Source organism: uncultured Clostridium sp. (assembly GCF_900547735.1).
Taxonomy (GTDB): Bacteria; Bacillota; Clostridia; order Lachnospirales; family Lachnospiraceae; genus Otoolea.
Window position 1 is genome coordinate 1 of the sequence record NZ_URHZ01000012.1, and the last position, 89,574, is coordinate 89,574.

The 89,574-nt window shown below is 49.9% G+C and carries 69 protein-coding genes and 2 pseudogenes; 60 read left to right on the forward strand and 11 right to left on the reverse strand.

Going from position 1 to position 89,574, the window contains the following annotated elements; all coding sequences use genetic code 11:
• The 3 genes and pseudogenes from QZT18_RS05605 to QZT18_RS23475 form a co-directional block, all read left to right on the forward strand.
• Positions 1-199, forward strand: a 199-nt coding sequence (locus QZT18_RS05605; RefSeq protein ID WP_294145404.1) for a hypothetical protein, incomplete at its 5' end; no start/stop codon positions are given.
• A gap of 34 nt (positions 200-233) precedes the next feature.
• Positions 234-1,235, forward strand: coding sequence for a CPBP family intramembrane glutamic endopeptidase (locus QZT18_RS05610; protein ID WP_294145407.1), 1,002 nt, complete (start codon positions 234-236; stop codon positions 1,233-1,235).
• A 7-nt stretch (positions 1,236-1,242) separates the two neighbouring features.
• Positions 1,243-1,344: pseudogene (locus QZT18_RS23475) on the forward strand (DUF6783 domain-containing protein); the annotation flags it as partial.
• Here QZT18_RS23475 and QZT18_RS23480 read toward each other — a convergent pair.
• Positions 1,306-1,386, reverse strand: a pseudogene (locus tag QZT18_RS23480) (DUF6783 domain-containing protein); the annotation flags it as partial. The pseudogenes QZT18_RS23475 and QZT18_RS23480 sit on opposite strands and share 39 nt — an antisense overlap.
• A 157-nt stretch (positions 1,387-1,543) precedes the next feature.
• Between QZT18_RS23480 and QZT18_RS05615 the strand changes: the two are divergent.
• Complete coding sequence (locus QZT18_RS05615) at positions 1,544-2,383, forward strand: DegV family protein (protein WP_294145408.1); 840 nt, start codon at positions 1,544-1,546, stop codon at positions 2,381-2,383.
• A 35-nt stretch (positions 2,384-2,418) separates the two neighbouring features.
• Entirely contained in the window at positions 2,419-3,678 is a 1,260-nt protein-coding gene (locus QZT18_RS05620; protein WP_294145410.1) for a CapA family protein, read from the forward strand.
• Here the strand turns inward: QZT18_RS05620 and QZT18_RS05625 are convergent.
• Positions 3,626-4,582, reverse strand: a complete 957-nt coding sequence (locus QZT18_RS05625) for a TIGR01212 family radical SAM protein (RefSeq protein WP_294145412.1) — start codon at positions 4,580-4,582, stop codon at positions 3,626-3,628. The two genes, QZT18_RS05620 and QZT18_RS05625, sit on opposite strands and share 53 nt — an antisense overlap.
• A 280-nt stretch (positions 4,583-4,862) precedes the next feature.
• On the opposite strand from QZT18_RS05625, the gene QZT18_RS05630 reads away from it, so the two are divergent.
• From QZT18_RS05630 to QZT18_RS05645, 4 genes are all read left to right on the forward strand, one after another.
• On the forward strand, positions 4,863-6,152 hold the full coding sequence (locus QZT18_RS05630) for a galactokinase family protein (RefSeq protein WP_294145414.1): 1,290 nt from the start codon (positions 4,863-4,865) through the stop codon (positions 6,150-6,152).
• Between the two features lie 9 nt (positions 6,153-6,161).
• Positions 6,162-6,860 carry a DNA alkylation repair protein gene (locus tag QZT18_RS05635; protein WP_294145416.1) on the forward strand — a complete coding sequence of 233 codons (699 nt, stop codon included), beginning with the start codon at positions 6,162-6,164 and terminating at the stop codon, positions 6,858-6,860.
• An 87-nt stretch (positions 6,861-6,947) separates the two neighbouring features.
• On the forward strand, positions 6,948-7,592 hold the full coding sequence (locus QZT18_RS05640; protein WP_294145418.1) for an AAA family ATPase: 645 nt from the start codon (positions 6,948-6,950) through the stop codon (positions 7,590-7,592).
• Positions 7,593-8,282: 690 nt separating this feature from the next.
• On the forward strand, positions 8,283-10,928 hold the full coding sequence (locus QZT18_RS05645) for a cation-translocating P-type ATPase (protein WP_294145538.1): 2,646 nt from the start codon (positions 8,283-8,285) through the stop codon (positions 10,926-10,928).
• A 195-nt stretch (positions 10,929-11,123) separates the two neighbouring features.
• Here QZT18_RS05645 and QZT18_RS05650 read toward each other — a convergent pair whose 3' ends face one another.
• Positions 11,124-11,981: a DMT family transporter gene (locus tag QZT18_RS05650; RefSeq protein WP_294145420.1), complete on the reverse strand. Its 858-nt coding sequence runs from the start codon at positions 11,979-11,981 to the stop codon at positions 11,124-11,126.
• 318 nt (positions 11,982-12,299) lie between these two features.
• Between QZT18_RS05650 and QZT18_RS05655 the strand changes: the two genes are divergently transcribed.
• The 3 genes from QZT18_RS05655 to QZT18_RS05665 all read left to right on the forward strand — a co-directional run bounded on the left by QZT18_RS05655 (position 12,300) and on the right by QZT18_RS05665 (position 16,501).
• A complete protein-coding gene (locus QZT18_RS05655) occupies positions 12,300-12,986 on the forward strand; it encodes a TetR/AcrR family transcriptional regulator (protein WP_294145422.1) in 687 nt (228 codons plus the stop codon).
• A gap of 532 nt (positions 12,987-13,518) precedes the next feature.
• Positions 13,519-14,967, forward strand: a complete 1,449-nt coding sequence (locus tag QZT18_RS05660; RefSeq protein WP_294145424.1) for an aminoacyl-histidine dipeptidase — start codon at positions 13,519-13,521, stop codon at positions 14,965-14,967.
• 91 nt (positions 14,968-15,058) lie between these two features.
• Complete coding sequence (locus QZT18_RS05665; RefSeq protein ID WP_294145426.1) at positions 15,059-16,501, forward strand: YfcC family protein; 1,443 nt, start codon at positions 15,059-15,061, stop codon at positions 16,499-16,501.
• 191 nt (positions 16,502-16,692) lie between these two features.
• Here the strand turns inward: QZT18_RS05665 and QZT18_RS05670 are convergent, their stop codons facing one another.
• The gene (locus QZT18_RS05670; RefSeq protein WP_294145428.1) at positions 16,693-17,649 is read right to left on the reverse strand and encodes a LysR family transcriptional regulator; all 957 of its coding nucleotides are present in this window, start codon (positions 17,647-17,649) and stop codon (positions 16,693-16,695) included.
• A gap of 282 nt (positions 17,650-17,931) precedes the next feature.
• Here QZT18_RS05670 and QZT18_RS05675 point away from each other — a divergent pair, with 282 nt between their 5' ends.
• From QZT18_RS05675 to QZT18_RS05730, 12 genes are all read left to right on the forward strand, one after another.
• Entirely contained in the window at positions 17,932-18,633 is a 702-nt protein-coding gene (locus tag QZT18_RS05675; protein WP_294145539.1) for an RraA family protein, read from the forward strand.
• A gap of 76 nt (positions 18,634-18,709) precedes the next feature.
• Positions 18,710-19,603 (forward strand): DUF1932 domain-containing protein, encoded by an 894-nt coding sequence (locus QZT18_RS05680; protein WP_294145431.1) that lies wholly within the window; start codon positions 18,710-18,712, stop codon positions 19,601-19,603.
• Between the two features lie 357 nt (positions 19,604-19,960).
• Positions 19,961-20,566, forward strand: a complete 606-nt coding sequence (locus QZT18_RS05685) for a glycine betaine ABC transporter substrate-binding protein (RefSeq protein ID WP_294145432.1) — start codon at positions 19,961-19,963, stop codon at positions 20,564-20,566.
• Between the two features lie 98 nt (positions 20,567-20,664).
• Entirely contained in the window at positions 20,665-22,680 is a 2,016-nt protein-coding gene (locus QZT18_RS05690) for a sigma-54-dependent Fis family transcriptional regulator (RefSeq protein WP_294145434.1), read from the forward strand.
• Between the two features lie 380 nt (positions 22,681-23,060).
• Positions 23,061-24,449: a Na+/H+ antiporter NhaC family protein gene (locus QZT18_RS05695; RefSeq protein WP_294145436.1), complete on the forward strand. Its 1,389-nt coding sequence runs from the start codon at positions 23,061-23,063 to the stop codon at positions 24,447-24,449.
• A gap of 63 nt (positions 24,450-24,512) precedes the next feature.
• Complete coding sequence (locus QZT18_RS05700) at positions 24,513-25,205, forward strand: L-2-amino-thiazoline-4-carboxylic acid hydrolase (RefSeq protein ID WP_294145438.1); 693 nt, start codon at positions 24,513-24,515, stop codon at positions 25,203-25,205.
• Between the two features lie 58 nt (positions 25,206-25,263).
• Positions 25,264-27,075 carry an FAD-binding protein gene (locus tag QZT18_RS05705; RefSeq protein ID WP_294145440.1) on the forward strand — a complete coding sequence of 604 codons (1,812 nt, stop codon included), beginning with the start codon at positions 25,264-25,266 and terminating at the stop codon, positions 27,073-27,075.
• Positions 27,076-27,384, forward strand: a complete 309-nt coding sequence (locus tag QZT18_RS05710; protein ID WP_294145442.1) for a 2Fe-2S iron-sulfur cluster-binding protein — start codon at positions 27,076-27,078, stop codon at positions 27,382-27,384.
• Entirely contained in the window at positions 27,381-28,673 is a 1,293-nt protein-coding gene (locus QZT18_RS05715; protein ID WP_294145444.1) for a serine dehydratase subunit alpha family protein, read from the forward strand. The genes QZT18_RS05710 and QZT18_RS05715 overlap by 4 nt, the downstream gene beginning before the upstream one ends.
• A gap of 74 nt (positions 28,674-28,747) precedes the next feature.
• Positions 28,748-29,935: a M20 family metallopeptidase gene (locus QZT18_RS05720; RefSeq protein WP_294145446.1), complete on the forward strand. Its 1,188-nt coding sequence runs from the start codon at positions 28,748-28,750 to the stop codon at positions 29,933-29,935.
• A gap of 61 nt (positions 29,936-29,996) precedes the next feature.
• Positions 29,997-30,899: an L-2-amino-thiazoline-4-carboxylic acid hydrolase gene (locus QZT18_RS05725; protein WP_294145448.1), complete on the forward strand. Its 903-nt coding sequence runs from the start codon at positions 29,997-29,999 to the stop codon at positions 30,897-30,899.
• 86 nt (positions 30,900-30,985) lie between these two features.
• Positions 30,986-33,694 carry a translation factor GTPase family protein gene (locus QZT18_RS05730; RefSeq protein WP_294145450.1) on the forward strand — a complete coding sequence of 903 codons (2,709 nt, stop codon included), beginning with the start codon at positions 30,986-30,988 and terminating at the stop codon, positions 33,692-33,694.
• A 136-nt stretch (positions 33,695-33,830) separates the two neighbouring features.
• Here the strand turns inward: QZT18_RS05730 and QZT18_RS05735 are convergent, their stop codons facing one another.
• On the reverse strand, positions 33,831-34,280 hold the full coding sequence (locus tag QZT18_RS05735) for a helix-turn-helix transcriptional regulator (RefSeq protein ID WP_294145452.1): 450 nt from the start codon (positions 34,278-34,280) through the stop codon (positions 33,831-33,833).
• 181 nt (positions 34,281-34,461) lie between these two features.
• Positions 34,462-35,178, reverse strand: a complete 717-nt coding sequence (locus QZT18_RS05740; protein ID WP_294145454.1) for a GntR family transcriptional regulator — start codon at positions 35,176-35,178, stop codon at positions 34,462-34,464.
• A gap of 344 nt (positions 35,179-35,522) precedes the next feature.
• Here QZT18_RS05740 and QZT18_RS05745 point away from each other — a divergent pair, with 344 nt between their 5' ends.
• The 10 genes from QZT18_RS05745 to QZT18_RS05790 all read left to right on the forward strand — a co-directional run bounded on the left by QZT18_RS05745 (position 35,523) and on the right by QZT18_RS05790 (position 49,618).
• A complete protein-coding gene (locus QZT18_RS05745; protein ID WP_294145456.1) occupies positions 35,523-36,332 on the forward strand; it encodes a BtpA/SgcQ family protein in 810 nt (269 codons plus the stop codon).
• Between the two features lie 38 nt (positions 36,333-36,370).
• Positions 36,371-37,894, forward strand: a complete 1,524-nt coding sequence (locus QZT18_RS05750; protein ID WP_294145458.1) for an FGGY-family carbohydrate kinase — start codon at positions 36,371-36,373, stop codon at positions 37,892-37,894.
• A gap of 125 nt (positions 37,895-38,019) precedes the next feature.
• Complete coding sequence (locus QZT18_RS05755) at positions 38,020-38,895, forward strand: TIM barrel protein (protein ID WP_294145460.1); 876 nt, start codon at positions 38,020-38,022, stop codon at positions 38,893-38,895.
• A complete protein-coding gene (locus QZT18_RS05760) occupies positions 38,862-39,422 on the forward strand; it encodes a TRAP transporter small permease (RefSeq protein ID WP_294145462.1) in 561 nt (186 codons plus the stop codon). Before QZT18_RS05755 ends, QZT18_RS05760 begins: the two co-directional genes overlap by 34 nt.
• A complete protein-coding gene (locus QZT18_RS05765; protein ID WP_294145464.1) occupies positions 39,415-40,710 on the forward strand; it encodes a TRAP transporter large permease in 1,296 nt (431 codons plus the stop codon). Before QZT18_RS05760 ends, QZT18_RS05765 begins: the two co-directional genes overlap by 8 nt.
• A gap of 71 nt (positions 40,711-40,781) precedes the next feature.
• Positions 40,782-41,873 carry a TRAP transporter substrate-binding protein gene (locus QZT18_RS05770; RefSeq protein ID WP_294145466.1) on the forward strand — a complete coding sequence of 364 codons (1,092 nt, stop codon included), beginning with the start codon at positions 40,782-40,784 and terminating at the stop codon, positions 41,871-41,873.
• A gap of 27 nt (positions 41,874-41,900) precedes the next feature.
• On the forward strand, positions 41,901-43,973 hold the full coding sequence (locus QZT18_RS05775) for a hydantoinase/oxoprolinase family protein (protein WP_294145468.1): 2,073 nt from the start codon (positions 41,901-41,903) through the stop codon (positions 43,971-43,973).
• On the forward strand, positions 43,963-45,696 hold the full coding sequence (locus tag QZT18_RS05780; RefSeq protein ID WP_294145470.1) for a hydantoinase B/oxoprolinase family protein: 1,734 nt from the start codon (positions 43,963-43,965) through the stop codon (positions 45,694-45,696). Before QZT18_RS05775 ends, QZT18_RS05780 begins: the two co-directional genes overlap by 11 nt.
• Positions 45,697-45,814: 118 nt before the next feature.
• Positions 45,815-46,384: a DUF305 domain-containing protein gene (locus tag QZT18_RS05785; protein WP_294145472.1), complete on the forward strand. Its 570-nt coding sequence runs from the start codon at positions 45,815-45,817 to the stop codon at positions 46,382-46,384.
• Positions 46,385-46,543: 159 nt separating this feature from the next.
• On the forward strand, positions 46,544-49,618 hold the full coding sequence (locus tag QZT18_RS05790) for a transglycosylase domain-containing protein (protein ID WP_294145474.1): 3,075 nt from the start codon (positions 46,544-46,546) through the stop codon (positions 49,616-49,618).
• Between the two features lie 124 nt (positions 49,619-49,742).
• Here the strand turns inward: QZT18_RS05790 and QZT18_RS05795 are convergent, their stop codons facing one another.
• A complete protein-coding gene (locus tag QZT18_RS05795) occupies positions 49,743-50,690 on the reverse strand; it encodes a LysR family transcriptional regulator (protein WP_294145476.1) in 948 nt (315 codons plus the stop codon).
• Positions 50,691-50,935: 245 nt separating this feature from the next.
• On the opposite strand from QZT18_RS05795, the gene QZT18_RS05800 reads away from it, so the two are divergent.
• The 9 genes from QZT18_RS05800 to QZT18_RS05840 all read left to right on the forward strand — a co-directional run bounded on the left by QZT18_RS05800 (position 50,936) and on the right by QZT18_RS05840 (position 65,707).
• Positions 50,936-51,973, forward strand: coding sequence for an Ldh family oxidoreductase (locus QZT18_RS05800; protein ID WP_294145477.1), 1,038 nt, complete (start codon positions 50,936-50,938; stop codon positions 51,971-51,973).
• Between the two features lie 27 nt (positions 51,974-52,000).
• Entirely contained in the window at positions 52,001-52,702 is a 702-nt protein-coding gene (locus tag QZT18_RS05805) for an RraA family protein (RefSeq protein ID WP_294145479.1), read from the forward strand.
• Positions 52,703-52,716: 14 nt separating this feature from the next.
• On the forward strand, positions 52,717-53,718 hold the full coding sequence (locus QZT18_RS05810) for a tripartite tricarboxylate transporter substrate binding protein (RefSeq protein ID WP_294145481.1): 1,002 nt from the start codon (positions 52,717-52,719) through the stop codon (positions 53,716-53,718).
• Between the two features lie 48 nt (positions 53,719-53,766).
• On the forward strand, positions 53,767-54,213 hold the full coding sequence (locus QZT18_RS05815; RefSeq protein ID WP_294145483.1) for a tripartite tricarboxylate transporter TctB family protein: 447 nt from the start codon (positions 53,767-53,769) through the stop codon (positions 54,211-54,213).
• 14 nt (positions 54,214-54,227) lie between these two features.
• A complete protein-coding gene (locus tag QZT18_RS05820; RefSeq protein ID WP_294145485.1) occupies positions 54,228-55,730 on the forward strand; it encodes a tripartite tricarboxylate transporter permease in 1,503 nt (500 codons plus the stop codon).
• Between the two features lie 415 nt (positions 55,731-56,145).
• Positions 56,146-58,755 (forward strand): EAL domain-containing protein, encoded by a 2,610-nt coding sequence (locus QZT18_RS05825; protein ID WP_294145487.1) that lies wholly within the window; start codon positions 56,146-56,148, stop codon positions 58,753-58,755.
• Between the two features lie 5 nt (positions 58,756-58,760).
• Complete coding sequence (locus tag QZT18_RS05830; RefSeq protein WP_294145489.1) at positions 58,761-62,345, forward strand: response regulator; 3,585 nt, start codon at positions 58,761-58,763, stop codon at positions 62,343-62,345.
• Positions 62,346-62,349: 4 nt separating this feature from the next.
• The gene (locus QZT18_RS05835; protein ID WP_294145492.1) at positions 62,350-62,721 is read left to right on the forward strand and encodes an Hpt domain-containing protein; all 372 of its coding nucleotides are present in this window, start codon (positions 62,350-62,352) and stop codon (positions 62,719-62,721) included.
• Positions 62,722-62,869: 148 nt separating this feature from the next.
• Positions 62,870-65,707: an ATP-binding protein gene (locus QZT18_RS05840; protein WP_294145494.1), complete on the forward strand. Its 2,838-nt coding sequence runs from the start codon at positions 62,870-62,872 to the stop codon at positions 65,705-65,707.
• Positions 65,708-65,808: 101 nt separating this feature from the next.
• Here QZT18_RS05840 and QZT18_RS05845 read toward each other — a convergent pair whose 3' ends face one another.
• Positions 65,809-66,600: an ABC transporter permease gene (locus QZT18_RS05845; protein ID WP_294145496.1), complete on the reverse strand. Its 792-nt coding sequence runs from the start codon at positions 66,598-66,600 to the stop codon at positions 65,809-65,811.
• A 29-nt stretch (positions 66,601-66,629) separates the two neighbouring features.
• Positions 66,630-67,391, reverse strand: a complete 762-nt coding sequence (locus QZT18_RS05850; protein ID WP_294145498.1) for an ABC transporter ATP-binding protein — start codon at positions 67,389-67,391, stop codon at positions 66,630-66,632.
• Between the two features lie 195 nt (positions 67,392-67,586).
• Between QZT18_RS05850 and QZT18_RS05855 the strand changes: the two genes are divergently transcribed.
• Complete coding sequence (locus QZT18_RS05855) at positions 67,587-68,975, forward strand: MATE family efflux transporter (RefSeq protein WP_294145499.1); 1,389 nt, start codon at positions 67,587-67,589, stop codon at positions 68,973-68,975.
• 94 nt (positions 68,976-69,069) lie between these two features.
• Here QZT18_RS05855 and QZT18_RS05860 read toward each other — a convergent pair whose 3' ends face one another.
• The gene (locus tag QZT18_RS05860) at positions 69,070-69,993 is read right to left on the reverse strand and encodes a LysR family transcriptional regulator (RefSeq protein WP_294145501.1); all 924 of its coding nucleotides are present in this window, start codon (positions 69,991-69,993) and stop codon (positions 69,070-69,072) included.
• A gap of 142 nt (positions 69,994-70,135) precedes the next feature.
• Between QZT18_RS05860 and QZT18_RS05865 the strand changes: the two genes are divergently transcribed.
• From QZT18_RS05865 to QZT18_RS05935, 15 genes are all read left to right on the forward strand, one after another.
• On the forward strand, positions 70,136-71,005 hold the full coding sequence (locus QZT18_RS05865) for an oxaloacetate decarboxylase (RefSeq protein ID WP_294145503.1): 870 nt from the start codon (positions 70,136-70,138) through the stop codon (positions 71,003-71,005).
• A gap of 105 nt (positions 71,006-71,110) precedes the next feature.
• Positions 71,111-72,448: a sodium/glutamate symporter gene (locus QZT18_RS05870; RefSeq protein WP_294145505.1), complete on the forward strand. Its 1,338-nt coding sequence runs from the start codon at positions 71,111-71,113 to the stop codon at positions 72,446-72,448.
• Positions 72,449-72,495: 47 nt separating this feature from the next.
• Entirely contained in the window at positions 72,496-73,320 is an 825-nt protein-coding gene (locus QZT18_RS05875; protein ID WP_294145509.1) for a carbon-nitrogen hydrolase family protein, read from the forward strand.
• A 267-nt stretch (positions 73,321-73,587) separates the two neighbouring features.
• Entirely contained in the window at positions 73,588-74,427 is an 840-nt protein-coding gene (locus QZT18_RS05880; protein WP_294145510.1) for a carbon-nitrogen hydrolase family protein, read from the forward strand.
• A gap of 14 nt (positions 74,428-74,441) precedes the next feature.
• Complete coding sequence (locus tag QZT18_RS05885) at positions 74,442-74,969, forward strand: nitroreductase family protein (RefSeq protein ID WP_294145512.1); 528 nt, start codon at positions 74,442-74,444, stop codon at positions 74,967-74,969.
• A 27-nt stretch (positions 74,970-74,996) separates the two neighbouring features.
• Positions 74,997-75,836 (forward strand): sugar phosphate isomerase/epimerase, encoded by an 840-nt coding sequence (locus QZT18_RS05890; RefSeq protein WP_294145514.1) that lies wholly within the window; start codon positions 74,997-74,999, stop codon positions 75,834-75,836.
• 231 nt (positions 75,837-76,067) lie between these two features.
• On the forward strand, positions 76,068-76,535 hold the full coding sequence (gene rimP / locus QZT18_RS05895) for a ribosome maturation factor RimP (RefSeq protein ID WP_125144291.1): 468 nt from the start codon (positions 76,068-76,070) through the stop codon (positions 76,533-76,535).
• 21 nt (positions 76,536-76,556) lie between these two features.
• The gene (gene nusA / locus QZT18_RS05900; RefSeq protein ID WP_294145519.1) at positions 76,557-77,780 is read left to right on the forward strand and encodes a transcription termination factor NusA; all 1,224 of its coding nucleotides are present in this window, start codon (positions 76,557-76,559) and stop codon (positions 77,778-77,780) included.
• A 115-nt stretch (positions 77,781-77,895) separates the two neighbouring features.
• Positions 77,896-78,123: an RNase P modulator RnpM gene (locus QZT18_RS05905; protein ID WP_366925803.1), complete on the forward strand. Its 228-nt coding sequence runs from the start codon at positions 77,896-77,898 to the stop codon at positions 78,121-78,123.
• Positions 78,110-78,442, forward strand: coding sequence for a ribosomal L7Ae/L30e/S12e/Gadd45 family protein (locus tag QZT18_RS05910; RefSeq protein ID WP_125144289.1), 333 nt, complete (start codon positions 78,110-78,112; stop codon positions 78,440-78,442). Before QZT18_RS05905 ends, QZT18_RS05910 begins: the two co-directional genes overlap by 14 nt.
• Positions 78,432-81,875: a translation initiation factor IF-2 gene (infB, locus tag QZT18_RS05915; protein WP_294145522.1), complete on the forward strand. Its 3,444-nt coding sequence runs from the start codon at positions 78,432-78,434 to the stop codon at positions 81,873-81,875. The genes QZT18_RS05910 and infB overlap by 11 nt, the downstream gene beginning before the upstream one ends.
• A 67-nt stretch (positions 81,876-81,942) precedes the next feature.
• Positions 81,943-82,362 (forward strand): 30S ribosome-binding factor RbfA, encoded by a 420-nt coding sequence (gene rbfA / locus QZT18_RS05920; protein WP_294145523.1) that lies wholly within the window; start codon positions 81,943-81,945, stop codon positions 82,360-82,362.
• Between the two features lie 61 nt (positions 82,363-82,423).
• The gene (locus tag QZT18_RS05925) at positions 82,424-83,392 is read left to right on the forward strand and encodes a bifunctional oligoribonuclease/PAP phosphatase NrnA (RefSeq protein WP_294145524.1); all 969 of its coding nucleotides are present in this window, start codon (positions 82,424-82,426) and stop codon (positions 83,390-83,392) included.
• On the forward strand, positions 83,389-84,420 hold the full coding sequence (gene truB, locus QZT18_RS05930; protein ID WP_294145530.1) for a tRNA pseudouridine(55) synthase TruB: 1,032 nt from the start codon (positions 83,389-83,391) through the stop codon (positions 84,418-84,420). Before QZT18_RS05925 ends, truB begins: the two co-directional genes overlap by 4 nt.
• A gap of 1 nt (position 84,421) precedes the next feature.
• Positions 84,422-85,351 carry a bifunctional riboflavin kinase/FAD synthetase gene (locus QZT18_RS05935; RefSeq protein WP_294145532.1) on the forward strand — a complete coding sequence of 310 codons (930 nt, stop codon included), beginning with the start codon at positions 84,422-84,424 and terminating at the stop codon, positions 85,349-85,351.
• Positions 85,352-85,438: 87 nt separating this feature from the next.
• Here the strand turns inward: QZT18_RS05935 and QZT18_RS05940 are convergent, their stop codons facing one another.
• Positions 85,439-85,849, reverse strand: a complete 411-nt coding sequence (locus tag QZT18_RS05940) for a DUF3842 family protein (RefSeq protein WP_227031514.1) — start codon at positions 85,847-85,849, stop codon at positions 85,439-85,441.
• Positions 85,850-86,142: 293 nt separating this feature from the next.
• Between QZT18_RS05940 and carB the strand changes: the two genes are divergently transcribed.
• Positions 86,143-89,355 carry a carbamoyl-phosphate synthase large subunit gene (carB, locus tag QZT18_RS05945; protein WP_294145536.1) on the forward strand — a complete coding sequence of 1,071 codons (3,213 nt, stop codon included), beginning with the start codon at positions 86,143-86,145 and terminating at the stop codon, positions 89,353-89,355.
• The last annotated feature ends 219 nt before the right edge of the window (positions 89,356-89,574 follow it).

An 89,574-nucleotide genomic window follows, 5' to 3' on the forward strand; every position in this document is an offset into this window, starting at 1 on the left:
AGAGCGCGAGCGTTTCCCGAAGGAACTTTTTCTGCCCGGATTCCCCACCCGCGACAACCTTAAAACCGGGACTGAAGACTCACAGCCTCCCTCTCACCATTCCGAACCCCGACCTTACGGCGGCGTTCTCCTTCCTCAACTAACTCCTTATCGCATTGACTCCGCGCCCGGAAATCGCTATACTGTAGGTATTCATTAAAGTAAGCTTTGCGGCAATAGAGGAGACGTTTTATATGGACGACGGTAATTACAACTGGAGTAAGGTCCAGGAATACAGAAGCGAGGTCAGGCATATCTGCTCCGTGCTGGGATGGTCCCTGGTGGCGCTTGTTCTGCTGACTCAGCTTGCGGGAATCCTTTTTGGGCTGATTGGTTATCTGCTGTCCCACTACAAGGTGATGGGCATTGGAGCGGAATTATATAAGGTGCTGAATTCGGGCTGGTTTTCGATTGCCGGGAGCAATCTGCTCGCCTATGCGCTGGTGCTGCCGGTGACGTTCGCCGTCATGGAGCATGTACCCGAGGTTATACCCGAGAAGAAGAGGATGCGGCCCAGTAAATTTATTATGTTTTTCGTCATGACGATGGGAGCCGGATACATTTTAAATATTGCGGGAAGTGTGCTGAACCTGATTGTGGCTGTCTTAACGGGCAGGAATACTTATAATATGAATCCCGTCAACAACCTGTTCGACAGCCTGAATATTGTGGTGATTCTGTATGTTTCCGTGCTTGGGCCGATTATCGAGGAATATATATTCAGATGGAAGCTGATAAACCGTTTGAGGCCGCTGGGGGAAAAAGCAGCGATTCTTTTTTCGGCCCTGATGTTTGGGCTGATGCATGGGAACCTGTCCCAGATCCTTTATGCAACCGCCATCGGCGTGGTGCTGGGATACGTGGCGGTAAAAACGGGAAGAATGAAGTATAACTGCATCCTGCATATCATGATTAACAGTTATTCCACGCTGCTCGTGCTGCTGATGTCAAAGGAACAGTTTTCAATTGCCTATCTGTTCATTGTCCTGGCGGTTCCGGTGATTACGCTGGGGGTAATTATTGCATCCATCGTCATTTTCTGCGTCAATGTGAAGAAGACGAGGCTGCTTCCGGGAAGATGGCCGGAAGGGATTGAATACAGGGATTTTTCTTCGGCCATGTACTTAAATTCGGGTACGGTTGTATTTATTGTGCTGAATCTGCTGCTGGCTGCTTTCTACCTGTTTCTGGCCTAGAGCGTGTTTGATAATTCATTCCCGCCATCTGCACGCCTCACTTCGCGGCATACTTTGCCCCGATTCAGTCAGCGTAGCCCACTACGCCTCCTTCATCGGGGCAAAATCTCCCACAAAGTGTGACGCACAGCTGACGGAAAGCAAATTTCAAACACGCTCTAGAGCGTCCTACCGGGCACGGAGTGGATCAGAATTATGAATGTGCCGGCATACCGGAGCCTTGAAGTACTTGACTTTCATTCATGTGGTTACTATAATAAATAGTAATGAATACTATGTGATGCGAATCGCATGACAGGAGGACGATTATGACATATAAAATTATTGGAGACAGCTGCCTGGACCTGACGGAGGAACTGAAGAAGGACGCCCATTTTCAGATGGTGCCTCTCACGCTGCAGGTAGATGATGTCCAGGTGATAGATGATGAGACGTTTGACCAGAAGTCATTTCTGGGACTGGTGAAGAGCGGGAAGGAGTGCCCGAAGACGGCATGCCCGTCCCCTGAGAAATTTAAAGAGGCATTTGAGTGTGAGGCGGACAATGTGTTCGTCATCACGCTGTCGAGCCATCTGAGCGGCACGTACAATGCGGCCGTTCTGGCGAAGGAATTATATGAGGAAGAACACGGGAAGGACAAGAACATTGCCGTGATTGATTCCCTGTCGGCATCCTCCGGAGAACTGAACGTGGCTCTTACCATAAGGGAGCTCTGTGAACAGGATCTTTCCTTTGAAGAGGTGGTAAGGCAGGCCGAGAGCTACCGCGATTCCATGGAGACATTTTTCGTATTGGAGTCACTTGACTTTTTGAGAAAGAACGGACGCCTGACGGGCCTTCAGGCCTTTTTCGCTACAACCCTGAACATCAAGCCGATTATGGCCGGTGACAAGGGAGTCATTGTGAAGCTGGAGCAGGCGAGAGGCATGAATAAGGCTCTGTCCCGCATGGCCGACATTGCGATTGCGCGCGGCGGCGATACGAAGGATAAGAGGCTGATTATCGCCCACTGCAACAACAGAGAGAGAGCGGAGCAGGTCAAAGAACTGCTTTGCCAAAAAGCTTCCTTCAGGGAGACGGTTATAACGGATACCGCCGGTGTGGCTACCGTATATGCCGGAGACGGCGGAGTGATCGTGACGCTTTAACTGAGGACTGAAAAGTCCGCCATATTGAGGAAACAATGAGAAGAAGAAAGAGATTCAGGAAAACATTCATACTGCCGCCGGTGCTTCTGGCGGCAATATTTATATGGCTTGTTGCGTCGCAGAGGGCCAACAGCCGGACTGCGCCCGATATTCTGTCTGGAGGGCCTGTGGAGAATTACAGGGAGTCCGGTAACGGCGGAGACCAGGATGGGAATTTAGGCATGGGTACGGAAAACAGCGGGGGAGAGACGGAAGAATTCCTTTTAAAGATTGAAACGGCGCAGAAGGGAAATTCTTCGTCCGGTACGGGCAGCGATTTCGGCCATCTGCCGGGAGAAGAGGACGGCCGGGTATCGCTGTTATTCGGCGGTGATATTTATCTGTCCGATCATGTCCTGAACGCCTATGACAAGGCCGGCGGCGTGGCCGGGATTCTGGATGAAGGTCTGAGAAATGAGATTGCATCCTCCGATCTATTTATGGCGAATGAAGAGTTTCCGTTCAGTGACAGGGGAAGCGCCGCGGAGGATAAACAGTTTACCTTCCGCCTGCCGCCGTCGCGCCTTCACATTATGCAGGAAATCGGACCCGATATTCTGACGCTGGCCAATAACCATATTCTGGATTACGGTACGGACGCCCTGCTTGATACCTGCGCCCTGTTAGATGAGGCGGGCATCAGGCGGGTGGGAGCGGGAGCCAATCTGGACGATGCAAAGAAGCTGGAAGTGATGGAGGTCAAGGGGAAAAGGATAGGATTCCTGGCGGCCTCCAGGGTAATTCCCGTTTCGTCCTGGACGGTCGGGAAATCACATCCGGGAGTGCTGACTACCTACGATCCTGCGATTCTCCTGACGGAGATACGGGCCGCGGAGGAACAGTGCGACTATCTTGTCGTTTATATACACTGGGGAATCGAAAGAAATACGGAACCGGAAGAATACCAGAGAACCCTGGCAAGGCAGTACATCGACGCAGGCGCCGATCTGGTGGTGGGAAGCCATCCCCACGTGCTCCAGGGGATTGAGTATTATAAAGGTAAACCCATCCTGTACAGCCTCGGGAACTTTGTGTTTGGAAGCTCAATACCGCAGACCATGCTGGTGCGCGTGGATGTGGATGAGGAGAACGGGGCCGTCCTGTCGGTCATTCCCGCCACATCCTCGGCCGGTTACACAAGGCAGATGGATGCGGGGAAGAAACCTGGATTTTATGAGGGCCTGAAAGCGCTCTCCTTTGATGTTACGGTTGACGAGACGGGCACCATTCACCCTGGTACGCCCCAGTCTCCTTAAATGCCCTGGTGAGGGAATTTAAGAACAACCGCTTGTTGCCGCTCCATTCGGGTGCAATCAGCAGCTTTTTCGGGCCGTCGCCGCTGAGCCGGTGGATGACGATGTCCGGCGGCAGCAGGCGGATGCATTTCAGAATCAGTTCAATATATTCGTCCATGGACATGACAGGGAACGGGGCCGCCTCATAGAGGGCGGCCAGTTCTGTTTCTTTGAGTATATGGAGCAGCTGCAGCTTGATTCCGTCGATACGGGGGGAGAAACTGCCGAGATAGCGGATTGTTTCAAGCATCATTTCTTCCGTCTCCCCGGGCAGGCCGAGGATGACATGGACGATTACCGTGAGTCCGGCCTCCTTCAGTCTTTCGACGGCCGTCTCAAAGCAGGAAAGCTCGTATCCGCGGCGGATCAGCAAGGCCGTCGGTTCATGGATGGTCTGCAGTCCCAATTCCACCCACACCGGTTTTTCCCGGTTAATATCCGCAAGCAGGGCAATTGTTTCCGGCGGGAGACAGTCGGGGCGGGTGCCGATGGACAGGGCGGCTGTCCCGGGATGGGAGACTGCCTCCCTAAACAGCGTTTCCAGATAGCCGACGGGGGCATAGGTGTTTGTATAGGACTGGAAATAGGCAATGTAACGTCCGTCCTTTATCTTTGACCGGACGAGTGATTTTGCAGCTTCGATCTGTTCGGTGACGGAGCCGCGCCGAGGTTCGGCGAAATCTCCGGAGCCTCCCTGGCTGCAGAAGATACAGCCGCCCGTTCCGGCTGTGCCGTCCCGGTTCGGACAGGTCATGCCGCCGTCCAGTGCCAGTTTATAAACCTTTTCGCCAAAGGTCCGTTGCAGATAATAATTCAGGGAATAATAGGGCTTGTCGCCCCAGACTGGTGAAGCTGATGATTCCATGGTGCCGTTCCGCCTTTCCGGTATTTTTTATAAATGATATTGGGAGCGTTATTTTTACAAAGCGTCTCTAATAGTATACAGGATCTATGTCCTTTCTGGCAAGAACCGGGACCCGGCGGGAAAATCGGCGCAGGCGCGTGTGTTACAAATAATTTATAGAAAAATCAGAGAATATCGTATTGAGACATGACAAATGGGATGGTATACTGTAATTAAAGGTAACTATGAAGGTACTGAATAGTTACAGTCTAAGAAAAACATGGGGAAAAGGAGAAAAATCATGACAGTACAGGATACTCTTCAGAAGCTTGACACGCAGGAAGCAAAGAAAATCATGACAGAGCTTTACGGCGGGGCAGGCGCCGCTGAGAATACGGAACGTTACCGTCAGGTGGCCAATGGTTTTAAGAAGACATATGGGGACAATGATATTCTGCTGTTCAGCGCTCCCGGCCGGACCGAAATCAGCGGGAACCATACGGATCACAACCACGGCAAAGTACTTGCCGGAAGTATTAACCTGGACTGCGTGGGCGCCGCCGCGAAAAACGGAACGGATACGGTCCGCATATTGAGCGAGACGTTTAATCAGAAATTTATTATCAGTCTGAAGGATTTAAAACCCAGCCCGCAGATGGCGGGAACCATCGATTTAACAAAGGGAATTCTGCAGGGCTTTAAGGAAAAAGGATATGAGATAGGAGGTTTTGACGCATACATCACAAGCAACGTCATAAGCGCGGCCGGAGTCAGCTCTTCCGCGGCATATGAGATGCTGATCTGCTCCATGCTCAATACCTTCTTTAATGATGGAAAGATGGATGTGGTCGCTTATTCCCACATTGGAAAATATTCGGAGAATAACTTCTGGAATAAGGCATCCGGACTTTTAGACCAGATGGCCTGCGCGGTGGGCGGACTTATCACGATTGATTTCAAGAACCCGGAGAAACCGGTTGTGGAGAAAATTGATTTTGACTTCGGAGCCCAGGATTACAGTCTGGTTATTGTCAATACGGGCAAGGGCCATGCGGATCTGAGCGCGGATTATTCCTCCGTGCCTTTGGAGATGAGAAAGGTAGCGGCCTATTTTGGAAAAGAAGCCTGTGCCGATATCACGGAAGAGGAAGTAATCGCTGATATGGCAGAGCTGCGTGCCAGTGCCGGAGACCGTTCCGTGATGAGGGCGCTCCATTTCTTTGAGGAGAATAAGAGGGTCGAGGCGGAAGTGAAGGCATTAAAGGAAGGTGATTTTGGAACATTTCTTGAGAATATCACCGCATCCGGCAATTCTTCCTGGAAATGGCTGCAGAATGTATACACGACGGCCGATGTGCAGGAGCAGGGAATCAGTATTGCCCTGGCCCTTACGGAGCTGTTTATCGGTGAAAAGAAAAAGGGAGCCTGCCGTATTCACGGCGGCGGATTTGCCGGTGTGATTATGGTGATGCTGCCAAATGAACTGATTGAGGAATATGTGGCATATATAGAGGGAGCCATCGGGGAGGGCAATGCGTACCGGATGAGCATCCGGCCGTACGGCGCGATCTGTGTCAACGAAAAGATGTGAGGAAGGAAAATGCCGGATACCTTAGAGGAACGGATTGACATTTTAAGAGAACTTAAGGAGCTGGCCGACGAGCCGTACAGGATTTTTCAGAGCAGGCTGCTTCCGGGGACCGAGAACATTCTGGGGGTGCGTATTCCAAAGCTCTGGAAGCTTGCAAGACGGCTTGTAAAGGAAGAAGGAAACGGCTATCTGGAACGGGCGTCGGACGGCACCTATGAGGAGATTATGCTTCAGGGCATGGTTATCGGTCTTCTGAAGGAAGAAGTCGGGCAGATGCTTAAAAGACTTCCCTCCTTTCTGGCAAAGGCAAATAACTGGGCGCACTGCGACATTGTCTGCTCCGGCCTTAAGAAGGTGAAGGACGACAGGGAGAGCGTGCTGGCTTTCCTGGAACCGTATATCACCTCGGAGAATGAATTTGAGGCCAGGTTTGCCGTGGTCCTGCTCCTGAATTATTATATTGACGGCGCTTATATTGACACGACGCTCAATCTACTGCAGCAGGCGGTTCATCCGGGATATTACGTCAAGATGGCGGTGGCCTGGGCCCTGTCGGTCTGCTACGTGCAGTTTCCGGAGAAGACGCTCCGGTGTATGAAGGAAGGGAATTTTGAAGATTTCACATATAATAAGGCGCTCCAGAAAATTACGGAATCCTACCGGGTGAGTCAGGAGGAGAAAGCGTTTATACGCAGCCTTAAGCGGTAAGTGGTAAGTGTTTCAGCAGTAAAAGTTTAGGCGTTAAAAGTTTATGCCTGTGCCGGAGGGGACGGGCAAAAGCAGGGAGGGAGATTTATGGGAAATAAAAATCTGATTATCACCATTGAGAGAGAGTACGGAAGCGGCGGACGTATCGTGGGAAAGAAGCTGGCCGAGGAGCTGGGAATCCATTTTTACGATGACGATATCCTGAAGCTTGCATCCGAGAAAAGCGCCGTGGGAGAACAGTTCTTCCGTCTGGCGGATGAGAAAGCGGGCAACAACCTGCTCTACAGGCTGGGAGGAGGCAGAAAGCTGGATATTTCCTCAAAACCCTCACCCAACGCGAAGCTGACTTCGCCGGAGAATCTTTTTAAATTCCAGTCAGAGGTAATCCGCGAACTGGCGGAGAGCGAGCCGTGCATCTTTGTAGGCCGTGCCGCCGGATATGTGCTCGATCAGGACGAGGACGTGGAACGCCTGATCCGGATCTTTGTTTACGCCGACAAGGTAAAAAAGGTGCAGAGGGTTATGGAAGTAGACTGCATCGACGAGGAGAGGGCAAAGAGAAGAATTAAAAAGATCGAGAAGGAAAGAAAAGAGTATTATAAATATTTCACAGGCAGTGAATGGCACAGTTTTAAGAACTATGATCTCCCTATTAATACGACGAAACTGACACTGGAGGAGACCGCGGAGCTGATCAAGGCATATATTAAACTGAAAGGTTTTATGGACTGATTTGCGGGAGCGGAAAGCAATAATCAAACACGCTCCGGGCCGGGCCCTGCGAAAATAAACCGTAAAGAATAAACTGATAAGAGAAAAGAATGGCCGTTTCTCTTGACAGCGGATGGAACCCCTGCTAGACTGATCGCATAAGAAACGGCACGACGGCACGGCCGATCCAGATAGCTCCGTACAGGAGAGATTCCTTGATATGAGGGAGTAGTCAGACACAGGAAATGAACAGCTTGTGCGGCAAGTCAACATACATGGCGTTTACGCCTGGTTTGCCTTAGATGACGAGACTCATATGCAGTAAACTAATACTGCATATGGGTCTTTTTAATATCATAGGAAAGTGCTCCTATGATATTAAAAGCCCTCCGGGCAGGATGCGCACTCGCGCGAAGATGTAATATACCGCTATGCGGCCGCGCAGAGGTAAATGGTTGCAGAAGCAACCGCGCGGCAGCGCAAGAGTTCCGCGAGCGGAACTCTTTGTTCATTCACAGGGAATTATGCCGCTAAAGAGGCCCGCCGCAGGCGGAGCATCCCTCTGGCGGGATTCATTTTTTCATTTTACAGGAATTGCTTATATTCAGAGGGAAAAGACGGCATAATATCCATAATGGGGATTTTATGCCTGTTCATATGGATTTCCGGGCGTGTGTAGTGCAGATAGAAAGGTAGGAGCCTATGTCAACGATGAAATATTACATGGAACATGCCGAAGCGGCGGTGAAGGAAACGGAAAGCACCCTTCAGGGCCTTGCGGGCGGCGATGCAAAAGAGCGGCTGGAACGCAACGGCCCGAATAAGCTTAAGGAGCCGGAGAAGGAGCCTCTTCTCACGCGTTTTGCAAAGCAGTTAAAGGATCCGATGATTATTGTACTTCTGGCGGCGGCTCTGGTGTCGGGAATTACCGCTTTTTATGCGGGGGAGTCATTTGCGGATGTGATTATAATTCTGGCCGTGGTCGCCATCAATGCCGTCCTGGGCGTTTACCAGGAGAGCAAGGCGGAGAAGGCCATCGAAGCATTGCAGAAAATGTCGGCCGCCGTCTCGAAGGTTTACAGGGACGGAAAAATACAGAGTATCAAGAGTGATGAGCTGGTTGTAGGGGATGTAATCCTGCTGGAGGCCGGAGACGCGGTTCCAGCCGACGGGCGTATTCTGGAATGCGCCTCCATGAAGGTGGAGGAAGCGGCGCTGACCGGTGAATCCGTGCCGGTGGAAAAACAAAGTGAGGTGCCAGGGGCGGCGGACGGCGTAAGGAGCGGGAAAGCGAAGGATATCCCGCTGGGTGACCGGAAAAATATGGTCTATATGGGAGGTACGGTTGTCTACGGCAGGGGCACGGCCCTTGTGACGGCGACGGGCATGGATACGGAAATGGGAAAAATCGCCGATGCCCTCGCAAAGGCCAAAGAAAGCCAGACTCCGCTTCAGAAGAAACTGACACAGCTCAGCAAGACGCTCAGTATCCTGGTTTTGGGAATCTGCGTTTTTATCTTCATTTTCAGCGTTGCCAGAGCAGGAGACTTTCATGCGGAGGTCCTGATTGATACATTTATGGTGGCGGTCAGCCTTGCCGTGGCAGCGATTCCCGAAGGCCTTGCCACCGTGGTTACCATTGTGCTTGCCATCGGCGTCACCAATATGTCGAAGAAAAAGGCCATTATCAGAAAACTGACGGCGGTAGAGACACTTGGCTGTGCCCAGGTGGTCTGCTCGGATAAAACGGGCACCCTGACCCAGAATAAAATGACGGTGACCGAATTTTCGGGAAATGACAGGGAGCTCCTGGCAGAAACCATGGCACTCTGCAACGACGCGGAGGCCGGGGAAGGAGAGGAGGCGGTCGGTGAACCAACGGAGGCTGCTCTCGTCAATTACGCCTCATCCCTGGGAATTTCTAAAAATGAGTTGAAAAAACGCCTTCCCAGAGTGGCGGAGGCTCCCTTTGATTCCATGCGAAAAATGATGTCCACCGTCCATCAAAAAGCGGAGGGCGGTTTTATCCAGTATACAAAGGGCGCGCCGGATGAGGTACTGAAACGCTGTACCTCGATATGGGAGAACGGCGCAGTCCGTCCGATGACGGAAAAAGACAGGGAGCGGATCGAGTCTGAGAATAAGAGGATGGCCGACAGGGCGCTCAGGGTGCTGGCCGGAGCGCTGAAGGAAACAGAAGAAAAACCGGAGGATATCTCACCTGCAGCTTTGGAAAGCGGCCTTGCGTTTGTCGGGCTTACCGGAATGATTGACCCGGTGAGGCCGGAGGTAAAGGCGGCGATTCAGGAATGCCGCCAGGCCGGAATCAGGCCGGTTATGATTACCGGCGATCACCGCGATACGGCGGCCGCCATTGCAATGGAGCTGGGGATAATCGATTCGGCGGATCAGGCCGTGACCGGAGCCGAGCTGGACGATATGGATGAGGAGGAGTTCCGGAACAGGATTGAGAATTATTCTGTTTATGCCAGGGTCCAGCCGGAGCATAAGGTGCGCATCGTGCAGGGCTGGCAGGCAAAGGGCATGGTTACTGCGATGACCGGAGACGGAGTCAACGACGCCCCATCGATTAAAAACGCAGATATAGGCGTGGGAATGGGCATCACGGGAACCGATGTGACGAAGAATGTGGCCGATATGGTCCTGGCCGACGACAACTTTGCAACCATTGTTTCGGCGGTGAGCGAGGGAAGGAGAATTTACGACAACATCCGTAAGGCAATCCAGTTCCTGCTGGCGTCCAACTTAAGCGAGGTACTGAGTGTCTTTGTGGCCACCCTGCTTGGTTTTGTTATCCTGAAACCGGTGCACCTGCTGTGGATTAACCTGATCACGGACTGTTTCCCGGCGCTGGCTCTGGGAATGGAAGAGGCGGAAGAAGATATCATGAGGAGAAAGCCGAGGGAAGCAAAGGACGGCGTTTTCTCCGGAGGCCTGGGAACCGACGTAATCTATCAGGGAATCCTGGTTTCTATCCTGACGCTTGCGGCTTACTTTATCGGCCATCGGATAGAGGCGGGAGTCTGGGAGATTGCGCCCAGCGCCGACGGAATCACAATGGCTTTCCTGACCATGTCCATGACGGAGATTTTCCATTCCTTTAATATGCGTTCCCAGAGAAAATCCGTTTTCACTCTGAAGGGACACAACAAAGCGCTGTGGGGAGCCATGTTATTTTCACTGGTTCTTACGACCATTGTTATTTATGTGCCGTTCCTGGCGGATGCCTTTGGATTCGAGCACATTTCCCTGATGGAATATGTCACGGCGCTGCTGCTGGCCTTTCTGATTATACCGGCGGTGGAAACGGTGAAGTGGATACAGAGACGCAGATAGTGCATGATATGAGGTTCTAAAATTAAAACAGGAGTTCACGGCAGACGCTGCGAATCCAGGAGAAGAACAGACGAAATGCCCCGGAACTTGAAACAGTAGTTCCGGGGCATTTCACTGTAGATTGGCAATTTATAATTTGTGGTACAGCTTTAGGTGTGCGATGGCGGGGCCTGGTGGCAAGTTTACAGGCCGGCGCTACAACACGGTTTCCCTGGCATCCGGCACGTTGATTTTCGTGTCGAGAATCATTCCGGAGAGAATGATGACAAAACCGGCTAGAACAATGGGGGAGGGATACTCTTTCAGGAACAGAGCGACCCAGACCGGTCCGAGAATCATCTCCCACAGGGCGATTACGGATGCCTTCTGCGCGGAAATCATCTGGATTCCCAGGTTGTAGAACGCATAACCGGCTCCAATCTGAATGATTCCGAGAATCAGGAGGACAATCCAGTCGGTCGATGCCAGCGTTCCTATGTAACCGGCAGTGGAGGGAAAGGCCACAAAGACAAAGATACCGGTGAAAAGATTGGCAATGGCAGTCAGCCCAATCGGGTTGGTTCCGGCAGACTTCTTGGCGCCGACACTCATACAGGCAAAGAAGATGCCTTCCAACAGGGCTATCGTGTTGCCGGAGCTGCTGCTCTTGTCCGTGCCGGAGCACATGAAGAAGACAACGCCGGCGAAAATAACGCATACGGGCCAGAATGCCTTCTTATTAAACTTCCTCGTTATCACAAAGTTGGCAAGGAACAGCCAGATTGTTGCCGTATACTGCATCCCGACCGCAATGGCCGCCGATGTTTTGGACAGCGCGATGATAATGCTGATGCAGAGCGCACAGTAGGAGCTGATGTAAACGGCCATCCAGGGGGTCCAGTTTAACCGTTTCCATCTGATGAAGGGCATCAGGGTAATTCCGGCAATAATGGAACGAAGGCCGCAAATCAGCAGGGAATCTGCCGTAAGGAATTTCACAAGCGGAGCATTCAGGCTCCAGAAAACAGCACCTAGAAAAACCAGGAGGGTGCCGGAATTACGGATTTTTGACATTGTCATACCTCCATCTGTAGGGGGAAATAATTGTATCGGTGTGTAAACAATAACACTAACATAAAGACACATATCCATAAATTGAATATGACGATTGATTATAAAGTAGAAACGTGATATACTGTAGTTGGGTTGGAACCTTGATTAAAATATAATCATGATTACAAAACTCATTATATGCTCCGCATTTTATTTTGTCAATACTTTATAACTTTATTTTCAGACGGAATTTTCAGCGGCAGCAAAAGTAACTACTCGGATGCCGGTTCACTCTTAACTGTGGAACGGCCGGCTTGACAGGAAGGGAGTTGATTGTCTATGACAGAGATTGAGAATGCCAATGATGAAATGAACTTAACATTAAAGAGAAAGCGGATGATGATTTATTTCATTGAGGCTACGGAGAAACTGATTCGTGCGGAAGGGGTAGAGAAACTTTCTATAAGAAAGATAGCGACGGAGGCAGGCTATAACAGCGCCACTATCTATAATTACTTCAACGATTTGGAACATCTGGCGCTCTTCGGCTCCGTATGTTACCTGCGCGAATATATCGTCACACTCGGGAAGGCCCTGAAACCGGACATGAGTTCCATCGACAGATACAGGACGATTTACAAATGCTTTAACCGGGTTGCATTCCGTTACCCTGAGATCTTCCATAATATGTTTTTTGGAAGATACAGCAATAAGCTGGCCTCCGTAATCCAGGTATATTATCAGGAACTGTTTCCGTCTGAACTGGAGGGACTGAGCGAACGGATGAAAAAGATGCTGATGGAAGGAAGTATGCGCGAGCGCGACGAGGTAACGATGGAGAGCATGGTCCAGGAGGGATATATACGGGAAGAAAAGGCCGATATCACGCTGGATTTAATCATTGCCCTTCATCAGAATTTTATATATGAAGCCAGCCTGCAGGGAGAGAACCTGAATATCGAAGAACATGAGGAGAAATTCCGGAAGATATTTGAGTATATTCTGGACATGGGCGGCAAGGAATAAAATGAGTTTTACACATAGAAGTAATGGAAGACATATAAAGAAGAACAACCGAATAAAAGAATGGTGAACACCCCGGAAAGGAGAAAGTCTTTCCGGGGTGTTCCGTTATTGAGCGGCAATGAAAAGTTCGCGAAGCATGCTTTTCGTTATTTTTATGACGGTATTTCCCTGTTCGTAGCACAAATATGTAGAAAAAACGGTTGAAAAGACTTAAAAAATCAAATCAGAATTCTGAATAAAGAGAAAAATAATGAAGTATTTTGAATCGTTTTGGAAAAGTATTATAAAAAATAAACAAAAAGAAATAAAATATAAAAATAGTCTATTAAAATATAAAATTTTTGTTAAGAAAATGGTATTGACAGATAGCAAATATGCATTTATAATCATGATTATAAAGTAAACATTGATTATAAAACGTGATTAAAGGTTGGGTTTAACAGCTGTTCAGGAGACGGTATCCCGAATTTCGGGGACTGTAAATTCACTGGACAGTTACGGGGATTGCAAGAAAGTTAAGGAAGGAATTTCTATGGGATGCAGTAAAGAAGAGTTGCTTAATGAGCGGGTTTTTTATCATTTTTACCAGATTTGCCAGATTCCTCATCCGAGCGGCGGGGAGAAAGCACTCAGTGACTATATTCTGAACTGGGCATTGGAGCTGGGACTCGATGCGAAGCAGGATTCGGTCAATAACGTTTTCATAAGAAAACCGGCCACTCCGGGATATGAGGACGCCCCTGCCGTTATGCTTCAGGCACATATCGATATGGTATGTGAGAAGAATGATAAGAGCGCCCACGATTTTACAAAAGACCCTGTCTCCTGGGTGATTGACGGGGATATCATCTCAACGGGCGGACAGACGACGCTGGGAGCGGATGACGGAATCGGAGTTTCCTATGCAATGGCGGTTCTGGAGGAGCGGGAACTTGAGCATCCGGCGCTGGAAGTTTTATTTACCGTTGCGGAAGAGTCGGATTTTACCGGAGCCGAGAGTTTCGATATGTCCTGGATGAAGGCGGAATATCTGATTAATCTGGATCATGCCTGCGACAGGGAAATTTTAAGCGGAAGCTGCGGCGGCATGGACGCGGAAGTCAGCCTGCCGGTTCAGCCGGAGGAACTTAAGGAAGATTGGAAGACCTACAATGTTATGATATCCGGCCTGAAGGGCGGACATTCGGGGGAGGATATCCACAGAGGCCATGGGAATGCCAATTCCCTTCTCGGCAGATTCTTGGCGGAGGCGCAGAGGCGCTTTACATATGGAATTTCCGCAATTAAGGGCGGAACGTACCGTCTGGCCATTCCAAGGGAGGCCAAAGCGGATCTCAGCCTGGCGGTTTCCGATTATCCAAAACTGGAAGAGCTTGCAAAGGAACTGGAAAATGTATTCAGAGGAGAGCTTCAGGAGACCTCTGCGTCACTTAAGATTACGGTCGGCGAGGCGCCTGCGGCCAAAACCCAGGTTGCTCCGGATCAGATCGTCACCCTGCTTTTACTGGCTCCGGACGGCATCTGCCAGATGAACGAAGTTCTGACCGGACTGGTGGATACATCGGATAACCTTGGGGAACTTCACATGGACGATAAGAAGTTCAGGATGGTATTTGAAATACGCTCGGCCCAGGACAGCCTGAAGTACTATATTTACAAGAAGATAGAGCGCCTGGCAGCTCTTGTGGGAGCCGAATGCAAGACGGAAGTTGAATATGCAAGCTGGCATTTCAGGGCTCAGTCACCGCTTCGTGAGACGGCGGTGGAGGTTTACCGGAAACTTTACGATTCCGAACCGTCTATTCTGACCGTGCATGCAGGGCTTGAGGTTGGATGCTTCTTTGAGGCAAGGCCGACCCTCGATGCCATTGCTCTGGGACCGGACTGCTGGAATTTCCATTCACCGTCCGAGATGGTGAGTATCTCTTCCACCAGAAAGACATACCAGTTTTTATGCAGTATTTTAAAAGATTTAAAATAAAAGCAATTGTCCGGCCGTTTTACGGATGCCGGCAAAGCAGTAAAAAGGGGAAACAAAAAGCTTTATACTTCGTATGAGAAAGGAGAGCAGTATGGAAGAAAACAAATTAAACACCACGGAGGTGTCTGCGGAAAAGAAGGAGACGAAACTCAAAGCGATTAACCCGATGTTCTTTCTGGTAATCATCATTTTACTTTGCGCTCTGGCTTCTTATATCGTTCCGGCAGGTACATATGAGCGTGTATTCGACGCGGTGAGTGAGAGAGAAATTGTTGATCCAAACAGCTTCCACTATATTGATCAAAACCCGGTCAGCCTTTTCAGCCTTCTGATGTCTGTGACACTGGGAATGCAGAACGCGGCTTACGTTATCTTCTTCCTTTTAATCATCGGCGGTACATTTGCCGTTCTGGACGCAACCGGAGCGATTAATGCAGGTATGGCCAACGTGGTTAAGAAGACGAGGGGTAAGGAGCTTCTGATGATTCCGATCTGTATGATCGTATTCGGATGCGGTTCCTGTTTCGCAGGTAACTTTGAGGAATTCCTGGCCTTTGTTCCACTGGTACTGGCATGCTGCCTTACCATGGGATTTGACTCTTTGACGGCGGTCGGCATTATCTTCTGTGCGGCTGCGGCTGGTTACGGCGGAGCCATGACCAATGCATTTACAGTCGGTGTAGCCCAGAGTATCGCAGGTCTTCCGATGTTTTCAGGTATTGAGTTAAGAGGTGCGCTTTTTGTAGCGCTTCTGGGTGTCAGCATTATCTATGTTATGTGGCATGCGGCAAAAGTAAAGAAAAATCCGCAGTCCAGCTCCGTATATGAGTTCGATAGGGCTCATGCCCACGAGCATGTGATTGACATGGATAACATTCCGAAGATGACGACACGCCATAAACTGGTTCTTATCATTTTCGTGGCAGGTATTGTCTTCACCGTACACGGTGTTATTGTAAAAGGTTACTATATCGATGAACTGGCAGCCATTTTCCTTGCAATCGGCGTTTTAGGCGGTATTGTAGGCGGATTGAAACCGGGCGAAATCTGTGACGGTTTTGAAAAGGGATTTGGAAACATGCTGTTTCCATGTATCATGATTGGCCTTGCCAATGCAGCGATTATCATCCTTCAGGATGCATCCATCATGGATACAATCATCCATGCTCTGGCCAGCGTTCTCGATTCGCTTCCGGCATCCCTGATGGCCTGCGGTATGTTCGTAGTACAGGATATTTTCAACGTAATCGTTCCTTCCGGTTCCGGCCAGGCGGCAATTACCATGCCTCTTATGGCTCCTCTGGCAGATATGCTGGGCGTTACACGTCAGACGGCAGTTCTCGCATTCCAGCTTGGCGATTCCTTTACAAACGTTCTGGCGCCGACAGGTGGAGAGATTCTGGCAGCCCTTGCAATGTGCAAGGTTCCTTACAGCAAGTGGGTGAAATACCTGCTTCCGGTATTCTTCATGTGGTGGATTGTTGCATTCATCTTCCTGATTTATGCAACCCATATCGGATACGGACCATTCTAATTATTATATTTTTTAAATAAGCCATATCAAATCAAAATAGAACCCCAGCGGGCCGGACAATAATTGCCATTATGTCCGGCCCGCGCCCCTTTAAAAAAGTCCTCCCGTGGTTTTCGTCACGGGAGGACTTTTTGTTTCATAGGAAAGTGTTCCTATGAAATAAAAAGCACTCCGTGCAGGCGATTGCTAAGTCAGCTTTTTTCCAGCCGGACGGCGGCCAGATCGGCAAAGACGTCCCGGGTGATGGAGATAAAGTCCTTCATATACTGAGGAAGAAAACGTTCCCTGTGGTAGGCGAGCACCAGGCGGTGTCTCACGGGTTCGCCGTTCAGGGCCAGAGGGAAGGTGTTGGCTCCCGGCGCTTTCTCATTCAGGAGAGGAAGACGCATCTGCGTGCAGAAAAAGGCGCCGTAATCGTGGGGAAAGAGGGAGATCAGAAGTTCCGTTGTGCTGGATTCCAGAAAAACCCTGGGTGCAAAACCGGCGTCCAGGAAACACTGGTCAATCATCTTGCGAAGGCGCATCGGAGGCTTGGGCAATAGAAATGGGAACTCCTTAAATGCGTCCAGTTTCGCCCCCTCTGCGGATTCGAGCTTGACGTTCCCGCATTCCTCACCCAGATATTTTTCCATCAGGGAGTCGGAGGCGACGAGAAACAGGTTGTCATCCAGAAGAGGAAGGATTTCAAGACGTAAATCCTCCGTATATTTAATACCGATATAGAGATCCAGTTCACCCTCAAACACCATCTGTTCCATGACTTCCGAGGAGGCGTCCACAAGCTGGATTGATACGTGGGGCCACAGCTCGTGGAAACGCGGCAGGATGGACGGCAGGCAGATCTCCCCGCGGTAGGAAGGAATCCCGAGCTTTAAGTGGCCCGCTCCCAGTTGGGAAATATCGCTGAGCCGGTTCTTTAAGTCATTTTCTTCCGACAGTATCCGTCCTGCCGCCTGAAGGAGCTGCTCACCCGCGTAGGTCAGGGACAGCTTCGGCTTGCGGTAAAAAAGTTCCACCCCGTAGTACTGTTCCAGCCGCTGGATGTGCTGGCTCAGGTTCTGCTGCGAGATATAGAGTTTTTGGGCCGTATTCGTCATATGAAGTTCCCGGGCCAGCTCCGTAAAATAGTAGAGGCTTATCAGATTCATTGCTCCCGCTCCTTTTCTTCAAGTTTTTCTTCAAATCCGTTTATTTCTTTAAGTATAACACAGAACAGAACATTTAAAAGGATGACAATAATAATTTGTCAGAAACATAAAAAAACCTTGTTTGAATTTGTGCACTCTGCTGTGCTATGATCCATCTATACAGAAAAACACCAACTCCACCGGCAGTGACGCGGAGGATGAGGAGCGGAAAACGACACGATTCAGACAGCAGAGTTTATGCGGAGAATTTCAGATAATACAAAGAAAGGTATGGTGCAGAAAATGGCAGTTGGTAAACGAATTTATTTGAAGAGGCAGATGCCGGATCACGATGTAATGATGCAGTTTAAGGAGATTCCGGCCTCCAATGTGGCAGATGTGATGGGGAGAAGCTGTGCGATGAATCCCAGAATCCGCCTGGTAAGCAGCCCGAAGTCCCAGATGATGGCAGGCCCGGCGCTGACGGTCAAAGCGAGGAGCGGAGATAACCTGGCGCTCCATGCCGCCATTGATATGACGCAGGAGGGCGACGTGCTGGTCGTATCCAATGAGGGCGACAATACCAGGGCGCTGATGGGAGAGATTATGATGGCCCTGCTTTACCATACGAAAAAAGCGGCCGGAATTATTCTGGACGGCCCGATCCGTGATATCGATGAGATTGGCCAGTGGGATTTTCCGGTTTATGCGACGGGAACGACCCCGGGAGGCCCTTACAAGGAAGGACCGGGCGAGGTCAATGTGCCGGTTGCCTGCGGCGAAATCAGTGTCAATCCGGGAGACATCATCCTGGCTGATCCGGATGGAATCATCGTCATTCCAAGAAAAGACGCTCCTCAGATTTTAGAGGATGCTAAAAAATTCCAGGCTGCGGATGAGACAAAACTGGCAGCGGCGAAAAACGGGACATCGAAACGCGACTGGGTGAAAAAATCCCTGGAAGCAAAAGAATTTGAAATAATCGACGGGATTTATGAGCCGTAAAGTACCTATGGTTTCAATAATAATTTGAGTATAGTTCGTAATCTGAATCAACTTATGCCGCCGGAAGGGCGGCGGAATGGAGAATACAAAGATGAAAATTGGATTTATCGGCTTTGGTGAAGCCGCTTATAATATTTCCCTGGGACTTAAAGGGGAAGGCGTGACGGGGATTATTGCATTTGACAAGATGGCAAAAGATCCGGTGATGGGCAAGATGGTGACGGGCCGCGCCGCCGAGGCCGGAGTGACGCTTTTTAATACGGCAAAAGAAGTTGCCGCCGAAGCCGATGTGATATTCGGCGCGGTTCCGTCTTCCTTTGCAATGGATGTCTGCGAAGAGATAGAGGGCGTGCTTGGCGGGGGGAAAATCTATGCCGATGTCAGCGCGTCCACCCCTTCCGTAAAAGAAAGGATTTGGGATGCCGTCAAAAATACGGGCGTAAAATTTGTGGATGCCGCCATGCTTGGATCTCTTCCCAAAGACAAACACCAGGTTCCCATCACGGCCAGCGGAAACGGAGCCGCGCTGTTTCAGGAACTTATGAGCCCTCTGGGAATGAAGATTACGACCGCAGGGGAGAAAGCGGGGGCCGCGTCGGCGATCAAGCTGGTGAGAAGTATTTACATGAAGGGAATTGCTTCCCTGATGATAGAAATGCTCCAGGCGGCCGATGCCTACGATGTATCGGATGAGGTGATTTCCTCAATCTCCAAATCCATGGACAATATTCCGTTCACATCCCATCTGGACAGGCTGGTCACGGGGACGGCAATCCACTGCCACCGCCGCGCGGCAGAACTGAAAGGTTCTGTTGCCATGCTGGAGGAGTGCGGATTCAGCCCGGCGATGACCGAGGCGGCTAAGAAGAGAATGAAAGATATGGAAGCGTTCGACTTTGCGGCACGCTATGTGGAGAAAAAGCCGGAAGGATGGAAAGAGATTATCCGGGTGATGAAAGAAGGAAAATAAGATAAATGCACCGAAGGAAGAAATCCCGTTACAAAGAAAAAGAAATTTGTCTATAGTCAAAGGAGAGTCCGTTTATTGGACTCTCTTTTTTCATATCATAGGAGTTTCCTATGATATGAAAAAACCTCCGGGCAGGATGCGCCCTCACGCGCCGAGCGGCCCCCGGTTTATTTAGAAGCAGTATGTCTATAAGAATCAGTGTATTTTTGAAATCTGACAATCTTAATGAAATCTTTATCCCAAATATAATACGCTTACACTCTATTTAGACGCACGGTGCTACAATATAAGTCCAAAAAAGAAAACGGTGTAATTTAGTCCGGTGTAGTTCAAGGGGATGGGAACAGGAGGAAAGGTATGGGATTGGAACATCTATTTTGCACGACGGCAGAAACGCTGCTCGCATTTACATTTGACGCCTGCCGGGAGACGGAGAAAAAAGCAGTAACCGTGGGGGCGGGCAATAATACAGAGGCTGTTATTCTGGGAAATATGTATAAAGAGCTGATTGAGTCAAATACCGATATTGAGGTGAAGATGTCCTTTGGGCTGGCTGGGATATCCGGCTGTTTTGATGCGTTTAAAGAAGGCCATATTGATATGTTTGTGGGAGATATGGGGGCTGCGCTTTCCCTTTTTTCGGCAGAGTCTGCAAATAAGAATAATAAGGGGACGGAAAGTGTCTATGAGGCGGCAGTTTCACGTATGATGTCGGAGCTTCATATCGATATATCAAAACCGCTGGGATATAAATTTAATCAAACCGGAGCGGCATGTAATTTTGTGCGCCGGGAGGTACTGGAACGTTATCCGGAACTGAAAGAAGTACTGGGAAAGCTGGAGGGCAGAATCAGTGATAAGGCAATGGCGGAGATGAAGCGCCAGGTCGATGTGATGGGAATAGGAGCGCAGGAGGAGGCCTGGCGGTACCTGAAAGACAATAAATTCCTGGATGGAAAATAAAACCTGCATCACCGTGTTTTACAATCCGCCCGTTCCGTGATAAACTGTCAAAAGAAGAAAAACAGTTTATTACGGAACGGACAGGGGGAGTAAGGCAGATGAAGAAAAAGGTAATCATTGCCTGCACCAGAAGGCGGGTATCTGAATACATCAAGGAGCAATTAGAGGAACTGTTAGGCGAATATGCGGATATCGGCATGATGCTGATTAATCAGGAAAGCGCCTGCCGCATCCGCTGTGATCTTGTCATTGCAATCAGTGAGGAGATGGCCAAACAGGTGGCTCCGATGCTGATGAACGATACGGAGATTATCGTACTCCATCTGACAATCCAGAGAAGTATGTATGACAGACTGAAGGCGGCTGCCGGAGAGAAAAAGGCGATTGTAATAAACAACACACAGGAACTGGCTCTCGAAACGGTGGCGCTTTTGTATGCTCTGGATATGAAAAATATTGAACTGTTTCCCTATTATCCGGGATGTACGGAGAACTATTCCGACATAAAGCTGGCGATTACACCGAACGAATTCCCGATTATTCCCAGACACATAGAGCGGGTGATTGATATTGGCGAACGGTGTCTGGATCCCTTAACCCTGATAGAGGTATTCAGCCGGCTCGATTGCCTGAACCCCGCGGCTATCGAAAAAATATTTACGTATGGCCGTAAGGTCATTTCGATTAACCGTGGAATAACGGAACTGACCAGGTACGGCCATGATTTTGGATTCAGCGAACAGCAGTTTGTGGAGGGATTCAGCGAGGCGGTTCTGATTTTGGATGATGAGAAGAAGGTAAGCCTTCTGAATTCCGCCGCGCAGGAACTCTTCAACGAGCCGTATATCTATCTGGTCCATCGTGATATCTGCGATTTGATACCGGAAATGGGAATACCAAAGGGACGGGTGAAAGCGGATTTGTCCAATGTGCCGGTCATGATTAATGGTAAAAAATACCTGATGACCTGGAACTTTTTTTCAGATAAGATGGAGGGGAGCAGTGCTCTGATTCTGAAAAGTTTTGAGGAGATGAGGAATCTCTATGCGCGCTATGGCAGTGAAAGAGTCAGAAAAGCGGAGTTGAAATATAATTTCGATGATATCATCGGTTCCAGCGAAGCAATGAGAAGAATGAAGGAAAAGGCGGGAAAGTTTGCTGAAACAGATTTTCCGATCCTGATCCAGGGGGAGAGCGGCACAGGAAAAGAACTGCTCGCCCAGGCTATTCATCAGGCATCGGGAAGGAAAGAGGAACCGTTCATTGCCTTCAATTGTGCATCTCTCACAGACTCTCTTTTGGAAAGTGAATTATTCGGTTACCATGAGGGCGCATTTACCGGAGCAAGCAGAAAAGGAAAGCCGGGAATATTTGAGATGGCCAGCGGCGGCACACTTTTTATGGATGAGATTGGAGATGTCTCCCTGAATCTTCAGGCAAAGATTCTCAGGGTTCTTCAGGAACAGGAAGTGGTCCGTGTGGGCGGCAGCCAGGTAATCCCCGTGGACGTGCGGATCATATCGGCTACCAATCAGGATCTCTTATCTTTTGTGAAAGAAAAACGGTTTCGGCTGGATTTGTATTACCGTCTGAATACGCTGATTTTACAGACGGTTCCTCTCAGGAACCGGGCAAATGATATTTATGACATGCTCCCATGGTTTTTTAGAAAGAACCATATCAGGAAAAACATACATGAAGATGCTATGAAATTTATGCTTAATTACTCCTGGCCGGGTAATGTCAGGGAATTTCAAAACTGTATTTCCTATCTTTCGATAGTCGAACACGATACAATCCGAGTCGAGGATTTTCCAGAATATATGCTGAGCGAAAAACCGGCGGTCCGGCTTCAGGCTCATTCTGAAATTTCGGCAGAAAACGAGATACTGACTGAATTATACGGATTCAGACTGAAGGGTGAAAAGACAGGGCGGAAGAAGCTTGCAGATAATCTGCAGATGAAAGGGATTCCACTCACCGAGGCGGAAATCCGGGTTTATCTGGAACGGCTGCAAGAGAAGGAGTATGTATCGATTCATAAAGGGCGTGGTGGTACTCAGATTACTTCAAAAGGAATTCATTCCATTGAGAAGGGCAGCGAAAAAATATAAATTGGCTTAATTAAAATGGTTTAATTGGTTATATGCCCAATTAAACCATTTTTTTAATAAAAAGGGGTGAAAAAACATCCTGAAATTCCGGCTTGTTCATTCGGATGAGATAATAATTTGATAGTACTGTCTGGAAAATACTGTCAATAAGGGAAGATATATCAGGCTCTGCATAAGGGAAAAAGAAAAATCAAGGGTAGACATTACAGAGGCGGCCCGTACAGAGATAAAAATTGGCACAGTGTTTGCTTTATATAGGAGTGTAAGCAAAAGGATGCCGATTATGACAGGCTGGTAAAGGGGGGCCAGATCCGGGATGGCAAGGTTCAGGATGTTTTACGGGAGAGGTTGTGTAAAAAATACAAATTTAAGGAGGAAGTATGGAGAAACGTAATAAACAAAATCAAAACGCAGTTCAGGACAAAGACATTGGATTTTTATCATTTACGCCGTTGGTTGTTTTTCTTGTAGTGTATATGGGAAGCGGAATTCTTTTTACAATTATGGGAACACCGGATCCGTTTAAGCAGGTTCCAAGAAACTTTGCCTTACTTTTAGGTGTCGTAATCGCCCTGCTGATGGGTAAGAGGAAACTCGGGGATAAGGTAAACCGGTTCGCCGAAGCGGCCGCGAGCCCGGGTATCATGGTCATGACTCTGGTGCTACTGATGTCCGGGGCATTTTCCTCCACAGCCAAGGCAATGGGCGCCGTGGATGCGACGGCAAGTCTGGGTCTGGCGCTGATTCCCCATCAGTTTCTTGTTGCGGGCCTGTTTCTGATTTCAGCGGTGATATCGACGGCTATGGGAACCTGCATGGGCACCGTAGCGGCCATCGGGCCAATCGCCGTCGGTCTGGCGGAAAGTGCGGGCATTGATATGGCATTTACCCTTTCGGCTGTACTTGGCGGTTCCATGTTTGGTGATAATCTGTCGTTCATTTCCGACACTACCATTGTTGCGACAAGAGGAGCCGGATGTGCGATGAAAGACAAATTCCGGATGAACTTTAAAATTGCTCTTCCGGCGGCAATTGCCACGATGGTGCTTTATGCCGTTATGACAAAGAGTACCGGAAATGTGGATGCATCCTACACGTATGAACTGAGTAAAGTCATTCCGTATCTGGCGGTCCTTGTACTTGCAATGGCAGGACTTGATATAATCGTCGTGCTGATGTGCGGAACAATCCTGGCAGGCGTCATTGGAATCATGTCGGGGAGCCTGACATTAATCACGTTTACGCAGGCGATTGCTGCCGGCTCGTTCGGAATGTTGGAAACGGCCATGATTGGCATTCTTGTGAAAGGCATTATGGGGCTTGTGGAAGATCGGGGAGGAATCAGATGTCTTACCAATCTTGCCAATGCGAAAATTAAAAGCCGTAAGACGGCGCAGTACCTGATGGGATTGATTATCAGCGTCATTGATTTCTTTATTGGAAACAATACGGTCTGTATCCTGATTTGTACCCCGGTCCTGAAACCGATTGCCAGAAAATATAATATCTGTAATAAGCGCTTTGCATCAATTTTAGATGTATTTGCCTGTGTTGTACCAGGACTTTCGCCAATAGGAACAGCGGTACTTCTGGCAATGAGTTATGGAGGTATTTCTTCTCCTCTGGCAGTGATTAAGACAAATTTTTACTGTATGCTGCTGGCGGTATCCATGCTCATCACAATCAGTATGAATTTATATAAAATGCCGGAGGAAGAAAACGGGGACGTTGATTTCTATCCGGAACTCGATGAAGAAACAGCAGCCTGAAGGTTCAATTCGTGAAACGGTCCCCGGCGGACCGTAATGACAGGTGCACAGGAGAAAAGAAGAATGAAAGAGTTCACAGAAAAACATCATGCATGGCTGGTGGGCCGGTTTTATGGACGGCTGATGCAGGAGTGTCCCGACAGGGGAGAGGCCATATTTGTTATGAGTACACAGCGCTATGCGGAACAGCGTGGTTCGCGGATGGCCCAAAGGGCGGTGAGAGACGGAAAAGGATTGAATTTTACTACATACCGTGAGTATGGGGAATGGAAAAATACCGAGACGGTCAAACGGGAAGGCTGCGCGAATGCGGGAGAGACGACGGCCTGGTCTCCGGATCATGTTGAGAAGGTTTATATGTGCCCCTGGGCCGCGCAGTTTAAAGAAATGGGACTAAAGAAATGCGGAACGCTTTACTGCAGGCACGTAGATCAATCGATTGTCAGGGGATTTAATCCATTACTCACATACGAGGTTCCTCAGAGTATGCATGAAAGCGGCTATTGTCTGCAGATATCAAGAGGGGCGGATTTTAGGGAAGGCCAGGTGTTTAACAAACGTACGGAATACCAGAAAACATTCGATTATCATTGCGGACATTGCTATAAGACGTTCCGGGAAATTGTAACAGCCATCCTTGGAGAGCAGGGAGAGCGGATCTCACGCAGCGTATTGCAGGAATTTGGTAAAACATATGGGGAGGAGATGGCGGCCGTTCTTCTTTCATATCAGGATCAGGATTTTAACCTTATCTGAAAAATTATTATGAGCGTGGCAAAATGAAAATCTTGCCAAATTAAAGGGGAGAAGAATTATGAATGTAAAGACAAAAATAAATACGGATGTGCTTGTGATCGGAGGCGGAGGGGCGGCCTGTACTGCGGCCGTCGCCGCCGCCGGCAAAGGAGCGGACGTTACACTTGTATCAAAAGGGAAGATCGGAAACAGCGGAAATACGATTATGATAGGAGGTTCCTATGGAATGGATGGAGCCAGCGCTTATCACAAATTTAAAATTGCCGAGGCAGATCCGGGTTTCACGAAAGAAGATTTGTTCCGTTCCATCTGTAATGACGGCTTTAATCTGAGCGACCAGAATATGGTTGAGCAGTTTGTAGAAGAAAGTCCGGAAATTGTGTACAAAGTAAAACAGTGGGGAGAGGAGGCAGGCCAGCGGTTTAAATTTTACCGTCCCGGAAACTGGGATGTTACGGGAAGAGGAATGGGAACTTCCCTGTTGAAGGGTCTCGAAAAGACCGGCTCGGTTCACATGTATGAGGACGTGGCAATCATCGAACTGCTGAAAAATAAGGAACGTGTAACAGGCGCCGTCGGCCTGGATCTCTACCGCGGCTGTCTGATTCAGTTTGAAGCAAAAGAAGTAGTCTTAGGAACGGGGGGATATCAGCCCTATTCTTTGAAAAATACAAACTCCGATATGACCGGGGACGGTCATGCCATGGCCTACAGAGCCGGAGCGGCTCTGGCGGATATGGAGTTTATGTTGTTTCTCATCACCGCGGTAGAACCCAATGAGATGCGGGGGTCGATCCTGCCGGTCATCTGTACCTTCCGTGATGCCTTTGATTACGATCCGGTGGATCGGGACGGCAGAAAGATCGAAATACCGGAACAGCTCCGGGAAATGGAAAAAACAAGTGAAATGTGCAAGCTGGTACATATTTACTACTATGGCAAGGCCATCAGGGAGGGGCGCGGAACCGACAATGGAGGAATTTATTTTGATTTCCACCGGTTTACGGATGAGGAGATCGATAAGATGTTTGAAGCGCTGATGGATCATTTTGACGGTTTTTATCCCAGAGGAAAATATCATGGAAATGATATTCTTGAATATAAGAGGATTATTAAAGAGAAACGAAGAATCGAGGTGGGATTATCCAGCGAATATAGTGTGGGAGGTATTCTGGTGGATGAAAATATGAGAACCGGTGTACCTGGACTACTGGCAGCAGGGGAATGTGCCGGCGGGGTGTTTGGAGCCAACCGTGTGGCGGACGCTGTGACTGAAATGCTGGTTCAGGGATATAAGGCCGGTGAAGTGGCCGGAGAGGCGGCTTTGACTGAGGAAAAGACGGAGAGTTCAGAAGAATCGGTCAAAGCCGTATTGGAAGGACTGGACAGAAAATTATCGGGAACCGGAGAGATAAGAATCAACAGTGTAATCCGGGAAATGGAGAGCACTTCGGATACGGCCCTGGGACTTTGGCGTGATGAAGAACATCTTAAGGAAGGAATAGAGACATTTGAAAAATTAGAACAGACCCTGGAAGAGGTATATCTGCCAAGTAAGACTTTACTGTATAACCGTGAACTGTTAAGACTTCTGCAGACGGAGAATACACTGCTCTGTACCAGAGTGGCGGCAAAAATGGCCCGTATGAGAAAAGAGAGCAGGGGCCTCCATCTGAGAACGGACTATGAGTATATTGACAATGAAAAATGGCAGGTAAGAATCATGAGCCGTCTGGAAGAGGGACAGGATATTCTTACCACGAGGAAGCCGGTTGTAACAAGAATACCGCTCCGCCCGGCAGAAAAAGTGAACTATGAAACCTTCATTTTGGAGGAAGAACTTGGAATGGCAAACATGGAGGAAAAGTAGATGAATATAAAAGTATACCGTTTTAATCCGGAAACAGATGCGAGCGCTTATTATGATGAATTCCATGTGGAGGTGCGGCCGGAGGACAGAATGACGGTTATGGGACTTCTGGAATATATCGGCAGCGAGTTTGACGGAACTTTAAGTTTTTATATGCACAGCGTCTGCGGTCAGGGAATTTGCGGCCGCTGTGCGGTCAAAGTAAACGGAAAAGTATGCCTGGCCTGTAATACGGTGCTTACCGGCGAGGATGTTGTAATAGAGCCGGCCGGTACGGAGGTAGTGAAAGACTTAGTGGTGCAGAGATGAGAAGAGATGATTTGCGGTACGGTGCATATCTGAGAATTATGGAGCATGAACTGGTTCCGGCGATGGGCTGCACGGAACCCATCGCCGTCGCATACTGCGCGGCAAAGGCAAGAGAGATTCTTGGAGGGATGCCTGAAAAAGTTCTGATTGAGGTAAGCGGGAATATTATAAAGAATGTAAAAAGCGCGGCAATACCTGGAACCGGCGGGCAGAAAGGGATTGAGGCGGCGGCCGCCGCCGGAATCATAGTTGGAGAAGCGGATAGAAAACTGGAGGTTCTTTCTTTGGCGGCGGATTCAGGCATAAGGGAAATTAAGAAGTTTTTGGAAAAGGATGTAATCGACGTGCATCCCTCTTACACAGAACATATTCTGGATATTGCCGTGACGGTTTGGCGGAAAAACCACAGTGCAAAGGTGCGTATTGTGGATGAACATACAAATATTATTTCTGCAGAAAAAGACGGTGAGACTATAGCAGGGGGGACGCTCAGGGAGACAAGCCGCCTCTTGGCAGAATCGGCGGGACAGGGGGATTATTCTCTTCTTACGGTGAATGGTATTTATGATTTTGCCTGTTCCGTAACGGCGGATGACGTCAGGGAAATACTGGGACGTCAGATTAGCTGCAATCAGGCCATTGCAGAGGAAGGGATGTCCGGCCGTTACGGAGCGGCTATCGGAAAACTGCTGATTGAAACGTGCGGAAAAGATGTCAGAACAAGGGCCAGAGCCAGGGCGGCCGCCGCTTCTGATGCAAGGATGAACGGCTGTGAGCTTCCCGTTGTTATTAATTCCGGAAGCGGAAATCAGGGAATTACGGCAAGTATTCCGGTCATTGAATATGCCGCAGAACTGGGCGCGGAGGAAGAAGAATGTCTCAGAGCGCTTGTGGTTTCAAATCTCATCACGCTGCATTTAAAATCAGGCATCGGACGGCTGTCCGCCTATTGCGGAGCCGTGAGTGCGGGAGTAGGAGCCGGAGCCGGGATTGCCTTTCTTCTGACAAAAGAACTGGCAGCTATAGAACATACGGTGATAAATGCACTCGCCATAACAAGCGGCATTGTTTGTGACGGGGCAAAATCAAGCTGTGCGGCGAAGATTGCCACGGCTGTCGATGCAGGAATTTTCGGATTTGAAATGTATCAAAATGGACGGCAGTTTTATGAAGGTGAGGGGCTTGTAGGAGCCGGAGCCGAAAACACAATACACAATATTGGAATTCTGGGCCGCGAAGGGATGCATGAAACGGATAAAAAAATAATCGAGATCATGACCGGGTTTTAATCCCGCTGCTGTAAATGGCGGCATAGATGCACCTTATATGAGGCCGGTAGGGGAGGAAGAAAGGAGCATGAACAATGATAGGGCGGTTATTGGATCAATATTATGGAGAAATTGTGAGGCTGCGTCATGAGCTTCACCGTTTTCCTGAACTGGGGCATCAGGAAGAGAAAACCACGGAAACAATCCGCAGGTATCTTCAGCAGGCCGGAGTAGAGATACTGGAGTATTCCTTAAAAACAGGAGTTGTTGCCAGAGTCCTGGGTAGGGTTCCCGGAGAAACACTGGCAATCAGAGAAGATATTGACGCATTACCGATTGAAGAGAATACGAAAAGCACATTTGCCTCAGAACGCAGCGGTATCTCCCATGCCTGTGGACATGATATCCACACGGCAGCGCTGCTTTTGACGGCCAGGGTGTTAAATGAAGTAAAGGACAGATTATGCGGGACACTCCTTCTCATTTTTCAGCCGGCGGAAGAGACGTGTGACGGAGCGGCGGAAATGCTTGCCGCCGGGGTACTGAAAAAACATCCTGCCGACCAGTTGATCGGACTTCACTGCAGCCCATCCGTTCCGCTGGGAAAGATGGGGGTTATCTCAGGCATTAATAATGCCGGTTGTGATGTGGTAAGGATAGAAATAAAGGGGAAAGGGGGACATGGGGCCCATCCGGAGGATTGCATTGACCCAATCATAGCGGCGGGAGTTCTTTTGACACAGATGCAGACACTAATCAGCCGTGAAATCAGCCCATGTGAGTCCGCCGTTCTAACATTCGGACAGATAGCCGCGGGGACGGCGCCCAACATCATTCCGGAATGCGCGGAGTTATATGGAACGCTGCGTACGCTCAATCCGGAGATTCGGGCCAGGTTAAAGGCGGCTGTTCCCCGCATGGCGGACGGCTGCTGTAAAAGCATGCGGGCAAGCTGTCTCGTAGAGTTTGAAAGAGGGATGCCTCCTCTGATTAATGATCCGGAGTTGTCGGAGCGCTTTGCCGCTGCTTCTGAGAAAATTCTGGGAAAAAATTCGGTTGTACGGCTTTCGGTTCCATCCATGGGCTCAGATGATTTTTCCTGCCTTTTGGAGCAGTGCAAAAACAGGGGCGGTCAGTTCCTGATCGGAACGCGCGATCAGCAGAAACCGGAGACAGGGATAGGACTTCATAGCGGAGCCAATGTTTTTCCCGATGAGGCGATAGGATATGGGGCTGCCGTGCTTTGCCAATATGCTTTGGATACGTTAAAAAGGCAGGAATAAAAATTTGGGTTAAAAAGAGGGCTGAAACAAAAAGAATGGCTCATTACAGGAGGAAAATGTAATGGAAGAAAAGATGGAAAAACAAATCGGTAATCTCCAGGATTGTTGGAGCATTCTATATATCAAGCTTGCCAAAACTTTGGCAGATGCGGATCCCGTGGAGGGGGAAGCGGCCGTACGTGAAGCCGTTCGCCGCTTTGGAAGAGACAGAGGGGAAAAACTCAGGCTACGTCATGAGAGCTGCGGATTGAAAATCAACCTGGAAAATTTGTTCACCTATTACGATCTTCCCGGCGATCCCAGGTTCAAAAGAAGAAAAATCCGGTTAAATCCACAGGAGAGACTGTCCGACACCCTGGTTTGTCCCATTGCCCAGCTCTGGAAAGATACCGGGGAACGGGAACTTGGCCGCGTTTACTGTGAAGAATTTCACCATGCGATGTTTGGAAGTTATGCGAAAAAGGCTCAGATCGATTTGGCGAAAACGTTGACACAGGAGGGAGATGACTACTGCTGTTTTGCGGTATATTTAAGACCGGCTAATATGAATCGGGAGGAGAGGAAAGAGGCGTTTGCCGAATTTGATCCGGACTACCGGTTTCCGGCTGATTTCAGCTACGATGAGGGAACGCATCGGAGCGGTTTTAATATGCTGTGCATCAAACTCGGATATTATCTGGTGCAGCAGGCAATCGAAGTTCTGGGGGAAGCAGGAAGAGAAGCGGCAGCCAAAGGCCTGAATGATACGGCAGAAGCTTACGCCGGATTTATGAAAGCCGGAAGTCGTGATGTGGGACAGGAACTGAGTGAAACATTCCTGAAAGAAAACTGTCCTTTGTCTTCTGCTATGAGTGATGATGAGTTGTGGAAAGAATATAATAGCAAAGACGTGACGGAACTGTTTGAAAAAGAGTTTTACAACCGATTTTCCGTCTTACTGAATATGGAAATACAAAATGGATAATCGCGTTTTACAATCCGCCCGTTCCGTGATAAACTGTCAAAAGAAGAAAAACAGTTAGAAGGAACGGACAAGGGAGAGTAAGGCAGATGAAGAAACTGGCGGTCGGCATTCTGGCTCATGTGGATGCGGGAAAAACTACATTATCGGAAGCAATGCTGTACACGGGCGGAGCCGTCCGAAAGCTGGGAAGAGTGGATAAGGGCGACGCTTTCCTGGATACCTATGAGCTGGAAAAGAAGAGGGGAATCACCATATTTTCCAAACAGGCCATGCTGCGGTGGGGAGAGATGCAGGTTACACTTTTAGACACCCCGGGGCATGTGGATTTTTCGGCCGAGATGGAGCGAACCCTACAGGTGCTGGACTATGCGATTCTTGTAATCAGCGGCACGGCGGGGGTGCAGGGCCACACGCAGACGCTCTGGCGGCTCCTTGCAAGATATGGAATTCCTACTTTTCTTTTTGTCAACAAGATGGACCTTGCGGACGTAAGAAAAGAGGATATTTCCCTGGAACTGAAAAAGAAGCTGGACGGGAACATTGCGGATTTCAGTGAACAGGGAACGGAGAGCTTTTATGAAAATCTGGCCACATGCAGCGAGACGGCGCTTGAGCAGTATCTGGAGAGCGGGCAGATAGCTCCGGCGGATGTGGCGGAAATGATCCGGGCGCGGGAAGTATTTCCGTGCTTTTTCGGATCGGCGCTCAAACTGGATGGAATAGAAGAATTTCTAAAAGGCATGGAAGATTACATGCTTATGCCGGAATATCCCTCACAGTTTGGCGCCAAGGTATTTAAAATTGCCAGGGATAACCAGGGAAACAGGCTGACCTATATGAAGATTACGGGAGGCCGTCTGCAGGTAAAAGATTTAATAGACGAGGAAAAAGTCAATCAGATCCGCGTCTATTCGGGTGATAAATTTGAGGCGGTAAAAGAGGCGGATGCAGGAACGGTCTGTGCGGTGACGGGACCTGCAAAGACTTCGCCCGGAAGAGGAATCGGGATAGAAGCGGCTTCGGCCATGCCGATTCTGGAACCCGTCCTCACATACAGAATACAGCTTCCGGAGGAGGTGGACGCCGCCGTCATGCTGCCGAAACTTTTACAGCTCGAAGAGGAGGAGCCGGAGCTTCATATCACCTGGCAGGAAGAACAGAAAGAGATCCATGCCCAGATTATGGGGGAAATCCAGATGGAGATCTTAAAGAGCCTGATTGCCGAACGGTTTGGAGTACGGATTGAGTTTGGCGGACGAAGCATTGTATACAAGGAGACGATTCAGAATACGGTGGAGGGAGTGGGACATTTTGAACCGCTCCGCCACTACGCCGAGGTCCATTTGTTAATGGAACCGGATGAACCGGGAAGCGGCCTGTCCTTTGCGGCGGCCTGCAGTGAGGATGTGCTGGACCGGAACTGGCAGAGACTGGTGTTGACCCACCTGGAAGAAAAAGAGCATAAGGGAGTGCTGACCGGTTCTCCGATAACGGATATGAGGATTACGCTGATGTCGGGGCGCGCCCATCTGAAACACACGGAGGGCGGGGATTTCAGGCAGGCGGTTTACCGGGCCGTGCGCCACGGACTGATGCAGGCCGATTCGGTCCTTCTGGAGCCGATTTACGATTTCCGGCTGGAGGTGCCTGAAAAATTGCTGGGCCGGGCGATGACGGATGTGGAACGGATGCATGGAACATTTGAACCTCCGGCGCTGGAGGGAGAGTATGCGGTCCTTACCGGAAATGCCCCGGTGGCCTGCATGGACGGATACCAGCAGGAGGTGACGGCCTATACCGGCGGACGGGGACGCCTTAGCTGTGCGCTTAAGGGATACGCTCCCTGTCACAATGAGGAGGAAGTGATTGAGGCCATCGGTTATGACGCGGACGGCGATACGGACAACCCGTCCGGTTCCGTTTTCTGCGCCCACGGCGCCGGATTCGTTGTAAACTGGGATGAGGTGGAGGATTATATGCATCTGGAAAGCTGCCTTCCCCCCGAAATTGTGGAGAACAATGGGGAACAGCCGCAGTCCGGTGGAAAAAGAGCGGGAAAGAGGGGAAAAGCCGGTACGGAGACGGAAGAAATGTGGATAGGAACGGATGAGATAGATGCGATCCTTGCCCGCACGTATAATGCCAATAAACGTGATAAATCCGGTGTATCCAGACGACGCTGGGGAGGCTGCGGCAGCTCGTCGTCCGGGGCATCAGCACCAGCAGGAACCTCGTCGTCCGGGACTTCCGCAATACGGCCCCATGGAAAAGCGGAGGCCAGGGAAGAGTACCTGCTGGTGGACGGATACAATATCATTTTTGCGTGGGAGGAACTGCGGGAGCTGGCCGACCGGAATATGGACAGCGCCAGGGGAAAACTTCTGGACATCCTGTGCAATTACCAGGGCGCCAAAAAGTGCCAGGTGATCGCCGTCTTCGATGCATACCGTGTGCAGGGGCATGCCACGGAATTCCTGGATTACCACAACATCCATGTCGTTTATACAAAGGAGGCCGAGACGGCGGACCAGTATATCGAGAAATTTGCCCATGAAAATGCCGGAAAATATCATGTGACGGTGGCTACCTCGGACCGCCTGGAACAGATTATCATACGCGGCCAGGGATGCCGCCTGATGTCGGCCAGGGAATTTGAGGAGGAGATAGGCCGGATGAATGAGCAGATCCGCCAGGATTTTGAGGAGAAGAAGACGGGAGAAAAGCAGTACATGACCGACTTTATTTCCGAGGAAGTGATGAAGAAGATGAAAGAAGGGATGACGGAAAACGACTGAGTTTTCTATCATAATCGGCTAACGCAGAATCCGTTTCCGCCATTTTGCACAGATGCCCCGGCATAAGACAAAAACTGTCATATGCCGGGGCCGTTTTACGCACCGTAACTGCGTTTTCATTATAACAGTTCTAAATTCATTCTTTATAATTCCAGATGTGAGCCAGGATATCTTTTAAAACCAGGCCCGCGTCCAACTCGCTGTATCCGTATTCTTCCTTCAGACGATTCAGCATTTCCCTGAGCGGGGTAGAATAGTCCTTTATTGTAACCTGCTGCTGATAGGTAAGCAGAACCGGGTATTTTTTACCCCAGGCCTTTGTCCAGTCCACTTTTTTGTGAATCTCTTCGCCGGTGTCTTCAATGACCCGTTCGATCTCTTTCAAATCTGCGTCAAATTCAATCAGTTCGTCCAAAGATAAATGATACAGGACCGCAAGTCTCTTGGACTGCCGGATGTCGGGCAGAGTCTCGTCCGTTTCCCATTTGGAAATGGTCTGCCTGCTGACTCCCAATTTTTCCGCTACTTCCTCCTGGGACAGTCCGGACCGTTTTCTTGCGTTAAATAAACTGGTTCCTAAGTTCATAAATTTCACCTCCAAATCAAGTATGATATAAGTATAGGGACAGAGGAAAAGAAAGTCTATCAATTATATCTTGAACTTCCGCGCTTATTCTTAACATGGTTTGAAGGCGCCGATACCCCGGTAAGTGACGATGAAAGGAAAAAGGGGAACGAAAAGGAATCTCCACTCCAACCGGAGCCTGTTAAATGTACAGCTCAAATTTATCTCCCACGATCAACTGCAGTGACCGGTGGGAGGGCGTCCCGTCCGCATCGTTGGAAAGGCTGGCAATCGAAATAAGCGGGTAGCCGGGGGAGAGGGACAGGTATTTGGCCTGTTCGTAGGTGGCGTACACAAGTTTGATTACCTTATAGCTGCTGTTGGTGAATTTTATGCCGTATTTTTCCGACAGGATAGAGAGCAGGGAGGCATTGTTTAAATCTTCATCGAGCAGGAAGGAAAAACGCTCGGGAAAACGTGAAAACTCGATGGCCACCGGGACTGAGTTCGCATACCGGATACGTTCCAAAACAATTACCCTGGATCCGGGCGGAAGCTTTAAGGCCTCCTGATCTTCCTCCGTGGCCTCTTCGATCACAGACTTGATGGTCTTAGCACCGGGCGTCTGGTTGGTTGCCTGGCAGATCTTTGTGAAGCTGGTGTTATGGGCGATGTCACGGCGCAGCATGACCATGGAGATGAAAGTTCCCTTTCCGCGCTCACGCACCAGCAGATTTTCCTTTTCCAGTTCTTTTAAAGCTTTCCGTACCGTGATACGGCTCACCTTGTATAAATCACACAATTCCAATTCCGTGGGGATCTTCTGCCCGCGTTTGTATACTCCGCTCTCTATATCCTTTCGAAGCTGCTCGGTCAATTGAAGATAGAGGGGAAGGATATTGTCATTTTTCAACTCCATAAGAACGCTCCATTCTTTAAGTAATATAATTCCCAGCTTTTGGAATAACTTTATAATACATGATAAGAAAAGAAAAAGCAACAGAAAACGCTCCGGCATGATAGAAAGCAGGGGGATGAATAAGAACACAATGATAATAAAGAAATAAAAGGTGATATAGTGATACAATCGTTAGATTTTTAATAGAAAAAGTATGAGATGAAAAGAAACTCTAAAATTATATCCTTGTTTTCATGAAATACCGTTGACAAATATAGTATGCAAAGTTATAATACAATACATAACAAATAAGAGGATTTTACATAATTGGAAAAAGAACAAAAAACAACGAAGGAGGCATGGTGATGTGGCTGGAACAGATGTTTGGCGTGCAAAAGCCGATCATAGCATTACTGCATTTGAGGGCACTGCCGGGCGACCCGAAGTACGGACAGAATGACAGTATGGAGAGGGTAACCGAAATTGCAAAGGAGGAGCTGCGCGCGCTGCAGGACGGAGGGGTGGACGGGATTTTATTCGCCAATGAATTCAGCCTGCCTTACCAGCATAAAGCGGATTACGTGACCGTTGCGGCGATGGGAAGAATTATTGGGGAATTGCGGGACGAGATACGTGTTCCTTATGGAGTGAACGTGGTGCTCAATCCGATGGCGACCATTGAGCTGGCGGCAGCGGTGGATGCCCGGTTTGTGAGAAATACCTTTACCGGGGCCTATATTGGGGAGAGCGGAATTACCGATACCGATGTCGCCAATGTGATGAGAAGGAAGAGACAACTGGGACTGGAACATTTGAAAATGCTGTTCAAGGTGAATCCGGAATCGGATGTCTATATTGCGCAGCGTGATATTTCCCAGATTACAAAGTCCATGATCTTCCATTGTTTCCCGGACGGACTCTGTGTTTCGGGAAGCAGCGCCGGTTCGGAAACCGACGGGGAGATCCTGCAGGATGTGAAGAAGGCGGCCGGAGATATTCCCGTATTCTGTAACACGGGATGTAACCGTGAAAACATCACGGACAAGCTGAAGACGGCGGACGGCGCTTGTGTGGGAACCGCATTTAAGGCGGAGGGGCGTTTTGAAAACTACGTGGATGCAGGACGGGTAAAAGCGTTTATGGAGTCTGTGATTGAATACAGGAAGACGCTGTAGGGCATTACGTGCGATGCAAAGAGGAGAGGAGGAGCTGTATGGAGCATCCGGTTTCCTGCTATATGGGGATTGACATCGGCACATCGGGCACAAAGGGCGTTATCATCGGGCCGGACTGCGGGATTATTGCGGAATACCACGTCGCCCATGAGATAGAAAATCCAAAACCCAACTACTATGAGCATGACGCGGAGAATGTCTGGTGGAAGGAATTCTGCGAGGTATCAAGAGAGCTGATCCGGATGGCCGGAATTGACAGCGGGGCGATTGCCTGTGTTGGAGCCAGTACACTGGGGGCCGATTGTCTTCCCGTAGACGAATCCTGCAGACCCCTGCGGAAAGCAATTTTATACGGGATTGATTCCCGTTCCCAGCAGGAGATAGCGGACCTGACCGGATACTATGGGGAGAAGCGTGTAAAGGAGCTGTTCGGACGGCCTGTCTGTTCCGGCGACGTGGCGGCGAAGATTTTATGGATCAAACATAATGAGCCGGAGATATATAAAAAAACGTATAAGTTTTTGACCGGTTCTTCCTTCATCACGGCCAGGCTGACGGGAAACTATGTAGTAGATCAGTTTTTGGCCCAGGCCTCATTCCGCCCGTTATACCACATGGATGGACGTGTCAATGAAGAAGAATGCAGGAGGTTCTGCAGGCCGGATCAGATTGCACGCGCGCAGCCGGTCCACGCGGCGGCCGGGACGGTGACGGCCCGGGCGGCGGCAGCGACGGGGCTTAAGGAAGGAACGCCTGTTATTACGGGAACGGGCGATTCGGCGGCGGAGGCGGTCAGCACGGGGGTCCTGAATCCGGGTGATATGATGCTGCAGTTTGGTTCCACATTGTTTCTGTACTATTGCTCGGATCACCTGATCATGGATGACCGTGTGCGGGGAAATAATTATCTGATTCCGGGCACGTTCAGCGTGGCGGGCGGAACCAATACGGCTGGGACTCTGACCGGATGGTACCGCGATGTTCTGTTTCAGGATGCGGTTACCGAAGAGAAGCGGACAGGGCGGAACGCGTATGAGATTATGCTGGATGGAATTGAGGAGATTCCCCCCGGATCGGACGGACTGATTACTCTTCCGTACTTTGCCGGAGAGAGGACTCCGATCAACGACCCGAATGCCAGAGGCGTTCTTTTTGGACTTAAGCTCACCCATGACCGGCGGCACATGTACCGTTCTGCGCTGGAGAGTATCGGTTATTCGGTGGGACAGCATCTGAATGCACTGAGGGAGAACGGTCTGCCGATTAAGAAGGTGATGGCCGTGGGCGGCGGGGCGAAGAATATTCCCTGGATGCAGATGATTTCCGATATCTGCGGAGTGACGATCCACATTGCGGAGGTGACCACCGGCGCGGCCTATGGCGATGCGCTGATGGCGGCGCTGGGAGCCGGGCGGTTTCGGGACTTTGATGAGCTGGGTGAGGTGATCCGGATTGGCAGAGTGCTGGTTCCGGACGGCGTAAAACATGAGATTTATAAGCCGTACTGCAGGATATATGATGCCCTGTATCAGAATACGAAAGAATTAATGCACCTTTTATAAGAAGTCTATGCAGCGGAAAGGATAGCGGGAGAGATATCGTGGAAAATTTGGAAATCAACTATATGATGCAGGAAGAAACATAAAAGGAACATAAAAGGAACAGGAGATAAGGGAGGAGGTGCGGCGTGCTGGAAGTGATGAATAGGTTAGCGGGGATGAACTGTCATTATATCCGTCACAGCTTCGATTATTTTCTGGATAAGATGTCCGGGCTGGGCATCCGCAATATCGAGCTTTGGGGAGCATCTCCCCACTTCTACGTGCCGGACTGCGGCGCGGGGGAGGCGGCCCGGATCAGAAGGAAGATAAGGGAGAGGGGGTTAAATTTAATTTGTTTTACCCCTGAGCAGGTTACCTATCCGGTCAATATAGCTGCGAGGGAGAGCACACTCAGAAGAAGGAGCGCGGATTACTACTTAAAAGCCGTCAGGCTGTGCGGGGAATTGGGGACGGGGCGCATGCTTCTGACACCCGGATGGGGATATCTGGACGAGCCGAAGGCCGAGACGTGGAAACGGTCTGCCGAGGCAATCGGGGAGATTGCGGAGCAGGCGGAACGAGAAGGGGTTACCATCCTGCTGGAGCATCTGACCCCGGCCAGTTCCAACTTGATTAACTGCGCGGAGGACTTAAACCGGATGTGCCGGGAGATTTCGTCGCCTGCGTTAAAGGCAATGGCCGATACGGTGCAGGTGCAGGTTGCGGGAGAAGAGATTGAGGAATATTTTGATGTTTTGGGAGAAAATCTCCGTCATATCCATATCGCCGACGGAACTCCGGGCGGCCATTTGGCTCTGGGTGACGGGACGATTCCCCTGAGACGGATGCTCGGCGGTATCGTGTGCAGGGGATATTCCGGCTTTCTCACGATGGAGATTGCGGATCGGCGGTATTTTGCGGAGCCGGAAGAAGCGGACCGCAGATCCCTGCAATGGATTTTACGATATACAGGAGAGGAGGAAGCCGGATGGAAAGAGCCTTTAATCCGCCGGACGGATTAGTGAAATGCCGGAAATTGTTAGATGGGGCGGCGATGGCCGCAAGGGCGGCCGGAGCGGTTTGTTCCTTTATCTTTATTACGATTCTATTTATCCAGGTAATGCTGCGCTATTTGTTCAACAGCCCAATCTATGGGATTGAGGAGACGGTTATTGCTTTGATGGTCTGGTACTCCTCGCTGGGCGCGGCCGTTGTTTATTGGGAAAAGGGACACGCAAGTATTATCTATTTTTTAAAATTTATGCCCAGTTTTATCCAGATCGGGATTAGACACCTGTCAAACCTTATCGTTCTTGTCACATCGGCAGTTTTCGTGTATGGCGGAATCGGACTGTTCCGGATTCAGAAAAACACCATGCCGGTGGGAGGACTGTCGATTACCAGAGCATATTACTACGCGCTGCCGATTATTGTGATGGGGATACTGCTGGTTTTATTTTCGGCTTATGACACGGTAGAGTTTCTGGTTATGCCAAAGGATATCTATCTGAAAGAAATCCGCGAGGAGGAGGGTGGTCTGATTGAGTAGCACAGCATTTGTATGGGCGGTTTTTATCTTGTTTGTGGTTTTAATTTTGCTGGAGGTACCGATTCCGTTTGCAATGCTCGGGTCCAGCCTGCTGTTTGCCGTCAGGCACCACGAAAGCTTTGTAATGTTTGCCCAGAAGACGGCCAACTCCTTTGCCGACTATTCGCTCCTGGCCGTTCCGGCGTTTATGTTTGTCGGCTGTGCCATGAATGAGATAGGTTTCAGCGACAGGATATTCGACGTGGCGAAAAAGGGGATAGGACATATTCCCGGAGGTCTGGGACATGCAAATATTCTGGCCAGCATGATTTTTGCCGGAATGTCCGGCTCTGCCATGGCGGATGCGGGAGGCCTGGGGGCCATCGAGGTCAAGGCCATGCGGGACGCGGGTTATGACGAGAACTTTTCCGTGGCCGTAACCGCCGCGTCATCCAGTATCGGGCCGATTATTCCGCCCAGCATTAACTTTGTGGTCTGGGGATTCATCGCCCAGTGTTCTACGCTGTCCCTTTTTCTGGCAGGTGTGCTTCCCGGCATCTTAATGGGAGTATCCATGATGATATATACCTATGTTGCCGTAAAATATCTTCATGTGAAGGCGCCTCTGTACCGGAAAGCGACAGCAAAGGAGTTTCTTCACTCGCTCTGGAGGGGACTTCCCGCTCTCGGAGCGCCCGCCATTCTCATCGGCGGAATCATGACGGGTATTTTTACACCTACGGAGTGCGGAGTAGTCGGGTGCGTCTATGTGGTGATTCTGGCGTTCTGCTATAAGAAGATGTCGTTTAAAACGGCCTGGATCATCCTGAAAAATACACTTTCCACCACTGCCATGACCATGTTCCTGTGTGCGACGGGAGCGGTGTTTAACTGGATGATTATCACCAGCGGCCTGATGGATCAGCTTTCTTCCCTGTTACTGATGATCCCAAACGCCTATATCGTGATGCTTCTGCTGAACCTGATCCTGCTGTTGATGGGCTGTTTCATGGGAAGTATGTCGGTACTGATTATGATGGCTCCGCTTCTCATCAACCTGGCCAATGCGCTGGGGCTCAGCCTGGTTCATATCGGAGTTGTGGCTGTCCTGAACCTGACGATTGGCCTGATTACGCCGCCTATGGCTCCGGCCCTGTTTATCGCGGCAAAGACGGCGGGCGTTTCTTTTGATAAAGCGTTAAAACAAACGATTCCATTTTTAATTCCACTGGTCATCACCCTGCTGCTTATTACATTCATTCCGGATATTGTGCTCTGCATACCGAAACTGATGAAGGTGGCAGTATAGATTGAATGGGGAACGTTACATAAAAACAGCGGCGGCAGTAGCCGATAGAAAAAATAAGGGAGGTATTACATATGAGAAAATTATGGAGCACAGCATTAATTACGGTATTGTCATCTATGGCACTGGCAGGATGTCTGCCAAGCCAGCCGGCAGCAACAAAGGCTCCCGAAGCGGAGCAGTCGGGGGAGGAGTCCCCGGGTGCGGCGGAATCTGAAAAAGAGGAGGCAGCGGGGGAGGCTGCTTCGGGGAAAGAACTTGTTATCAAGGTAGGAGCTTCCTCCGGGCCGACGCAGCCGGCCGGAATGGCGGGTCAGAAAATCGCTGATCTGGTGAATGAACGTCTGAAGGGGCAGGTGAAGATTGAATATTATCCGGGTGAGCAGTTGGGTAATGAGACAGCCATGCTGGAAAATATGCAGGTGGATTTACAGCAGGGAATGTTTAACTCCTTTGACACCTATGCCAATATTGCCAAGGATCTCAACATAATGAGTATGGCCTTCGCCTTTGAGAGCAAGGAACATCTGTACAATTATCTGGAGTCGGATCTTGCAAAACCGGCATTTGACACGCTGGAGAAGAACGGAATCCATGTGGTTGCCTACAAATTCCAGAAGAATCCGAGGGCTATTTTCGGTAAAAAACCTCTGACCGATGCGGCCAGCCTGAAGGGCGTGAAATTCCGCATCCCGAATATCCCAATCTGGGAAAAGAACTTCAGCACGCTGGGAGCCGTTCCGACGATCACATCCTGGGCGGAGTATCCGCTCGCCATGATGCAGGGCGTAGTAGACGCGGGAGAGTGTTCCTATGAATCCATCAATGCCCTGAAGCTGCATCAGTCGGCTCCCTACATATCCCTGGTGGATTACGCCTATCCCCTGGAATGTTTCACACTGAATATGCAGACCTGGAACAAGCTGAGTGACGAACAGAAACGGGTAATAGAGGAATGCGCGGCCGAGGTGGAAGTATGGTTCAGCGATTATGTAAGAGAGCAGTGGGAAGAGGACAAGAAGGTAATCGAATCAGAGGGAGGAAGCTTTGTGGAATTTGACAAACAGTCCTTTATTGATGCGATGGCCCCGCTGGCTCCGGAGCTGGAGGCGGACGGATACTGGGAGACAAAGGATCTGTATAATAAAGTGCAGGCTTTAAAATAGTCTGCGCGACAGGCGGGAGGTACCAAGATGGGATATATGATAGGAGTTGACGTAGGGGGCACGTTTACCGATTTTTCTCTGTTCGACGCCGGGACGGGAAAGCTTGAAAATTTTAAGCGCAGTTCCACACCCGAGGATCCGTCCAGGGCGATCGTGGAAGGAATTCGGTCCATACTGGAGGGGGAAGGTATCTCGGCAGAGGACGTGACCTACCTGGCGCATGGGACAACGGTTGCAACCAACGCGCTGATTGAGAAAAAGGGCGCGAAAATGGGTCTTATCACAACGGAAGGTTTTAAAGATCTGATGGAGATTGGCTGGCAGAAGCGTCCCTCCCTTTATAACCTGCTGAAAGAAAAGCCGGAGAGCCTGATACCAGAAGGATTAAAATGCGAGGTGTCCGAGCGTATCGTCCATGACGGGTCCGTGAAGGTTCCCCTGAATGAGGAGGGAGTGCGGCGCGCAGTCAGGTACTTGAAAAAGCAGGGAGTCAAATCGATCGCCGTTTGCACGCTGTTCTCATTTTTAAATCCGGTTCACGAAAATCGAATTGAGGAGATTGTGAGGGAGGAGTATCCGGAGTGTTACGTGACGGCATCCAACAAGCTGATTTCCGAGTTCCGCGAATATTCACGTATGAGCACAACGGTGTTAAATTCTTATCTCGGACCGGTGATGGAAACCTATGTCCACAATTTTGAAAAATCCATCCGGGATGCCGGTATTAAAGCGTCGCCCTATGTGACCCAGTCCAACGGCTCCATTATTTCCATCTCGGAAACGGTGGACTGCCCAATCAAGACGGCCGTATCAGGGCCGTCCGCCGGGGTAATCGGCGCCGTATTCATTGGAAAACAGTGCGGAGAAGATAAGATTATTACTTTTGATATGGGCGGCACCAGCATCGACGTCAGCCTGATCGAGAATGGAAAGGCAAAACTCTCCAACGAGAGGCTCGTAGAGGGGTATCCGGCCCGGATTCCCATGATTGATATCATCACCCTGGGAGCCGGGGGCGGATCCATCGCCCGGATCGACGAGGGCGGAGCATTGAAGGTGGGGCCGAGAAGCGCAGGCGCGACTCCGGGACCGGCCTGCTATATACGGGGAGGGGAATATCCCTGCGTGACGGACGCGAATATTGTACTGGGGAAACTGAACCAGCAGAGAATCCTGGGAGGGAGCATGGAGGTCAGTCTGTCACTGGCCGAACAAGCGATAAAAAAACATATCTGCGAACCGTCCGGACTGTCGCTTAAGGAAGCGGCCGCGGGCATTATATCCGTGGTAAACTCAAATATGATGAGGGCGATCCGGGTGGTTTCGGTAGAGCGCGGTTATGATGTGAGGGAATTTACCCTGATGGCGTTTGGTGGAGCCGGTCCACTCCATGCCTGCGAGGTTGCTAGGGAAATGGGCATCCGGAACGTGCTGATGCCTCCATCCCCCGGAACCCTGTGCGCGCTGGGACTTCTGATGGCGGATACCCGCTTTGATTTGAGCCGTTCCCATATTATGCTTGCCAGGACCGAAAACCTCAGCCGGGTGAATGAGATCTTTGAGAGTCTGCTCAAGGAAGGAAACGCCCTGCTGGACAAGGAGGGAATCGCGGCGGAAAAGAGGATGTTTGAGGCGGTGGTGGAATGCCGCTATAACCGGCAGAACTATGAGATACCGATCCCCATATCCCTTCCCTTCGATCAGAGAGCAATGGAGCGCATGATTGCGGCGTTCCATCTGGAGCATGAAAGTTCCTACGGGTATCATAATGAGGAGACGGAGATCCAGATGGTCAATTACAGGCTGGGTGCGATCGGACTGATCGAGAAGCCGGATTTGAAAGAAGAACCGGAGGCGGAAGGGGCGAAAGCGCCGGAGCCTGCAGCGGAACGGTTTGTCCTTTTCGACGGAGAGGAGGACTATACAGCGACCCGGGTATATGACCGGAATCAGATTATGCCGGGATGTACGATTGAAGGGCCGGCGATAATTGAGCAGATGGATTCGACCTGTGTGATTCCTCCGGGATGGAGCGCTTACACGGACGGATATCGCAATATCAGGGCAAGAGACACGGGAGGCGGAGCATATGAAGCGTAAAGTGGATGCGGTAACAGTTGAAATTGTGGGAAATCTGCTGCTCTCCATTGCCGAGGAGGTGGGCGTTGCGCTGATCAAGAGCGCCTATTCTACCAATATCAAGGAGCGGAGAGATATTTCCACGGCGATGTTTGACCCGGAGGGCAACATGGTGGCTCAGGCGGAACATGTCGCCATGCACCTGGGTTCCCTGCTGGAAATCGTCAAATCAGTCTATAAGAAATATCCGAAAGAAACGATCCGTCCGGGAGATATGTTTATCGGAAATGACCCGTACAACGGCGGCGGAACGCACCTGCCCGATATCACGGTCGCGGCTCCCGTCTTTGCGGACGGCGAAATCATCGGCTGGACGGCCAACTGCGCCCACCACAGTGATGTGGGAGGGAAGGTTCCGGGATCCACTCCCGGAGATGCGGTCAGCCTGTTCCAGGAGGGGCTTAAGATTCCCCTGTCCCATGTCTGCCGTGCGGGAGAAGTACAAAATGAGATTATTGAGTTCATTATGGGCAACAGCCGGATCCCCCACGAAAGATTCGGGGATCTGCAGGCGCAGATAGCGGCAAATAAGATAGGGGTCAGAAGACTTACGGAGGCGTATTCCCGATATAAGACACTGTTGGTGGACAGTATGTATGAGCTTCAGGACTATGCGGAGCGCCGCCTGCGGGCCGGGATCAGCCGTTTGCCGGATGGAGTTTATGAATTCGAGGATTACATGGATGATGCGGGCGAGGCATGCCCGGAACCGATCTGCATCTGTGTGCGGATTACGGTGGAAAAGGATCAGCTTTCCCTTGATTTTAGCGGGACTCATGAGCAGGTGAACGGGCCGATTAATCTGACCTTTAACGGACTCCTGGCGACGGTTTTCTATACTTTAAAGGCGCTGATCGATCCGGAAATTCCGTCGAACGCCGGAATCTGCCGCGCTCTGGAAGTCTATGCGGAACCGGGCCTTATTGTTAATTCAATCAGCCCCGCGCCGGTCGGAGAGCGGATCGATACGGCCATGAGAGTGGCGGATGTAATCTTCGGAGCGCTGGCTCCGGCGGTTCCGGAACGGGCCATGGCCGGCTGTAACAGTTCCTGCACATCGGCAACCTTCAGCGGAAACGATCCGGAGGACAAGGAGCATTACTACGTCTATCTTGAGACCATTGCGGGAGGCTCCGGGGCTCACCGCCACGGGGACGGCCTGAGCGGGGTGCAGGTTCACATGACCAATACCTCCAACCTGCCGATCGAGGCGTTGGAGATGGAGTTTCCCCTGGTGCTGGTCCGGCGCTACTCCCTACGGACAGACAGCGGCGGCCCGGGAAAATACCGCGGAGGACTGGGGATTGAGAGAGTCTTTGAGGCGGTCTGCGACGATTTGTCTTTCACGGGTCTTGGAGACAGGCAGAAGATTGCTCCCTGGGGAATTGAGGGCGGAGAAGCCGGTTACGGCGGCGCCCAGTATCTGATCAAGAAAGGGCAGGAGCCGGTCCGTCTCCCGTCGAAGAGTACGGGAATCCAGGTAAACTGCGGCGATGTCATCGTGGTCCGGACTCCGGGAGCCGGTGGATTCGGACCGGCCGGAGAGCGGAATCGGGAGGCTGTGTTGAGGGATGTCAGGGAAGGAAAGGTTTCCCCGGAGCGGGCAAGGGAAACCTATGGTGTTGAGATAGAAGAGAGAGACGGCTTTTACTATGCTGCGGACGGATCCACAACTGCGGATTGAAGGCGGATTAGGACAACTCACAATATACTTTTTCCGGTCATAGGATACTAAGAGCAAAGATTGAAAATAACTCCAAAACGTTTTGCGTCTGAGCGGAGCGAAAGGAATTGATAGAAAGATGGCAGTTTACAGTGATTTAAGTATTAACACGAAAGCCTATCTGGATTGCTATTACAGTATCCTGAATGAAATGATGGAGCAGATGACGTCTGCTCCTCAGGCTGGAAGCATATCGGGAAATTTTATTGTACAGATGATGCCGCACCACCGGGCGGCGATTAAAATGTCTGAAAATCTTCTGCGTTACACAACCTATATTCCACTTCAAAATATGGCGCTGAATATCATAGCCGAACAGAAAAAAGGCATAGAGAATATGAAAAAGGTATATCCCTGCTGCTGTACGCTTGTCAATAAGCCGGCAGAGCTTCAAAGCTACCGGAGAGATAATGAGCGCATTCTGCAGAATATGTTCCGGGAAATGAAATCGGCGGGAGTGGACAATAATATCAACGTGTGCTTTATGAGGGAAATGATACCGCACCATAAAGGGGCGGTCCTGATGTGTGAAAACATGCTGCGCTATCCCGGCTGTCCGGAATTATTGCCGATACTTGAGGCAATCACCGTATCGCAGAAAAAGGGAATAATTCAGATGCAGCAGATGCTCAAAGAAATACGGTTTTGACGTTTTGCGCACAGGTCACAGGCGCCAATCAAAAAGAATTATGCCGGATAGCAATATCCGGCTATTTTTATGCCTTAAAACGGGCAGAAAGGGGAATACTGATCAAAAAGAGATTTTTACCGAAAGCGGCTGTACAGGCCGGACCGTTTGGAGGCAGTGATGGATTACAGAAAACAAAGTTCAGATAAATATAAAAACCAGGAACCTAAAAATGAAAAACCGGACAACGGGGCTTCCAGCGGCGCGGCCCCGGAGCCTGCGTCACAGGGAGCAGCCAAAAGCCGCGCCTCTGAACCTCGCCGTAAAAGGGCATCTGCAGATGAAAATACATCCCGAATCAAGCGGAAAAAAAGAAGGAAAAAAGTCTGGACAGCCATTCTCATCATATTCCTGCTCTGTCTGATTACGGTATCCGTGGCCGGAGGATATTTCCTGAAGCGCATTATCGACAAGGCGCCCGACATAACGGCGCTGAGCCTCCGTCCGGAGGGATTTGCCACCATGATCTACGACAGCGCGGGAAATGAGGTGGAAAAACTGGTGATGGAGGGGACGAACCGGGAGGAGGCTGCCTATGAGGAATTTCCCGATCACCTCGTCAATGCGTTTATCGCCATTGAGGATGAGCGGTTCTGGAAGAACAGCGGAGTCGACATCCGGGCGATTATGAGAGCGGTAAAAGGAGTTCTTACCGGCAATTCATCCGCCGGGGGAGGCAGCACCATCACCCAGCAGCTCATTAAAAATGCGGTGTTCCAGGGAGGCATGGAATCAACCTTTGAGGAACGTCTGGAACGGAAAATACAGGAACAGTATCTGGCCGTCAAGCTGAATAAGATGGTGGACAAGAAGACCATCATGACAAATTACCTGAATACCATCAACCTGGGCTCCAACACCCTGGGCGTCAAGGTGGCTGCCAGAAGATATTTTGATAAGGATGTGTCGGAACTGACCCTTTCGGAGTGCGCTGTTTTAGCGGGAATTACGAAGAACCCGTCCAAACTGAATCCTCTTACCGGCGCGGAGGAGAATGAGAAACGCCGTAAGATTATTCTCGGTAAGATGGAGGAGCAGGGCCTGATCAGCCAGGAGGAAAAAGAGGAGGCGCTGGCGGACGATGTGTACGCGCGGATTCAGAATGTGGATGTAACGGCCAGGGCATCGGCTACGCCGTACAGCTATTTTACCGATGAGGTGATTGATCAGGTGACGGAGGCCTTGATGGACAGGCTCGGATATTCGGAGGCCATTGCCCGCAAGATGCTCTATGGAGGCGGCCTTTCGATTTATACGACCCAGGATCCTTCGATTCAGGCAATCGTAGATGAGGAAATTAATAATCCGGAAAATTACAAAACGGCATTTCTGTCGGCCGATTACCGTCTTTCCGTCCGTCATGCGGACGGCAGCGCGGAAAATTATTCGGATCAGGATATTAAGGCATATCACAAAAACGAACTGAAGGACAACTATACCGGACTGTACAACACTGCGGAGGAAGTGCAGGCCGATGTGGATCGGTTTAAGGCATCGGTTGTGAAAGAAGGAGACGAGATAACGGGGGAGCGTCTGCAGGCGGTGATCCAGCCGCAGGTCTCCTTCGTATTAATGGATCAGCGCACCGGCGAAGTGAAGGCCATAAACGGCGGACGCGGGGAGAAAACGGCCAGCAGGACACTGAACCGCGCGTCGGATACGCTCCGCCAGCCAGGCTCCACGTTTAAAGTGATTTCTTCATTCGCACCCGCGCTCGACAGCATGGGAGCAACGCTTGGGACCACCTATTATGACGCGCCTTACTCCGTCGGGAAGAAATCATTCCGGAACTGGTACAGCCGGTTTCTGGGATACTCCAACATCAGGGAAGGAATTGTCTATTCCATGAATATCGTTGCCGTCCGCTGTATGATGGAAACGATTTCCCCGGAACTGGGAGTAAAATATGCGGAAAAATTCGGGATAACGTCCATGTCTGATAAAGACTACAACGCGTCCACCGCTCTGGGCGGAATTACGGCCGGCGTGTCGAATCTGGAGCTGACGGGAGCCTATGCGGCCATCGCGGCGGGAGGCGTGTATACAAAACCCGTTTTCTTTACGAAAATTGTGGATCATGACGGAAAAGTCCTGATTGAAAATGAACCGGAGAGACATGAGGTCCTGAAACCGCAGACCGCCTTCCTGCTGACGGACGCGTTGCGGGAGGCCATGTCGGGCGGGCCGAAATTTGCAACCTCCCCGGTAAATCCCACCGGCGGGAGATCCAGGCTGTCTAATATGACATGCGCCGGGAAAAGCGGAACCACGACCGCCAGCAAAGATTTATGGTTTACCGGTTTTACACCCTGGTATACGGCGGGAATCTGGAGCGGAAACGACGGAAACCAGGCCGTGAGCGGAGGAACTTCCTACCATAAAGATATATGGAAAAAGATCATGGACCGCGTCCATGAGGGACTGCAGGATCCTGGTTTTACGGTGCCGGAGGGCATCGTGAAGGTGCAGATCTGCCGCAAATCAGGAAAACTGGCGATTCCCGGGGTCTGTACAAACGATCCGAGGGGAAATGCCGTGTATACCGAGTATTTTGCAGAGGGAACGCAGCCGACCGTGCTCTGTGACCGGCATGTGATTTCAGAAGTCTGTACCGAATCCGGGCAGTCCGCTACCGAATTCTGCCCTGAGATTGTCACCGGCGTATTTCTTGTCGTCCCCCTGGGCGAGGGAACGACGGATGATACCCAGTACACATTGCCGCCGAGATGCACGCTGCACGGTGACATGAGTTCGATTATTCTGCCTCCGGGAACCGGCGAGGATGACGGTCAGAACGAGTCGGGAGGCGCAGCGGAATCCACGGCGGGCCGGGAGAGCCGGCCGTCCTGGGACGTATGGCCGACGCAGGCGACACGTCCGACCCAGGAGAGTAAACCGTCCTGGGATGTGTGGCCGACCCAGGGCAGCAAACCATCCTGGGATGTATGGCCAACCCAGGCGACACGCCCAACGGAGAGCACGCCGTCCTGGGAGAGCAGGCCGACGCAGGAAAGTACGCCGTCCTGGCAAAAACCAACACAGAAACCGACGCAGGAGAGTACACCGTCCTGGCAGAAGCCGACACAAAAGCCGACGGAGAGCACGCCCTCCTGGCAGAGACCGACCCAGAAACCCACACAGGAGAGCACGCCGAGCGGAAATAATCCCTGGAATAACTGGTGGAGCAGAAACTGATGGGCGTTTAAACAAATAAAAGAAGACGATAGAGAAACGTTTTCACATATAAAAAGTGATAGTCATGAGGGAAAGGTTTTCAACTCATGACTATCACTTTTTGTACAAATCGCCGATGGAAATACTATAAATTATACCTTGCGCAGATTTCCCGCCTGGCTATGCTGAGAAAGTCCCTCTCGAACTGCGGGAGCTTCCTTTCACGCAGATAAGCGAATCCGGTGGAAGAATTTAATACCTCGTTTGTAATCGGCAGGCAGAACAAATCGGTATCATTCTTCAAAGTGTCCGGCACACCGATTTCGGAGATGATGCCGACAGCCTCTCCCTGCCGGCTGAGTAAAGCGATTAGATTATTACTATTGCTTTCAAATAAAACATTTGGATGAATCTTATTTTCATAAAAGAAATGATCGATGTTTTTCCGTATCCGGTTTTCCGCAGAAGGAAGTACATAGGGAAATTCCGCCATCCCGGCAAATTCCTGAAGGGATATTCCATGCGTCCGGCATTCCTCCAGGTATTGTATTTGCTCTGAAGACAGATATGTCCCGGCAATTTCTTTATTAAAAATGCAGATCTGGCGTTCCTTTGCAAGTTCCTCATAGACAACGGAAGGCGTTGTAGAATAACCGATTCCAATATAGATATCAATATCTCGATTCAGTAAAAAACTGGTCATTTGGATACTGTTTGCATTTTTCAAAATGAAGCGGACATTGGGGTAAAGTGCATGGTATGTCCGCATAATGCCTGGAATCAGGACACGGGCGCGAAGCTGCGATATACCAAGGACAATTTGTCCAACCGTTTTATTTGAAATGTCTGCTAAAATATTTTCCAGGTCCCTTTCCGCATCTGAAACCTGTTTTGCATAAAACAGCATATGTTCGCCTGCTACAGTTAAACGAAGCCGCGGTTTACGTTCAAACAGGCTAATCCCGTATTCCTGCTCCAGCTTCTGGATGCTGTCGCTTAAGGCCTGCTGGCTGATATATAAACGTTGTGCCGCCCTGGAAAAATTCATTTCTTCTGCTGTCACTAAAAAGCATTCTAACCGACGATTATGCATATTAAAATTCCTTCCATAGTAAGTTCCGATACGAAAGCTCCATTTATCATTGTATAATAGATAACAAGCATTTACTTGTTAAGTTTTCAAATAAAAACTGATTTTATTTGTTCAATATCCATGATACTATGAATATATACAAAAAATCAATACGCGCATTGAACTTTTTGAGAATATTTGACTAATAAATGGTTAAAAAAGGCTCGTTTATTGAGACTTACAATTCAATGAAAGGTACGATGAAAATGTATAGTATACATAAACTTAAAAAATATACAAGCAATATTATGCAGAGGGCAGGCCTTTCTCCGGAGAAAAGTGATTTATTTGCGGAAAGTCTGGTAGATGCAGACAGCCGGGGAATTTCTTCCCATGGATTGACCCGTTTGAAAACCTATGCTTACCGTCTGGAAACGGGATTGGTTGATGCAGGGGCAGAACCGGTTGTCCTGAGGGATACTTCTTCTATGCTGCTGATTGATGGTAATAATGCATTGGGGGTTCCGTCTGCTATGACCGCCATGAAAATGTGTGTGGAACATGCAGGAAAGAGCGGCGCCTGTTTTGCGGCTGTCCGTGGTGGGAATCACTTTGGCATGGCAGAGTTCTTTACCGATTATGCGGCACGGAATAATATGATAGGGATTGCAATGGCGAACGGCCCGGCAGCCCTTGCCGCAATTGGCGGAATTGAGCCGGTACTTGGGACCAATCCGCTTGCCGTATCAATTCCGGCCGGCCGGCATCCGACAATGACTTTGGATATGGCTACCAGCATTGTAGCCAGAGGAAAAGTTACCCTGGCGGCAAAGGAGGGACGAGCCATACCGGAAGGCTGGGCAATCGATGCGGAGGGCCGCCCTGCAACAGACCCGCATAAAGCCAATTGTATGCTTCCGTTCGGAGGCGCCAAGGGTTATGGAATTGGACTCATTATTGAGATTATGTGCAGTTGCCTCAGCGGAGCCTGTAATGGAAAGACAATGGGGTCGTTTTATGATTTCAGCGGTAAAAAACAGGATTCGGGATTTTTCTTAGGAGCTTTCAATGTGGGAGGTATTATGGACATTGAACAGTTTAAATACCGGGTGGATGATTTACTTGACTCAATAAAAAGTTCTCCCCGTGCAGCAGGCTGTAAAGAGATTTTTGTACCCGGGGAAATCGAAATTCGCAAAGCGGCAGCTGCCGAAGAAAATGGAATCAGTATTCCCGATGCCGTACTGAAGGAACTGAAAGAAATAAGCGGAAAATATAAGGTCCCATTTGAGTGTGAGATGTAATCTGAGAAAATAAGGAGGAGATTTAGTATGTCTGTTGGAAAACGTATTTATTTACAGAGAAAGATGCCGGATGCACGCCTGATTGAGGAATTTAAACACATTCCCGCTTCTAATGTGGGAGATGTTATGGGACGTAACTGTGCAATGAATCCGAGAATTCATCTTGTGAGCAGTCCAAAAGAGCAGATTGCAGCCGGCCCGGCTTACACGGTAAAGCTGAGAGCGGGGGATAATCTGGCACTTCATGCAGCACTCAATTACTGTAAAGAGGGAGATTTTCTGGTAGTTTCAAATGAGGGTGACACGACACGCGCCCTTATGGGCGAGATTATGATGGCGTACCTGATGTTTACAAAAAAAGTAGCAGGAATTGTTCTGGACGGTCCGATTCGAGATATTGATGAAATCGGAAAATGGGATTTCCCGGTATATGCTACCGGAACAACACCGGGAGGGCCTTACAAGGAAGGACCGGGAGAAAACAATGTTCCAATCAGTTGTGGGGAGATCAGCGTGAATCCCGGTGATATTATTCTGGCGGACCCGGACGGCGTTATTGTGATTCCCCGTCAGGACGGTCCTGAGATTTTGGAAGAGGCGAAAAAGTATATGATAAGTGATTCCTCTAAGCTGGAATCCACTAAAAATGGTACGATAAACCGCGCCTGGGTGGAAAAGGCACTGATCAATAAAGAGTTTGAGATGATTGACGATGTTTATAATGCATAAAGGAGAAAAATATTATGAAGAAGATGATTGCACTCGTGTTGACCTTTGCTATGACTGTCAGTTTAACCGCATGCGGCACCAGCCGGAATACTTCGGAACCGGCCGCTTCTAAAACTATGGAGCAGACCGAATATACTCCTCCTAAAACTCTTACCATGATTGTACCTTATGCGGCCGGCGGAGCGGTGGACCTGGGTGCGCGTCTTCTGGCAAAGTATGCAGCCAAGTATACGACGGCCGATATTGTCATCAATAACGTAGCGGGAGGAAGCGGCACAATCGGACCGGCGGAGATGCTGAAATATAAGGCCGACGGCACCTATATGTGCGCGATGAATCCTTCTACCAGTTACGTTTCCACTCCGGATAAAGTCCTGAGTTACGACTATATGGAAGATTTTACACGGGTAGCCCTGATTATGCAGGATCAGCGTGTCATCGCAGTGCCGAAAAATAACGGTCTTTATGAAACTCTGGAAGAGTTTATCGCTTATGCAAAAGAGCACCCGGGAAATATCACAATCGGCTGTTCAGGAACTATGAACGACGCCTACTTTACTCCTTACCTGCTCAATAAAGAGGCAGATATTGACCTGAACATTGTAGCTTACGACGGCGGTGCGGATGCGAAAACGGATTTACTCGGAGGACATATCAATGCAATTTCCGTTTCTTACTCCGAAGCGCTGCCGATGATGCAGAATGATCAGGTGATTATTCTCTGTACTGCCGGAACGGAGCGTTTCGAGGAACTTCCGGATATGCCGACTCTTATGGAAAAAGGATATAATGTCACATTTACCACAAACCGCGGCTATGTCATGAAAGCCGGTACGGCTCCGGAAGTGATTGCCTATTGGTCGGATGTGATAGGCAAGGTCTGCGCCGATGAAGAGTTCCTGGCCGAGGCAAAGGATATGGGATTTCCAATCAAATATTATAACCATGAGGATTTTGACGTACTTGCAGGAGAAGTAATGACAACGTATAAAGAAATTCTTGCCGGTATGGAATAATGAACATATGGAGTTACATGTTTATTGGGAGAGGGGAGGAAGACTGCCTTGTACAAAAAAGAAAAAATCGGCCTTCTGTTTATTTTGGCCTTGTTTGCCGCATTCTTTATCTTAAACGGCGGCCATAACGAAAAAGTCCGGATGTATCCCTATTTTGTCTGCGGGATAGGATTCGTGCTCACGGCTGTCCAGCTTGGAATCACAGTTTATAAGGAAAAGAAAGAAATCGCCTTGGATGTTTCCGCAGCGCTTACAAAAGAACAGTTTCGTTCCGTCGTAATTACCGTGGCTGCGGCATTCGCTTACATTTTTCTTGCAAGTATTATCGGTTACTTCACAATGACGTTTGTCTTTGTTGCGGCCTATTCCTACTGGCACACAGACAAACAGCAAAAATGGCTTTATATTGCGGTTGCATTGGGCGTTGATATCGTCGTATTTATTGCATTTAAAATGTTTCTCAGCATACCGCTTCCGGCCGGCCTTTTGATTTAGAGAGGAGATATACAATGGAAAATATGATGCTGGGTCTTATAACCGCACTTTCCCCGGTGAATCTGCTGGCCGTGCTGGCCGGAACAATCCTTGGCATTGCCTTTGGGGCGATGCCGGGGCTGTCTGCCACAATCGGTATCGCCGTATTAATTCCGGTCTCTTATGGAATGGAGCCGGCAACGGGGCTTATCTTACTGGCCGGTGTTTACGTCGGCGCAACTTACGGCGGTTCAATTTCAGCCGTACTGGTCAATACACCGGGTACGCCCAGTGCGGCGGCAACCGGATGGGACGGACATCCAATGGCGCTGAAAGGGCATGCGACGGAGGCGTTAATCGAATCGGCGACCGCCTCATTCTGGGGGACGGTAATCGGTGTGATTGCTCTTCTTACCATTGCTCCCTCCCTGGCTGAATTTTCATTGAGGTTCAGCACGCAGGAGAATGTGTGTCTGGCGATTTTCGGACTGACGATTATCGCCTCCCTTTCCAAGAACCTGATGAAAGGCCTGATTGGCGGATGTATCGGCCTTCTGCTCGGCTGTTTCGGAATGGATCCGCAGTTTGGATTCGCACGATTTTCGTTTGGCCAGATGGAACTGATTACCGGACTTCCGACGGTTCCGACCCTGGTCGGCCTGTATTCGATTTCCCAGGTTTTATCCATGGTGGCGGACAGGAGCGGGACCGTGAATGTGGACAGTTCCCTTTCGATGGTCAATAAATACCGTTTGAAACTGAAGGATTTGTGTTATTATCCGCTCACCTATCTCTGGTGCGGAATCGTAGGCGTCATTATCGGCATGATTCCGGCGGCAGGAGGCAGTATCGCAGCCTTTATGGGATATAACGAAGCAAAGCGTATTTCAAAGACTCCCGAGCTTTTCGGCACGGGGCACCGGGAAGGAATTGCCGGGCCGGAGAGCGCCAACAACGGAGTCATCGGCGGTTCCCTGATACCGATGATGACGCTCGGAATACCGGGGAATGCCGTTTCGGCCGTATTGATGGGTGCGCTGATGCTTCACGGAATGACGCCGGGGAATGATCTTTTTACAACCAAGGCGCATATCACCTATCCATTTATTTTCGGAATTCTGACGGCTGCTTTCCTGATGGTGATTATTGGTGTTACCTTTGCCAAGCAGTTTGCCAAGGTCAACCGGATTCCACAGAATTATCTCACAAGCGGCATCCTTGTACTGACTGTTTTAGGAGCCTTCTCCTGTAATAATACATACTCTCAGGTTTACATAATGCTTTTCTGCGGAATTTTAGGTTACTTCCTGAAATGGATGAAGATCGACCTTTCGGCAGTGGTTCTGGGATATATTCTTGGACCGATTGCAGAGCGCGGTCTTGTGCGTACGCTTATTAAGACCGGTACAGGTATGGCGGCGGTGGAATCATTTTTGACCAGGCCAATCTGTCTGGTGCTGCTGATTGCCAGCCTGATCTCATTCTGCTTCCCTCTCATTAAAAAGGTTATGGCAGACAAAAGAGCTGCCGCAAACTAAACAAATGAAATATTGGTAAAGTCTGAACTATGAAGTGATATTTCCGCTTCAAGGTTCAGACTTTCTTTTTTTCTGCGGCAGAAACGGTAAAATACGTCGTTTCGCGCCGCAACCCTCGGGTTTAACCCAAGGGGGCCCGCTGTCTGTGGCTTTCGCTACGCTCCACTCACAAAAAACACCTCACGGAATACTGTCGGTGAACAGGAACTTTTTGACCTCGGTAAATCCCTTAAAAGCCCGGAAATAATTGAAACTTCGGCCTTTCTGTGCTACACTAACATTGGTGCCTATGTGGACATAGTAAAAAAATTGTATATAGGTTTCTTTTGTTGTGGTAAAATGTAAATAAAACATTCTGGCGCAAGCCGTAACAATATTTTTTCAGAATGGCGGGGAAAGAAAAGGAGACAGGAAGATGCTTTCAAAAAAAGTAATTCTGGTTGTGGAAGATAATGAAATAAACCGTATGATGCTAAGTGAAATGCTGTCCTCGGAATACAGAGTTCTGGAAGCGGAGAACGGACAGGCTGCGCTCGCTGTGCTGGAGGAGCACAGGGACGATGTTTCACTGATCCTGCTTGATATTACCATGCCGATCATGGATGGATATACGTTCCTTTCTATTGCAAAAGCAGATCCGGCTCTTGCATCTATCCCTGTCATCGTAACAACGCAGAGCGACAGTGAGGCCGACGAGGTTGCGGCCCTGTCCCACGGTGCGACCGATTTTGTGGCGAAACCATACAAACCCCAGATTATCCGGCACAGAGTGGCCAGCATCATCCACCTCCGGGAAACGGCGGCGATGATCAATCAGTTCCAGTATGACCGGCTGACCGGCCTTTACAGCAAGGAATTTTTTTATCAGCGGGTGAGGGAAATTCTCAACCAGAATCCGGGGCAGAAGTACGATATCCTATGCTCGGATATTGAAAATTTTAAGCTGATTAACGACGTTTTCGGTGTGGCCGCCGGCGACCAGCTCCTGTGCGGAGTGGCGGATTTGTACCGGCAGCTCACGGGTGACGGTGGGACCTGCGGCCGTCTGAGTGCGGACCAGTTTGCCTGCCTGCTGGAACACAGGGATAAATATGAAGATGATATGTTTATCCGTGCCAATGAAGTGATCAATGCCCTCCCCAATGCAAAAAATGTTGTGATGAAATGGGGGATTTTTTCCATTGAAAACCGCAGCATTTCGATAGAACAGATGTCTGACCGCGCCCTTCTTGCGGCGCGCAGCATCAAAGGACAGTACAGAAAGTATTTTGCCGCTTATGACGACAAGCTCCGTGATGAACTGCTGCGGCAGCAGGCTATCATCGACAGCATGGAATCCGCCCTGAAAGAGGAACAGTTCCTGATTTACCTGCAGCCCAAATACAGAATCCGGGATGAAAGGCTGGCCGGTGCCGAAGCGCTGATACGCTGGAAACATCCCGAGTGGGGATTTCAGTCTCCGGCCGAGTTTATCCCGCTTTTCGAGAAAAACGGATTTATCACAAAACTCGATCAGTTTGTCTGGGATAAGACGTGTTCTTATCTGAAGGAGTGGGACAGGAAAGGTTATCCGCAGATACCGGTTTCCGTCAATGTCTCACGTGCCGATATTTATAATGCAGATATAGCGGACACACTGAGCAAGATTGTACATAAATATGGTCTGCCGCCCTCACGCCTCCATCTGGAGATTACGGAGAGCGCCTATACGGAAAACCCGGGCCAGATTATTGAAACGGTCGGCCGTCTGCGAAAACTGGGATTTATCATCGAGATGGACGATTTCGGCAGCGGATATTCCTCACTGAATATGCTGAACCAGATGCCGATCGATATCCTGAAGCTGGATATGAAATTCATTCAGAGTGAGACGGCAAAACCGATCAGCCAGGGAGTGCTTCAATTCATCATGGAGCTGGCCCGCTGGATGCACCTGGGCGTTGTAGCCGAGGGAGTAGAGACCAAGGAACAGTTAAACCGCCTGCTGGAAACGGGCTGTGACTATGTGCAGGGTTATTACTTTGCAAAGCCGATGCCGGGCACGGAATTTGAAGAACTGCTGAAGAAACAGGAAACCGTGGAAATAGAAGAAAAACGGGGAAATGACCGCGGGGAACTGCAGAAAATGGAGAGGCAGGCCGGGCACAGGAAGCAGGTACTCTTAGCAGCCGATGAAGACGCGGAATACAGAAGACAGATCGTCGATAATTTTTCGGAATATTATGAAGTTCTGGAGGCTGTGGATGATGCTTCCGCACTGGAACTCATTGCCGGATATGCGGATTGCCTGGATGCGGTTCTTTTGAGCGTTTCTCTGACCGGAGCAGGCGGTATGTCAGTGCTTCACTCCGTCAAAAGGGATAAATCGGTATGGAACATTCCGGTCATTGTCACCGGTCCGCCGGATATGCAGACGGAAAAACAGGCGATAGCAATGGGAGCCGACGATTATGCGGTCAAACCCCATGCACCCGAAAGTCTTAGAAAGAGAATCAATCATGTTATCAGGCTGGCCACATTCCCGAAGCGGGAGCAGGATTTGAAGGAGGAGGCGTACCGCGACCCCATGACCAATGTCCTGAACCGCCGGGGATGGGAGGCGGCCACCGCTTCTCTTCAGAAGGAGGATGCCCCATTTGCATTCTATCTCTTTGACCTCGACAATTTGAAGGAGGTTAACGACACGCTCGGTCATATGGAAGGCGACCGCCTGATCCAGGAGTTCGGGGAGCTTCTCCGGGCCCATACCAGAAAAACCGATATTCTGGCCAGATATGGGGGCGATGAATTTGTGGCTATCATGAAACAGATGAAATCGGATGATGCCGCGATGAAAAAGGGAAGGGAAATCTGCCGGGCGCTTGCCGAAAAACGTTTTGCAGAGAAAATTACGGTGACAGCTTCCGTGGGAATCGTAATCTGGAACGTGGAGGAGCCGCTTGAGGATGTAATAAAACGGGTGGATTTGGCATTGTACCGTGCAAAAGCGAATTGTAAAGGTGGATGTTACCTGTGGAAGGAATAAAATAAATGAAGTATTATACGACAGCGAAAGATACGGCCCAGGCATTCTGCCGGGCCTGGTTCGAACAGCGTGACAGGGAAACGGCAGTCGGTGTTCTCTCTGATGATATTGACTTTGTGGGCACCGGAGAGGATGAATTTGCCTGCGGCAAGGCGGAGATGACCGCCTATATAAACCAGGATATCAGTGAGATTACGGAACCGTTCTCCTGTGATATGAGAGTGATCCATGAACAGAGCATTACGGCGGAAGTGACCCATCTCTCTATGGAAATGACGCTGAAAAACAGGCAGTATATCTGGCATCTGCGTACGTTCTTTACGCTTGCTTTGGAAGACGGGAACTGGAAGATTAAAAGTTTCCATGTGGCGGAACCCGGCAGCAGCCAGAGAGGCGGGGAGCATTATCCCCTGTCACTTGTGATGGAACACATCAGCAGACAGAGGCAGGAACTTTTAAACGATTCCGTAGCCGGCGGTATGATGGGAGGATATGTCGAAGACGGATTTCCGTTCTATTTTATCAACCGGCAGATGCTGGATTATTTGGGATATGAGAATAAGACGGAATTTGTCAGTGATATAGAGGGCAAGATTTCCAACTGTATGCATCCCGATGATAGGAAATCGGTGGATGAGACCGTGAATGCACAGCTCCTGGAGGGCGATGAATATATCGTAGAATACAGGATGCGCAAGAAAGACGGCACGTACATATGGGTCCATGATACAGGCAGGAGGCTTATGGCGGAGGACGGACGTTCCGCAATTGTCTCAGTCTGCATTGATATCACGGAAGAGAAAAAGATGAGGGATGAGCTGGTCCATCTCTATAATAATATCCCGGGAGCCGTTTTCCGGTGCCGTTATGACGAGGAGCTTTCCGTGATTGACGCCAACAACGGCCTGTTTGAATTCCTTGGCTACACCAGGGAAGAATTTACCGCTTTGGGTAATAAGATGTCGGCCGTCATTCATCCCGACGACATGCCGCTTATGCTGCAGAAAATCAGGATGCAATTGCAGTACGGCAACACGGTCCGAAGCGAGAGCCGTGTCATCTGCAAGGACGGGGCAGTTAAGTGGTTTTCGCTTAAAGCCCAGCTTTTCCAGGAGAAGGATGAGGGACAGCTTTTCAGTGTACTTCTCGATATTACGGATGAAAGATGCCTGCAGGAGAGAAATGATGAACTTTACGAGCAGGAGCTGGCCTATTTTGTGGAACTTTCTTCCGAGGAGGGAAGCGCCCAGGGCCGCCTCAATGTCACCCTCAATCAAATGGAGAGTTACATTTGCACGCCTCAGATGGCGGTTGCCGATGTGGGAAGCACTTATGATGAACTGGTGGAACATCTGTCTGAGGCCGCGGTGGATCCGGCATACGGAGAGCTCATCCGCAGCTCACTGGCACGTGAAAAGGTGCTGGCGGAGTATGCATCGGGAAAGACGGATCACCATTTTGAATTTCTGAGAAGACGCGGTGACGAAGGCGTGTTCTGGAGCAGTACAAACTTTCGTTTATACCGGGAGCCGGAGAAAGACGATGTCATTGCCTTTTTCTATACAACGGATAACACGGCCCACAAGATTCAGGAGGAACTGCTTAAAAAGATTACCCGGCTTGATTATGAACTCCTTACGGAGGTCAACATCCGGCGTGATACCCACCGTCTCATCTCTTTTGACGAGAGCAGCCAGAAGGCAGGAGCAGCGGAGGGGGAGTTCCGGGCCGAGGCCAGACTGCTTGCAGACCGTTTTATGGATGATGCGACGAGACGCGAATATCTGGAAAAGATGGATTTTGATTATATGGAAAAGAGACTGTCTGAGGAGCCTGTATACTCATTTGTCATTGAGATGATGGACGAGGAGGGAAAGAAGAGAGTAAAACGTTTCCAGGTCTTCTATATCGAGAAGGAACTCGGCAGGGTCTGTGTGGCGCGCAGCGATGTGACCGATGTGGTGCAGAAGGAGCAGCGCCAGAAGGAAGAGCTGGCCGCCGCCCTGGTGGCTGCCGAGCAGGCGAACGCCGCAAAATCGGATTTCCTTTCCAGGATGAGCCATGAGATCAGGACGCCGATGAATGCAATCATCGGTATGAGTACCATTGCCGCCCAGGCTGTCGGCGATGATGAACAGATTGCCGACTGTATCTCAAAGATAGGAATTTCATCAAGGTTCCTTCTGTCGTTAATCAATGATATTCTGGATATGAGCCGGATCGAAAGCGGTAAAATGCTCTTAAAGAATGAAAAGATTCCCACGGAAGAGTTCATCGTGGGGCTTAATTCCATCTGCTATTCCCAGGCATCCGCAAAGGGAGTGGAGTATGAGTGTATCGTGGATCCTGTGCTGGATGACTATTATGTCGGTGATGCGATGAAGCTGCAGCAGGTGCTTTTGAATATCCTGAGCAATGCCATCAAATTTACCGGTGAGGGAGGAAAAGTCACCTTCTCGGCATCACAGCGCCAAAGAACGAAAAATACCGCTGCCCTGCGGTTTATTGTAAATGATACGGGTGTGGGCATGAGTGAGGAATTCCTCCCACGCATTTTCGAACCGTTTTCCCAGGAATCCATTGGCACCACGGCCCTGTACGGGGGCACCGGGCTGGGACTTGCAATCTCGAAGAGTATTGTGGACCTGATGGACGGTAAAATTACGGTGCGTTCCATCAAAGGAATCGGAACGGAATTTACGGTGGACGTAAAGCTTGGAATTACCGAAGAAGAGAAGCTGCTCCATTGTCAGAAAAAGCAGAATTACAATTTTTCCCACCTGAAAACACTGGTCGTAGATGACGATGTGGTAGTATGCGAGAGCGCGGTTGTCACTCTGCGTGAGATGGGAGTCACCGCAGAATGGGTGGACAGCGGCCGCAAAGCCGTCGAGCGGGTGCAGGGCCTCTGGGATGAGGGCAAATACTTTGATATGATTCTGATAGACTGGAAAATGCCGGGAATGGACGGAATCGAGACTGCCAGACATATCAGGGCTATCGTAGGGCCGGAGGTTACGATTATTATTATGACCGCCTATGACTGGATTTCCATAGAGCATGAAGCAAAACTGGCCGGAGTTAACCTTCTGATGAGCAAACCGATGTTTAAATCCGCTCTGGTTTCGGCTTTTTCCAAAGCGCTTGGAGAGAAGGAAGAGAGAAAGCCGCAGATGGACGCGGCCGCCTACGATTTTTCCGGAAGACGTCTGCTGCTGGCGGAAGATAATGCCATTAACACCGAGGTTGCCGTGATGCTGCTTGAGAGCAAGGGATTTACCGTGGATACGGCGGAAAACGGACTCAGGGCGCTGGAACTGTTCAGTAAATCGTCTACCGGATATTATGATGCGATTCTGATGGATATCAGGATGCCGCTCATGGACGGTCTGACGGCGACGACGAGTATCAGGCACCTAAGCAATACGGACGCCTCAACAATTCCGATTGTTGCAATGACGGCCAACGCGTTCGATGACGATATAGAAAAGAGCAAGGCGGCCGGTATGGATGCCCACCTGGCGAAGCCGATTGATTCGGACCGGCTGTATCAGACGCTTTACCATCTTATTTTCAGAGAGGAAGGTTAAACCGATGCAGAGTTTCAGAGAAATACTTGGAGCTTATGGTGTGGATTATGACAGGACAATGGCGCGTTTCATGGGAAATGAGAAATTTTATCTGAAGATACTGAAAAGACTGCCTCAGGATCAGAACCTGGACGGCCTGGGAGCCGCTTTGGACAAGGAAGATCTGGCCGCCGCCTTTGAGGCGGCGCATACGATAAAGGGACTGGCGGGAAATTTGGGATTACAGTCCATTTATGAGGTGATTTCCGCCATGGTGGAGCCTCTGCGTGCCGGAGAACCCAGAGAGGATTATAAAATATTTTATCAGACTGTTTGTGAGGAATACCGGAAAGTGGAGCATATGAGAATGGAACTGGAACAACTGGACGGGTTTTAGGCGTTCGGGGAACCCGGACCATATCCATCAGAAGTCAATGTCCGCTGACCGTGTTCAGTTGGAACAGGCGAAGCCGGCGGGAAAAGAACCGGAACGGTTTTATTAACGGCGGCGGATTATCCCATCCGGTACCGGTGAAGGAGTTTATATGAGGCAAATACACGGCCGTAAGATAAAAAAATGTATTATGGTTTTACTTGTGACGCTGCTTATGCTGGCAGTGTCATTTCCATGCGCGGCCGATGAAGCGCCGGAGTCGAAGGTACTTCGCGTCGCATTTCCCACAACGGAAGGTTATACCATGATTTCGGAGGATGGACAAAGATACGGGCTGGTGGTTGATGTCCTCGATGAAATTGCCAAATACACAGGATGGAAATATGAATACATTGATGTGAAGAATGAAGAAATACTGAAACGTTTTCAGGACGGGGAATTTGACCTCATGGGCGGTCAGTATTATCTGGAAGGTCTGGAGGAATTATGTGCCTATCCCGAATATAACTGCGGCTATACGAAACTGATCCTTCTGGCCAGAAGAGACGATGACAGTATTAAGAGCTTTGATCTGAACTCGTTTAACGGAAAAACAATCGGTGTATTTGAAAGGGCGGCCGAGAATATAAGGCGTCTCAAGATATATCTGGAGCTTAATAACATCGACTGTACGATTAAATATTATAATAATGACCAGTTGAGAGAACACATGGGCCTGAACTACTATCTGGAAAACGGCGAGGTGGATTTGCTTCTGGGCAACAGCGCGGACTCGGGAGATATCTTTTATGTCGCGGCCACATTTGATTCGCAGCCTCACTATATAGTGACACAGCCGGATGCTGAGGAGGTGCTTGACGGCCTTAATATGGCGCTGGAGAAGATTTACGAGGCGGATCCCAACTTTGCAAGGAAATTATACGAAACCAATTTTCCTGCGGCTGCCAACATGAATGCGCTGCTTAATACAAGAGAGAAGGAATATATTAAACAGCGGGGACCTGTGACGGTAGCGGTTCCCAATGACTGGCATCCTCTGTTCTGCCTAAATAATGGGGACGGCCACAATGGCTACGTGCCGGATCTGCTTCAGAAAATTTCCGAGTATTCCGGTCTGGAGTTTTCCTATGTGTATTGTGACAGCTATGCGCAGATGCTCGAAAAGATGCAGAGCGGTGAGGCTGAACTGCTTGGTTTTTATCTTGGTTCCGATGAAGACGCCGTGGGACAGGATCTGGCGCTGACAACACCCTTCGTAGAGCTGAATTCTATCCTGGTTAGGAATAAGGAATCCAGTTATCCGGCACAGGGACTGGTCGGAGCCGTACTGGAAGGGGAAGACATGCCGGACAATATCACGGTAGATGAGGAAATCTACTATTCCGATATTGCAGAGGCGCTTTCGGATGTCAACCGCGGCAAGGTGGACTTCTTTTACGGTGTGTCCGCGCATCTGGAAAGCATTATACAGAAAAATAATTTTACCAATCTGATGCAGGTAAATCTAATCAATGATCACCGGGAAACCAGCTTTGCAATGAAAAGTCCTGTACAGCCGGAGCTTTTCTCAATCATTAATAAAGCAATCAACAATATCAGCAGCGATGATTATGCCTCCATCGGCAGCCGCAACATGGTTTCCATTGGGGAATCACATATGACGCTTACCAGTATTGTCTATGCCAATCCATCCCTGGCGGTGACGGTTGTGGCTACGGGGCTTATCCTCCTTCTGATCGTTGTTATAATCATAAGCAGATCCCGTCTGCACGCCGCTGCCATGCGGGGAGAACTTGAAAAGGCCGAGGCCGACAACCGGGCCAAAAGTGAATTTCTGTCCCGCATGAGCCATGAAATCAGGACCCCGATGAATGCGATTGTCGGGCTGACCGACCTGACCGCAATGACGGAAGGACTGCCCGAAAAGGTATCGAAGAACCTGGAGAAGATTAAAACATCGTCCAAGTATCTGCTGAGCCTGATCAATGATATTCTGGATATGAGCCGTATTGAAAACGGAAAGATGACGCTTGCAGCCGAAAACTTTTCAATGCATGAAATGCTGAGTGATATTGAAAATATGCTGCAGCAGGATGCTGCGAACCGGTCGCTGGAGTTTGGCCTTAAAGAAAGTGTCGACCATGATGTAGTGGTGGGGGACGAACTGCGCCTGAGGCAGGTGATACTCAATCTGCTTTCTAATGCATTTAAGTTTACCCGGGCCGGAGGCCGGGTGCTTCTCCAGGTTTCGGAGGAATCCTCCACGGAGGCTGTTGTTTCATATAGAATTCTGGTGAGCGATACGGGAATCGGAATTGCTCAGGACGAACAGCGCCGCATTTTTGAGAGCTTTGAGCAGCTTGGTTCCAACTATTCAAAGAGCCAGGGAACCGGACTCGGCCTGGCCATAAGCAGGAATATCGTCCATCTGATGGGCGGAGAGCTTTTCCTTACAAGCGAAGTGGGAAAAGGCAGTGAGTTCTATTTTACCGTAACACTTCCTAAGGGACAGATGGAGAAAAAGTCTGTCCAGGAGACAAAGTGCAGAGAGAACAGATTTGACGGTGTAAAAATCCTCCTTGCGGAGGACAATGATCTCAACGCGGAAATCGCCATCGAACTGCTCCGCATGCAGGGGGCGGTTGTCATCCGCGCTGAGAATGGGCGGGAGGCATTAGAATTGTTTAAACAAAGCGCCCGGGGAGAGATCAGGGCGATTCTTATGGATATCCAGATGCCGGAGATGAACGGACTGGAGGCTACGGCCGCCATCCGCGCACTGTCACGACCGGATGCCGCAGCCGTCCCGATCATTGCAATGACTGCAAACGCCTTCCGGGAGGACCGGGAAACGGCGATGGCGGCGGGCATGAACGGTTTTGTACCGAAGCCGATTGATGTGAATGCGCTTTACGAGGAACTGTATCACAATATGGGTGTTCCGGCAGGGGATTCTGTGAAGAACGGCGGCGGGGACGGAGAAGCGTAATTTGGAATTTTTGGACTATCAGGTGTTGCAGAAAAGAAAACGGGATGCCGTTTGCAGAAGTGGAATGAGTGCTCTGCAGGCGGCATCCTGTTTTTATGATTCTATTTCATCTTCTTCTCCAGTAACGTAATCCCCTGATAAAGCACTGCCGACGTAATACAGAGAATCACAATGCTCATCACAACAAGATCCATCTTAAAGACCTGGGAACCATAGATAATCAGATATCCGAGTCCTTTGTTGGCGGCGAGGAATTCGCCGATAATAACGCCCACCAGGCAGAGTCCCACATTGACCTTCATATTGCTGATAATCAGCGGAACCGATCCGGGCAGCAGGACTTTTGTGAGGACATCCTTCCGCTTTCCGCCCAGGGAGTAAATCAGCTTGATCTGATCCGGATCCGTGTGGCTGAAACCGTTATGAAGCGTCATAATGGCTCCGAATACGGCCACCGATACGGCGGCAACGATAATTGTCTTAATGTTATTTCCCAGCCAAACGATGAGAATCGGGGCCAGGGCCGACTTAGGCAGACTGTTGAGCATGACGAGATACGGCTCCAGAATGTCGGAGAGGCTTTTGCTGGACCACAAGAGGATTGCCCCAAGCAGTCCGATGGCGACAACGAGAAAGAAACTAATCAGCGTTTCCATAATCGTGACACCGGTGTGTAAAAAAATACTGCCGTCCTTCACCATGCTGATAAAACAGAGTACGATTCGGGACGGAGAGCTGAAGATGAAGTCGTTGATAATACCCAGTCTGGCACAGACTTCCCAGAGTGCCAATAAAATAAAAAGAAGCAGAATGCGGCAGACTGAGACAAATCTGCGGCGGCGTTTCTGCCTTGCGATAAATTCCTGCTGGGCCAGGGTTTCATGTAATTCCATGAGACACCTCCTGATAGGGAAAAGAATTGTTAATTTTGAAGAATCTTCCAGACCTCATTGAAATAACCTGAGAATTCCGGATCGTTTCTCCGTTCAAGAGGACTTAAATCCGGAGTGGAAAACGGGGTTGGGAGAATTCCTTTAATCCTGCCGGGCCGCTTTGAGAGAATGACAATGCGGTCGGCAACACTGACGGCCTCCGACAGATCATGGGTGATCAGGATGGCTGTCTTACCTCTTCCCCTGATAATTGTACTGATATCATCGCAGACGGAAAGGCGTGTCTGATAATCCAGTGCAGAAAAAGGCTCATCGAGGAGAAGAATATCTGGCTCTAAGGCCAGGGTCCGTATGAGGGCGGCACGCTGCCGCATTCCGCCCGACAGTTCGGACGGCCGGGCGTTTTCAAAACTGCCGAGTCCATAGGAAGTCATCAGTTCCTGAAGATTATTTTTATGGCGTTCGTCCATTTTGTGCTGGATTTCCAATCCAAGAGAGGCATTGGAGAGAATCGTGCGCCATTCAAACAGGTGATCCTTCTGAAGCATATAGCCGATCCTCACCTTGCTCTCGGAGAGTGGGGTCCCGTCTATGAGAATTTTTCCCTCATCCGGTTTGAGGAGCCCGCTGAAAAGGGACAGGAGAGTGGACTTGCCGCAGCCGGACGGTCCGACAATGGCAATAAACTCTCCGGTGTTTACGGTAAACGATATATTAGAAAGAGCCTGAGTTTCCCCATCCATCGAATGATAGGAATAACAAAGGCCTGAAACTTCCAGTTTTGGAATCATGTAACACCTCTAAAATATACTGGCTTTAGTTTAAGATATGTGGATTTTGCAGGGACGTGAGGCCATAAAGGGGGAATCATGATGATTTTTGGTTGCCGTTGCCTCCCGTGTGTAGTAAAATAATTACCAGAAATACAGGCCGGTTCTTACGCGGCTCTGTAAAGATACGGCCGGAGCCGGGAAAAGAGGCGTTACGTGGCAGTGACGGAGAAGAAATCGGGCAGCATGCCGGAGAAAACAGACAGGAAACAGGACTTTACACAGGGAAACATTGTGAGGCAGATTGTGGCATTCACGCTGCCGTTAATTGCATCCAGCCTCCTGCAGGCCCTCTATAATATGGTAGATATGGTGATTGCTGGCCGTTTTGCGGGGCCTTCGGCCATCTCCGCCATCAACAATTCCAGTCAGATACTGGTGATCATCACGAAGATTGCCATCGGAATCACCACCGGCGGAAGCGTGCTGATTGGGCAGTTTTATGGAGGTAAAGATAGTAAGAGCAGGGAGGAGGCGACCGGGACGCTCGTATCCCTCTCGGCCGTACTGGGCATTGCATTCTCTCTGATTCTGTATGCCATGTCCGGGGAAATCTTGAGGCTCCTCCAGGCGCCTGCCTACGACGAGGCGCTGGTTTATCTGAGAATCTGTTCCGCGGGAATGTTTTTCGTCTACATATACAATGCATTTTCCTCTCTGCTGCGCGCCGTGGGCGACAGCAGGACACCGATGCGGATTGTCATTGCAACGACGGTGCTGAATGCCGTACTGGATGTGATTTTTGTCGGGTCCTTTAACATGGGAGTGGCAGGCGCGGCACTTGCTACGGTGATCGCCCAGATACTCAGCGCCGTGCTCAGTCTGGCGGCTATTGTGAGGGAAAAAGAGCTGATCCGCTTTACATTTGATTTCCTGAAAATCAGAATGGGGATGCTGAAGGAGACGCTGAAGGTCGGAATTCCCAGCGCAGTGCAGATGACGATAGCCGGGTTCTCCTGGCTGGTGGTGACCTTTCTGATTAACCGCTACGGAACTGACATCTCTGCCGGAAACGGAGTGGCGATCAAGATTAAAGATATGTGCCAGCTTCTGCTCAGCGCCATGTCTACGGGAGCCGTCTCCGTAATTGCACAGAACCTGGGCGCCCGCCTCTACGACAGGGCGAAGGAGGTTATGTATACAGCTATGAAGATGGCCCTGGTGGTGAGCCTCGCGACAATCGTCCTGGTGGAAATCGGAGGGCCCTGGCTGGCTGGAATCTTCACCGATGATCAGGTGGTCATCGCCAATGCGGTGCTGAATATGCGGATTGAGATTTTCGGTCAGGTATTCTATGCGATCTTCCTGATTTATCACGCGATGATGATCGGCGCGGGCCATTCCACATTCGCGATGATGTCCAGCTTCACGAACTGCATTATCTTCCGGGTGATTCTGGCTGTTTCCTTCGAGAAGCTTTGGGGCCTTGAAGGAATTTACATCGCCTGCGCCATTGCGCCGTTTTCCTCGGTACCGTTCGGGTATTTATATATTAAATCGGGAATCTGGAAGAGGAGCCTCATTAAGCAGCGCGGGAATGAATAGAACGAATAGAAAACATACAATAAGGCAGTTATATCATCTCAGACATGGTATAACTGCCTTTTTCCGGCCGAACCGGCAAATGCAATATCTTTTATCAGTCCCCGCAGAAAATCTGCCGGGCAAAACGGCAGAATTCCGGGATCAGCGTATTTTCATTTCTCCTGCAGAATGCAATGGTGATGGAGGCCATTGGACTTTCACTTCCAACGTTAAAATAGGCCAGCGGCATATCCGGGATGGTGTACCGCAGGGCGGATTCGCAGACAAAGGTAAAGTGCTCTTTCCGGCTGGTGAGACTGATTGCGGATGTAATGCTGGGCGCTTCAATTACTTTTTCCGGGAAAAAATGCTGTTCGGCAAAGATGTTTTTGGCAATGGTGTGCATGTTCTGCCAGGGACGCAGAAGAACAAAGGTGGAGTCCTTCAAATCCTCCAATGCAGCTTCATACGGATGCCGGGCAGAATTGTCCGACAAATCATATTTCTGTTCCAGACTGCGGGTGCGGCGTGTAATCAGAAGAACGCGGTCTTTGGCGATGGTGCAAAAGTCAAGCTCGGGATGGCTGGGCGGAAGATTCGTGATGAATAAATCCACGTCGTGGGAAAGCAGGGAGTTTTTTAACTGATTCGAACGGTATTCCCTGATATTCACCTCGGCCTGCGGAAAGGATTCCACAAAGACGGGGATGACGACAGGCAGGATATAGGAGGCAAGAAAGGTCAGGGAGCCGATGCGCAGTTCGTTGGGGGAACTGTAACCAAAGGCAGACAGCTCTTTTTTCATCTCATTTTCCAGAGCCTGGAATTTTCTGATATAGCGGATAAAGGATTCTCCTGCCGGAGTCAGCTCCAGTGGGATTTTTTCGCGGTCAAATAGGCGTACTTCCAGCTCGGCTTCCAGATTTTTGATGTAGCGGCTTAAAGAAGGCTGCGCGATATAGAGCTGTTCCGCGGCCCTGGAAAAACTGCGGCATTCTGCAATTGTCAGTACATAGCTGCATTGTCTTCGATCAATCATTGGGAAATTCCTCCTCCCGAATGTTATAACATAAAGTGTTATAACTGGCATAATCGTATAGATATTGGAAAATAATTCACCACAATGTTACCATTGAATTGTAAATAATGCAATATTTATATAGATTAAAGGGGGTATTTTTATGCAAATGGACCAAAAGAAAAGACTAAGAAAACTGCTGGATGAGGAGGCGTTTATTCCGCTTCCGGGTGTTTACGACTGTCTCAGCGCAAAGATTGCGGAGGAGGCCGGGTTCCGGGCGCTGTTTCTTTCCGGCGGCGGCCTGGCGGTCTGCCGGATGGGGCGTCCCGACATCGGATTTTTAAACCTGAATGAATTCGGCGAGGCGATCCGTCATATCGTGGCAACGGTCAACGTTCCCCTGCTGGCGGATGCGGATAACGGTTTCGGCAATGCGATCCACTCGGCCGACACGGGCAGAATGTATGAGCAGCTGGGAGCCAGCGGCATTCAAATCGATGATAAAATCCTGCCGTCCCTTAAGCCGGACTCCAATGAGATTGTACCCTGGGATGAGATGGAGGCAAAACTGAGGGCTCTCCGGGATGCCGTTTCCGGTGACTTTGTAATCATTTTCCGTACGGTGGCAAATCTTTATGGAATGGGAATTGAGGAGGCGGTGAAACGCATCAATGCGGCGGCGGACTGCGGCGCGGATTACGTATATGTGGATGGAATCAAGTCCATGGAGGAGTTGGAACAGGTGTCCCGGGAGGCGAAGGCAAAACTGCTGGTAAACCTCAATGAAAAGGGATTCTGCGGAGGCGTTCCCATTGAAACGATAAAGTCCCTGAATTACAGGATCGGTCTTTTCCCGATTTCCACGATGCTGGCTGCGGCCCAGGGAATGATCGGGGTGATGGAGGCCCTGAAACGCGACGGGTCCACACTGTCGGCCAGGGAATTGATGTGTAATCCGCCGGTGGTGCATAATATGATGGGACTGAAATCGCTGATGGAGACATATTCGGGGTATTACGAAAATACGTGATGGATGCCGCCTGCCGCCCGGCCGGGATATGGGGAGATAAAAGGTATATTTTTAAAGTTACATTTGGGGAACGTGGAAAACACATATAGAAGAAGGGGGATTTATATGAAGTTGACGGATGTACTGCAGGATTTCGCATTTGTAAGTTTATTGCTTCTGATTTCGTTTGGACTTCGAAACAGAATCAAAATATTGCAGAAATATTTTATTCCCAGTGCGTTGATAGCCGGATTTCTGGGAATGCTTCTCGGTCCGCAGGCACTGGGGAAGGTTTCTCCAGTTTCAATACCGTTCACGGACAGTCTTTCACAATGGGCGGGAGTCCTGGTTATCGTTGTCTGCGCCACCCAGTTCCTGGGGCTGGAACTGGGAAAAGTAAACAGGGATGTCATGGCTACCACATTTCTGGCGGGAACGCTGCACCAGACACAGCTTCTGGTGGGACTCGGAATTACCTTTATCTGTGGAAAATTTATAAAAGATTTACCCCTGGTATTCGGTTTTATGCCGGTCTGGGGATTTTACGGCGGGCATGGCAATGCCGCCACCGTGGGCGTTATCATACAGGAGGCCGGTTTCTGGAATGATGCGGTCAGCGTGGGCGTCACATTTGCCACGATAGGGATTCTGTCGGGCGTCATCGGAGGCATGATTCTGATTAACTATGGGGCTAAAAAGGGTTACACCCATGTGCAGATGGCCTTTTCCTCCATGCCGGCCAGCGAGCGGACCGGGTATGTGGAGGCGGAAAAGAGGGATACCATCGGCTCCGGCGTTACCAGCAGCTCCGTCATCGATCCTCTGGCATTTCAAATCTGTATTGTAGGTCTTGTGGTGGTCGCCGGAACACTGATCAGAAAGTTCCTCGTATCATTGAGCCCGGTAATGAGCAATTTTCCTCTGGTGGGCGCGGTGCTGGTAACCAGCATGCTCTTCGGAGTGATCATAAATAAGACTTCTCTCAAAAAGTTGATAGACAAGCCTACGATGAACCGTATTACGGGTACGGCACTGGAGTATATGATCGCTGCGGCGATTGCGACCACCTCGCTGCAGGTATTTGTAACCTATGCCGTGCCGCTGGTTCTCATTTCCGTTGTGATTATTGCATTAAACGTAATTCTCAGCGTGGGGCTGGGCAGGATATGGCTGAGAGAAAACTGGTTTGAAACGGCGGTCGGCCTTTACGGCCAGGTCTGCGGTGTTCTTGCAACAGGGCTGATGCTCGTCAAGGTCGTGGATCCTAAAAATGAGACGGTGGCGGCACAGTGCATTTCCGCTTCCAGCACCTGGGGCTACGCGTGGCAGATTCCATACATGCTGGTCGGTTCATTGGCCGTAGTGACAAATCCGCGGGCGGTGGTTTTGGTTTCGGTTATCTTTTTCCTGGTCTGCCTGGCAGGCGGGCAGATTTTATTCGGCGGAAAGAGGAAAACATCCTGATGCAAAATACAGCGGGATAGTGGAAAAGATAGTGGAAAGGAGAAGATATGACAAACAGATTTATAGCAGCGGCAATCCAGATGGACAGCAAAGACAATAAGAAGGAAAACCTTAAAGCAGCGGCCGGGTTGATAGAGGAGGCCGTCTTTCGCGGGGCCGGGCTGGTGACAATGCCGGAACAGATGAATTATTCGGGAAATGATGGAGCGGAGAGTGCGGAAGATATTCCCGGCGGGGAGACATTTGAATTTATGGCGGAGCAGGCGAAACGTCACCATATCTGGCTTCACTGCGGCAGTATCTATGAGAAAAACCCGGGTGATGTAAGGCCTTTTAATACGACCATGGTCATCAGCCCGGAGGGAGAGCTGGCGGCGAAGTACAGTAAAATCCATACTTTTGATGTGGATATAAAAGACGGCCCCTGCGTAAAAGAGTCCGACCGCGTATGCCCCGGCTCGGAGATTGTGACGGTTGATACGCAGGAGGTAGGCTGCCTGGGACTTTCTATCTGTTACGATATGCGCTTTGGGGAGATTTACCGTCTGATGGCCCTGCGTGGGGCGCAGATACTGATGGTGCCGGCCGATTTTACGCTGAATACGGGAAAAGACCATTGGGACGCCCTGCTGCGGGCAAGGGCGATTGAAAACGGATGCTATGTGATAGCTCCGGCCCAGTGCGGGATTAAACCGCGTTTCCAGGCATACGGCAAATCGCTGATTGTGGACCCGTGGGGGAACATCATTGCCAGGGCATCGGATAAACCCTGTGTCATTACGGCGGAAATCGATCTGGACTATCTAAAGAGCGTGCGCCGTCAGATACTGACCCTGGAAAACCGCAGGGAAGATGTGTATACTCTTAAATAGGAAGAAACAACGGTAAAACCGCAGAAAAATATTTGGCGGGTTACGGGAAAACAGCACATAAAACCATAACATGTAAAACCATAGTCGGCGGGGCGGATGTAAGTGAATCTGCCCCGCCGCTTTAATGTAAATCAGGCAGAAATAAAACGGCCCTTCTTTGTTTTTTACAGCATTGCCGTATTTGCAAAAATTTCATAGAATTTTCATTCCATAAATAAGGGAATAGTGATAAGATAAAAAATATGAAAAAACGGCAAGGAGGTACCGATGCGTAAATACATGATAGCAATGGTCCAGATGGACACGCAGAATGATAAAGGAGAAAACCTGAGGAAGGCGGAGGCCTGGATTGATGAGGCGGCATCCATGGGTGCGAAGCTGGTCTGTTTCCCGGAGGTCATGAACCTGATTGGCCGTAACGTGGGAGAGGGCGGAGGCAAAGAACAGATTCCCGGATATACTACGGAAGTCCTCTGCAGAAAAGCAAAAGAACATGGAATTTACATCCACGGAGGCAGCATAACAGAGGAGCGTCCCGGTGAGAAGCGATCCGCCAACACCAGCGTCCTGATTTCCCCGGAAGGTGAAATTCTTGCAAGATACAGTAAACTCCATATGTTTGACATCACCCTGGCGGACGGCACGCCGTTTAATGAATCGGACAAGGTTCAGCCCGGGGAGGAGATTGTAACCGTTGAGACGGAACTGGGAATATTCGGCATGTCGATCTGCTATGATGTCCGCTTCCCGGAACTTTACCGCCTGATGGCGCTTAAGGGAGCACAGGTGATTTTTGTTCCGGCCAGCTTTACCATGCCGACCGGAAAGGATCACTGGGAGCCGCTTCTCAGGGCAAGAGCCATAGAAAACGGCTGCTATATTGTAGCACCGGGGCAGATTGGAAAGAAACCGGCCTATGTGGCATATGGAAACAGCCTTGTGGCCGATCCGTGGGGAACCGTGGTGGCCAGGGCCAAGGATGCGCCGGGCATCACCTATGCGGAGATCGATTTGGACTATCTGGATCAAATCAGAAAACAGATTCCTTCTTTGGAAAACAGAAGAACCGATTTATACAGCGTGAAAAATACAAAAGAGAGTTTATAGGAAAGGGGAAAAAGATGGAAGCATTACAGGCAATCAAAGAGAGAAAAAGCTACAGGAGCACCTTTAAACAGGAACCGATTCCGAGGGAGGATTTAAAGGAACTGGTGGAAGCCGGATTTCTTGCACCGTCGGGCTGTAATATGCAGACAACCAAATTTATCGCCGTGGATGATCCGGAGTTAGTGAAGAAGCTGGCCGATATTTACGGACATGAGTGGGCGGCCACGGCACCCGCAGCGATCCTTTTACTGACAAAGCATACGGTTGCCCCGAGCGGGGAATCGTACCATATCCAGGACTTTGCCGCCGCCGCGGAAAACATTCTGATCGCCGCCGCAGCCAAAGGATATGCAACGACGTGGATAGAGGGCCAGCTCCACCACAACGGTGAGGACAGGAAGATGGCAGAACTGCTGGGAGTTCCCGAAGCGCTGAATGTGGCCGTTTATATGCCAATCGGCATTCCGGCTTCCACGGTACCGGCGGCAAAAAAGCAGTCTTTTGAAGCGAGAGTATGGTTTAACCGATACGGTGAGAATTAAAATCAGAGGTGCGGAGCGGAGGGCGGTATGCTTGTAGGATGCTGTGTTAATTTTCTGCCGAAGGAAAAGGGAGCGGCAGGGGAAGAATATGCAGAAACAATAAAAAAATGCGGATTTGACTATATTGAACTGCCTCTGGGGCAGGCAGTTATGAAAACGGATAAAGAATTCGCACAGATGTGCAGGCGGTTAAAGGATGTAAATCTTCCGGTGTACTCCTGCAATAACTTTTTTGCCGAAGAACTTAAACTTGTAGGTGAGAATGTGAATGAGAAAAAGGTGGAAAGTTACTGCAGGCAGGCATTGCCCATGGCCGAAGAGCTTGGCTGCCGGTATGCGGTACTGGGGAGTCCATGGTCTAAGAACTGCCCCGCAGGTTTCAGCCGGGAACGGGCATTCGAACAGCTTGTGGAGTGGTGCAAAAGAATTGGAGACATGGCGGCAGAACACAACATCACGGTCGCCCTGGAACCCAATAACCGGGAAGAGACGAATATGATCAATACATTTGAGGATGCAGTCGGCCTGGCCCGGGCCGTATCTCACCCGAATATCAAATGCCTGCAGGATTATTATCATCTCAGGAAAGAAAACGATACGGTAGAAAGCATGGAGCAATACGGGAAAGAGTATCTGGTCCATGCCCACTTTGCCAGGATTGAGAAGAGAGGTTTTCCTGCCGGTGCACAAGAGGATCCCTATTATTCGGAATTCTTCCGGGCACTGAACAAGATCGGTTATCGCGGCGGGATCAGTATGGAAGGGTTTCCTGAAAGCAGGAGTACTTTTGAGGAGGAGGCAAGGACTGCATGCAGCCTGATGAAAGAATTGATATTAAAAGAACAGGCCTCCGGATGCAGGGAATAACGGAAAGAGGATGCCGTTCACTTCCAGCGCCGCTTTCTGGCCGCTTTAAAAGAAAGCCTTGCACTTTATAGAGAAAGGTGTTATACTTAGCGAGATAACATAATAAACTGACTAGAGAGAGTGGACAGAAGTCCACTCTTTCACTTTGTTCAAAGTCCGGTTCGGGATGCTGCGGCGGAAAGATGGGCAGCAGAGAAAAAGTCGGTTACCTGCTAAAAAGGTGGTGTAAATATGACAAAAAGAGAGCAATATGAAAAAAAAGTAGAATCGTGGCTGCTTCCCCTTCTGGAGGAACACCATTTTGAACTTGTGGATGTGGAATACGTCAGGGAAGTCGGAGTATGGTATCTTCGTGCTTATATTGATAAAGAGGGCGGAATCGCCGTTGACGACTGTGAGATTGTCAGCAGAAAGCTTGGAGAATGGCTTGATAAGGAAGACTTCATAGACGACAGCTACATTCTGGAAGTCAGCTCCCCCGGTCTTGGAAGACCGCTTAAGAAAGAAAAGGACTTTGTCAGGAATACAGGAAAAAATGTGGAGATAAAGCTCTACAAACCGCTTAACAAACAGAAAGAATACACAGGGGTTCTCAAAGCCCATGATGCAGATACGGTTACAGTTACATTAGAAGACGGCAATGATCTGGTGTTCGCAAAGACGGATATTGCTTTAATACGTCTGGCCTTTGATTTTTAGACGGTAGGAGGATAAAAGAAAATGAATAAAGAGTTGATTGAAGCGTTAAACGTGCTGGAGAAGGAAAATAATATCAGCAAAGATATTCTTCTGGAGGCAATTGAAAATTCTTTACTTACAGCCTGTAAAAACCATTTTGGTAAAGCAGACAATGTAAAGGTCACCATCAACAGGGAAACCGGTGATTTTTCCGTTTATGCCGAGAAGGAAGTTGTTGAGAACGTGGAAGATCCGATGCTGCAGATCAGCCTTGCGGAAGCAAAGATGATGAACGGCAGATACGATCTTGGCGATGTTGTCCATGTACAGATTAACTCCAAAGAATTCGGAAGAATCGCAACACAGAATGCGAAGAACGTGATTCTCCAGAAAATCCGTGAAGAAGAGAGAAAAGCGCTTTTCAATGACTGGTACTGCAAAGAGAAAGATGTTGTTACAGGAATTGTTCAGCGTTATGTAAACCGTAATATCTGTATTGACCTTGGGAAGATCGATGCTATTTTAAATGAGAGCGAACAGGTGAAGGGCGAGGTATTTAAACCGACGGAGCGTGTTAAGCTGTATGTCCTGGAGGTGAAGGATACGAACAAGGGACCGAGAATCACGGTTTCCAGAACTCATCCCGATCTTGTTAAACGCCTTTTCGAGTCCGAAGTGGCGGAGGTAAGAGACGGCACGGTGGAGATTAAAGCAATCGCCAGAGAGGCAGGTTCCAGAACCAAGATTGCGGTATACTCCAACAACGAGGATGTGGATCCGGTTGGCGCCTGTGTCGGTCTTAACGGAGCAAGGGTTAACGCGATTGTAAGCGAACTTCGCGGAGAGAAGATAGATATTATCAACTGGGATGAGAATCCTGCCTACCTGATTGAGAATGCGCTCAGCCCGGCCAAGGTTATTTTCGTTGCCGCAGACGAAGATGCAAGAGAGGCACAGGTAATTGTTCCTGATTACCAGCTTTCACTGGCAATCGGTAAAGAGGGACAGAACGCAAGACTGGCTGCAAGACTGACCGGTTATAAGATCGATATCAAGAGCGAGACCCAGGCAAGGGAATCCGGACTTTTAGACGATCTGGAACTGGGATATGAGCAGGGCTTTGAGGGATATGCGGAAGAAAACTTTGACGGTTTCGGTGACGAAGCTTATACAGAGGAGATAACTGCAGACGAAAACATTGAGACGGCAGCGGATACGGAGCAGGCCGTTCAGACGGCGGAGGATGCCGTCCGGGAGGAAGAATAAACTACCTGGAACAGTAAGATGTGACGCGCAGCGGGAAAAGAAAAAGAAGATTGGGAAGTGAGAAACGTTGAGTACAAAGAAGATACCGCAGAGACAGTGCATCGGATGCGGAGAGATGAAGAACAAGAAAGAGATGCTCCGGGTGCTGAAAACAACCGACGAACAGATCATAATTGATGCCACAGGCAGGAAAAACGGCCGGGGCGCCTACATCTGTCCATCTATGGACTGCTATAAAAAAGCGGTGAAGAATAAAGGACTGGAGCGTTCTCTGAAGATGGCCATTCCAAAGGAAGTATATGAAGCATTGGAAAAGGAGATGGACAGCATTGGAGAACAATAAAAAGATATTTAACCTTCTGGGCCTGGCCACCAAGGCGGGGAAAACCGCCAGCGGCGAGTATATGGCTGAGAAGGCGGTAAAAAGCGGAAAGGCTCATCTGGTTATCGTATCGGAAGAGGCATCCGACAATACCAGGAAGATGTTCCTGAATATGTGTACTTACTACAAAGTCCCGATTTACTTTTTCGGAAAAAAAGAAGAGCTGGGGCATGCAATGGGAAAAGAGATGCGCGCATCTCTGGCCGTACTGGATGCAGGTTTTTCCAAGGCACTCGTGAAACAGATTGAGCTGAACGGAGGTAGTGAGTATGAGAGTTAACGAATTGTCGAAAGAACTGGGTAAAACCAATAAAGAAGTTTTAGAAATATTACAGAAGAATCAATTTGATGTCAAAAGCCACGCATCCAGCATTTCGGATGAACAGGCAGCTTTAGTAAAAAGAACGCTGTCGTCAGGGCATGCATCACATAAGGCGGCAACGCCGGTGACGGGGACTTCAAAACCAGGTACAGGAAAGGCGGAAACGAAGCGAGTGGAAGAAATTAAGAAAGAGCCAGTAAAGGCAGAAATAAAAGAAACAGAGACAAACGCGGCTAACAGGGCGGAAGGAACGACTGAACCGCCGAAGAAGAGAATCGCGGCAGTATACCGTCCGCAGAACAGCACCCAGATGAGAAATAATAACCGTCCGGCGGGACGTCCCGCACCACAGCAGAAAGACAGACCGGTTCAGGCCCAGAGTGTTGCAGAAGCAGTAAAACCGGCAGCGCCGCAGAGCCAGCCGGCAGCAGCTCCAAGCCCGGCGGCAGCTCCAAGTCCGGCAGCAAATCCAAGCCCGGCAGCAGCTCAGGCTCCGCAGACCCAAGCACCTGCACCGCAGGGCAGCCAGGGAGGCTATCAGGGAAACCGCGACGGTCAGAGGACCGGAGGCTATCAGGGAAACCGTGACGGCCAGAGAACCGGAGGCTATCAGGGAAACCGCGACGGCCAGAGAACGGGAGGCTACCAGGGCAACCGCGACGGTCAGGGCGGAGGCTATCAGGGAAACCGCGACGGCCAGAGAACCGGAGGCTATCAGGGCAACCGTGACGGCCAGGGTTACCAGGGCAACCGCGGAGGTTACCAGGGCAATCGTGACGGTCAGAGCGGAGGCTATCAGGGAAACCGCGACGGCCAGAGAACCGGAGGCTACCAGGGCAACCGTGACGGCCAGGGTTATCAGGGCAACCGTAGCGGCTACCAGGGCAATCGTGACGGTCAGGGAACCGGAGGTTACCAGGGCAACCGCGACGGTCAGAGAACCGGAGGCTATCAGGGCAACCGTGACGGCCAGAGAACCGGAGGCTATCAGGGCCAGGGCGGAGGCTATCAGGGCAACCGTAGCGGCTATCAGGGAAATCGTGACGGTCAGGGCGGAGGCTACCAGGGCAACCGCGACGGCCAGAGAACCGGAGGCTACCAGGGCAACCGCGACGGTCAGGGCGGAGGCTACCAGGGCAACCGTGACGGCCAGAGAACCGGAGGTTACCAGGGCAACCGCGACGGTCAGGGCGGAGGTTATCAGGGCAACCGCGGAGGCTACCAGGGCAATCGTGACGGCCAGGGAGGTGGTTATCAGGGCAATCGCGGAGGCTATCAGGGCCAGGGCGGAGGCTACCAGGGCAACCGTGACGGCCAGAGAACCGGAGGCTACCAGGGCCAGGGCGGAGGCTATCAGGGCAACCGCGGAGGTTACCAGGGCAATCGCGACGGTCAGGGCGGAGGCTACCAGGGCAACCGTGACGGTCAGAGAACCAGCGCTCCGAAGCCGTCATTTGACGGACCTGTAGTACAGAAACCACAGAATAATAAGCAGAATAAGAACGCTTATAAGAGTGATAAATACGATAAGAAGAACCACGATGACGGAACACACGCAAAACAGGGCAAGGGCGGAAAGAATACCAAGGCTCCTGTACTGCCGCCGCTGACACGCAAGGAAGAGCCGAAGGTGGAGGTGGTTAAGACCATTATTCTCCCTGAGGTTGTGACGATCAAAGAGCTGGCGGAGAAGATGAAGCTGCAGCCTTCTGCGATTGTAAAGAAACTGTTCCTTCAGGGCAAGGTTGTTACTATCAACCAGGAAGTGGATTACAACCAGGCAGAAGAGATTGCCATGGAATTTAACGTACTCTGTGAGATGGAAGTGAAGATCGATGTCATCGAAGAACTGCTGAAAGAGGAAGAAGAGAATGAATCGGATATGGCTGAAAGACCGCCGGTAGTCTGCGTAATGGGTCACGTTGACCATGGTAAAACTTCCCTTCTGGATGCGATCCGCCAGACCAATGTAACGGCCAAAGAGGCAGGCGGAATTACGCAGCACATTGGTGCTTATATGGTGGAAATCAATGGTCATCCGATTACGTTCTTAGACACACCGGGCCATGAGGCATTCACGGCTATGCGTATGAGAGGCGCTAAATCTACCGATATCGCAATTCTTGTAGTTGCTGCAGACGACGGCGTTATGCCTCAGACCATCGAGGCGATCAACCATGCCAAAGCGGCCGGCGTTGAAATTATTGTTGCAGTGAACAAGATCGATAAGCCAAGTGCTAACATTGAGAAAGTAAAACAGGAATTAATCGAATATGAACTCGTTTCAGAAGACTGGGGCGGCAGTACTATTTTCGTTCCCGTATCTGCCCATACCAAGGAAGGTATCCCGGAACTTCTCGAGATGATCCAGCTTACCGCCGAGGTGAAAGAATTAAAGGCAAACCCGGATCGTACGGCCAGAGGCCTTGTGATCGAGGCAGAACTTGACAAGGGCAAGGGTCCTGTTGCCACTGTTCTTGTCCAGAAGGGTACACTCCATGTAGGAGATCCGATTGCGGCAGGCGCCTGCTATGGCAAGGTGCGTGCAATGATGGATGACAAGGGACGCCGCGTCAAAGAGGCGACTCCATCCACACCGGTCGAGATCCTGGGACTGAACGATGTGCCGAAGGCCGGAGAAGTATTTGTTGCAACTCCTAGTGAGAAAGAAGCAAGAAGCTTTGCGGAAACATTTATTTCCGAGGGTAAGAATAAATTAATTGAAGATACTAAGGCTAAATTATCATTAGACGATCTGTTCTCACAGATTAAAGCCGGAAACGTCAAAGAACTTCCTATCATCGTAAAAGCGGATGTACAGGGTTCGGTAGAGGCGGTAAAACAGAGCCTTGTCAAACTGTCCAACGAAGAGGTAATGGTAAAAGTTATCCACGGCGGTGTCGGTACGATCAACGAGTCCGACGTCAGCCTGGCGGCGGCATCCAATGCCATCATTATCGGTTTCAACGTGCGTCCCGACGCTACGGCGAAATCCATTGCAGAGCGCGAGAAAGTGGATATGCGTCTGTACCGCGTAATTTACCAGGCTATCGAAGACGTGGAAGCAGCCATGAAGGGAATGTTAGACCCGATCTACGAAGAGCAGATCATCGGCCATGCCGTAGTGCGTCAGACCTTCAAGGCATCCGGCGTTGGAACCATTGCCGGTTCCTATATTCTGGACGGTAAGTTCCAGAGAGGCTGCAAGGTGAGAATTACCCGCGACGGCGAGCAGACCTTTGACGGCCCGCTGGCATCCCTTAAGAGATTCAAGGATGATGTCAAGGAAGTCAACGCAGGATACGAGTGCGGTCTTGTATTTGAGAAGTTTAACGACATCCAGGAAGACGATGTAATCGAGGCATACGCAATGGTAGAAGTTCCCCGCTAAGGGGAGCTCTGCCTGACTGATGACGGCGCCCGGCAGTTTAGCACCGTTAGAAAGAGAGGCATGAAACATGCGCAAAAACAGCATTAAAAATACCAGAATCAACAGCGAAGTCCAGAGAGAACTGAGTGAGATTATCAGCCGTGAATTAAAGGATCCCAGAATCCATCCGATGACGACCGTCATTGCGGTGGAGGTAACTCCGGATCTGAAGTTCTGTAAGGCATATATCAGTGTGCTCGGCAATGAAGAAGCCGGCAAAGACACGATCCAGGGCCTGAAGAGCGCGGTGGGTTTTATCCGCACCCAGTTAGCCAGAAGAATCAATCTGCGCAACACTCCGGAGCTCACCTTTATTCTGGATCAGTCCATCGAGTACGGTGTCAATATGACAAGGCTGATCAACGAAGTGACGGCGGGCCTGAGTGATGAGACACAGACGGAAGAGGAAATCGGAGAAGAGACTCCTGAGGAGGATTCCGAAGAGTAATCCGCGTTACCTGTGAACTGTAACATCCATGACACCATTTAAGCGGGAGATGATATAGAGGATGAGTAATTTATTAAATGAAGTACTTGACGGGGTGAACAGCGTTGTCCTTCTGGGACATCTCCATCCGGACGGCGACTGTGTCGGCACCTGTCTTGGAATGTATAATTATCTGTCGGAAAATTATCCGCAGCTTACCGTGGAACTTTTTCTGGACCATCCGGCCGCAAAGTTTTCCTATTTGAAAAATTTTGAGCGGATTAAGACGGAGCTGGAAGACGGGCGCACCTATGATCTGTGCATCACGATGGACAGCAGCGACATGGAACGCCTCGGCGTTTTCCTTCCGTATTTTGAGACGGCCGGGAAGACGTTCTGCATCGATCACCATGTGACCAATGCAGGTTTTGCAGAAAAGAACCATATTATTTCCACAGCCAGCTCCAGCAGCGAGGTTTTGTTCGGCTTACTGGCGGAGGATCGGATCAGCAAAGAGACGGCTGAGTGCCTCTACACCGGAATTGTCCATGACACCGGAGTTTTTAAATACAGCAACACTTCCAAGAAAACAATGGAAATTGCCGGAAAATTGGTGGATAAGGGACTGAACAGCGCTAAAATCATAGACGACAGTTTCTACCGCAGAACTTATGTCCAGAACCAGGTTCTGGGCCGTGCGCTTCTGGAAAGCTTTCTGTTTATGGACGGCCGCTGCATTTTCACCGCTCTGAAACAGAGGGAGCTGGATTTCTACGGAGCCGACAGCAATGATCTGGACGGAATTATCGACCAGCTCAGAATCACGGAAGGTGTCGAGTGCGCCGTATTTATTTATGAAAAAGAACCGCATGTATATAAGGTAAGTATGCGTTCCAACGATTATGTGGACGTCAGCAGGATTGCATCCTACTTTGGAGGCGGCGGACACGTGCGGGCAGCCGGATGTACGATGAGCGGCAGCGCCTACGATGTGCTGAATAACCTTTCAAAGCATATTGAACAGCAGATGAAAGAGCATGAAGACAAATGATCCATGGAATAATTAACATCTATAAAGAACCGGGATATACGTCCCATGACGTGGTTGCAAAACTGCGCGGGATTTTAAAACAGAAAAAAATCGGTCATACGGGAACACTCGATCCGGCAGCGGAGGGAGTGCTTCCCGTATGTCTCGGAAAAGGCACAAAACTCTGCGATATGATGACAGATAAGAGAAAAACTTACCGCGCCGTCATGCTTCTGGGCACCGAGACCGACACGCAGGATACGACCGGTACCGTGCTCCGCGAGAGAAGCACCGCAGAGCTGACGGAAGAACAGGTCAGGGAGGCCGTGCTGGGCTTTATCGGCCATTACGAGCAGATCCCTCCGATGTATTCCGCATTGAAGGTAAACGGCAAAAAACTCTATGAGCTGGCCCGTCAGGGAAAAGAAGTGGAGAGAAAAGCTAGGCCGGTGGAGATCTACAGTCTGGAAATCGAGAAAATGGATCTTCCGAGGGTCACGATGAGCGTAAATTGTTCCAAGGGAACTTATATCCGCACACTGTGCTATGATATCGGCACTGTGCTCGGATGCGGCGGCTGTATGGAGAAGCTGGTCAGGACAAAGGTGGACCGCTTTGAGATTGCAGAAAGCTTACGCCTCGATGAGGTGGAAGCGCTTACCGCTTCGGGACGGCTGGACGAAAAGATCGTTCCGGTTGATCGGATGTTCTCTTCCCTGCCCGAATTCGTTTCCGAGGGGGAGGAACTGGACAGGCTGCTTCACAACGGAAACTTTTTCTCCCGGGATTTTATTCCGGAACCGCTTGTGGATGAATGGATGCAGAAGCTTCAGGGAGATACGGAACACACGGCGGAAACCGAGGAAGATGGAGAAACCGTGGAAACCGTGGAATCTGGAGAAAGCAGCGGCGGTGCCGGAGACGGCGGAGCCGCACAGGAACTGCGGATCCGTGTTTATGACAGCGGACGCCGTTTTGTAGGGATTTATTCATACGTTGAAGAAGAAAACAAGTGGAAACCAAAGAAGATTTTTCTGGGAGGAGATTGAAATGCAGTACATTACCGGAACCAGAGAATTTCATATAGAAGAACCGACCGTTGTCACGCTGGGCAAATTCGACGGCCTGCACAGGGGCCATCAGAAGCTGCTGAGCGAAGTGTACCGTTTCAGGGAAAAGGGATATAAGACAGCCGTTTTTACATTTGAAACGGCTCCCGGGACTCTGATGAAGGGGAAACTTCAGACAATGATCACGACGAATGCCGAGCGGAGGGAAAACCTTCAGCAGGCGGGGATCGACTACCTTGTTGAGTACCCGTTCAACCAGGATGTGGCACATATGCAGCCGGAGGAATTTATTTCCCATATCCTGGCAGGCCAGATGAAGGCAAAAGCCATTGTTACCGGTACTGATTTCCACTTTGGATACCAGCGGCAGGGTGACGTGGAACTCTTAAAGAAGCTGGCCTCCAAATACGGCTATGAGATGGTCGTTGTGGATAAAGTGCTGGACGGCGAAAGAGAGATAAGCAGTACTTATATCAGAGAGGAACTGGCCGCAGGCAATATCAAAAAGGCCAATGAACTTCTCGGATACACCTATATGATCCATGGCCGTGTGATCCACGGCAGGCATCTTGGTTCAACCCTCGGTTTTCCGACCGTCAATATCGAACCCAGGGAGCAGAAGCATCTGCCCGCCTTTGGAGTCTACCTGTCCGAGGTGGTGATCGACGGCGAGCTTTACAAAGGGATTACGAATATAGGAAGAAAGCCTACGATTGAGGGGCAGCACCCGGTAGGTGTGGAGACTTATATTTATGATCTGAGCGCTGATCTGTATGATAAATGGATCGAGGTAAGGCTGACCGACTTCATCCGTCCGGAACTGAAATTTTCCGGTGTGGAGGAGCTGAAGGAGAGAGTGCTGGCCGATAAAGAGGCCGGACGGAAAATGCATGAGAGAGCAGCAAGATAATTGACAATAGAGAAATTGACAATAGAGAGAGCCGGAAGATTACATCGTATGATGCACCTTCCGGCTCTTTGTTTGTATTTTATATCGTTATATCCATTTACCGACTTCTTCGCAGACAAGCTTTATGTAGCCGCTCAGGGACATGTCGCTGCATCCCACAACCGTATGGTGGCAGTGCTGGCTGACCGGGATCAGGATCTTGTGGGCGCGGCTGCTTCCGATAGCGGAGGACATCGCCGGTGTAATCTCACCGAGCAGGGAATCTGCAATGACGATTCCCAGGGGACCGATAATGATATCGGCATCCCGGCAGGCGACAAACACGGGATTTTCTCCGGTTGCACCCTGGTCGGCTCCTGCTTTCAGCATGGCGGAGGTGGCGATACTGTTGGTGCCGATGGCGGTTAGAGGCAGATCCGGGTATGTATTCTTCAACTGTTCCACCACTGTTTTCCCCATCCGGCCGCCCTGGCCGTCAATAACTACGATTTTTTTCATAAAAATTGACGAATCCTTTCCGCTTTTTAAAATAATACCCCAGTATATTTTTACCAGCATATCATAAAAAATGTCAAAAGGGAAGAGAAAAACGCATTTTTTTGGTTTACAAGGCGGAACTTTTCTATTATAATCTTGATAATGCCTTACTGGGGCCTTTAACAAGATAAAGGTTCCGAACGGCTTTTGAAAAGAGTCCGGATAACGGGCCTTTGTTGATAACGGTAACCTGTACGCGGAGCGTGCGGCCTATCGCTGAAAATGTAAACTGCAGACAATGAGAGGGAAAAAACATGAGGAGAAACGACATTCACAAAGTGATGATTATCGGTTCCGGTCCAATTATTATCGGACAGGCATGCGAGTTCGACTATTCCGGAACTCAGGCGTGCAAGGCGTTAAAAAACCTTGGTTACGAGATTGTACTGGTAAACTCTAATCCGGCTACGATCATGACGGATCCGGAGACAGCAGATGTGACCTACATCGAACCACTTAATGTTGAGAGATTGACACAGATCATTGATAAAGAGAGACCGGACGCATTACTTCCGAATCTGGGAGGACAGTCAGGTCTTAACCTTTGTTCTGAACTGGCAGCAGCAGGTGTTCTTGATAAATATAATGTAAAAGTAATCGGAGTTCAGGTTGATGCAATTGAGCGTGGTGAGGATCGTATCGAATTCAAACATGCAATGGAGAGCCTGAATATTGAGATGGCAAAGAGCGAAGTTGCCTATACGGTGGAAGAAGCTCTTGCAATTGCCGACAAGTTAGGCTATCCGGTTGTTCTTCGTCCGGCTTACACGATGGGCGGCGAGGGCGGCGGCCTTGTATATAACGTAGAAGAATTAAAAACAGTCTGTGCGAGAGGCCTTCAGGCCAGTATGGTTGGCCAGGTGCTCGTCGAAGAATCGATCTTAGGCTGGGAAGAATTAGAGCTGGAAGTTGTACGTGATGCCAAAAACAATATGATTACCGTTTGCTTTATTGAAAACATTGATCCTCTTGGCGTTCACACCGGCGACTCATTCTGCTCCGCACCAATGCTTACTATTTCAGAAGAAGTCCAGAAACGTTTACAGGAAAAATCATATAGAATTGTTCAGGAGATTGAGGTAATCGGCGGAACGAACGTGCAGTGGGCGCATGACCCGAAGACAGACCGCGATATCGTAATTGAGATTAACCCGAGAACATCACGTTCCTCAGCGCTGGCATCCAAAGCAACAGGATTCCCGATTGCCCTTGTGTCGGCCATGCTTGCAACAGGCCTTACCCTGGATGAAATTCCATGCGGCAAATACGGCACACTGGATAAATACGTTCCATCCGGCGACTACATTGTAATCAAATTTGCACGCTGGGCATTTGAGAAATTCAAAGGTTCCGAAGATAAATTAGGTACTCAGATGAAGGCCGTAGGCGAAGTCATGAGTATTGGTAAGACATATAAGGAAGCTCTTCAGAAGGCAATCCGAAGCCTGGAGAGAGGATGCTACGGCCTCGGCCATGTGAAAGATTTAGACCAGAAGAGCAAAAAAGAACTTCTGTCCATGCTTCACGTACCGACCAGCCAGCGTCAGTTTATCATGTATGAGGCTCTGAGACAGGGCGCGACCGTTGATGAACTTTTCGAACTGACAAAGATTAAACACTATTTCATCGAGCAGATGAAAGAACTGGTGGAAGAGGAAGAAGCTCTCATGCAGTATAAGGGCCAGGTGCCTCCTGTGGAAGTGCTCCGCCAGGCTAAACTCGACGGATTTGCAGACAAGTATTTAAGTGAAATCCTGGAAGTTTCCGAAGAAGATATCAGAAATGCCAGAACAGCGGCCGATATCGTGGAAGGCTGGGAAGGCGTTCACGTAAGCGGAACGGAAGATTCAGCTTATTACTACTCCAGCTACCATATTAAAGATGAAAGTCCATGCAGCGACAATAAGAAGATTATGATTCTCGGCGGCGGCCCGAACCGTATCGGCCAGGGTATCGAATTCGACTACTGCTGCGTTCATGCTGCAATTGCACTGAAAGAGCTCGGTTTTGAGACAATCATTGTAAACTGCAACCCGGAGACCGTATCCACAGACTATGATACCTCCGATAAGCTTTATTTTGAGCCTCTGACACTGGAAGATGTATTAAGCATCTACCACAAAGAAAAACCTCTGGGCGTTATCGCACAGTTCGGCGGACAGACACCGCTCAACCTGGCAGCCGACTTAAAGAAATACGGCGTGACAATTCTCGGAACCACACCGGAGACAATCGACATGGCGGAGGACAGGGACCTGTTCCGCGATATGATGGACAAGTTAAACATTCCAATGCCTGAGTCAGGCATGGCTGTCAATGTAGACGAGGCTCTTGTGATTGCAAACCGCATCGGTTATCCGGTAATGGTACGCCCGTCCTACGTTCTCGGCGGACGCGGAATGGAAGTAGTACACGATGACGACGCCATGACATATTATATGAAGGAAGCCGTCGGCGTTACTCCGGACCGTCCGATTCTGATTGACCGTTTCCTGAACCACGCAACAGAGTGTGAGGCAGACGCCATCAGCGACGGAGTGGACGTATTCGTTCCGGCCGTTATGGAGCACATTGAGCTTGCCGGAATCCATTCCGGAGATTCAGCCTGCATCCTGCCGTCCAGAAACCTGACAAAAGATCAGGTGGACACCATCCGCGACTACACAAGCCGTATCGCAAAAGAAATGCACGTTGTCGGCCTTATGAATATGCAGTATGCAATTGAAGACGGAGAGGTTTATGTACTTGAGGCGAACCCAAGGGCATCCAGAACCGTTCCGCTGGTTTCCAAGGTCTGCAATATCAAGATGGTAAAACTGGCAACCGATATTATGACTTCCCACCTGACGGGAAGACCTTCACCGGTTCCGACACTGACCGAGAAGAAGATTCCTCATTACGGAGTAAAGATGCCGGTATTCCCATTCAAGATGTTCCCTGAGGTTGACCCGGTACTCGGACCGGAAATGCGTTCCACAGGAGAAGTTCTCGGAATGTCCGCAAACCTGGGCGAGGCGATTTACAAAGCACAGGAAGCAACACAGACAAGACTTCCAAGCTCCGGAACCGTTCTCTTAAGCGTCAACGATATGGACAAGCCTGAACTGATTGAGGTTGCAAAGGGATTCTATGACTGCGGCTTCAAGCTGATGGGAACAGGCAGAACATACGATATCATGGCAGCCGCAGGACTTCCTGCAGAAAAAATTGCCAAGATTGACGAGGGCCGTCCAAACATCCTTGATAAGATTACGAACAAGAAGGTTGATATTATTATCAATACTCCAGTCGATAAAAAGGGAATGGGGGATGACAGCTATATCAGAAAAGCAGCCGTTAAAGGTAAAATTCCTTATTTCACCAACATGGCGGCCGCAAAGGCAACTGTCCAGGCTCTTAAGACCATTACAAAGAACGGGGATATTGAAGTGAAATCACTTCAGGAGTTCCATAAAGAAATTAAATAAGCAATTGCTTTGAAGTAGATAACCCGCACGGAATGCCTGCCTTATTGGATTGGTAGGGATTTCGGGCGGGTTATATTGATATAAGAATTTAGTTGAGATGCGAGGACGCCTCTGTAAGACGGCGGACGGGGGAGTGGGCGGTTGGATATGAGTCTTCAGTCCCAGCGGTTGGTAGTGGTGAGGGGGAATCCAGGAGAAAAAATTCCTACGGGGACTCGC

What these genes read in the sequence shown, in the direction of transcription:
- QZT18_RS05735 (WP_294145452.1), bottom strand. Translation starts at nt 34,280, where the DNA reads ATGAACTTAGGAACCAGTTTATTTAACGCAAGAAAACGGTCCGGACTG.
- QZT18_RS05685 (WP_294145432.1), top strand. Translation starts at nt 19,961, where the DNA reads ATGGGATTGGAACATCTATTTTGCACGACGGCAGAAACGCTGCTCGCA.
- QZT18_RS05790 (WP_294145474.1), top strand. Translation starts at nt 46,544, where the DNA reads ATGGATTACAGAAAACAAAGTTCAGATAAATATAAAAACCAGGAACCT.
- QZT18_RS05750 (WP_294145458.1), top strand. Translation starts at nt 36,371, where the DNA reads ATGGAGCATCCGGTTTCCTGCTATATGGGGATTGACATCGGCACATCG.
- QZT18_RS05730 (WP_294145450.1), top strand. Translation starts at nt 30,986, where the DNA reads ATGAAGAAACTGGCGGTCGGCATTCTGGCTCATGTGGATGCGGGAAAA.
- QZT18_RS05935 (WP_294145532.1), top strand. Translation starts at nt 84,422, where the DNA reads ATGCAGTACATTACCGGAACCAGAGAATTTCATATAGAAGAACCGACC.
- QZT18_RS05680 (WP_294145431.1), top strand. Translation starts at nt 18,710, where the DNA reads ATGGAGAATACAAAGATGAAAATTGGATTTATCGGCTTTGGTGAAGCC.
- QZT18_RS05615 (WP_294145408.1), top strand. Translation starts at nt 1,544, where the DNA reads ATGACATATAAAATTATTGGAGACAGCTGCCTGGACCTGACGGAGGAA.
- QZT18_RS05675 (WP_294145539.1), top strand. Translation starts at nt 17,932, where the DNA reads ATGGCAGTTGGTAAACGAATTTATTTGAAGAGGCAGATGCCGGATCAC.
- QZT18_RS05655 (WP_294145422.1), top strand. Translation starts at nt 12,300, where the DNA reads ATGACAGAGATTGAGAATGCCAATGATGAAATGAACTTAACATTAAAG.
- QZT18_RS05710 (WP_294145442.1), top strand. Translation starts at nt 27,076, where the DNA reads ATGAATATAAAAGTATACCGTTTTAATCCGGAAACAGATGCGAGCGCT.
- QZT18_RS05665 (WP_294145426.1), top strand. Translation starts at nt 15,059, where the DNA reads ATGGAAGAAAACAAATTAAACACCACGGAGGTGTCTGCGGAAAAGAAG.
- QZT18_RS05640 (WP_294145418.1), top strand. Translation starts at nt 6,948, where the DNA reads ATGGGAAATAAAAATCTGATTATCACCATTGAGAGAGAGTACGGAAGC.
- QZT18_RS05875 (WP_294145509.1), top strand. Translation starts at nt 72,496, where the DNA reads ATGACAAACAGATTTATAGCAGCGGCAATCCAGATGGACAGCAAAGAC.
- QZT18_RS05780 (WP_294145470.1), top strand. Translation starts at nt 43,963, where the DNA reads ATGAAGCGTAAAGTGGATGCGGTAACAGTTGAAATTGTGGGAAATCTG.
- QZT18_RS05805 (WP_294145479.1), top strand. Translation starts at nt 52,001, where the DNA reads ATGTCTGTTGGAAAACGTATTTATTTACAGAGAAAGATGCCGGATGCA.
- QZT18_RS05745 (WP_294145456.1), top strand. Translation starts at nt 35,523, where the DNA reads ATGTGGCTGGAACAGATGTTTGGCGTGCAAAAGCCGATCATAGCATTA.
- QZT18_RS05695 (WP_294145436.1), top strand. Translation starts at nt 23,061, where the DNA reads ATGGAGAAACGTAATAAACAAAATCAAAACGCAGTTCAGGACAAAGAC.
- QZT18_RS05885 (WP_294145512.1), top strand. Translation starts at nt 74,442, where the DNA reads ATGGAAGCATTACAGGCAATCAAAGAGAGAAAAAGCTACAGGAGCACC.
- QZT18_RS05890 (WP_294145514.1), top strand. Translation starts at nt 74,997, where the DNA reads ATGCTTGTAGGATGCTGTGTTAATTTTCTGCCGAAGGAAAAGGGAGCG.
- QZT18_RS05830 (WP_294145489.1), top strand. Translation starts at nt 58,761, where the DNA reads ATGAAGTATTATACGACAGCGAAAGATACGGCCCAGGCATTCTGCCGG.
- QZT18_RS05905 (WP_366925803.1), top strand. Translation starts at nt 77,896, where the DNA reads ATGAAGAACAAGAAAGAGATGCTCCGGGTGCTGAAAACAACCGACGAA.
- QZT18_RS05720 (WP_294145446.1), top strand. Translation starts at nt 28,748, where the DNA reads ATGATAGGGCGGTTATTGGATCAATATTATGGAGAAATTGTGAGGCTG.
- QZT18_RS05820 (WP_294145485.1), top strand. Translation starts at nt 54,228, where the DNA reads ATGGAAAATATGATGCTGGGTCTTATAACCGCACTTTCCCCGGTGAAT.
- rbfA (WP_294145523.1), top strand. Translation starts at nt 81,943, where the DNA reads ATGCGCAAAAACAGCATTAAAAATACCAGAATCAACAGCGAAGTCCAG.
- QZT18_RS05870 (WP_294145505.1), top strand. Translation starts at nt 71,111, where the DNA reads ATGAAGTTGACGGATGTACTGCAGGATTTCGCATTTGTAAGTTTATTG.
- QZT18_RS05785 (WP_294145472.1), top strand. Translation starts at nt 45,815, where the DNA reads ATGGCAGTTTACAGTGATTTAAGTATTAACACGAAAGCCTATCTGGAT.
- QZT18_RS05840 (WP_294145494.1), top strand. Translation starts at nt 62,870, where the DNA reads ATGAGGCAAATACACGGCCGTAAGATAAAAAAATGTATTATGGTTTTA.
- QZT18_RS05670 (WP_294145428.1), bottom strand. Translation starts at nt 17,649, where the DNA reads ATGAATCTGATAAGCCTCTACTATTTTACGGAGCTGGCCCGGGAACTT.
- QZT18_RS05835 (WP_294145492.1), top strand. Translation starts at nt 62,350, where the DNA reads ATGCAGAGTTTCAGAGAAATACTTGGAGCTTATGGTGTGGATTATGAC.
- nusA (WP_294145519.1), top strand. Translation starts at nt 76,557, where the DNA reads ATGAATAAAGAGTTGATTGAAGCGTTAAACGTGCTGGAGAAGGAAAAT.
- QZT18_RS05645 (WP_294145538.1), top strand. Translation starts at nt 8,283, where the DNA reads ATGAAATATTACATGGAACATGCCGAAGCGGCGGTGAAGGAAACGGAA.
- QZT18_RS05650 (WP_294145420.1), bottom strand. Translation starts at nt 11,981, where the DNA reads ATGTCAAAAATCCGTAATTCCGGCACCCTCCTGGTTTTTCTAGGTGCT.
- QZT18_RS05635 (WP_294145416.1), top strand. Translation starts at nt 6,162, where the DNA reads ATGCCGGATACCTTAGAGGAACGGATTGACATTTTAAGAGAACTTAAG.
- QZT18_RS05850 (WP_294145498.1), bottom strand. Translation starts at nt 67,391, where the DNA reads ATGATTCCAAAACTGGAAGTTTCAGGCCTTTGTTATTCCTATCATTCG.
- QZT18_RS05880 (WP_294145510.1), top strand. Translation starts at nt 73,588, where the DNA reads ATGCGTAAATACATGATAGCAATGGTCCAGATGGACACGCAGAATGAT.
- QZT18_RS05625 (WP_294145412.1), bottom strand. Translation starts at nt 4,582, where the DNA reads ATGGAATCATCAGCTTCACCAGTCTGGGGCGACAAGCCCTATTATTCC.
- QZT18_RS05740 (WP_294145454.1), bottom strand. Translation starts at nt 35,178, where the DNA reads ATGGAGTTGAAAAATGACAATATCCTTCCCCTCTATCTTCAATTGACC.
- QZT18_RS05775 (WP_294145468.1), top strand. Translation starts at nt 41,901, where the DNA reads ATGGGATATATGATAGGAGTTGACGTAGGGGGCACGTTTACCGATTTT.
- QZT18_RS05940 (WP_227031514.1), bottom strand. Translation starts at nt 85,849, where the DNA reads ATGAAAAAAATCGTAGTTATTGACGGCCAGGGCGGCCGGATGGGGAAA.
- QZT18_RS05760 (WP_294145462.1), top strand. Translation starts at nt 38,862, where the DNA reads ATGGAAAGAGCCTTTAATCCGCCGGACGGATTAGTGAAATGCCGGAAA.
- QZT18_RS05770 (WP_294145466.1), top strand. Translation starts at nt 40,782, where the DNA reads ATGAGAAAATTATGGAGCACAGCATTAATTACGGTATTGTCATCTATG.
- truB (WP_294145530.1), top strand. Translation starts at nt 83,389, where the DNA reads ATGATCCATGGAATAATTAACATCTATAAAGAACCGGGATATACGTCC.
- QZT18_RS05795 (WP_294145476.1), bottom strand. Translation starts at nt 50,690, where the DNA reads ATGCATAATCGTCGGTTAGAATGCTTTTTAGTGACAGCAGAAGAAATG.
- QZT18_RS05660 (WP_294145424.1), top strand. Translation starts at nt 13,519, where the DNA reads ATGGGATGCAGTAAAGAAGAGTTGCTTAATGAGCGGGTTTTTTATCAT.
- carB (WP_294145536.1), top strand. Translation starts at nt 86,143, where the DNA reads ATGAGGAGAAACGACATTCACAAAGTGATGATTATCGGTTCCGGTCCA.
- QZT18_RS05620 (WP_294145410.1), top strand. Translation starts at nt 2,419, where the DNA reads ATGAGAAGAAGAAAGAGATTCAGGAAAACATTCATACTGCCGCCGGTG.
- QZT18_RS05690 (WP_294145434.1), top strand. Translation starts at nt 20,665, where the DNA reads ATGAAGAAAAAGGTAATCATTGCCTGCACCAGAAGGCGGGTATCTGAA.
- QZT18_RS05725 (WP_294145448.1), top strand. Translation starts at nt 29,997, where the DNA reads ATGGAAGAAAAGATGGAAAAACAAATCGGTAATCTCCAGGATTGTTGG.
- QZT18_RS05715 (WP_294145444.1), top strand. Translation starts at nt 27,381, where the DNA reads ATGAGAAGAGATGATTTGCGGTACGGTGCATATCTGAGAATTATGGAG.
- QZT18_RS05845 (WP_294145496.1), bottom strand. Translation starts at nt 66,600, where the DNA reads ATGGAATTACATGAAACCCTGGCCCAGCAGGAATTTATCGCAAGGCAG.
- QZT18_RS05825 (WP_294145487.1), top strand. Translation starts at nt 56,146, where the DNA reads ATGCTTTCAAAAAAAGTAATTCTGGTTGTGGAAGATAATGAAATAAAC.
- QZT18_RS05610 (WP_294145407.1), top strand. Translation starts at nt 234, where the DNA reads ATGGACGACGGTAATTACAACTGGAGTAAGGTCCAGGAATACAGAAGC.
- QZT18_RS05705 (WP_294145440.1), top strand. Translation starts at nt 25,264, where the DNA reads ATGAATGTAAAGACAAAAATAAATACGGATGTGCTTGTGATCGGAGGC.
- infB (WP_294145522.1), top strand. Translation starts at nt 78,432, where the DNA reads ATGAGAGTTAACGAATTGTCGAAAGAACTGGGTAAAACCAATAAAGAA.
- QZT18_RS05865 (WP_294145503.1), top strand. Translation starts at nt 70,136, where the DNA reads ATGCAAATGGACCAAAAGAAAAGACTAAGAAAACTGCTGGATGAGGAG.
- QZT18_RS05810 (WP_294145481.1), top strand. Translation starts at nt 52,717, where the DNA reads ATGAAGAAGATGATTGCACTCGTGTTGACCTTTGCTATGACTGTCAGT.
- QZT18_RS05700 (WP_294145438.1), top strand. Translation starts at nt 24,513, where the DNA reads ATGAAAGAGTTCACAGAAAAACATCATGCATGGCTGGTGGGCCGGTTT.
- QZT18_RS05630 (WP_294145414.1), top strand. Translation starts at nt 4,863, where the DNA reads ATGACAGTACAGGATACTCTTCAGAAGCTTGACACGCAGGAAGCAAAG.
- rimP (WP_125144291.1), top strand. Translation starts at nt 76,068, where the DNA reads ATGACAAAAAGAGAGCAATATGAAAAAAAAGTAGAATCGTGGCTGCTT.
- QZT18_RS05860 (WP_294145501.1), bottom strand. Translation starts at nt 69,993, where the DNA reads ATGATTGATCGAAGACAATGCAGCTATGTACTGACAATTGCAGAATGC.
- QZT18_RS05925 (WP_294145524.1), top strand. Translation starts at nt 82,424, where the DNA reads ATGAGTAATTTATTAAATGAAGTACTTGACGGGGTGAACAGCGTTGTC.
- QZT18_RS05800 (WP_294145477.1), top strand. Translation starts at nt 50,936, where the DNA reads ATGTATAGTATACATAAACTTAAAAAATATACAAGCAATATTATGCAG.